Below are 114,394 nucleotides of genomic sequence, written 5' to 3' on the forward strand. Positions count from 1 at the left end.
GTGCTCGCCCCAGGCCTCTGCCACAACGGGTGCCGCCTTGCGTGTGGATGGCGGCACGGTCGACACCATCGCCTGAGGGAGCGGTATCCATGCGCAGCTTCGTCTGGGCGGTGGCTTTCCTGCTGGTCGGCTTCGTGGCGGGCGGAGCGCTCTCCTATGGGGCGGTCCAGCTTTTGTCGTCGAACAGCCATGACAGGGATCTGGAAGCCCTTTACACAGCGTTCTTCTTCGCCGGCCCGATCGCCGGCGTCGCGGGGGCGATTTGGGGCGCGATCCTGGGAGCACGGAAATGAGCCTTGTCCTCCGGCCGGCAACGGAAGCCGACAAGCCGGCCTTGCGCGCGCTGCTGCGCGAATTCATGGATTATCTGAACGCCATCGAGCCGGGCGAGCCGGTCGCCGACGAACGCATTGCCATGCTGACCGACCTGGCGTTCGGGCCGGATCGCCTTGTGAACTCGCTCGTGGCCGAGCGCGATGGCCGCCTGGTCGCCGAGCTTGCCTGGACGATCGGCATCTTCGAGGTGTTCAAGGCCCTGCAGGTGGTGAGCTTGTTCGTGACGGCCTCGGAGAGAGCCTCCGGTGTCGGGAAAGCCCTGATGGAAAAGGCGCAGGAACTGGCTCTTGAACACGGTGCCGAGCGGGTCTGGTGGACCGTCTGGCGCCAGAACCCGAAAGCGATCGCATTTTATGAGACGATCGGCGGCAAATCCTTCGACGAGGAGATGCTGATGGTTTTGGAACCGCGTCGGATGGGTGGAGGTTGAAGCTTGCAGGGCTCTGGCGCATGGTGACGAGGGCCATGACGCCCCTAATGAGGACGCAGATGCAGCGAAGCGCTCTTTATCGGAAGCCGATGCGTGACACGCTGCCCTTTTTGATTGCCCTGACCGGCATCGCCATTGCCGTGGGCTCGGTTCCTGCGGATGCTCAATCCGGCTTCAAGGCGGGCATCCGGCAGGCCAGAGAGCAATGTCTGCAGCGCCAAGGCCATTTCTGGCACACCGACAAGGGCTATGGCTGCAATCAGGCGGTCGCCGGCGGGGATTTCAACTGCAAGCAGGGGACCTGCACTCCGGTGCAGGCTCAGCGTGAGCCGGGAAACTTTGGCGGCGCTCAGGGATCTGGCGGCGCAAGAGGCGCCGGCCCTGGCCGGTTGCGCTAGAAACTGCCGGAGCGGGTAAATCCTTTTACGAGTGTCTATTGACGATTAATCGCTTTGATTGTACCCATCATCTGCCTCTGTTTTAAGGGGCAGCGGTGCAGAAGGAGGGGATCAGCCAAGGTCTGCTCCGCTGGTCGCGGGATCGTCGCAAACTTTGTCGGCGAGCCCCGGCTGCCCTGTCGGGCTTGTTTGTTCCAGATGCCTGTATTGACAGGAAGGTGCGGAGCCTTGGCCTTTGAGGCTGTTTTAGGGTGCCGGGCCGATGAGTGACTCGGGGCATGTCTTACACGGAGGCAATACGCCGCCGCTGGGATGTGTCCCGAGCCTCCTGACCCTCACGAATCGGAGCCTTTGTCTCGCTCCCAGCCTCACTGGCTTTGTAGGCAGGACGAGATCTTGCGTCCAGTCACGGATATGGACCGCGGCAAGGGGACGGATCCAGGCGCTGGGACGGATCTAGGCGAGAGCGATTCCGGCGCCGCCCAAGAGGACAACAGTGAGGACGGTGAAGGCTGCATGGAAGAGCATGATGCCGCGCCCGTGGAGCTGGCGGCTGCGCGCGGCCATGCGGGACACGCGATAGAATTCGCTGTCCTGGGGCGATGGATCGATTCGAGCGGCGCGACGGCGGTCTGACGGCCACGGATGTTTCGGCATGCGGTCTCACCTTGGGTCAAATGTCTCAAGATCTGGACCTAAGGTGAGGAATCCGGCGAAACTGAGCCCCAAGGGAGGTAACTCTAAGGAGTTTTGTGACCGGCGAGCCTAATGCCAGTCATAGATCCACTTCATTTGCCCATAGGACCGGTCGGGCGTCATCAGGCCCAAAACGAGGTTGCGGGCGATCCGCAAGGCACCGCGCGCATGATAGGCCCGCCCCAGCCGTCGGCAGTGTTGCTGCATCTGGGCGACCCGCGGCTGCCGCTCGGCCTCATAGGCGCGGAAGGCTGTGGTGAGATCCCCATGTCCCACCAGCGACCGGCCGAGCACCACCGCGTCCTCGATCGCCATGGCGGCGCCTTGAGCGAGGTAGGGCAGCACCGGATGGGCGGCATCTCCCACCAGGGTGACGCGGCCCGTGCCCCATTGGCTGGCTGGGGGCCGGTCCATGGCCGCCCATTTGAGCCAGCGATCGGTGCAGTCGAGCACCTCGTGCAACGGCGCGGTGACCCGGCCGAAGGCGGTATGGAGCGCCCGCTTCGACCCATGCGATCCCCAGCCCGGCTCATGCCAGTGATTGTCGAAGGCAGCCACGATATTGACCTTGGCACCGCCGCTCACCGGATAATGCACCACATGGCCGCCGGGGCAGAGCCACAGGCAGACCAGGTCTTGGGCGGCAGCGGCGGGCGCCTTGGCGCGGGGCACGAGGGCGCGGTAGAGCGTGTGATTGGCATAGACAGGCGGTCCGTCCCGGAGCACGGCCTCGCGGATTGTGGACCGGAGGCCATCGGCCCCGATCAGGGCCGGTGCCGCGATCTCCTGTCCCTTCACGATCGCGGCAATGCCCGCCGCGTCCTGCCGAAAGCTCTCGAGCCGCATTCCCGTCTCGAGAGTGATCGAGGGCTCCGTGCGGGCTTTCGCGAGCAGGCCGGCAAGCAGGTCGGCGCGATGGACGACATGATAGGCCGCACCGAAGCGCGTCTCGATGGCCTCTCCCAGCGGCACCGCCGTCAGCAGTTTTCCTGAAACCCCGTCCCGGATCTCCACGGCGCGGGGGGCGACGAGCTTCGGCGCCACCGCATCGAGAACACCGAGAGCCTCCAGGGCGCGCATGGCATTGGGCCCGAGCTGCAATCCGGCGCCGACCTCCTCGAAGCCTTTCGCCTGCTCGAGCACCCGCGACGGCAATCCGCGCCGGCTCAGCGCCAGGGCGACGGCCAGACCGGCAATGCCGCCGCCGGCGATGAGGATGGAATCCGATGTGCTCATGCTGCTGCATGGATCGGTCGCCCTGCCGCACTTGTCAATCACCGCTTGCGGATCGCAGACGAATGTCCAAACATCCGCCGCGCCTGAACAGGAGTGACGTCATGAAGATGAGACGATTGGGCAGCAACGGGCCCGAAGTCTTTGCCCTCGGCCTGGGCTGCATGGGAATGTCCGATTTCTATGGTCCCGCCGACGAGAGCGAGAGCATCGCCACCATCCATGCGGCGCTGGAGGCGGGGATCACCATGCTGGACACCGGCGATTTTTATGGCATGGGCCACAATGAACGCCTCGTGGCCCGGGCCCTGGCAGGCGGCAAGCGCGACAAGGTCTTCATCGCGGTGAAGTTCGGCGCCCAGCGCGATCCGTCGCGCGCCTTCATCGGCTTCGATGCCAGGCCGAAGGCGGTGAAGACGGCGCTGGCCTATACGCTCGATCGCCTTGGGACCGATCATGTTGACCTGTACATGCCGGCCCGCATCGACCCGGCCGTTCCCGTCGAGGAGACGGTGGGCGCGATCGCCGAGATGGTGAAAGCGGGCTATGTCCGCCACATCGCACTGTCGGAGGCCGGTCCTGCCGCGATCAGGAAGGCTCACGCCGTCCATCCCATCACCGCGGTGCAGATCGAATATTCCCTCCTGACCCGCATGATCGAACCGGAGATCCTGCCCACCTGCCGGGAGCTGGAGATCGGCGTCATTCCCTATGGCGTCCTGGGCCGGGGCATGATCTCCACCAGCACCGATGCGAACCGCTTGGCAAAGGGGGACATCCGCGGGGTGACGCCGCGCTGGCAGGGGGAGAATCTTGACAAGAACCGGTCCCTGGTGGACGCGCTGGGCACGATCGCGCGCGACCTCGGCATCACCACGGCCCAGCTCGCCATCGCTTGGGTCCTGTCCCGGGGCGAGGACATTGTGCCCCTGGTCGGCGCCCGCAAGCGCGAGCGGTTGACGGAGGCGCTGGGTGCCCTCGATGTGACCCTGTCGCCCGAGACCCTGGCGCGGATCGACGCTGCGGTCCCCCCAGGCGCCGCCGCCGGAACCCGCTACGACGCCCATGGCATGATGCTGCTCGACAGCGAGAAAAAGAGCTGAGGCAGAGGTCACCCCGCTGGCGCGCGCTGTGGCTTCACATCAGAGCCCCACGGTTCCGAACATGGCGCCGATCGCTGCTGTCACGGCCATCGCTGCAGCCCCCCAGAAGCCGACCCGCAGGGCACCTTTGAAGATGCCGGCGCCGCCCGTCATGGCGCCGAGAGCGCCAAGCATCGCGAGGAAAACAAGGGACGCCAGCGACACCACCGGGATGATCAGACCTGGTGGGCTGAGAACAGCGGAGGCGAGCGGCAGAGCCGCACCGGCGGCAAAGGTCGCGGCGGAAGTGAGGGCTGCCTGGACCGGCCGGGCGCTGACGACGGTAGACAGGCCCAATTCGTCGCGAGCATGGGCGCCCAGGGCATCATGCGCCATCAGCCTCTGCGCAACCTCGGACGCCAGGGGTCGGTCCAGGCCGCGGTCCATATAGATGCGTGTAAGCTCTTCGAGCTCCGCCTCCGGCATGTCTCGCAGCTCGGCAGCTTCTCTCGCGAGATCCGCCGTTTCCGTATCAGCCTGAGAGCTGACCGAGACATATTCGCCGGCCGCCATCGACATCGCCCCGGCCACCAATCCTGCCAGCCCGGCGACGAGGATTTCGGTGCGCCCGCTTGAGGCGGCTGCGACGCCGACCAGGAGGCTTGCGGTGGAGACGATCCCGTCATTGGCACCTAGGACCGCTGCCCTGAGCCAGCCGATGCGTTCGACGAGATGATTTTCCTTGTGCGACTTCATGCGGCTCACGAGTGTCCCTCTCCGGCAGGCTCTGTGCCGTCATGCGATGTCACCCGGCTCGGCCGCCCGCTTGACGCCGGTAATCATCGCGAGGACGAGATTCTCGCGATGTCGAACGCTGGACAACAATACACCCGCGAGGTGAAGACCGACCAGCGCCAGCAGCAGATTGGCAAGGACCTCATGGGTGTCTTCGAGCCACTGGACACCCCAATAGGCATCGGTCGTCATCAGCCACCCCGTGGCGGCAAGCGCTGCTATTCCCGCCAGCAGGGCCATGACCATGGCCCCGCCGAGAGGATTGTGGCCGAGATACCGCGCTTCACGGTGATGGAAGACGTCGGCAGCATAGCTTGCGGTCGCGACAGGCGTACGAAGATACTGTTCGAACCTCGCATAATGGGAGCCGAAAAGACCATAGAAAACGCGGAAAGCCACAAGCGCCGCGGCAGCGTAACCTGCCCACTCGTGGAGGGATTGCAGGTCATCGGCGGTGAGCCAGGCCACCGCAAAGCTGGCAACCAGGCACCAATGGAACGTGCGAACAGCCGGAGTCCAAACTTTGACGGTGGCGCTCATGATCCTATCCCTCCTGATCACCATCCTTGCCGACCCTGGTAAAAGTCTTGGGATCGAAATAGGCCTCCACCTTGTTGCCCTTGGCATCGATGGCATAGGCCTCGTAGCATCCGTCCTCGGTCTTGATGGAGCGGACTTCCCAGCCTTCGGCCTTCAGCTTTGTTTCGAGCGCAGTCTGTGGTTGCCACTCCGCCGCCGGCACGTTGCAGCGATCACCAGCAAAGGCTGCACTGCTTATCGCTGTAGCCAGCAGAACTGTGCTCGCAAATAGGGTCTTCATGATTGATCTCCATCAAAGAATTTCAGTGAGCGTCCTTCTTTCATGAAAGGCTGACACCCAGCTGAACGCGATCCATGAAGGAGGCCGTGACTTTGCGGACTGCTTTCAGGCTGGTGTCAGCTTTTTCGCTGGAATGAATGTCGCGGACCGCTTGAACAGCGTTCCTGGAGAAGAGCATGCGCATATTGTTGGTCGAGGACGACGCTGCGATTGGTGATGCGGTACGGGATCATGCCGTGGCCGACGGTCATGCGGTGGATTGGGCCCGCAGTCTCGAACAGGCCATCGAGTTTGCCGATGTCGCCGAGTTCGGCCTGATTCTCCTTGATGTGCATCTGCCGGATGGGAACGGTAATGCCTTCCTGAAGGAGCTGCGCGCGGGCGGAAACGTCACTCCGGTCATCATCCTCACTGCGCGTGATAAGATCTCCGAGCGGATTGAAGGGCTCAACAACGGTGCGGATGATTATCTCGTCAAACCCTTTGACCTGGACGAACTCGCCGCCCGCATCCACGCCGTGGGACGCCGTTATGGGCAACGGCCGACGCCGGTTCTTGTCAGCGGTGACGTCACCATCGAACCGGCCGAACGCCGTGTTACCCTTGCAGGCCAAACCGTCGCGTTAACGGGGCGGGAATGGGCAGTGCTCGACAGGCTGATCCAGCGGCTCGGAGCCGTCGTCTCGAAGACACAGATTGAAGAGGCGCTTTATGCCTTCGGCTCAGAGATCGAAAGCAATGCTGTGGAGGTGTATGTGAGCCGGCTTCGCAAGAAGCTCGGGAGGCAACAGATCGCCACCATCCGTGGCGTCGGCTACCGGCTGGGCACACCTTGAGACAATCGAGCATTAGCCGCAGCCTGATTCTCTGGCTGACCGCTGGCAGCGTGCTGTTCTGGGTCTTTGCTGCAGCTCTCAGCACATATGTGATGCAGCACGAATTCGACGAGGTCTTCGACAGCGCGTTGCAGGAGGCCGCTGAGCGGTTGATGCCGCTTGTGCTCAGTAACCTCCGTCAACAATCATCAGCCGGTCTCGATCGACGGATCGGTGACGGTACGCCATCTCATGACGAGGTTCTCACCTATCAAGTTAAAGATCCTGAAGGGCGCGTGCTGATGCGATCTCACGATGCATCCTCGGTCCCCTTCGACGTGGCGTTGGCGACGGGCTTCGCCGACAGCTCCAGCCATCGGATCTATACTGAAAGTACAGTCGATCGGACCATCTTCCTTCAAGTCGCCGATCCGCTCACGCACCGGCGCGAAGCGGTGATCGAGTCTGCGACCACTCTGGTGCTTCCTATTCTCGGTCTTGCTCCCTTCAGCGTAATCGTCATCTTTCTGATCGTCCGCCGGACTGTGGCTCCGATCGCTGCCTTGCGGCGGGAGATCGGCCTGCGGGGTGGCAGCAATTTGATGCCGCTCCCCAGCGATAGTCTTCCGACAGAACTTGCGGCCATCGCGGGTTCGGTAGACATGCTTCTCGATCGCCTCCGCTCAGCTTTGGAGGCCGAGCGTCAGTTTTCCTCAAATGCTGCGCATGAGCTGCGGACCCCCATCGCCGGCGCCCTGGCCCAGGTGCAGAGACTGGCCGTCGAGATGCCGCAGGGAAGGGGGCGGGAGCGGGCCAAGGAAATAGAGGCTGCTCTCATTCGTCTGTCCAGGCTTTCGGAGAAGCTTCTGCAATTGTCCAGAGCCGAGGCCGGTCTGGGGATGTCCGCCACCGAAATCGACGTTCTTCCCATAATCCGTCTCGTGGCACGCGACTTCGAGCCGAGTTCCGCTGTGGGCACGCAGTTGCGGCTCGAGCTGCCCGCGGCTGCGAAATGGAAGGTCGACGCCGACGCCTTCGCCATCATTCTCCGCAATCTCATCGAAAATGCGCTGCGCCACGGCGATGGTGCCGAGCCCGTGGTGATAAGGATGGATGAAAATGGCGTGCTGACGGTGACGAATGCGGGGCCGGTTCTTCCTGCAGATGAGCTCCGCAGAATAATCCGACGGCACCAACATGCATCAATCCTGAAGGGTGGTGCCGGGCTCGGTCTCGCGATCGTCGACGTCTTGGTCACGCAGATGGGCGCGGTCATCGAGTACTATTCGCCAAGACGCAATGCTCCCGACGGTTTCGAAGTCCGTTTGGCGCTGCCTGGCGCCTGATCTCACCCCACCACCCGCTCGAAGATCTCTCGCACTCCGGCCTCGACCTCCGGCAGCTCGGCGTCGAGGGCGCGGAAATCCGGGGCGTCCCCGGCGCGGGCGAGGAGACGTTTGAGGCCTGCGGGCGCCTGGTCGGGGACGAATTTCCCGGCGACGCAGACCCGCAGCAGCTGGGTCAGGCGCTGGAAGAAGCGGTCGGCGGCGAGCAGGCGATGCGCGTCGTCCGGCGCCAGAAGTTCTGCGGCCTGAAGCGCGCTCAGCGCGTCATGGGTATTCTGCGCCAGGATCTGCGGCTGCTCCCTGGCATGGGCGAGCTGCAGGAACTGGGCGATGAATTCAATGTCGATGATGCCGCCTCGGGCATGCTTCAGGTCCCAGGGACCCTGTTTGCCGAATTCCGCAAACAGTCTTTGGCGCATGCCCACGACATCCTCGCGCAGTGTCGTCTGATCGCGAGGCTCGCGCAGGGTGCGGTCGATAATGGTTTCGATGCGCCTCTGGAGTTCTTCATCGCCCGCCACCACCCGCGCTCGCGTCAGGGCCATGCGCTCCCAGGTCCACGCATCGCCCTGGTGATAGGATTCGAACCGGTCGATATGGGTGGCGACGGGGCCGGCATTCCCTGAGGGACGCAGGCGCATGTCGACGTCGTAGAGCACGCCTTCCGCCGTGGGAGCCGAGAGAGCAGCGATCAGCCGTTGTGAAAGCCGGGTGAAATACTGGGCCGGCGGCAGCGGCCCGGGACCGTCGGAGGGGTGCAACGCGGCTTCGGTCTCATAGACGAGGATCATATCGAGATCCGACGACGCCGTCATCTCCCGGCCACCCCATTTTCCCATGGCGATCAGCGCCAGCCGACTTCCCTCGACGCGACCGTGACGGGTGATGAAGTCGTCCAGCGAGGCGGCCAGCAGGCGGCGGGCCAAGACGTCGGCCAGCGCCGCATAGGCCTGCCCCGCCTCGGTGACGCTCACCGTATCCGCCAGGACGCGGACCCCGATCCGGAACATCTGCTCCTGGCCGACGGCCCGAGCCCGGTCGAGGATCTCTTCGTAGCGGACGGCGCTGGCCAGCGCTGCATCCACGAGGCTGTCGAGCTCCCCGGCCTCGGGCAGCGGTCCAAAGAAGCCCGGATCCAGAACGGCATCCAGAATGCGGGGACGGCCGCTCAGCAGCGCGGCGAGGCGCGGCGCCGTCCCCATGATGTCGGCGAGGAGATCGAGCAGCTTGGGATTGGACCACAGGAGCGAGAACAGCTGCACTCCGGCCGGCAGCCCGGCGATGAAGCGATCGAAGGCGATGAAGGCGGCATCCGGATCGCCCGAATGGCCGAGGGCCTCCAGCAGCGACGGCATGATCTCTGTGAGCCGTTCGCGCGCCCGGGCGCTGCGGGTGGCCTGATAGCGGCCAAAATGCCAGCCGCGAATGGTGGCGGCGATCTCCGGTGCCTTGGTGAAGCCGAGGCTCTGCAGCGCCTTCAGCGTCTCGGGATCATCCTCGCCACCGGTGAAGACGAGGCTGCCCGCGCCGCTGCCGAGCCCCGGTGCCTGTTCGAACAGGGCCGAGTAATGGCGCTCGACGGTCTTCAGCACCCGTTCCAGATCGGCGGTGAAGCCGCTCGGGTCGTCATAGCCCGAAAACCGGGTGAAGGCCTCGAATGCGGGGCTGTTCGCCGGCAGGGTATGGCTCTGCTCGTCCGCCACCATCTGGATCCGATGCTCGACCGCTCGCAGATAGAGATAGGCCCGCGTCATGTCCTCGGCGGTCTCGGCGGCGATCCATCCTCCGGTCGTCAGGGCTTGCAGCATCTCCAGGGTGCGCCGGCCGCGCAGGCTTGGGTTGCGACCACCGGCGATGAGCTGCTGGGTCTGGACGAAGAATTCAATCTCGCGGATGCCACCGCGCCCGAGCTTGATATTGTGACCGCGCACGGCGACGGTGCCATGGCCCTTGACCGCCTGGATCTGCCGCTTCATCGATTGCACGTCGAGAATGGCAGCGAAGTCCAGATATTTCCTCCAGATGAAGGGCACGAGCCGCTGCAGGAAGTCCTCGCCCGCTGCGAGATCGCCGGCGGCGGGCCGCGCCTTGATCATCGCCGCCCGCTCCCAGTTCTGGCCCATATGCTCGTAATAGAGCGCCGCCGCCTCGACGGCGATGGCCGCACTGGTGGCGCGCGGGTCGGGCCTCAGCCGCAGATCCACCCGGAACACGTAGCCCTCGGCGGTGATATCCTGCAGGAGCTGCACCAGGCGCTTGGTGAGCTTGACGAAGAAGCTCGCGGCCTCGATGCCCTCTGCAAGCGGGGCCGTCGCGGGGTCGTAGAAGATGATGATGTCGATGTCGCTGGAATAGTTGAGTTCCCCGGCGCCATATTTGCCCATCGCGAGCACGATGAGCCCGCTGCCCGTCCCGGGCGTTGCTGGATCCGAAAGGACGATCTGGCCGCGTCCATGGGCGTCGCGCAACAGCCAGTCGACGGCGGCACCGAGTGCTGCATCGGCGAAGCGCGTGAGGCCGGCAGTCACCTCTTGCACGGTCCAGCGCCCGCTGAGATCGGCCAGGGCGATGACCAGCGCAGCCTTGCGGCGTGCCTGCCGCAGCAGTGCCTTGGCCTCGCTCTCCGAAACCGGCGCGGCGATCTCTTCAGCCAGCGCGGAGCAGAGCTGATCGAGCAGGGCGCCGGGCTCAGACGCAAGCGCGGATGCAGCGAAACCCGGATCGCGCTGGATGAGCGAGCGCAGGAAGGGCGAGCCGGCGAGAATTGCCTCCATGAGCGGGCGGTGCTGCTTAGGGGCGTCGGCGAAGCGCCCCGCCTCTGCATCACCGTCTGCAGCGGAGGTCTCGATATCCACGAGGAAGGACTCAGCGGTGGCGCGTCCCGCGGCATCGGTCGTGGCGATGAGGCTGTTCGGCAAGGGATCGATCATTGCCTCCAGCTGTGGCGCTGGTGCGGACGAAGGTCAAGGGCTGGCGCAGTGGCTTGGCCGTCACTCCGCCGCCGGCAGTTCCATCTGGGCGACGAGGCCTGGGCCATTGTCCTTGAGGACGAGGGCACCGCCATGCAGCTTCATCACGCCCGCCACGAGGCTGAGCCCGAGGCCGCTGCCGGCCTTGGATCGGCTGTTATCCAGGCGCACGAACCGCTCGATCACATGGTCGCGCTGGTCTTCCGGGATGCCCGGTCCATTATCGGCGATCGCGATGATCACCTTGCCCGGCACTTTGCGGGCCTCGATCGTCAAGCGGAACGGCCCGCTCTCCGGCCGTCCATATTTGAGGGCGTTGTCGAGGAGATTGGTGAGCGCCTGGGCGAGCAATTGACGATCGGCCATCACCGGGAGAGGCCGTTCGATGGCGGCCGTGAAGACGCCGTCATCTTCCTCCACGAGGGGTTCATAGAGATCGGCCAGATCATCCACGAGCTCGGCGGCGTCCAACGCCCTCACCCCCTCGCGCGACTGCCCTGCCTCGGCGCGGGCGATCGACAGCAGCGCATTGAAAATGCGCAAGAGCGTGTCGGCCTCGTCCAGCGTCTGTTCCAAAGCCTCGCGATAGGTCTCCGGCGAGCCGCCGCGTAGGGCGTCCTCGACCCGCGCCCGCATGCGCGTGAGGGGCGTCTTCAGGTCGTGGGCGACATTGCTGGAAACTTCGCGCATGCCGGTCATCAACCGCTCGATCTGCTCGAGCATCTGGTTCAGATTGCCGGCCAATCGGTCGAGTTCATCGCCGGTGCCGGAAACCGGCATGCGTTCACCGAGATCCCCGGCCATGATGGTTCGGCTGGTCTCGGCGATGGAGTCGATGCGGCGCAGGAAGTTGCGGCTCATCAGGAGCCCCCCGATCATGCCCAGGACGAGAGTGAGTCCCACCGCCCAGAACAGAGTGCGTTGGATGATCTGCGTGAAGACGCGCCGCTCCTCCACGTCGCGGCCGACGAGCAGAGTGTAGCCCATGTCGATTCGGGCATGGAAGGCACGCGCCTGGTGCTTCTCGATGCCGTCCGGCGTCTGGACGGCGTAGGGAAACTCGATCCAGTTGGAGGTGCCTGACAGCGCCTCGACCGGCAGACCTTCGAGATTGCCGGCGACCCGTCGTCCATAGATGTTGATCAGGAGATAAAGATTATCGTCGCCATGCTCACTCCGGCTCTTGACGCTGGCAACGAGCCCGGCAACGCCGCCGCTGCGGTACTGGTCGGCGAATGAGGCGACTTCCGATCGGATCGTGTCATCGGTCTGCCGGGCGAGCAGACCGGCCGTGTCCCAATAGACATAGGACAGGATGGCAGCCGACGAGATGGCGAAAAGCAGAAGATAGCCGGTGGCCAGTTTGAAGGTGGAACTGCGGACCAGCTTGGCCCAGCGCGACCAGCGGCTCTCGTCAGTGACCGGCACGAATCGTGTATCCGGCCCCGCGCACCGTATGCAGCAACGGGTCGGCATGTCCTTTGTCGATCTTCGAACGCAGTCGCGAGATATGCACGTCGATGACATTGGTCTGGGGATCGAAATGATAGTCCCAGACATGTTCGAGCAGCATGGTGCGGGTCACGACCCGTCCGGCATTCTGCATGAGATATTCGAGCAGCTTGAACTCGCGCGGCTGCAGCAGGATGGGCTCGCCGCCGCGCGTGACGGTGCGCTTGAGCAGGTCCATCTCCAGAGTGCCCACGGCGAGACGGGTCTTCGCGCGCTCCGGCTCGATGCGTCGGGCGAGGCTCTCGACCCTCGCGAGCAGTTCCGAGAAGGCGTAGGGCTTGCCGAGATAATCGTCGCCTCCCGAGCGGAGACCCTGCACCCGGTCATCCACCTCGCCCAGCGCGGAGAGGATCAGCACCGGCGTGCGCACCCCCTCCCGGCGGAGGGTCTCGATGATGGTGAGGCCATCCATGCCGGGCAGCATGCGGTCGACGACGAGGACGTCATGGACGCGCTGACGCGCGAGTTCCAGGCCTTCATGGCCATCGCCCGCATGATTGGCCACATGCCCGCTCTCCTTCAGACCCTTGAGGAGGTAGGACGCCGCCTGCAAGTCGTCTTCTATGAGGAGAATCCGCATGGCACTCGATCGTTGGATGTTTCCGGGACTTTGCAGCATGGCGGACGATCTCACAATCGGCATGACGGGGGGCGGCTGCAGGAAAGAGTGCCGCACGGAACACGATCTGTCGGGGGAACCGTTGATCGATCTGTCCCGTGCGGCGGCAGATCCCGGTGCGGGGCCGGGATCTACGCTATCGTGTCGGACGATCTCAGCTCTTGGTGATGGGGATCGCCACGAACATCTGATTGTCGCCGCGGCGAACCAGCATCAGCACGGACTTCTTCTCCTTGCTGACACCATCGATCGTCTTGCGCAGGTCGGCCGGAGACTTGATCGTGGCACCGGCCGCTTCGACGATGCGATCGCCCTGTTGCAGACCGGTCCGGGCTGCCTTGCCGGCAGGATCGACACTGGTGATGGTCACGCCATCACCATCGTCGGACGGCGCCACGCTGAGGCCGAGGCTGCTGAGGCTGGTCCCCTTCTCGGGATCCTGCGGCTCCGCGGATGCCATCTGCTTCTCCGCTTGCATAGCGGCGATGGCGACGGTGATGGTCTCCTCCTTACCGCTGCGCAGCACGCCGAGCTCCGCCTTCTCACCCGGCTCGATGCCGGCGATCTTGCGGGACAGATCGCGAGGATTCTTCACCGGCTCGCCATCGACGCTGACGATCATGTCGCCGGTTTTGAACCCCGCCTTCGAGGCGGGTGAATCCGCGGTGACCTGGGTCACCAGGGCGCCTTGCGTGCTCTTGGCTCCGATGCTGTCGGCGATCTCCTGGTTGACGGGTTGGATGGCCACGCCGAGCCAGCCGCGGGTGACCTCGCCATTCTTGATCAGGCTCTCGACCACATTGGTGGCCAGGCTCGACGGGATCGCAAAGCCGATGCCGACGCTGCCGCCGGAAGGCGAGTAGATGGCGGAGTTCACGCCGACCACTTCACCTTTGAGATTGAAGGAAGGACCACCGGAATTGCCGCGGTTGATCGGGGCGTCGATCTGCAGGAAGTCGTCATAGGGACCGGCGCCGATCTCGCGGCCGCGGGCCGAGATGATGCCCGTCGTCACGGTGCCGCCGAGGCCGAAGGGATTGCCCACCGCGACCACCCAGTCGCCGACGCGCGCTTCCTCTTTGGCGAAGGTGACATAGGAGAAATTGTGATCGCCTTCGATCTTGATGACCGCCAGATCCGTCTTCGGGTCCGTACCGACGACCTTGCCGGAATATTCCTTGCCGTCGGTGGTGGTCACGACGACGGTGTCGGCTTTGTCGACCACGTGGTTATTGGTGACGACGTAGCCATCCGCCGAAATGATGAAGCCGGAACCGAGGCCGACCCGTTCCTGGCCGGGGGAGCGCTGCTGGTCGCGGAATTGCGGCATGTTCTTGAAGAAATCGAACAGCGGGCTGTCCTTGGGGATATTGGGCATGCCGGGAATGCCCTGGTCGCCGTCATCGGAGGCCGATGCCACTTTGTCATGGCTCTCGACTTTCACGCTGACCACGGCCGGCATGACCTTCTCGACGATGTCGGCAAAGCCTTCCGAGGGGGCGTGCTGACGCGTGACCTGGTTCGTCAGATTATCTGCGCGGGCATACTCGATCACCGGCCCGCTGAGCGCCGAGGCGCCAAGCAGCGCTGCCGCGCCGAGGGCCATGTATACCGTACGCTTGCGCGGTGGGGTCTTCGTGGGATTCATACTCTTCATCTCCGCCGTCGGTGAGTGTGTCTTCGGCGTGAAGATGTGCTCCCTGTCTTACCGGCACCTTTCGGCAGCATTAAACTTTGTTAAGGTGGGGAAATTAGGCGGCGCCATGGGCGCGAAAGCTCATGTGAGCCGCCATTGCCCTGGGATGCGGAAGCAGCACGGTGACCGTCGTGCCCTTGCCCTCGGTGCTTTCGATGCGAATCTGGCCGTCATGCAGCTCGATCAGCGACTTGGAGATGGCGAGGCCCAGTCCTGAGCCGCTCTTTGTCTTCGTGAGCTGGTTCTCCACCTGCTCGAAGGGTCGGCCGAGCTTGTCGATCGCCTTGCGCGGAATGCCGATACCGGTATCGGCGATGATGATGGCGACGTGCTCGCCGCGCTCCTCCGATGTCACCGTCACCCGGCCACCGGCGGGAGTGAATTTGACGGCGTTGGCCAGCAGGTTGATGACCACCTGCTTCAGCGCGCGCTTGTCGCCAAAGGTCGGCAGGCGGCTGGGCAGCTGGCGGACGATCTCGACATTCTCTTCGGCGGCGCGCGCGGAGATGATGCGCAGCGATTCCTCCACCACCCCGACGACGTCGATTTCCTTGATCTCGAGCTGCATGCGCCCAGCCTCGATCTTCGACATGTCGAGGATGTCGCTGATCACGTCCAGCAGGTACTGACCGCTGCGGTGGATATCGCTGGCATATTCCGTGTAGCGCTCGGTGCCGATGGGCCCGAGCATCTGCTGCTCCATCACCTCGCTGAAGCCGATGATGGCGTTCAGCGGCGTCCGGAGTTCGTGGCTCATATTCGCCAGGAATTCCGACTTGGAACGGTTGGCCGCTTCGGCGCGGGTTTTCTCTTGGGCATATTTCTCGGCGAGATCGGCGAGCCGCTGCGATTGCTGCTCCAAAGTGAGCCGCGACTTCTGCAAGTCACGCACGGTGTTCATGAGCTCACGCTCGCTGTCCATCAACCGCTCTTCGTGCTGCTTGAGCGAGGAGATGTCGGTGCCGACCGAGACGAAGCCGCCATCCTTGGTGCGACGCTCGTTGATCTGCAGCCAACGGCTGTCCTCAAGCTGCACCTCAAACGTATTACCCTCGCCGGGATCGATGTTGCCCACCGGTAGGCGCTGCCGCACCACCGGTTCCTTGGCGGCCTTTGCGACCTCTTCATAGGGCGTTCCCGAGCTGCAGACGCTGGCCGGCAGGTTGTGAAACTGCTGATATTTGCTGTTGCACATCACCAGGCGGTTGTCCGAGTCCCACAGCACGAAGGCTTCGGAGATGTTCTCGATCGCGTCGCGCAGTCTGAGTTCGGCCTCCTGGTTCAGCCGGTCCGCGAGCTTCTGCTCCGTGATGTCGATGGCGATGCCGATGAGGTGGGGCCCCACCTCGCCGGGCGATTGGGCAAGCTCCGCCCGGACCCGGAGCCACACCCAATGCCCATCGGCGTGGCGCATCCGGAACTCCTGGTCCACCGCTTTGCGGCCTGAGCGCAGGAGATCGTCGACCAGGCGGTCCATCTGACGGTCGTCCGGATGCAGACGGTCGGCGACGGTGGCGTAGGAGAGGAGTTCGCCGCCGGTTTCGAGCCCCAAAATGTCGAACATGGAGCGTGACCAGAAGATGTGGCCGCGCGCGATGTTCCAGTCCCACAGGCCGCATCGGGCCCGGTCGAGCGCTTTGTCGAGCCGTTCTGTGGCGGTGGCGAGCGTATTGTCTGCCTCTGTGGCGCGTGCCGACTGCCAGTGGAAGGCAGCCCCGATCAGCGCCACCACCGCGACGGTGGCCACGAACAGGGTCACGAGGCGGATGGTGCTCGTATACCAGCCCGACAGCATCGCATCGCGCGACTGGATCACGGCGAGGGAGGCAGGATAGGGATCGAGATCGCGGAAGGTGACGAAGACCTCTTCGCCGCCGGGCATCGTGACCGATGTCATGTCGTCGCCGACATTGCCGGACATGTAGAGCGCGGTCATCGGGAAGATGTCCGAGAGCCGCCGGCCTTTCAGCGAGTTGATTTCGGGCAGGATCGCATCGATCACCCCATCGCCATTGGCCAAGGCGAAGATCCGGCCCTCGGTGGCCGCATAGTCGGACAAATAGCGATTGAGGTCGCCCTCGCCGAGCCGCCGCGCCATGCCGCTCTTTTTCAGCTCGTCCGTGAGCATCGGCTGCAACAGCGATTGCAGCAGATCGGCCTGCAGGATCGAGGCCCTCTTATGCTCGGTGACGGAGGTCTGTCGCGCGTCCAGCAGATGCGCTGCGATCGCGCCACCCAAGGTGATCAGGAAGAGGCCGATCAGGCTGGTCACCAGGATCCGGAGCGCGCATTCCGAGATTCCGAGATGCGTCAGGCCGCGCGCAGCAAAGGGTAGGCGCAGGACGCGCTCCTTTGCAAATAGCTCCCCTATATGCGCCTTAGCCAAGGTCGGATCCCCACCGCCGTCCCGAACGGCCCCGCGCGCCTTGGGCGCCAAGCTCCCGAATCAGTAGTCCTATTGATTCGAAATGCGGGTCGTTTGTCCAGTGCTGGTGTGCAGACAAGACTCTGCCCTCTATGCGTGTCTCTCCGCCTGGTTTCGCGTGCCTGCCTGGGGAGCGATGTTCCCGGCCGAGGATCGCAGGATAAGGCGCCCGCCGCAATCTCGTTAGACCGTGCACTGATAATATGCAGTGACGAAACTCGGTAAAAATTGCTCGATCTGGGTGGAAAATTTACGCGAGGATGGTCCCGACGATTTCCACAAGGTCACGCGAGAGGCTGTCGCCGGCCCGCACGCGCTCGATTTGGCGCCGGGCGAGCGCCTGGCGGTTCGGCTCCAGCATGCGCCAGCTCTTGAAGTTGCCGGCAAGCCTTGCGGCGACTTGCGGATTGACCGGATCGAGCGCCAACAGCAGGTCGGCGAGCAGAACATAGCCTCGGCCGGAGCGATCGTTGAAGGCGACCGGATTGAGCGCTGCGAAGCTGCCGATCAGCGCCCGCACCTTGTTCGGCTTCTTCAGGGAGAATTCGGGATGCCCCATCAGAGTGCGGACCCGGTCGAGGGTCGAGGGGAATGGCCCGACCGCCTGCAGGGCGAGCCACTTGTCCACGAGCAGCGGATCGCTCTTGGCCCGTTCATAGAACTGCTCGAGTGCGGCATCGCGCTCCGGCCGGTCCAGTCGGGCCAGGGTGGCGAGCGCCGAGAAGGTCTCCGTCATGTTCTCCGCTGCAGCGAACTGGGCCCAGGCAAGCTGGGCGCCCGACGCGGCATCGGCTGCCGCAAGCAGAGTGAGCGCGCAGGCCCTCAGGGCCCTGTTCCCGGCGCTGGCGGGGTCGGGAGAATAGGGCCCAGGAACGGCGTGTCGGTGATAGGCCTGGCGCAGCTCATCCCTCAGGCTGCGGCCGATATAGGCACTGAGATGGCGGCGTGCGAGATGGATCGCGTCGGGCTCGATGCTGGTGCCGATTTCGCTGGCGAGGTCGCCTTCCGTCGGCAGGGTCAGGAGCTCGGCGCGCAAGGCCGGGCTGAGACGATCGTCCAGGAGCGAACTGCGCAACGCCTCCGAATAGGCAGGGTCCTCCCACAGCCGCCGGCCCTCGACCAGGGCCCGGGTCAGCTTCACCAGCAGGGCCTTGGCGTAGATCTGCCCGGCCTCCCAACGATTGAAGGCATCGCTATCGTGGCCCATCAGGAACAGCCGATCGGCATCCGACAGGCTGGCATTCAGCCGAATGGGCGCGGAGAAGCCGCGATTGATGGACAGCACGGGTCGCTCGGTGACCTCGTGGAGGCGCCAGACTTGGGACGCTTGCGTCAGTTCGAGGATCTCAGGCGCCGGGGTACCGTCGGCGTTGGTGACCGGCAGATCGCCTTTCGAACCGACGAGGGCGAAGGCGATCGGAATGATGAGCGGCGCTTTCGAGGGCTGTCCTGGCGTCGGCGGAGTGGTCTGCTCGGCGCGCAGCTCCAGCGTCTGCGATGGAGCGTCATAGGCCGTGGTGACCGTCACCAGGGGCGTGCCGGCCTGGTTGTACCAGCGCAGGAACGACCCCAGCTCGCGTCCCGAGGCATCCTCCATGCAGCGCAGGAACTGTTCGATGGTGGCCGCCTCGCCGTCATGGCGCTCGAAATAGAGATCCATCGCAGCCCGGAAGGCGCGCCGACCGATGAGGCTGCGCATCATGCGGACCAGCTCGGCGCCCTTTTCATAGACGGTCGCCGTGTAGAAGTTGTTGATTTCGATATATTTTTCAGGCCGGACGGGGTGGGCGAGGGGGCCCGCATCCTCGGGGAACTGCTGGGTGCGCAGCAGGCGCACATCGGCGATGCGCTTGACCGTGCCGGAGCGGATGTCGGTCGTGAACTCCTGATCCCGGAAGACAGTGAGACCTTCCTTCAGGCACAATTGGAACCAGTCTCGGCAGGTGATCCGGTTTCCTGTCCAGTTGTGGAAATACTCGTGCGCGATGATGCTTTCGATATTGGCGTAGTCAGCATCCGTTGCCGTATCGGGCCGGGCGAGCACATATTTGTCGTTGAAGACGTTCAGGCCCTTGTTCTCCATGGCCCCCATGTTGAAGTCCGAGACGGCCACGATCATGAAGATGTCGAGATCATATTCGCGCCCGAAGGCCTCTTCATCCCAGCGCATGGACCGTTTCAGGCTGTCCATGGCCCAGCCGCAGCGGTCCTCCTTGCCGGGCTCCACATAGATGCGCAGGGCGACGTCACGGCCTGAGGCGGTGGTGAAGCGATCGTCCACGCAAGCGAGGTCGCCAGCCACCATGGCGAAGAGATAGCAGGGCTTGGGGAAAGGATCGTGCCAGATCGCGAAGTGGTGTCCGTTGGCAGCACGGCCGCTCTCTTTCGGATTTCCATTGCCGAGCAGGATCGGGGTCTCATCGCGCGCGCCCTCGATCCTTGTCGTGAACACGGCGAGCACATCCGGCCGATCGAGATAATAGGTGATGCGCCGAAAACCTTCTGCCTCGCATTGGGTGCAGTAGATGCCGTTGGAGCGGTAGAGCCCCGACAGTTCGGTATTCGCTTCCGGATCGCAGCTGGTCTCGATCTCCAGCACGAAGGGTCTGACGGGGGCCTGGTGCAGGGTCAGATGCTCGCCGGTGACGGTGTAGGCATGAGCATCCAGAGCTGCGCCATCCAGGTGCAACGACCTCAGGGTCAGGGCCTCGCCATCCAGCGTCAGCGACGCGCCGGAGGCCGGGACGGCCGGATTGGGCCGCATCTCAAGGCGCGACCGGACGATGGTTTCCCTCGGTGCCAGACGGAGGTCGAGAAAGACGGTGTCGATCAGATAGGCCGAGGGCCGGTAATCAACGAGCCGGGTCGTCGGCGGCGTTTCGGTGCGCGTGGCATCCTCCACTCGGAGCGGGTGTCAAAGACGCGCGAGTTAACAGGCACAATACGTTTCTGTCCATAGGGGCGCATCGAGGAGGGCGGCGGATGCCAGGGCTGCAACCAAATCCCCCTCCATCCGTTGACAGTCGACCACAGAGCGGCGCGCGACGCGGCGCGGTTCCGAGTTGGCTCGGCATTCATTTGGCCCGCCCTGTCGCGGGTCCTCGCAACTGGAGTATTTTGATGACTGGACTTCGCACCTTGACTATCGCTGCCGCCATGGCCGCACCGCTCCTCTTGGCGGGCTATTCCGCGCAGGCCCAGAACCGCGTCGAGGCGGGCATGCTGACCTGTCAGGTCGCCGGTGGCGCCGGTTTCATTTTCGGATCCTCCAAGGCGCTGACCTGCACCTTTGAAGGTCAGGGCTTCCGGGAGGTCTATACCGGATCCATCGACAAGTTCGGCGTTGATCTCGGCTTCACCGCCGCCTCCGTGATCGCCTGGGGCGTCCTGTCGCCCACCTCGAACATGGGCCCGGGCGCTCTCGCAGGGACCTATTCTGGTGTTTCTGGTGAGGCGACGGTCGGCGCCGGCCTTGGTGCCAACGTCTTGCTTGGCGGCTCCAACCAGTCCATCGCGCTGCAGCCGGTCAGCGTCCAGGCTCAGAGCGGACTGAACGTTGCAGCGGGCGTGACCTCGATCACCCTGCAGCTCGCCCAGTAATCAGCAAATCGCGCTTGACGAGGAATGGGGATCAGCGATGCTGGTCCCCATTCCTATGTCTGATCCGTCCTTGCCCCCAACCACTCGCCTGACGCAGGCCCAGGCCCGGCGCATCGCCTTGGCGGCGCAGGGGTTTGCGCGGCCCCTCCCGGCGCGCGACATTGCCCGCCGCGACCTGCTGCGCGTGTTCGATCACGTCGGGCTGATCCAGATCGACAGCGTCAACGTCTTGGTCCGGTCGCACTTCCTGCCCGGCTTTTCGCGTCTCGGACCCTACCAGCCGAAGCTGCTCGAAGATCTCGCTTACGGAAGGCGGCGGCAGCTCTTCGAATATTGGGGTCATGAAGCATCCCTCATACCGCTGCATCTCTATCCTCTGATGCGCTGGCGCATGGCCCGGGCGGCCGAGGGGCGCGGCATCTATGGTGGTCTCGCGCGCTTTGCAGGGGAAAAGGCCGCCTATATCGAACAGGTCTATGAGGAGGTGGCTCAGCGCGGCCCCTTGGGCGGCGGCGAGCTCTCCGACGAGAGCCGCGGCGAGGGCGGCTGGTGGGGCTGGAGCGACGGCAAGAAGGCGCTGGAGTTTCTGTTCTGGTCGGGCCGGATCACCACGGCGGCCCGCCGCAACTTCGAGCGCCTTTATGACCTGACCGAGCGCGTCATCCCCGCCGACATCCTGTCGCTGCCCGTGCCGTCGGCGGCGGCCGCCCAACGGGGCCTGCTCGAAATCTCGGCGCGCGCCATGGGGATCGCGACGGAGCGGGATCTGCGCGACTATTTCAGGCTCGACACCACTGAGACGAAACTGCGCCTGCTCGAGCTTGTTGAGGAGGGGGTGCTCCAGCCGGTGGAAGTGAAGGGCTGGCGTGATCCCGCTTATCTTCACAAGGATGCCCGCATCCCGCGCAAGATCCGGGCCCAAGCTTTGCTGACCCCCTTCGACAGCCTCGTCTGGCATCGCGATCGCGCCCACCGCCTGTTCGATTTTCATTATCGCCTGGAAATCTACACGCCCGCCGAAAAGCGAATTCACGGCTATTATGTCCTGCCCTTTCTCCTGGGTGACCGTCTGGTGGCGCGCGTCGACCTCAAATCGGATCGCGCTCTCTCAAGCCTCAGGGTGCAGGGGGTCCATTGCGAGGAGGACGTGAGTGCCGACGAGGTCCTCGCCCCATTGGCCGTCGAACTGCGCCGCCTGTCATCTTGGCTCGGCCTGTCCGAGGTCGTCGTCAGCCGCGAGGGTGAGCTGGCGGAGGGATTGCGGACCTCTCTGGGCCGGGCGACAGCGTTTGTCCCCGCTGAGCCAGGGGGCGGGGCGTCACCCCTTGGCCAGGAGGAGGGTTTCGGCGACGAAGCGGACCTCAAGGGGACGCCCCGCGCGTGATGATCATTTTGGCGGAACTTTTTTCCAATCCAACTGTTTAATTGGCAAGTCAATCGTGTCCAAGATAGGAGAAAGAGATGCCAGTTCTACTGTGGTGGCTTGGGGTGCCTCTTGGCCTTGTAATATTGTTGATGCTCTTCGGTGTTGTCAGCTTTTAGAAGTCTATACTAATAAACAAGGCGCCCACGAGGCGCCTTGTTTATTAGATCTTGAATTGTTTGGCCCAGCCTTCAAACTTCTCAACAAAATTGGCGAGAAATTTCCTCGTACCCTCGTCAGTAACGGTGTGGTCGGCATCCACGAGACCCTCCTTCCAGACGAGATAGACCTCAGGTTGCGACAACAGGTGCATGTGCAGGATCGGCAGGATCGGCCGCAAGGCAGCCTGTGCGGCAGCCGTCCCGACGCTGGATCCGCTGGTGCCGACCATGGCGACCGGCTTTCCCTTCCAGATATTGTGGCCATAGGGCCGGCTCCCCCAATCGAGGGCGTTCTTCAAAACCGGCGTGAACGATCGATTATATTCCGGCGTGACCAAAAGCACTCCATCGGCTGACGCGATTTCCTGTTTCATCCGGACGACGGGCGCGGGGAGATCGGCCTCCAAGTCTTGATTGAACATGGGCACATCCCCGAGCTCGACGATGCGGAACTGCGTCTCCGGGGATGCGAGCTTGGCCAACGCCAAGGCGAGCTTGTGGTTGATCGAGGCCTTTCGCAAGGATCCGACGAAAACGGCGACATTCGTCATTGCAACTCCGTTCCTGGTGAATGCTAGAGGGGGGCAATCTAAGGGTTGCGCCGCATGCAGCGCAAGCCGGCAGCGTCACAGCAGGGGGTTCATCGGCGTGGTGATGGTCTCGGCGAACAGGACGACCCCGATGAGCACGAGGGCGAGACCGCCAAGGATGGCGAGGCTGGAGGTCATGGCAGTATAGGCGCGGGCCGAACCGCTGGACAGCTTGGTGGCCAGGTTGCGCGAACCCACTGCGAGCATGGCGATGGCGGTGACGGTGATCGCGGTGCCCAGCGCCATGGCGAAAGTCGCGGCGATTCCGGCGAGATAGATGTCGGCACCGCTGGCGAAGATGAGGACGATCAAGGCGCCCGAACAGGGTCGGATGCCCACGGCGAAGCTGATGGCCAGCGCGCGCCGCAGCGACCAGTCGCCCTCGGTGGCTTGCGGACCCGGCAGATGCTCGTGCCCGCAGCCGCAGTCGTCGCCATGGCCATGATCATCGTGATGATGATGGCCGGCGTGATGATCGTGATGATCGTGATGATGGCCGCCCTGACCGACCGTTGCCGCGGCCAGAGCAGGTCGGGGTGTCTCGGACAGCCGCCTGATGGCGCGCCAGAGGATCAAGGCGCCCATGACTACGACGAGCGCATAGCTCGCGAGCTCGAGATAATAGCCCATGATCCGCGTGGTCCCGAAGGCGGCCCGGGCCAGCAGGAGGACGATTGAAACCAGGATGATGGCGGACAGCGCCTGAAACAGGGAGCTCAGGAAGGCCAGCTGGATGCCGCGCTTGAGCTGCTGTTCATTGGCCAACAGATAGGCGGAGATGACGGCCTTGCCGTGGCCCGGTCCGGCGGCATGAAAGATCCCGTAGAGGAAACTCACCAGCGCCAGGCTGGAGCCCGCCGCCACGCTCCAGTTCTCCTTCAGCGACTTCAGCGAGACGGTGAGCTCGCGATAGAAGCCTTGTTGCGTCGTCCTGAGCCAAATCTCGGCCCTCATCCACCAAGAGAGGCGCCGGGGCGCCGCCTCCGCCTCCGAGGGCTTAGCGGGAACGAGTTGTGCTAGGACAAGCGGCTCGGAGGTAAGCGGGGCAGCCTGCGTTTGTGGGATCGCGAGGAACATCGATAGCGCGCAGAAGAGCGCAATAACCAGTCCTCGCATGCCTTGTCATCTCCTTGATCGTCAGCTGCCGGCCAGAGCCTTGGTGAGCTCTTCGGCATTCGCCTTGAACATCGCCACATAGCTGGAGGCGGGGCCACCTTCCGGCGACAGCGCATCCGAAAACAGCTGCCCGCCGACTTGCGCGCCGGTCTCGCGCGCGATCTGATCCATCAGCTTCGGGTTGGTGATGTTTTCCACGAACACCGCCTTGATCTTGTCGCGTCGGATCTGGTCGATGATCCTCGCAACGTCCGCAGCCGAAGCTTCCGCCTCCGTCGACACGCCCGATGGCGCGATGAAGGTGATGCCGTAGGCGGCGCCGAAATAGCCGAAAGCATCGTGCGAGGTCACGATTTTCCGATTGGCTTCCGGGATGGCCGCGAACTCCTGCTTCAGCTTTGCATTCATCGCTTCGAGCTCTGCCGCATAGGCGCGCGCCCTCTCCTTATAGACCTCTGCATGGGCCGGGTCGATCTTCGACAAAGCCTTTGCGACATTGTCGACATAGATCACGCCATTAGCGAGGTCCTGCCAGGCATGGGGATCGACCGTGCCATGATCGTGCTCGTGCTCATGGTCATCACCCTCATGGTCCTCTTCCGCTTCAGCCTCGCTGAATTGGCGGGGGGTGACGCCGGTCGACGCGACCACCTCGGTCCCCTTGAAGCCGGACGATTTCACGAGCCGGGGTAACCAGGTTTCGAAATTGAGACCGTTGACGATGAGGAGGCGGGCGTTGGCCAGGGATTTGGCATCCTTCGGCGTCGGCTCATAGACATGGGCGTCGCCATCCGGACCCACCAGCGTGGTGACCGCGACATGCGCGCCGCCCACCTGTTTGACGATGTCGCCGAGAATGGAAAAGCTCGCGACGACCGGCACGGGACGATCCTCGGCCCGGGCGGTGCCTGCCAATCCTGAGACGCCGGCGGCGAGGGCAAGGGCAAGCAGGGTGCGACGGGTGGTCATGATGAACATCTCCCGATGAGGTCAGCGTTGGACATGGCCGAGGCGGATGGCGGAAGCGGCAAGACTGCCGAAGCGGCCGAAGCCGATGGAGAGGATGTAGAGGACCCCGGCGGCGAGAATGATGGCCGGCGATGCCGGCAGATCCTGGTGGTAGGACAGAAGCAGCCCCGCGACGCTCGCGATGAGGCCGAGAAGGATGGCGACCGCCATCTGGCCCGGAACCGTCTCGGCCCAGAAGCGGGCGGCGGTGGCCGGCAGCATCATCAGCCCGACCACCATGAGGGTGCCGAGGGCATGAAAGCCGCCGACCAGGTTCAAGACGACGAGGGCCAGGAACAGGCTGTGGATGACGAGACCGGCGCCGCTGACGACCCTGAGGAAACCGGGATCCAGGCACTCCACCAAGAGCGGTCGGTAGATGATCGCAAGCCCGATCATGGTGATGGTGGTGATCGAACCGATCAGCAGGAGGGCTGCATCGTCGAGAGCGAGCACCGTACCGAACAGCACATGCAGGAGATCCACATTCGAGCCGCGGATGGAGACGAGCAGAACCCCCAGGCCGAGGGAGACCAGGTAGAAGGCTGCAAAGCTCGCATCCTCGCGCAGCGGCGTAAGACGCGAGACGATCCCCGACAGCAGGGCGACGGCCAACCCGGTGACGACCCCGCCCACGGTCATGGCGAACAGCGAGAGGCCGGCCACCAGAAATCCGATGGCCGCACCCGGCAGGATCGCATGCGCCATGGCATCCCCCACCAGGCTCATGCGGCGCAACACGAGGAGCACCCCCACCGGTGCCGAGCCGAGCGACAGGGCGACGCAGCCGACCAGCGCCCGACGCATGAAGCCGTATTCTACGAAGGGTCCGAACAGCGCATCCGGTGTCATGCGACTTTCCGTTCGCACAAGGCCGCGGTGTCGTCCCAAGCCTCGCCCATGCGCCGCGCAGCCAGCAGGTTTTCTGGCGTGAGCGTGGTCGCGGTCGGGCCCCAGGCGATGGGCTCCCGGGCGATGAGCAGGGTCTCGGGAAAGTTCTCGCGCACGAGTTCCATATCGTGGAGGACGGCGATGACGGTGCGGCGCTCGCCGTGCCAGCGATGGATCAGGCCCAGGAGGTCGGCAGTGGTCTTGGCGTCTATGGCGGTGAACGGCTCGTCGAGCAGCAGCAGGCTCGCCTCCTGGAGCAGCATGCGGGCAAACAGCGCCCGCTGCAGCTGACCGCCGGACAGCGTGCCGATGACGCGGCCTTCCAGCCCGGTGAGCCCCACCGCCTGGATCGCATCCGTCACCTTTTCGAGCGGGCGGCCTGCGATGCGCCTGAACATGCCGGTCTTGGACCAGGTTCCGAGGGCGACGAGGTCGAGCACCGTGATGGGAAAGCTGCGGTCCAGCTCGCTGATCTGCGGCAGATAGGCAATGTCCCGGCGATGGGTGCCGATCTGCTCGATACGACCGGCGGAGGCGGGAACGGCTCCGATCAGCCCCTTGAGCAGCGTGGACTTGCCTGCGCCATTGGGTCCGACGATGGCGGTCAGCGATCCCGGCTCGAAACGGCCGGTCAGGTGGTGGACGGCCGGATGGCGCCGATAGGCGAGGGTCAGGTCCTTCAGTTCGACGGCGGGCCCGGTCATCGCATCACCACCAATCAAGGGCCCAGCCGATCAACGCCCAGAGCACGCCGCTGGCGGCCAGCGCGAGGGCCAATCGGTCGAGCGCCGAGCTGCGCAGGGCGGAAGAGGCAGTGGAGCGGTTTTGATATAACATTACAGATCTCTGTGCAGGCCTCAGATACTCCACCCGGCATCCGGAATGCAAGTTTTTTGTTACTTTATAACATAGCTGGAGCTTGATCTGCGCGGCAGCGGGGACAAGGGCTGAGGAAGCCTCTCGCCTCCAAACTCCCCTTGCGCTGCAAACCGGGCTGGGCCATGACCGGGCTTATGATTCAAGCAGAAGCGAGACAGCCGGAGGGGGCATCGGCCGAACTCTCTGCCATCCTGCGGGAGAATTTCGGGTTCTCCGACCTCCGTCCCGGCCAACGCCAGGCGATCGACGCGGTGCTGGCGGGGCACAATGTGCTCGCCGTCATGCCCACCGGCGCGGGCAAGTCGCTGTGCTACCAGCTCCCGGCTCTGGTGATGGGCGGCCTGACCATCGTGGTCTCGCCGCTGGTCGCCCTGATGCGCGATCAGGTGGCGGCGCTGCGCTTGAACGGCATTGCCGCAGCGGCGATCAATTCCGACCAGAGCCGCGAGGAGAATGTCGGCATCTGGCGGGACGTCCAGGGCGGCCGCGTCCGTCTGCTTTATCTGTCACCCGAACGACTGATGACCGAGCGCATGCTGGCGGCGTTGCAGGCATGCGATGTCGGCTTGATCGCCATTGACGAGGCTCATTGTATCTCCCAATGGGGCCCGGCCTTCCGCCCCGATTATGAGGGGCTCGCCCAGCTGCGCCATCGCTTTCCCCGGCGCCCCATCATCGCCTTGACGGCGACGGCCGATCCGGTCACCCAGGCGGATATCAAGGCCAAGCTGTTCGACGATGAAGCGGAGACGGTGATCACGGGCTTCGATCGTCCGAACCTGTCCCTGGCGGTTCTGCTGAAGTCGAACTGGAAGAAGCAGGTGTCCGCCTTTGTCGGAGCCCGTTCCGGCTCGAGCGGCATCGTCTATTGCCTGTCGCGGCGCAAGACGGAGGAGGTCGCCGAGGATCTCCGCGCCGACGGCCACACTGCCCTGGCCTTCCACGCCGGCATGGACACCCGCGACAAGCAGCAGGTGCAGAATCGGTTCATGACTGAGCCCGGCATCGTCGTCGTCGCGACGATCGCCTTCGGCATGGGAATCGATAAGCCGGACGTGCGCTGGGTCCTGCACACGGATCTGCCCGGCTCCACCGAAGCCTATTATCAGGAGATCGGCCGCGCCGGGCGCGACGGCGAGCCGGCTGAGACGCTTCTGCTCTATGGCCTCGACGACATCCGCATGCGCCGTACCTTCATCGCCCAGGAGGAGGCCTCCGATGAGCGCAAGCGCCGCGAGAACAAGCGGCTCGATGCGCTCATCGCCTATTGTGAGGCCCCCGAATGTCGGCGTCGTGTGCTCCTGCGTCATTTCGGGCAGGAGAGCGAGGCTTGCGGAAATTGCGACAACTGCCTCGACCCGGTGCCGACGCGCGATGGCAAGGTCTTGGCGCAGAAGGCCTTGTCCGCGATCTATCGCACAGGCCAGCGCTTCGGGGCGAGCCACATCGTCGATGTTTTGCGGGGTGCCATCAATGAGCGGATCACCGCCTCCGGCCATGACAGCCTGCCGACCTTTGGCACCGGCCGCGATCTGACCAAACAGGAGTGGCAGGGCATTCTCCGCCAGATGGTCGCCTCGGGGGTGATCGAGATCGACATTGCAGGCTTCGGAGGATTGCGGCTGACGGCCACGGGAGCCGCCCTGCTGAAGGGGGAGGGAGAGTTCCGCTACCGTGCCGACCGGATTGCACCAACCCGGAGGGAGAAGCGGGCGGCGGCCTCTGCCGTGCTGGACGCATCCGGGGCGGATTTGCTGTCCGTTCTGAAGGGCTTGCGCATGAAGCTCGCCAAGGAGCGCGACGTACCGGCCTATGTGATCTTTTCCGACCGCAGCCTCATCGACATGGCCCAGCGTCGTCCGCGCAGCGCGGGAGAGTTTGCCGAAGTGTTCGGCGTGGGTCAGACGAAGGTCAAGGAATTCGGTGATCTGTTCCTGAGGGAGATCGCCGCCGCCCGCTGAGGGTCAGGCTGCTCAGCCTTCAGGCTCACGTGTCGGGCTCCAGCGACTGGGCAGCCCCGATCGGCCCGCCCCCGTGGAAGGTTGAAGCGAGAACCAGAAGAAGGAAGGTCGAGACCGCCACGACGATCAACAGAATGAGAGTGGCGTTGGCGGCCTTGTCGAGAAGCCGCCGTCCCGTGCTTGGTTGCCGCACCCTTCGCATCTTCTGAATCTCGACAAACGACGCTCGATTGACCCCGCTCGCCTTATAGCAGATCGGCGTCGTGCGAGCAGTGCAAATTCAGTCGCGTTTTGGCACCAGTTTCCTCCCTGAATCGGCGCTGGCATTGAACTCTCGGCTTGTCAGCGCGAAGGTTCCGTTGGAATGTGCTGGCCGGTCGCGTGGTCGCGCGGAATCGCGTGTCGAGGTCTCCTGTGAAAATTGGTCTGAACCTGAAGCAGGGCTTGCTCGAAGCCGCGCTCATCGTGGCCTGGAGCTCGAGCTTCATTGGCGCGGTGCTGGCGACGGAGACGTCGTCCTTCTCGTTGGTCTTGTTCTGGCGTTTCATCATTTTGGCCGTTCTGCTGCTTCCCTTCGTCGTCTCGGCAATCCGTCGGGGCGTGCGCCGACGTGACCTCCTGGTCAATGCCGGCATGGGCGGTCTGGCGATGTTCGCCTGCATCGCGCTGCATCTGAAGGCGATCGATCTGGGGGTCGCCGCCGGCACCTTGTCTCTGGTCGCAGCCCTCCAGCCCCTGGCCACGGCGGCTCTGGCCGGCCCCCTGCTGGGGGATGTGGTGCGCCGCAGCCAGTGGCTCGGCCTGCTCGTGGGCTTTGCCGGCGTGATGTTCGCAGTCGGTGCCGATCCGGGTGAGGCTCCCCCCTGGGCCTATGCCGTTGCCATAGCCGGCACCATGGCCCTGGTCGCAGCGACGCTCCTCGCCAAGGCCAAGCCCACCACCCTTGGCATCCTGCCGGGGCTGGGCATCCAGAGCATGGCGGCAGCGGTCCTCTATGCCCCTCTCGCGGCCTATGACGGAACCCTGATGCCGGTCTTCGAGTGGGACTTCCTCTGGGCGCTGGCGTGGCTCATCGTCTTCGCGACCTTTGGCGGGTTCGGTCTCTATTGGCTGTGCCTGAGAAGCACCTCAGCGACCCGGGTGGGCACCCTGCTCTATATGAGCCCGCCGGTGACCATGGTCTGGGCCTGGGCCATGTTCGGCCAGCCGGTCACCGTCACGGCCATGATCGGATTTGGTTTCTGCCTTCTGGGCCTGGTTCTGGCGCGCGAGAGGCCGTCCCGCCCCCTGTCGCTAAAACCCTCGGGCGAGGCCTGACGATTGCCCCGGACCGGCCGTCCTGCCGGGGCAGCCGCCGCCACCGCTCAGCGATAGTCCTCGGCGATCCGCAGGATCGTCTCCGCGGAAGACAAGTGAGGCTTGTCGATCATCCGCCCGTCGATCTTGATCACCCCGGCTGTGGGATTGTCCTGGAAGGCCTCGACGATGGTCCTGGCCCAGCGCACTTCCTCGTCAGTGGGGGTCATGGCGGCATTGACGATATCCACATGCTTCGGGTGGATGATGGCCTTGGCGCGAAAGCCGTCGCGCCGTGCCGCTTCCGCTTCTCGCCTCACGCGGTCGAGATCGTTGATGTCGGTGGCAACGGCATCGATCGCAGTGACGCCGGCCGCCGCAGCGGCAAACAGGCAGAGGTCCCGCGCCAGCAGGAACGGGCTGTTGTAGCGACCCTCCGTGCTGTTGCGCGAGGCGCCGAGCGCTGCTGCAAGGTCTTCCCCGCCCCAGAGCAGCCCCCAGAGCCGCGGACTGGCCCCTTCGAACTCGACGAGTTTGAGAACGGCCCGCGATGTCTCGGTGGCGACCGGAATGATCCGTGTCGTGCCCAGCGTGATCTGCGAGACGGTTTCCAGGGCATCGAGATAGAGGGCAAGCCTGTTGACGTCATGCGCCCCTTCGCATTTGGGCAGCATGATGCCGTCCGGCTGCGCGGGCATCACCGCGACCAAATCCTCCAATGTCCGGCCGGTATCGAGTCCATTGACCCGGACGTAGATTTTTTGCCCCGGTTTACGGGCGGCGATCATGTCGGCGGTGATGGCGCGCGCCGCCGTCTTCTGATCCGGGGCGATGGAATCCTCGAGGTCGAGGATCAAGCCGTCGGCGGCGGTCTTCTTGGCGCTTTCGAACTTTCGCTCGCTGTCGCCGGGGACGAAGAGAAGGGATCGCATGGGGTTCAGGCCTTGGGGCGGCAGAGCATGAGGCCGACGCGGCGGCAACTGGCCACCACCTCCTCGCGCTGGTTGGTGGCGGTGTGCTCGAACTCGACGAGGCCCTGAGTGGGGCGCGACTTGCTGGGGCGGGTGGAGATGATCTTGGTATGCGCCTTCAGGGTGTCGCCATGGAAGACGGGCCGGGGAAACTTCACGTCGGTCATGGACAGATTGCCCACGGTGGTCCCGAGCGTCGTGTCGTAGACGGTCATGCCGACCAGGATGCCGAGCGTATAGAGGCTGTTGAACAGGCGCTCGCCGAATTCGGTCTGGGCGGCGAAATGGGCGTCGATATGCAAAGGCTGCGGGTTCATGGTCAGCAGGCTGAACATCGTGTTGTCCATCTCCGTCACCGTCCGGCTGAAGACGTGGTGGAACTCCTGGCCCACGAAGAACTCCTCGAAATACAGACCTGCCATGGGTGACCTCCGCGTCTTCAAACGATGTGGCTGGGGACCTGTCCCCGCTGCATCTGGTCGGTGGGCGTGGCGCCGATTGGACGAGGGGTCGCGTCAGCCACGCTGCCCGCAGACCACTATGGCGAAAGCCGTGCTTCGGCAAGGGTCCGGTGGCGTCTCGCCCTGGAGGCGTCCGGTCCCGGCTGCGGCTGTTCGCCGACTTTCCCTCTTGTCATGCGCTGAATGACGTCCGCCCCGAAGCGGGTAGCATCAAGGTCTCACCTGGTATAAGACGCCGGACGAGTGGCTGTTCCTCGCCATTTTTGGCTGTCCTGTTAACTTGCCTGGCGTTGCAGCATGTGCACCTCTCTCAGATATCGTGACACGTCCGGAAAGATCTATTTCGGTCGCACGCTCGAACTCACGATGGATTTGCCCTATGTGATGGCCTGGCTGCCATCGGGCTACCGAACCGTCTCGACGATGGATGGCGCTGAGCCTTTCGAGTTTTGCGCTCGGTTCGGGATCTTCGCCGTGACCATGCCGGCGCGACGGCCCACCGCCGCATCGCCCTTGGCGACGTCCGATCTGAAGGTCATCGAGGGCGTCAACAAGCAGGGTCTGACCTTCAGTCTCCTATCCTATCCAGCAGCGGCAGGGGGCCATCACCCGGTTGCCATGACCACCAAGATCCTCGCTGCGTCTGACCTCGGCACTTGGGTCCTGGGGCAGTTTTCGACAGTGGCCGAGGTCAAATCCGCCCTCGCTGAGCAACCGGTCATGGTGCAGCCTTTGGCGATTCTGGGAGGCGTGGAATCCCCGTTCCATTACGTCATGCATGATCGGTCCGGTGCGGCACTCGTCGTCGAGTTCGATGGCGGCACGATGTCCGTCTATGACAATCCTGTGGGCGTCATGACCAATGGACCGTCCTTTCCTTGGCATCTCACCAATCTGAACAACTATACCTTTCTGACCAATGTGGACGCCTCCGTTGCAAGCTTTGGCGGGCACAAGGTGATCCAGCCCGATTCGGGCATCGCCACTGCCGGGCTGCCGGCGTCGAACACCTCCGTTGGCCGCTTCGTGCGGGCGGCCTATTATGCAGAATTCACGGAGAAGGCAGCCGCGCCCGACGCTGCCGTGCTGGCTCTGGCCCACATTCTCAACACCTTCGACCGCGCCCGGGGCGTCACCATAGATTACCCCCAGCCAGGCGGCGGTCATCTGGAAGTGGCGGGTTTGGAGCCGGAAGAGAGGGCACCCTACGCGACGGAGTTCACGTCCTGGACCAGTCTTACAGACCTCGACCGCACGCTGTTCTTCATTCGCGATTATGAAAGCCTGAACTTTACAAAGTTCGACCTCGGCGCTTTGGCTGCCGTCGACACACCACGGACGATGCTGCTTAAAGGTCTTGACGACGGAACACGCGATGCCACGGAAACGTTGAAGGGCTCCAACGTCGTGCCGGAATGATGAGGTCACCTGACAAGATCGTGGAAGCTGTCGACAATGGCCGGCATGATGAGCGCGTGCTGGGATCTGCAAGGAATACATGACGACTGATCACTCCCATAGGTTTTCCGTCGCCCCGATGATGGATTGGACCGACCGGCACGACCGCGTCTTCCTGCGGCAGATCAGTCGTCATGCCTTGCTCTATACCGAGATGGTGACGGCACAGGCCGTGCTGCGGGGTGATCGCGCGCGTCTGCTCGGCTTCGATGCGGCCGAGCATCCGGTGGCCCTGCAACTGGGCGGCTCCGAGCCGGCTTTGCTCGCTGAAGCCGCCAGGATCGGCGCCGACATGGGCTATGACGAGATCAATCTCAATTGCGGCTGCCCCTCGGACCGGGTTCAGTCCGGCCGCTTCGGTGCCTGCCTCATGGCCGAGCCGGAGCTGGTGGGCGAATGCGTCGCCGCCATGCAGGCGGTGGTGTCGGTGCCGGTCACGGTCAAATGCCGCATCGGCATCGATGATCAGGACGAGGCGGAGGCCCTCGCCCGCTTCGTCAGCCGCGTCGCGTCAGCCGGCATCCGCCACTTCATCATCCATGCCCGCAAGGCTTGGCTGAAGGGCCTGAGCCCCAAGGAGAACCGTGACATCCCACCCTTGAACTATCCGCTGGTCCATCAGCTCAAGCAGGACAATCCGCATCTGCTGATCTCCATCAATGGCGGGATCGCGAGCCTGGAGGAAGCCGCAGCGCAACTGGACCGGGTGGACGGGGTGATGATGGGCCGGGCGGCCTACCAGACCCCTTATGTGCTCGCGGATGTGGATCGCCGGATCTTTGGCGATCCCACGCCTGCACCTTCCAGGGGGCGGGTCGTTGAGCGCATGTTGCCCTATATCGACCGGCAGCTGGCGCAGGGTGTGCCTCTGAACGCGATCACCCGTCATATGCTGGGCCTCTATAACGGCCTGCCCGGCGCCCACGCCTGGCGGCGGCATCTGAGCGAGAACGCCCATCGCGAGGGGGCGGGAGTAAAGGTTGTCGAGCACGCCCTGGAACGGGTGAAGGACCGCATCAGCGAAGCGGCCTAAACAGCGCGCACCGGCTCAGCCTGCAGGGGAAGGGGCTGCGGCCTGTTCACCAGGCTGACCATGACGTAGGAAATGATCATCAACAGAAACCAGGAGCCGAGCTTGGCCGGTGGCACCATCGTCCAGCCCGCGGCCTGGTGAGGATAGGTCCAGGTCCGGGTCAGCGTACCTACATTTTCCGCAATCCAAATGAAAATGGCCACGAGGCCGAAGCCGACAAGCAGCGGCATATGCCGGTAATGATGATGGATCTTGAAAGAGATCTGGCATCGGGCGAACAGCACGGCCACCGCAACGAACAGCGCCAGGCGAAGATCCGTCACGAAGTGGTGCAGGAAGAAATTCGCATAGATCGCGACGGACACGGTCAGTGTCGCCCAGAGCGGCGGATGATGCGTGAAGCGGAAATCGAAGAGACGCCAGGCCCGGGCGATATAGCTGCCGACACAGGCATACATGAAGCCGGTGAACAGGGGGACGCCGCCGAGACGCAGATAGGCCGGTTCCGGGTAGATCCACGAACCTTGCGCGGTCTTGAAGATCTCCATGAGGGTGCCGACCCCATGGAAGAGCAGGATCACCTTGGCCTCGTCGATCGTTTCCATGCGCAGCGCGATGAGCGCGACCTGAACGGCGAGGGCGGCAAGTGTCAGGAAATCGTAGCGGGGCAGGGGCGCTGCCGCTGGATAGAACAGGAATGTGAGAACGATCAGGGCGACCATGATGCCGCCGAACAGGCAGGCTCATGCCTGCTTCACCCCGAAGCGAGCGAATTCATAGAGGAAGACGGCAAGAGGGCCACGATCCTGCGCCCAGGCAGCGAGCCGCGCATCCGCCGCGATGAAGCGCGCGATCGCTGGCCAAGTGAGCGCGGCGCTCTGACGGCGGGAGGGGACCGGGGCCATGAACAACGATCAGGTTAAGGAGAGAACCGGTCGGGGGAGTTTGGCGGCGCGGCCTCAGCTGATCTTCTGATTATACTCTCCGACCTCGGGATACTCCGACAGATGCATGTCGATGTTCTTGAACATCGCCTTCATCATCTCCTCCGATTCGGGGCTTTCGCAGACCACCACGAGCTCCGGCTTGTTGGAGGAAGCGCGCACCAGGCCCCAGGTGCCGTCGGCGAGCGTCACGCGGATGCCATTCACGGTCACCAGTTCCCGGATCGGCTGGCCGGCCACCCGATCGCCCTTCGCCGCAAGCTTCTGGTAATGGCGAACCACCTTGTCGACGATCCCGTATTTAACCTCGTCCGCGCAATGCGGCGACATGGTCGGCGAGCCCCAGGTCTTGGGCAGCGCGTTCTTGAGGTCGGCCATGGTCTTGTCCGGATTCCGATCGAGCATGTCGCAGATGGCGATCGCCGAGACGAGCCCGTCATCATAGCCTCGGCCGACGGGTGGATTGAAGAAATAGTGTCCCGACTTCTCGAAGCCGGCGAGCGCCTTGATGTCCCGGCAGCGGCGCTTGATGTGGGAATGGCCGGTCTTCCAGTAATCCGCCTTGACGCCATTCTGCTTCAGCACCGGATCGGTGAGGAACAGGCCGGTCGATTTCACATCCACCACGAAGGTCGCGTTCGGATGCAAGGCGGAGAGGTCGCGGGCGAGCATGACGCCCACCTTGTCGGCAAAGATCTCATGGCCCTCATTGTCGATGACGCCGCAGCGGTCGCCGTCGCCGTCGAAGCCGAGCCCCACATCCGCACCCGTTTCGCGGACCTTCTCGGCGATGGCATGCAGCATCTCCATGTCTTCCGGGTTCGGATTATAGCGCGGGAAAGTGTAGTCGAGTTCGCAATCGAGCTCGATGACCTCGCAGCCGAGCCGGCGCAGGACCTCCGGCGCGAAGGCCCCGGCCGTGCCGTTGCCGCAGGCCGCCACCACCTTGAGGCGCTTCTTGAGCTGCGGCCGGTTGGTGAGATCCTCGATGTAGCGCTGCTGGACGCCCTGGACGTAATGGAGCATGCCGCCCGGCTTCTCTTCCCAGGTCCCCCCGAGCACGATGTCCCGGAGCGCGCCCATTTCGTCGGGGCCGAATGTGACGGGACGGTCCATCCCCATCTTGACGCCGGTCCAGCCATTGTCGTTGTGGCTGGCGGTGACCATGGCGCACGCCGGGACGTCGAGATCGAACTGGGCGAAATAAGCCATCGGCGTCATAGCGAGGCCGATGTCGTGGACGGTGCATCCGGAGCCCAGGAGGCCGGCGATGAGCGCCTGCTTGATGGAGGAGGAATAGGAACGGTAGTCGTGGCCGACGACGACTTCTGGCTTGACGCCGCGCTGCTGCAGGAACGTGCCCAGTCCCAAGCCCAGGCAGCGGATGCCGAGATGGTTGATCTCCTTGCCGAACAGCCAGCGGGCATCATATTCGCGAAAGCCGGTCTGCTTGACGAAGGGGAACTCCTCATAGTCGCGGGTATTCTCGACCAGGTCCTGCCTCGGCTTCACGGTCATTCTTATGCTCCTTGCAAAATCAACGGGTCAGCAACGCACAGCCCGGCATGGCGGTTCATTGCGTCAGCGTTTTAGCACCAATTCATCTCCCCGGACCTCGAAGCTGCCGACGACGCGGAGATAGTTCATGCCCAGCAGGCTGCTGCGCAACTGGCCCTGGCCGACCACCAGCGCGCGCAGGCCCGAGACGGTGATCCCGCCGACGGAAACGGTTTTGAGGCGCACTTCGGCGGCCTGGGACGCACCGTTGGCCGTCTCGATGGGGACGATGAAGAACAGATTGTCCATATCGAGACCGATGCGCCTTGCATCGTCATAGGACAGGGTGACGGCGGTGGCGCCGGTATCGACCATGAGATCGAGATCGACCCCGTTCACGGCGGTTCGCACCCGGAAATGGCCGGTCGCATCCGCCCTGATGGTGACGGCCCGCTGGTCGCCGCCCTCCGTCGTCACGGTGCTGATCACGGGCATGCCGGGCACGAGTTCGGCCAGCATCCGCTGCGAGACGACGAGGAGGTCGAGACGATAGGTGTAGCCGAGCAGCAGCAGGAGGGCGATGCCGATCCAGATGGCCGCATGCCGCACCGCATCTCTCATATGGCCCCGGTAGGACCAGATCAGGGAGGCGCCGAGGACCACCAGGAGGGCGATGGCCGAGGCGAGCTGGGCAAAATCGGCACTCGTGACGCCGAAGGCCGCACCCGGATTGTCCGCCAGCACGAGGGCCAGGGCCGCGATGCCCAGAATGCCGATGCCGATCCAGGCGAGCATGATCGATCAACTCTCCAAGGTGAGGGTGAAACCCGCCGGCCCGCTGCTCCCGATCCGTTCGAGAGACCCGACGGCAAGCGTCGCCTTGACGGCTTCTGTGATGTCGTCGGCCACGATCGCCAGGCTCGCCAGGGCGATGATCGCAGCCAGAACGCTGTTGAGCGCGCGCAGCAGGCTGTCCTTTCCCTGTCGGTTGAAGATCTCGATGAAGAGGAGGGCGACGAGCAGGGCGATGGTCGTACCGAGTTCGGCATAGATCGAATCGGTGTCGATGGGCAGCAGGCTGAGGAGGTCGGTGCCGATGAGCACGACGCCGCCGATCAGCAGGAGGAGAGCGAGGCAGAGCCAGCCGATCATTCGGTTGAGGCGCGCCGTGCCCTGGCGCCCCCCTTCCGTCGGCGGTTGCGGGTCAAGACCGCCAGCCGCTCGGGCAGTTCCAGCATCACCGCTCGGCGCTGCACCGGTGTCATGCGGACCCAGCCCGCGATCTCCATGCGGCTGCGCCCGCAGCCGATGCACAGATCGGAGTCGGGATCGACGACGCAGATATTGACGCAAGGAGACTCGATGGCCTGTGGCCGCATGTATTTTTCGAGATCGGGGTTCACGGCACCATCGCAGCTATGCACAGCAGGAACACGATTTCGGAAGCCTGTTGAACGGCTCCGGCGATATCGCCTGTCTGCCCGCCAATGTGCTTGGTGGCCTGCCGTCGTACAAGGGCGAAAGCGCCATATGACGCAAGGAGAGCGACAATCATCGTCCAGAAGCCGAAGCACCACAGGATGAGAAAGCCTGCCATGAGGCCGCCGAGCAGAGCGGCTTGCCGGAGAGTGCCGCGCGACGGCGTGCCGGCATGCACCGACAGGCCCTCGGCGCGGGCCGGTGGTGCGGTGCCGAGCAGCACCACCATCAGGGCGCGGGACCAGGCGCCGCTGGCGGCCAAAACGACGATGATGGTGCTCCAGCCGCCGAAATCCGAAATCTGCACCAGAGTGCCGATCCGCAGCGCCAGGGCGATCACAAGCGCTGCGACGCCGTAGGTGCCGATCCGGGAATCCCGCATGATCGCGAGCTTCGCATCCCGGGTCATGCCGCCCCCGATTCCGTCGGCGGTATCGGCGAGGCCGTCCTCGTGGAAACAGCCCGTGAGCCACAGCAGTGCTGCGGTCGTGACGACGGCGGCAAGGAAGGCGGACAGGCCGATCTGCTCGGCAAGGCCGAATGCGAGGCCTCCAAGGAGGCCGATCAGCACCCCGACAATGGGAAAGGCCCGCATGGCGGAGGCCATGCTGCGCTTTGAGGGTTCGCCGTGTGAGATCCGGGTGAGGAGCGCGATCGACTGCCGTATATCCGACCACCAGAGGGGGAAGTCGACGGCCTCGTTTCGCGAGGTGGCGCGCGGCATTATGATCGCTCCTGCGTCACAGCACTTTCAACTCTGGGCACGAGCCGCTATAGCCGGCCCGCATCGTCGCTGTCCAGGGATAGCGGCGGACGCGCCCTTGCATCACTCCGACACGGCTATTTCATGACAGACATTGCTGCGCCAAACGCCTTCGACGAGTTGAGAGCGTTGATCCGGGATCTGCCCGGACCGGACGCCGAGGCGGCCTCGCAAGCCCGGGCGCGCCAGGGTGAACTGACGAAGCCGCCGGGGTCGCTAGGGCGGCTGGAAGAGATTGCCGAGTGGCTGGCCGCGTGGCAGGGCCGCCATCCTCCGGCCATCGACCAGGCCCTGGTGGTGGTGTATGCCGGCAATCATGGCGTGACGGCGCAGGGCATTTCCGCCTTCCCCCAGGAGGTGACGGCCCAGATGGTCGCAAATTTCCGCAGTGGCGGAGCCGCGATCAATCAGCTGTGCACGAGCTTCGGCCTGGGCCTGAAAGTCTTCGAGCTGGCCCTGGAAGTCCCGACCGGCGATATCACGGTCGGTCCCGCCTTGAGCGATGAGGATTGCGCCGGCACCATCGTCTATGGCTTCGAGGCGGTGGCGGAGGATCTCGACCTCCTCTGTGTCGGCGAGATGGGGATCGGCAACACGACGAGCGCCTCGGCGCTCTGTCTGGCTTTGTTCGGCGGGGAGGCGGAGGACTGGGCGGGCCCTGGCACCGGCCTCGACGCCGACGGCATCAGGCACAAGGCAAAGGTGATCGAAAGGGCCGTGTCGCTCCATCGCGAGGCCGCCGCCGGCGATCCGCTGGCGCTTTTGGCCCGCTTGGGCGGAAGGGAATTGGCGGCCATCTGCGGTGCCATCATCGGTGCCAGGATGCGGCAGGTGCCCGTCATTCTCGATGGCTTCGTCACCACCGCCGCAGCCGCAGTCCTGCAGTCCATCTCACCGTCGGCCCTCGATCACTGCCTCGTCGGTCATTGCTCGGCCGAGCCGGCTCATCGCCGACTGCTGAAGCACCTCGGCAAGGAGCCGCTGCTTGATCTTGGCATGCGACTGGGCGAAGCGTCCGGCGCCGCCCTCGCCGTTGGCGTCGTGAAGGCGGCGGCGCAGATCCACAAGGGCATGGCGACCTTCGCGGAAGCCGGCGTCAGCGCCAAGGCGACGTGACCTATCGCGTGATGGCCATCAGCAGCCGCTGACCCTCTGTCGGGATTGCCAGCGGCCGCCGCTCCAGCGGCGTCTCGTCGAGGATCCGCGTCAGAGGGAAATCGACGCTGAGGCAGGTGCCTTCCCCCTGCGTGCTCCTCACTTCGACCGTGGCGCCATGCAGCTTGGCGAGGCCGCGCACGATGGACAATCCCAGCCCCACGCCCTCCTTCTGCCGGCTCACGCTGGCATCCCCCCGCCCGAAGGCGCTGAAGATATGGGGCAGCTCGCTGGCCGCGATCCCGGGTCCCTCGTCGAGGACGGCAAGCCTGAGGCCGCCGCTTTGGTTCAGGCCGACCCGCAGGATGACCTTTGAACCCTGGGGCGAGAACTTGATCGCGTTCCCGACGAGATTGATCCAGATCTGACGGATGGCGCGTTCATCGCCGATGAGCTTGGGCAGCTCCGCCTCGAACTGCTCCTGCAGCGTGATCTGGCGCTCGGCGGCCTTCATCGACAGGAGATGGCAGACCTCGCGGCCGATTTCGGCCACCGAGACGGCATCCTCATTCAGCTCGTAGCGGCCGGATTCGATGCGCGAGAGGTCCAGGATCTCGTTGATCAGCGACAGGAGGTGCTGACCTGAATGGTGGATGTCGCCAGCATAGGCCTTGTAGACGATGTTGCCCACGGGCCCGAGCATTTCCGTTTTCACCATTTCGGAGAAGCCCAGGATGGCGTTGAGGGGTGTGCGCAATTCATGGCTCATCGTTGCCAGGAAGCGCGACTTGGCTCGGTTGGCCGCTTCGGCTTTGCGTCTCGCGGCATCGGCTTCGGCTGTCTCGCGGGCCAGAGCATCGATCAACGCGTCCTTCTGGGCCCGGAAGATCAGCATGTCGTGCGCCGTCTGGTGCAGGCTGCGGGCGAGATGGAGGAAATAGAGCTCCGCGAGCGTCACAAGGATTGCAATCCCGACATAGAAAGGATCACCTTGTTCCACACAGCGTAGAATGATTGCGATCGTGGTCGGCAGCGTACCGGCCACCACGATCGGCAGGCAGTGGCTGGCGATGATCAGTCGAACGGTGATGGCCACCAGCAGCACCGTGATGATGGCGAGATTGAGCGCGGCGTTGACCGGGCTCCAGAACCAGAGGAGGGCGGAGGCCCAGGCGAGCGAATAGAGCACTTCGCTGCCGACCAGGCGGGTGAGCCAGGTGGCAAGCTGGTCTTCGTCACCCAGGCGCGCTCTCTCGAAGCGACGGCAGGTGACCAGCTGCAATCCCTGGCAGATCAGGATCAGGGCCAGCCAGGGCAATCCTGCGCTCCACGCGCCCCAGGTCGCCACGAAACAGACGAAGAGCACCGCCAGCAGCGGCATGGCAAGAGCCACGCGCAGCTGATTGGCGACGAAAAGCTTAAGCAGTCCGAGGGTCGGCCGGCTGAGGGACCATTGGGAGCCTCGGCCGTCGAACAAGTTGTTGCTGAGTGCGATCATGAGCGGTGGAGGAGAACCATCTTGCGAGTTGTTCGATCGTCTTGCCGAAAGGCGCAGACGTCGTTGTCAAACTCATGCTAGAGGGCCAGAGCTTAAGAAGCGCTTCCTTGGGCTGGTTAACTGATCGAGAGAAGATTTCGTCGTATTTTCCAGTGTTTTTAGCAAAGGGCAGAAGAGGACGGCCGGCATGAAGATCTACGAGGAAGGACGCGCGCCGAATCCCAGGAGGGTCCGCATTTTCCTGGCCGAGAAGGGCATCGAGATCGCCCGCGTGCAGGTCGACATCAATGCCAAGGAGCATCTGACAGACGAGCTTCGCCGACTCAATCCCATGACCCGGCTGCCCTTTCTCGTCCTCGACGACGGCCAGGTGATTGCCGAGACGATGGCCATCTGCCGGTATTTCGAGGAGCTCAATCCGGAGCCTGTGTTGTTGGGTTCGACACCGCTCGAGAAGGCCATGATCGAAATGTGGCAGCGGCGGGTGGAGCAGGGACTGATGTTTCCGGTCTCGCAAGTGTTTCGTCATCTCCATCCCAAGATGGCGCCACTCGAGCAGCCTCAGGTGGCGGAATGGGGCGAGGCCAATCGCCCGCGCGCCGCATGGATGCTGGAGTTCCTGAATGCCGAGTTGGCCAGCCGGCCCTATGTTGCGGGCGAGAAATTCTCCGTCGCCGATATCACGACGCTCGTGGCGGTCGATTTCATGAAGCTCGCGCGATTGTCCCTGACACCGGAGCATCCGCACCTGCAGGAGTGGCATGCCCGCGTCTCTGCCCGTCCCAGCGCCACCGCCTGATCCGAAGGATCTCTTTCCATGCAGGTCACCTTCGTCGGTAGCGGTGATGCCTTTGGCAGCGGCGGCCGCTTCAACACATGCTTTCACGTCACCTCGTCTGCAGCCACGATCCTGGTCGACTGCGGAGCCTCATCCCTCATCGCCATGAACAGGCTGGGGATCGATCGGAACAGCATCGGGGCCATTATCCTGAGCCATTTGCATGGCGATCATTTTGGGGGACTGCCCTTCTTCCTGCTTGAGTGCCAGTTCGTCAGCCGCCGCAAGGAGCCGCTGATCATTGCCGGCCCGCCCGGGCTGGAGCCACGGGTGCGGCAAATATGCGAGGCGATGTTTCCGGGCTCCTCCGACAATCGCCGGAGCTTCGAGGTTCATTTCATCGAGATCATGCCGCGTCGGCCGGTGGACATTTGCGGCTTCGGTGTCGAAAGCCTGGAAGTCATTCACCCCTCAGGGGCCCCCTCCACCGGGCTTCGCCTGGCTGCGGACGGTAAGCTCCTGGCCTATTCCGGCGACACCGAATGGACGGATTCGATCATTGATATCGCCCGGGACGCCGATCTCTTCATCTGCGAATGCTATACCAAGGACACGATCGTCCCGTACCATCTGAACCACCGCCTGCTGATGGAGAAGCGGCCCTTGATCACGGCACGGCGAATGATCCTGACCCATATGTCGAGCGAGATGCTGCTGGCGAGAGACGACATCGAAACCGAAACTGCCGAGGACGGACTTGTTCTCACAGTCTAGGCACAGTGTTCGATGGGTGCTGGCCGCGTTGGTGCTGATTGCCGCGGCGGCGCTGAGCGCCTGCGCGCCACAGCTGCAGCAGCGATCTCCCCGGGCCGTTCTGCCGCATCTGGAGAAGAATGCGGCAGTGATGAGCGATGGAACCACGCTGCCGCTGATCACGTGGCGCGCAAAGCAGCCGCGGGCGATCATCCTCGCTGTGCATGGCTTCAATGCCTATAGCGGGGATTTCAAGCTTCCAGCTCCGTGGTTCGCCGAGCACGGAATCACCGTCTACGCCTATGATCAGCGTGGCTTCGGCGGGACGGCCCAGCGCGGATTGTGGCCCGGCAGCGACCTCATGGTCTCGGACCTGAAGACCGTCGTCTCGCTCATCCGCGCTGCACATCCGCGCCAGCCGCTCTACGTTCTGGGCTCTTCCATGGGGGGCGCTGTGACCATGGTGGCCCTGGCGCAAGGGCTCGCCGTCGACGGCGCAATCCTCGTCGCACCGGCGATCTGGGGCTGGCAGGCGATGAACCCGCTCTACAAGGCTGCCTTGTGGACATCGGCACACACCGTTCCCTCGATGACCGCCACGGGCAGCGGGCTCGAGATCTGGCCGACGGACAATGTCGATGTGCTCCGGGCCATGTCGAAGGACGATCTCTACATTCGCGACACCCGCATCGATTCGATCTATGGCCTGGTGACGGTGATGGACGAGGCCTATTCGGCAGCGCCACGGATCGCGACCCCCGTTCTCTACCTCTATGGAAAGAACGACCAGCTGGTGCCCGCCGCGCCGACGGCCCGCGTCATGGCCTCGGTCGGCGGCCCTCACCGGATCGCCTATTACGAGAAGGGCTGGCACATGTTGCTGCACGATAAGCAGCGGGTCGCCGTCTATCGCGACATCCTCGCCTGGATCAAGAATGCACGCGGCACTCTGCCCTCGGGCGCCGAGCTTTCACCGGCTCAGATTTCCAATCGCGTCAGATAGCTTGCTCAAATAATTCCTGACTGTTAAAGTCGGGAATAGAGGGGCGGCAGAACGATGTTTGGCGTCCCGAGCTTGAGGAAGGCGGCTGCCCATGAACATGATTGCGAGAGTGTCGACCGAAGAGGAGCGCAGGCGGCTCGAGGTTCTGGTGCCGAGCAAGGAAGTCTTGCGCGCATCGGGACAGGTTCAGTCCCTGAGCCGGGCTTTGAAGCTGCTGAATTCTCTGTCCCATCATGCGCAAGGATCGACCTTGAGCGAGGTGGCCCACGAGGTGGGATTGCCGACCTCGACGGCGCATCGCCTGCTGACTACGCTGCAGAACGAACGCTACGTTCGGTTTGATCCCGAGCGGTCCACGTGGTTGATCGGGGTCCAGTCCTTCCGCGTCGGATCGGCCTTCATACGGTCCCGGGATCTGATCCCCACGGCGCGTCCCTTCATGCGTCGGCTCATGGAGCAGTCCGGCGAGACCGTCAATCTGGCGATCCTCGATCGTGGCGAGGTCGTCTATCTCGCCCAGGTGGAATGCCAGAAGATGATGCGGGCCATTGCCGGTCCCGGGGGGCGCACGCTTCCGCATACCTCCTCCGTCGGCAAGGCGCTGATGGCCAGCATGCCGGAGGCTGATGCTTTGCGGATTCTGGGTGGTCAGGATCTGCGGCGGGAAACCGGCAACTCGCTGTGTTCCCTTGAACAGCTGCGGCGGGAACTCGCTTCCGTGCGCGCGCGCGGCTTTGCCATTGATGATGAGGAAACCGCCATCGGCCTGCGCTGCCTAGGGTCCGTCATCCATGATGAGAATGGCAACGCCTTGGCAGCCTTGTCGGTGTCGGGCCCGACCGCGCGCCTCGCCGATGGTCGCATGATGTCGCTCGGGCTTGCGGTCAAGGCCATTGCAGCCGAGATTACGTGCGAGGTCGGCGGCCGCACCGTTCAGTAACCAGCGCCGACCCGTGTTGAGAAACGGGTTCGATGACTGACGTTACCAAGGAAGATGTGCTCTCGCAGCTGGCAAAGGTCCGCGGTCCGGATCTCGAAGGCAATATCGTGGCCATGGGCCTCGTCTCGGAGATCATGATCCGAGAGGGGACCGTGACCTTCGCGGTGATGATCGATCCGGCGCGCGCCGAGGAGCTCGAAGGGCTGCGTCAGGCGGCCGAACGCGCCGTCGGCCAGCTGGATGGCGTCAAACGCGTGATCGTGGCGCTGACCGCCGACACGGTGGCCGCCGGGCCCCGGGCCCCCACCGCCGCGACTGCCTCCGCCCAGAGCGGCACCAGGGCGAGGACCATTTCACCACCGGGGCAAGCCTCGCCTCCCGCGGCACCGCGCCCGGCGCCCGCCTTGCGACAGGGCGGACCGGTTCCTGGCATCAGGCACATCATCGCGGTGGCCTCGGGCAAGGGCGGTGTCGGCAAATCCACGACGGCGGTGAACCTTGCCCTGGCGCTCCAGGCCCAGGGGCTGAAGGTCGGCGTCTTGGACGCCGATGTCTACGGCCCTTCCATGCCCAGGCTGCTGGGGCTCAAGGGCAAGCCGCAGACGGCCGGCGGCCGCAATCTGATTCCGCTGGAGGCCTATGGCTTGAAGGTCATGTCCATGGGGTTCCTGGTGGATGAGGAGACCGCCATGATCTGGCGCGGGCCCATGGTCATGTCGGCACTGACGCAGCTTCTGCGCGAGGTCGTCTGGGGTGAGCTCGACGTCCTCGTGGTGGACATGCCACCCGGCACCGGCGATGCCCAGCTGACCATGGCCCAGCAGGTGCCCTTGTCCGGTGCCGTGATCGTCTCCACGCCCCAGGATCTGGCGCTGATCGATGCCCGCAAGGGTCTGTCCATGTTCCGCAAGGTGGACGTGCCGGTGCTCGGCATCATCGAGAACATGAGCTATTTCATCTGTCCCTCCTGCGGCGAACGCTCGGAAATCTTCGGCCATGGCGGGGCGCGTCATGAGGCGGAGAGGCTGGACCTGCCCTTTCTCGGTGAGGTGCCCCTCGACATCGCCATGCGTGAGCGCTCGGATGCGGGCACCCCGATCTTGGCCACGGATCCCGGCAGCATTCACACGCGCATCTTCCTGGAGATGGCCGACAAGGTCTGGCGGCAGATCGCCGGCTCTGGCGCCAGCGCCCAGCGGCCGCCGCCGCGCATCGTTCTGGAGTGACGCCTGAGGTCTTGGTCCTCGGGCCGGAATACAGGGCCCGCAGGGAGGATGATCACCGCACGTCGAGCACGGACGTCTTGGCGCCACGGACGACTTCATAGGCGGTGGAGCCTTTGAAGATGCGCTGCCAGCGTGTGCGGCCTTCGTCGGAGACGACGATGATCTGGTGGCCTGCGCCGTGACGCATGATCTGCTCGCCGGGTTCGCCCACGGCGATCTTGGTGCGGGCGACCTTGATCTGCATGCCCTTGAGGATGGCGCGGGCATTGTCCACCGCCTCCCGGGCCGCCGCTCGGCTCTTCAGTGACGGCGCGACGGCGAAGATGGTGATCGGCGCTCCGCTCGAATGAGCCAGCACCGCGGCGCGCTTCACCGCCTCCGTGGACCGGGCCGTCCCGTCGGTGCAGATGAAGAAGCCGGATTTCGATTGGCCTGCTTTGCGCGTCACGAGGACGGAGCAGGGGGCGAGCATGGCGACCTTCTGGACCACGCCCGTGGTGAAGAAGAAGGAGGAGAACTCGTTGCGCCACCGCGACGGCTCTCCGAGGATCATGAGATTATAGGGTCCGAGTTCATATTGGTCGAGAATGCCGCTGGCGGCATCCGGCGCCGTCTTCAGCTTCAGCACGATGCTCTTGCCGGTCGTCTCGTTGCGATATTCGACTTTGTTGTCGCCGAGCGGATCTCCCCAGACATCGGTATGCGCGATGGTGAACTTCCAGTCCTCGTAAGCGATGCCTTCCGCCTTGAGGATCTCGAGCCCCTGCCGCAGATCGCGGATGCCGGGCTGCTCGATGCCCCATTCGAGCATGTTCTGGCGGGCCACGCGGACCTGGAGTCCCCCTGAGGCCAGTCCATGCTCAAGGGGCCGCACATAGAGCAGGATGATGTCGCATTCATCCGGCTTTCCCAGCCGCGCCGCCAGCCGGACGGTCTCGAGCGATTCGTCCGATCCGTCGATGCAGGCGAGGATGCGAAAGCGCTGGCGCCGTTGCCGGCGCACTTCATCGATTTCGCGCTGGACGGCTTTCTCGTGATGACTTGGCGGGCGCCTTGCCTTTGACCGCCGATCGGCCGCGGGATCCTTGCGGAAGAGCCTCTGTCTGACGCGCGCGAGGAAGCTCATCGCAGGCGGTCGAGATAAGGCCAGAGGAAATAGGCCTGCAGCAGCAGCAAAATCATCGATACGAGCGCCATCCGCCAGCCCACTTTCAGGAAATCCGAGATCCTGAGATATCCCGAGGAGAAGACTATGGTGGAGGCGGGGGAACTCGCAACAGCCAGATAGGCGAAGGCTGAAGCAAAGGCGGTGATGAAGCCGACATGGAGCGGATCGGCACCGGCGGTGCTGCCGAGTTTCAGCACGATGGGGCCAAGCACCGCAACCGCCGCCCCCGGAGCCATGGTGTTGGCCACACCCGCTGTGAGGAACGCGACGCCGACCAGGAGGCCCATGCCGCTTCCCATCCCGACGGGCTCGAACATGCCGAGCACGCTGGCCGCGAGCCATGCCGCAGCGCCTGTCGCCTGCATTTCGACGCCCAGGGATATGGCCGCCGCATAGAGCAGGACGACCCCCCAATTGACGCCGGAATTGATGTCTTCCCACTTCACCAGGCCCGTCACCAGGAAGGCGCAGGTGCCCAGCAGCGCGACCGTTCCCATCCCCACCAGTTGTGAGGTGAAGATCCAGCCGATCATGATCATCACAAACAGCAGGATGGAGAGCCATGCCGCCGGGGTCATCGGTCCATCGAGCTCGATCTGCAGTCGCAGCTTGGCGATGGCGCGGGCGAGGTCGGTACGCTCGGGCCGGAAGGTGAAGTAGAGGATGGGGGTGACGAACACCAATTGGGCGAGGAACAGCGGATAGCCGTAGAGCATCCAGGTCATGTAATCGACGAGATAGCGATAGGTCGCCGGATCAGCCGGATTGTAGAAGAACTGCTGCCAGTACCCGATCATGATCGCATTGCGGGCGCCTCCCGACGGCGTGCCGATGCCGGCCGTGGTGCAGCCGAACACGATCGAGAACAGGATGAAAGCCGAGAGGCGGCGGATGCGCTGCGGGTTCTGCGAGGTGAGCGAAATCAGCGTCAGCCCCACCGGCAGCATCATGGCCGCGACAGTATGCTCGCCGATGAAGGAGGCGAGCAGGCCGCAGACGGCCGAGATCCCGAAGCAGACATTGACCGTGCGCGTCCCCGTCATGCGCACGATCGCCCAGGCGATGCGCTTGTCGAGCTTCTGCTTCACCACGGCGACCGCCAGCATCAGCGAGCCCATGATGAAAAGGACGGAATCCGTCATCAGGTTTTTGGCGACGATGTCGGAATCCACGCCCACCAGCAGCACCTGGCCGACGATGATCATGAGGGCGACCGTGGGCAGCGGCACCGGCTGCGTCATGAACAGCAGCGTCGCCGAGGCCGACATGGTGAGCATGATCCAGCCGTCCTGGCTCAGGCCCCGAGGCGGATCGAAGGAGAGCATGAGGGCGCCCATGGCCATGGCCACGAAGAACCAGCGCTTCTCCCAGAAATAATACAGGTTGATCTGCGAGCGCAGGACCAGGAGGTGCTGGTACCCTTGGCGGACAAGCCAGGACGACCATCCCGCGGATGGTTCGTGCGCTTGCAGGCTGTCCCGCGCTAGGGTCAGAGTTCTCACCGGCTTCCCTCTTGCTCACCTGGAGCACAGCTGACACTATCGCCGACCTGCAAACACATGATTACCGCGTGCGTCTCTCCTTGGCGTGATCGCGACCGCCCCTAGAGGAAAAATGCCAGAAACCTCAGTGCTTTCCCATATCGATCATTCCCTTGACGGCAGCCTCGAGCGTTTATTTGGCCTGCTGCGGATTCCGAGTGTCTCCACCGACCCGGCCTATGCGGCCGAGTGTCAGAAGGCGGCCGAATGGCTCGTGGCGGATCTTCAAGGACTGGGCTTCGACGCGAGCGTCCGGCCGACGGCGGGCCGCCCGATGGTGGTTGGCCATTACAACGACGCCGGGGGCGCCAACACGCCGCGAGTCCTGTTTTACGGTCACTACGATGTCCAGCCTCCCGATCCTCTCGAGAAGTGGAGCTCCGGCCCCTTTGAGCCGCAACGTGTCAAGCGCGCCGATGGGAGCGAGCAGATCGTTGGCCGCGGTGCCGCCGATGACAAGGGCCAGTTGATGACCTTCATCGAGGCGGTGCGGGCATGGATTGCCGTGCACGGCCGACTGCCGGTGAATGTGACCATCCTGCTCGAAGGCGAGGAGGAGACCGGAAGCCCGAGCCTGCTGCCGTTCCTCCAGGCCAATGGCGATGAATTGAAGGCCGACGTCGCCCTCGTCTGCGACACCAATATGTGGGATTCGGAGACGCCGGCGATCTCGACAAGGCTGCGCGGCCTGATGATGGATGAGGTAACGATCACCGGCCCCAGCATCGACCTTCATTCCGGTCTTTATGGCGGCGCGGCTCGCAATCCGATCCGCGTGTTGACGAAAATTCTGGCGTCCCTCCACGATGATGACGGGCGAGTGACCGTCCCAGGCTTCTATGAGGGCGTGGACGAGCTTCCGGCCGCGATTGCGGAGCAATGGAGCGCCCTGTCCTTCTCGGCCGAGGACTTCCTTGGCGAAGTCGGCCTGAAAATTCCCGCTGGTGAAAGTGGGCGTAACGTTTTGGAACAACTCTGGTCCCGGCCGACCTGCGACGTGAACGGGATCTGGGGTGGCTACACCGCCGCGGGATCGAAGACGGTGATCCCCTCGAAGGCTTCCGCCAAGGTTTCGTTCCGGCTAGTCAGCAAGCAGGACCCGTTGAAGATCCGCGACGCCTTCCGCGATTTCGTGCGCGCGCAGCTCCCCGCCGACTGCACGGCGGAGTTCATCGGCTACGGAGCCAGCAGGGCCATCGAGATCTCGACGGACAATCCCTATCTGACCAAGGCGGCAGCCGCCCTGAAACAGGAATTCGGCCGTGCGCCGGTGATGATGGGATGTGGCGGCTCCATCCCCATCGTCGGAGCTTTCCGCCAGATGCTGGGCATGGACAGCCTGCTGATCGGCTTCGGGCAGTCCAGCGATCGGATTCATAGTCCAAACGAGAAATATGACCTGTCCAGCTTTCATCACGGGATGCGCAGCTGGGCGCGTATTCTCGGCGCGCTGAGGGCCTGACGGACGGCCCTGGCACAGCTTTCGCACCGCATGATCCGGTGGCCGACGGGACAGCCTCAAAGTGGCACGCCCCGTCAGCCAGGCGAGACCATGTCGGAGCACGCCCAATGTCCATCAAGCTGTCGGTTGATCAGGTTCGCATCCCCTGCGTCATGATGCGGGGCGGGACATCCCGCGGTGCGTTCTTTCAGGCCCAGGATCTTCCCACCGATCCGGCGATGCGCGATGCCGTGCTGATCGCGGCCATGGGAGCCGGCAATCCGCTGCAGGTCGATGGCATCGGCGGCGGCAACCCCCTCACCAGCAAGGTGGCGATCGTCTCGCCCTCGTCCAGGCCGGATGCGGATCTCGATTACCTCTTTGCTCAGGTGAGCGTTGATCGGGCCCATGTGGATACGGCACCCAATTGCGGCAATATGCTGTCGGCTGTGGGCCCCTTTGCCTTGGAGACCGGCCTTGTCGCCGCCACGTCGCCGGTGACGGTCCTGCGCATCTTCAACGTCAACACGAACACGGTCATCGAAGAGACGGTGGAGACGCCGGGCGGCGTGGCCTCCTATTCCGGTGACCATCACATCGATGGGGTGGCAGGCGCCGGTGCCCCGGTGCGCATGAGCTTCTGCGCCTCTGAGGGAGCGGTGACCGGAGCGTTGCTGCCCAGCGGTTCGACCCGTGACGAGATCGACGGCATCGAGGTCTCCTTGGTGGATTACTCGGTCCCCGTCATGTTTGTGCGTGCGGCCGATCTCGGTCTCACCGGACGCGAGACGACGGCAGCTCTGAACGCCGATCTTGCCTTGTTTCAACGCCTGGAGGCGTTGCGCCGGGAGGCGGGGCGCCGCATGGGGCTGGGCGACGTGTCCCAGTCGGTGCTGCCGAAGATCGCCCTGGTATCAGCGGCCGGGCGCGGAGGGACCATCGCCTCGCGCTACTTCACACCGCGCACCGCCCATGAGAGCTATCCGGTGACCGGAGGCCTCTGCTTGGCGGTCGCAACATGCCTGGAGGGCACCGTGGCAGCCGAGCTGGCAGGCCTTGCGGCGCCGCAGTCCGGCGAGGTCAGGATCGAACATCCCGCGGGCATGCTCGAGATTGAGATCGAGCTCAGCAGCCCCGGCAGCAATCATTCGCCCATTTCGCGCGCCTCCCTGGTGCGGACGGCGCGGCGGTTATTCGACGGATATGTCTACATTCCCCGGAGGATCCTCGAGGCAGCGGCAGCCGGTGCCGGTTTTGTGACCGCAGACCGCGCGGCCTAGGAGATCTGCTGTGCAACACACCCTGACCCTGCAACCTGCGGCCCCCGTCGACGCGCTTCGCACATCCCGCGACGCGCTCCCGATCGAGATCAGCAACGCCACACCCCGCTGGCGGGAAGGCGAGGGCGGCACCATCCTGATCCTCGGCAATTACCGGCCCGCGCTGACGGCATCGCGGGCGCTTTCGGCTCTGGGCTATCGTGTGGCGGTGACGGGCAATCCGGCTCAGCCTTTCGCGGAATTCTCCCGTCACGTCAGCGAGGTCTGGGAGTGTCCTGCCTTGGTGCCAGGCGATCGCGAGGTGATCGCGAGCCTGCTTGGTTTCATCGACAGCCATTCAGATCTGGTGGCGATCATGCCGGTCAGCGAGGCCGCCCTCGATCTGCTGGTGAGCTGCTGGTCCGAAGTCACAACGCGCGGGATCAGGCTCGCCATGCCGCCGGCTCCGGTCGTGCGTCAATGCCATGACAAGACCGGCATGCTCGACATTGCCCAGCGCGCGGGTCTCGACTGTCCCTCTTATGCGGTGGCACGAGATGTCTCCGAGCTCGAAGCTGTCGCCATCGAAGTGGGCTTTCCCCTGGTGATCCGGCCGCTGACGCCGGGCAGTCGCATCGGCAAGCTGAAGGCGATCACCCTGGACCGGCTTGAGGATCTGCGGACGCAGCCTGCAGGGATCTTCGACACGATTGGTCCGATGCTGCTGCAGCGCTATTTCACCGGCAAGCGCTACAACGTCTATTTCGCCTCTCTGGAAGGCCGGGTGCTCGATGAGCAGCATGCGCGGATTTTCCGCACCGATCGTGCCGATGGCAGTGGTCTGACCGTGGAGGGCGAGACGATCCCGACCGTGACCGAGCTGTCCGAAGACGTGCACCGCCTGTCCCAGGCTCTGGGCTATACCGGCGTCGGCTGCGCCCAGTTCCTGCTGGATGAAGGCAACCGGACCCGCTGTTTCCTGGAGATCAATCCGCGCTTCGGCGCCAATTACTCCTTCATCGAGGCGGCGGGCATGCCGCTCACGCGCCTGGGCCTGATGCTGGCTGGCTCCGATCCCGTAGCCCCCAGGGGAGTGCCCAAGGGGGCAAGACGGCGGGTGCACTTCGTATGGACCTATGGCGATTTCGCCGGTCTCGTGCACGAGATCCTCCACCGGAACATCGCACCCGGTGCAGCCCTGAGCTGGGCCCTGAAGGCGTTGAAGGCGGCCCTCACGGCCGACATGCACGTCACCTGGTCATGGCGCGATCCGAAGCCGACGCTCATGACCTATGGCGGCCGGTTCATGCGCTGGATGAAGCCTCAGCGCAGCTGAGCTCAGCCGCCCGTCACCGACATATGCCGGCCGAGCGAGGGCTTGTTGCGGCGGCGGTCGATGATGAAGTCGTGGCCCTTGGGCTTGCGGCCGATGGCCTCGTCGATCGCAGTGTAAAGCGCATCATTGGCTTCCGAGGACCGCATGGGGGCGCGCAGATCGGCGGCATCCTCCTGGCCCAGGCACATATAGAGCGTGCCCGTGCAGGTCAGCCGCACCCTGTTGCAGCTTTCGCAGAAATTATGGGTCATCGGGGTGATGAAGCCCAGCCGTCCGCCGGTCTCCCGCACCGAGACATAGCGGGAGGGGCCGCCCGTCCTGTAGTCGATCTCATCGAGCGTGAAGCGCTCCCGCAACCGGGCGCGAACCAGGGACAGGGGCAGATACTGCTCCGTTCGATCGCCGTCGATGTCGCCGAGCGGCATGGTCTCGATCAGAGTGAGATCCATGCCGAGCCCGTGGGCCCAGACCATCATCTCCGCGATCTCGTCTTCGTTGACGCCCTTCAGCGCCACCATGTTGATTTTCACATGGATCCCAGCCCGGCGCGCGGCATCGACGCCGTCCAGAACCTTTGTGAGATCCCCCCATCGGGTGATGGCGTGGAAGCGATCGGGATCGATTGTGTCGATCGAGACGTTGATGCGCCGCACGCCGCAGGCATGGAGTTCGTCGGCGTAGCGGGCGAGCTGGCTGCCATTGGTGGTGAGGGTCAATTCTTCGAGATGCCCGGTGTCGAGATGGCGCGACAGGCCGCGGAACAGGGTCATGATGTCCTTGCGCACCAGGGGCTCTCCCCCGGTGATGCGCAGCTTTCGCACGCCCTTGTCCACGAAGGCGGAGCAGACGCGGTCCAGTTCCTCAAGGGTCAGGATCTCGCGTTTCGGCAGGAACGTCATGTTTTCCGCCATGCAATAGACGCAGCGGAAGTCGCATCGGTCGGTGACCGATACCCTGAGGTAAGTCACGTGCCGTCCAAACGGATCGATCATCGGAACGTGTGGCTCTGCGTGATGGAAAGACATGCGTCCTATATAATGGCTAAGTCGGTGATTTTGCTAGTTGCGATGAGAGAGAGGAAAGCCTCATGGATGAAGATCGCCTGAACATCTCGATCCGTCAGTTTCTCAAGGAGGTCGGCATCACCTCCCAAAGACAGGTGGAGACTGCCGCGCGCGGCAGTTCCGCGAAGGGTCGGGTGGCGATCCGGGCCGTCGTCACCTGCGACGAATTGGGTCTCCATCACGTGGTCGATGGCGAACTCGACCTCGACTGATCAGACGCCCTCGGTCTCGAAGATGGTCGGCGTGTGATGGACGAGGTTGATCTTCCAGGCGTCGGAATTGAGGGTCCGCAATTCGTTCGGGTGGATGAACTCGTCGCGAAACCACGGAAAGCGCTGCGGCGAAAAGGCTTCCTTGATCCAGTCGATGATGATGGAGACCCGAGTGGAGCTTCGCACATCGGGATGATAGGTCATCCAGATATCGACGGAATGATAGAAGCCCACATCGATGGGTTGCAGGTCGTCCGACAGGACAGCGGCATAGGTTGCCAACCCGCCGATGCCGGCCCCTTTTTCGACCGCATGGTAATGCGCCGTGCTGGCATTGGTGCGAATGGCGACGATGCCTTCTGGGTTGCTGATCCCGAGGAAACGGGCTGCAACGCCTTCTTCGAGTTGCGGCGCGCTCTGGTCCACGAGCCGGTGATTGATAATGTCCTCTCGCGACCGCGGCATGCCGTAGCTGGCGACATAGGCGCTGGAGGCGAAGGGAAAGATATGCAGACGCCCGAGCTTGGTGATCTTCAAATCGGGATTCGTCGGCCGCGTAAACTGGATGGCGACGTCGGCTTCCATCCGTAAAACGTCGGCGCTTTCCATCGCGCATTTTAGTTCGATGATAAGTTTCGGGTTCGTCCGCTGCAATTCGACGAGGCGCGGAGCCAGCCAATAGGTGCCGAGCCCCTCGGTGATGGAGACGCGCACGAGCCCTGACGGTTTGGTGTCGCGGCCCTGCACGGCGCGAAGCAGTTCGAAGCTTGTGAGCTCCATCCGTTTTGCGTGCGCCAGGATAGCAGCGCCCGATGTGGTGAGCTCGACGCCATCGGGAAGGCGGTCGAACAGGCGAACCTGCAGAGTGGATTCGAGTTTGTCGATGCGACGGACGATTGTAGAGGAGCTGATTTTCAGGCGGTCTGCCGCCTGTCGTAGCGAACCGGTCTCGGCTGCTGCAATGAATAACCGAAGGTCATCCCAGTCGGGTTGGACGGCAGGATCATTCAGGTGGTCTGTTTCTGCAGCGGACTGCTCCGCATTTTTAATCAACTTGCCTCTCCGAAGTAAGGCTAATTTTCAAGGACTTCCCAAGTTAATGCTCAGTCTAGGACTTAACTAACCCGAACGCATCAACAAAACCGAACGGTCCGAGCAGCCAAAAATCGGCCAACAGGTGGTCTTTGAGGCAGAGTTTGGGGGTTGTGAGCAGCTCTTGGGGTGGCGTAATATGAGTGCTAAGAGCCCACGTGAACTTGATTATTTGGCATTGAATGCGTTTCCGAGAGGGATCGGGATCCGCTTGGTGCGAAATGAGGAGTTCGATCTACTCTATAATCTGGCGGTGCGCCATTTCGGCGATGAAATCGCGAGCTTCGATGTTGTCAGAAGGGTTGTGAACCATAATCCGGCCTCCGCCTATTCGATCGGGCGATGCTGCGAAGATGAGGATGATTTTCGACCTTTGGGCTACGTGGCTTTATTGTTACTGAATCGTAAAGGTGTTAGGGCTCTAGAAGCAGGGAAATTGGATGCGGCGGAGCCGGATCTTTCATTGCTGGTCTTGCCGGGACATGAACCCGCCGGCATTTATGTTTGGGGTGTTGTCGCGGTCGGGAAGGCGGCTGCAGGTTTGATCAGCGTGATGGAGGTTCTGAAGACCGAACCTTATCGTCGTGCAGACGTTTATGCGAGACCGGCATCGGTCTCCGGCCTCCATCTGATGCAGGCCCTGCACTTCGAAAGGTGTTTCAACGGAGTCGACCCCGGTGACAAGCCGCTTTATCGCTACAAGAGAGTAGTGAACCGCAAACGCCGTGACGATGCAGGCTTGGACCAGAGATCGGTCCGTGGACTGGGGGCTTAGATGGAGCGTAGCATGAGTATGCTGGGAGGCGGCTACTCCTACAATACCTACCGAAAAGGGGGCCAGAGGTCACCTTTTAAGAATGGCAAGGAGGTAGGGATCAAGGTCGCCGATTGTATCGAGGATCTGATGAAGGTCTTCGCGATTCGCTCGGCCGTCTATCTCAGCGAGCAGGAATGCCCGTATGATGAGGAATTCGACGGCAATGATTTCTCGGCCTCGCATCTGATCGGCTATATCGGTGATGAGCCTGTGGCCTGCATGCGGGTCCGCTACTTCGCCGATTTTGCCAAGCTTGAGCGGTTCGCGGTGCGCCAGGCCTATCGCAAGTCGCGCGTCGCCATCACCATGGCCAAGGCGGCCATCGAGCTGTGCCGGATGAAAGGCTACACGAAGATTTACGGCCACGCCCAGGATCCGCTGGTGAGTTTCTGGTCGCGCTTCGGCGGCAAGCCGGTGGAGCCGCGGCGTGAGCTGATCTTCTCCGACTACCGCTATACGGAGATCCTGATCGAGGTTGAGCCGCATCCTGACGCGATCTCGCTGAAGACCGATCCCTACGTGTTGATCAGGCCCGAGGGTCAATGGGACACGCCGGGCGTTCTCGACCAATCCTCGACCCGCAGCACGCCGAGTTCGACAGCGGCGTGAGGCGGCTCCCTGGTGATGGGCTAAACTGCACCCTTCAACCGGCATCCAACCTGTTCTAAACTCCCACTGTCCAGGGCGGGTGGAGCACATATGCGGATCATCACGGCGGAGACGCTTGCCGGGCTCCTGACCTTTCCTGGCCTTGTCGATGCCCTGGCAGCGGCCCATCGGGCGCCGATGCCGCTGGTCGACCGCTCCGAGCTTCACCATGATCGTGGTGCCGAGACCCCGGACACCTTCTTCGTCCTGCCGGCTTGGGCGCCGGGCCGTGCCTATGGGGCAAAGCTGGTGACGGTGATGCCTGGAAATCCGTCGCGGGCCCACGGACTGCCGGCGGTCCAGGGATCCTATCTCCTGTTCGACGGGCAGACGGGGACGCCTGCGGCCGTGATCGACGGCACCATGCTCACCTACTTCAAGACGGCGGCGGATTCTGCTTTGGGCGCCAGATTGCTGGCCCGGTCCCAACCGAAAGCGCTGCTGGTGACCGGCGCAGGAGCCCTGGCGCCCTATCTGGTTCGAGCCCATCTTGCGGTCAAACCCTCTCTCGATCGCGTTCTGGTATGGAACCGGACGGCGGCGAAGGCCGAAGCTTTGGCCCGCGATCTCGCAAGTGAGGGAATTGCCGCTTCGCCGGTTGCGGATCTGGAGGCGGCGGCGCGCCAGTCCGACATCATTACCTGCGCCACAGCCTCGACCGCGCCGTATCTCGAAGGCGCCTGGTTGAAGCCCGGCTGCCATCTCGACCTCGTCGGCAGCTTCACCCCGGCGATGCGCGAATGTGACGACGAGGCCGTGCGGCGTGCAAGCCTATTCTGTGACAGCTGGGCCTTCGGCGTGGACCAGCCCGGCGACCTCGCCGACCCGCTCTCCCGCGGCATCATTGCCCGCACCGACATTCTCGGTGATCTCTTCGATCTCTGCCAGGGCCGCAAACCCGGCCGGACCTCGGAGACGGAGATCACTCTGTTCAAGAATGGCGGGGGCGCCCATCTCGACCTGTTCACGGCGATCTATATCCTGGACCAGCTGGAGCGGGCGGCGTGACGGAAAGCAATGACGCGCCTGTCGACGGCCAGCGCGTCGGAAGCGACGTCGCCGGTCTGTCTCTGTCGGCCCTGGCCGCGGGCTTGTTGGCAGCTTTCGTCGGCTTTGCCAGCTCCTTTGCCGTCGTCGTGGCGGGCCTCAGGGGCGTCGGCGCCACTCAGGCCGAGGCCGCCTCCGGGCTGATGGCCTTGTCGCTTTCCATGGGCCTATGCGCGATCTATCTGAGCCTGAGGCTGAAGCAGCCGATTTCGGTTGCATGGTCGACGCCGGGCGCAGCCCTGCTGGCCAGCTCCGGCGCCATCGAGGGAGGCTTTGCCGCTGCGGTCGGCGCGTTCATCCTCACGGCGCTGGCGATCATCGTTGCAGGCCTGTGGAAGCCCTTGGGCAGGGCGGTCGCCGCCATCCCAGCGCCCTTGGCCAATGCCATGCTGGCAGGGGTGCTGCTGAGCCTCTGTTTGGCCCCGGTTCAGGCGGTGAGGCAGCTGCCGGCTTTGGCTTTGGCGATCATCGTCACCTGGGCTGTGGTCGCCAAGGTGAACCGCCTCTATGCGGTCCCCGCCGCAGTGCTGGTGACGATCGTGCTGATTGCTTGGACCACGGATCTGTCCACGACGACGTTTGGATCATTGTGGCCAGAGCCGGTGTTCGTCATGCCGCAACTGACCCTGTCGGCGGTGGTCGGCATCGCCTTGCCGCTCTTTATCGTCACCATGGCCTCGCAGAACATTCCCGGCATCGCCGTGCTGAAGGTCAACGGCTACGATCCGGCTCCGGGTCCGCTGTTCACGACGACGGGGATTTTCAGTCTGATCGCGGCACCCTTCGGCGGCCATGCCGTCAATCTGGCTGCGATCACCGCCGCACTCTGTGCCGGCAGCGACGCGCATCCTGATCCCCGTCGTCGCTATTGGGCCGCCGTGGTGGCAGGCCTCGCCTATGTCGTCTTCGGTCTGCTGGCGGGTGCCGCCACGGCCTTCATTTCGGCCTCGCCGCCCATTCTCATCGAGGCCGTCGCGGGTCTGGCCCTTCTTGGCGCGTTCGGCTCGGCGCTCATGGGCGCCATGCAGGACATGCGCGACCGTGAGGCGGCGGTGATTTGCTTCCTGGTGACGGCCTCTGGCGTGAACCTCTTCGGCATCAGTGGAGCATTCTGGGGGCTGGTGGCCGGAGGGGCGATCCATGCGCTGGGCCGCTGGCGCGTGCGATAGAACAGCGTTTCCTCCCCCTGAACCAAGACAAGCCCGACATCAGGACTGGCGGCGCAGGGCAGGGACTTACCCCCGCATCCGCTTCGCTTCGGGATCGAACAGCGGTGCGTCGTGGATCCGGGCCTGCCGGCGGTCGCCGATGATCTCGATCTCGAGGCCGCCATTGCCGCCGGCCTTGGCCAGCGCCGCCGGGATGTAGCCCTGGGCGAGGGACTTGTCCACGAAATGGCCATAGCCGCCGGAGGTCACCCAGCCGACCACCGTGCCGTCATGCCAGATGGGCTCGTCGCCCAGCACGTCGGCATCGTCCGCATCGACGATCATGCAGACGCGGGCGAGGGCTGGGCCGTCCGCATGCTCCTTCAGGGCGGCGTCTCGGCCGATGAAGTCGTTCTTCTTCAAGTCCACGAAGCGATGCAGCCCCGCCTCGAAGGGCCCGTAGATGGGCCGGTATTCCCGGTACCAGGTGCCGAAATTTTTCTCCAGCCGGAGCGAGAGCAGGGCGCGCATGCCGAAATTGGCGATGCCGAACTCGGCGCCCGCGGTCATGATCGTCTCGTAGAGTCGGCGCTGATATTCGGGTCGCACCCAGATCTCGTAGCCGAGATCGCCGGTATAGCTGATCCGGTTCGTGAGCGTGGGGACGGAACCCACGTCCATTTCACGGAAATCCATGAACTTGAAGGCATCATTCGAGACATCCTCTTGCGTGAGCTTGGCCAGCACGGCGCGCGCTTGGGGACCGGCGATCGACAGGCCCACGAGCTCCATGCCCAGCGCGCGGATCTTGACTGATCCATCGGCGGGCAGCTGCCGCTCGAACCAGCACATGTGGTAGATCTGCGCCTGGCTGGAGCCGAACATAAAGAAGCGATCCTCGCCGGCCTTGGCAATGGTGAAGTCGCCGATCAGCTTACCGCTCTCGTTCAGCATCGGCGTGAGCACCAGACGTCCGGTGCGCGGCATGCGGTTGGTCATCAGCCGCGACAGGAAGGCCTCGGCGCCCGGCCCGCTGATGGAGTATTTGGCGAAGTTTGCGATCTCGGTGACGCCGACCCGCTCGCGCACCGCGAGACACTCAGCCTTGACATGGGGAAAATCATTGGAGCGGCGGAAGGAGACGATGTCGCGTGGCTCCATGCCCTTCGGCGCGAACCAGAGGGGCGTCTCGAGCCCCCAGCTGTCGCCCATGACCGCACCTTGCGATTTGAACAGGTCGTAGAGAGCCGTCGTCTGGATCGGCCGGGCGGCGGGCAGCTCTTCGTTGGGGAACCGGATCGAGAAGCGGCGGGAATAATTCTCCCGCACCTTGGCATTGGTATAGCCGAGCGTCGCCCAGTCGCCGAATCGCGAGACATCCATTCCCCAGACGTCGAAGCCCGGGTCCCCATCGACCATCCAGTTCGACAAGGCGAGGCCGACGCCGCCGCCCTGGCTGAAGCCGGCCATGACGGCGCAGGCGCACCAGAAATTCTTCAACCCGCGCACCGGCCCCACAAGCGGGTTGCCGTCCGGGGAGAAGGTGAAGGGGCCGTTCACGATGCGCTTGATCCCGGCCGTCTTCAACGCCGGCATGTGGTCGAAGGCCATTTCCAGCGAGGGTGCGATCCGATCGAGGTCGGGCTTCAGCAGTTCTTGTCCGAAATCCCACGGCGTCACGCGCGGCGACCACGGCACGCAGGCCTTTTCATAGGTGCCGATCAGGATGCCTTGGCCTTCCTGGCGCGTATAGAGTTCAGCCTCGAAATCGATGACATGGACGACCTCCTTGCCGGTCGTCCGCTGGATCTCCGCGACTTCCGGCATGTCCTCGGTGAGCACATACATATGCTCCATGGCGAGCACCGGGAGCTCGATTCCCACCATGCGTCCGACCTCGCGCGCCCACAGCCCACCGGCATTCACCACATGGTCGGCGCGGATCGTTCCCTGGGTGGTGACCACGTCCCAATGGCCCTCGGGGGTGGGCACGAGTTCGGTCACGCGAGTCTGGCGATAGATTTCGGCACCGCCGATCCGTGCCGACTTCGCATAGGCATGGGTGGTGCCGGAGGGGTCGAGATGGCCCTCCACCGGATCCCACATGGCGCCGACATAATAGCGCTCATCCAGCATCGGCAGGAGTTGCTTGGCGTCCGCCGGCGAGATGAGCTCCGTCTCCATGCCCAGATAGCGGCCGCGGGCATGGGCCATCTTGAGCCATTCCATGCGCGCCGGCGTACCCGCGAGCTGCAGGCCACCGGTCAGATGGAGCCCGCAGGACTGGCCGGAGATCTCCTCGATCTCCTTGTAGAGCTTGACGGTATAGGCCTGCAGCTTGGCGACGTTGGGATCGCCATTGAGCGTGTGGAAACCGCCAGCCGCATGCCAGGTTGAACCGGAGGTCAGCTCCTCGCGCTCCACCAGGACGACGTCGCGCCACCCCTTCTTGGTGAGGTGATAGAGCACCGAGCAACCGACGACGCCGCCGCCGATGACGACGACCTGGGCATGTGACTTCATCCGAGAACTCCCGACCTGGATGGAGGAATTGGTAGCAGCCCGCAGTCTTCGGCGCATGAGTGAAAACGACCGGCAAAGGTCGTGATTGAACCGGACACGTCAGGCGGCAACGGGTGCCCGGCGGAAGCCGGCGATCTGATGCATCAGCACCGGCGCGATCAGGGCCGCACCGGCCAGGGTGGAATAAAGCTCCGGCGCCACGAGCAGAAGCGAGGCGATGGCGAGCAGGGCGCGCTCCCAGGCTTTCGTCCTGACCAGCATGAAGCCCGAAAAGGCTGCGCCCAGGCAGGTGATGCCGATCGCGCAGCCGGCGAAGGCGAGCACGAAATCCGGCCAGGTAAAGCCCTTTGCCACCAGCAGCAGGGACGGCGAGAAGACGAAGACGAAGGGCACCAGCACCTTGCCCAGGCCGAGCCGGAAGGCGATGTTGCCGGTCTTAAACGGATCCGCCCCCGCCATCCCCGCGGCGGCATAGGCCGCGAGCGCCACGGGTGGCGTGATGTCGGCGAGCACCCCGTAATAGAACACGAAGAAATGGGCGACGATCGGCTCGATGCCCAGCAGGCCGAGGGCCGGCGCGGCGATGGTCGCCATGATGATGTAATTGGCCGTCGTCGGAATGCCGCAGCCCATGAGGATGCAGACGATGCCGGTCATGATCAGCGTGAACAGCAAGGTCAATGCGCTGATGCTGAGCCATCCGCCCGGCATGGCGGTTCCGATCCACTGCGCCATGTCGCCGGCCGTGCTGGTGACGATATAGGAGATCTTGAAGCCGACCCCGGTCAACGTCACGACACCGACGATGATGCCCACGGTGGCGGCCGCGGCCCCGACGGCGAGGGCATATTTCGCACCATCGCGCAGGCCCGCGAAGATTTCGGGAATCGACAGCCGGTTGCGCGGATTGAGCAGGCCGACGGCGATGCACAGGGTGATCCCCCAGAAGGCCGCGAGATAGGGCGTATAGCCCGAGAGCAGGATGCCCACCAGGACCACGAGCGGGATGATGGTTGGCCAATCGCGCTTGAGCGCGGCCTTGACGTCGGGCATCTCGTCCGGCCTGAGCCCGCGGAGACCGTTGCGCTTGGCCTCGAAATGCACCTGCATCAACACGCCGAAGAAATGCATGAAGGCGGGCACGATGGCCGCCAGGATGATCGTGGTATAGGGCAGGCCCAGGAATTCGATCATCAGGAAGGCTGCAGCCCCCATGATCGGCGGGGTGATCTGCCCCCCGGTCGAGGCCGCCGCTTCGACGGCCGCAGCGAAGGGGCGCTTGTAGCCGAGTTTGATCATCGCCGGGATGGTCAGCGAGCCGACGGTCACCGTATTCGCGACCGAAGAACCGGAGATCATGCCGAACAGGGCGGAGCCGAAGATCGAAATCTTGGCGGGCCCCCCCGCATAGCGTCCCGCCACCCAGGCGGCGCAGTCGAGAAACAGCTGTCCCAGTCCGATGCGGGTGGCAAACACGCCGAACAGCACGAAGTGGAAGACATAGGTGGCCACCACGCCGAGCGCGATGCCGTAGATGCCTTGGGTGGTCAGGTAAAGATGGTCGATCAGCTGCGATAGGCTGGCGCCGGGATGGAGCAGAATGCCCGGCATATGTGTGCCGAAGATCGCATAGGTCATGAAGATCACGGCGATGATCGGCAGCGGCCAGCCGACCGAGCGACGCGTGGCCTCCAGCAGGAGCAGGATCAGCGCGCCGCCGAAGACCACATCCGCAGTGGTCGGATTGCCGACCCGGAAGGCGAGCTCGTCCAGCGGGATGAGCGGCACATGCATGACCGACATGACGGCCCAGAGCGCCAGCAGCCAGTCGAGCACGGTGATGCCGAAGGGGCGGTACCAGCGCGACGTCGCCGGCTCGTGATAACCGCGCTTCGAGAAGGGAAAGACCAGGAAGACGAGGGCCAGCACGAAGGAGAGATGGATGCCCCTGTGCAGCATCTCCGGCAGCAGGCCGAAGCCTGCCGTGTAGTAATGGAACACCGACAGGATGACGAGCAGGCCGCCGACCAGCAGGCCGGGGAAGCGGGAGAGGGGCCGAAAGCGGATCTCGGAATCGAATTTCTCCTCGAGCTCACGGGCTTTCGCCTCATCGAGCTCGAGGGGATCGAGATGGACCTGGTCCTGCTGCGGGTCGGTCATGGAAGCGCCAGGATCGAGGTTTGCCTTATTTCAGGACGCCGGCTTCCTTGTAGAATTTCTCCGCACCCGGATGCAGCGGGATACCCAGGCTTGTCGTGGCGTTCTGCAGCGTGATCATCTTGCCCTTGGCATGGCCTGCATCGAGCGATTTGCGCGTGGCATCACTCCACAGCACCTTGGTGATGTCATAGACCAGCTGCTCCGGCTGCTTCGCGCTCGTCACCCACTGCGCCGCCACTGCGATGGTCGGTGTCGCGCCGACGCCATTATAGACGTCAGCCGGCACCGTATCCTTCGAGAAGAAGCCGTTCTCGGCGATGAGCTTGTCGACCTCGGGTCCGGTGATCGGCACCAGGGTGATGCCGCTCGACGTGGCGAGTTCGGAAATCGCGCCGGTCGGATAGCCACCCACGAAGAAATAGGCATCCAGCGCACCGTCGCGCAGGCGATCGCCGGCGGGTCCCGGCTTCAGATATTCGGGTGAGATGTCCTTTTCGGTGATCCCATAGGCGGCCAGCACCAGCCGGGCGTCCACGATGGTGCCGGAGCCCGGCTCGTCGATGGACACGCGCTTGCCCTTGAGGTCGGCGACGGATTTGATGCCGGCATCTTTGCGCGCGACGATGTGGATGGTCTCGGGATAGAGCGTGGCGATGAGTCGGAGGTCCTCGACCTTCGGCTTGCCCTCATAGAGGCCGGTGCCATTATAGGCCCAGGTCGCCACGTCCGACTGAGTGAAGCCGGATTCGGCCGAACCCGCCTGGATCGCGTTGATATTGGCGACCGATCCGTTCGACGCGACCGCAGTGGCGACGAGACCCGGCACGCCGGTGCCGCTGGTGGCGGAGATGGCATTGGCGATGAGGCCGCCGATGGGATAATAGGTCCCGGCCGTACCGCCGGTGCCGATGCGGAAGAACGCCGGCGTCTGTGCGGCGACGAAGCTTGCACCCATGACAGCGGCCACAACGGCCGCGCCGATGACGGCGCGCGATGTTTTGATGAGGTTCATAGCCTTCCCTTTTCTTCTTGGATTGAACCGCAACAATGGCGGCTAAACCCCCGATTGTCGACAGTGGATTGTCGTTTTGAGCTCCGCGGATGGTAGTGGTTGACAAATGAGCCGGCCCTTGAGCGTCACACCGGGGCGTCCTCGCCCGCAACGGCTTCCCCCGCCACAAGTTCGCCCGCCCGCTTCTTCCAGGTATCGGCTTGGGTGCGTCGCTTGAGGCCGAGCGCACTCTTGACCCTCTGGATGTCGTCTTCCGACCAGCGGGCGATGGAGGCGATGTCGTAGACGCCGATGGCATGCAGGAGCTTCTGGCGCTCCTCGTCGATGCCCTTGATGCGGGTAAGATCGTCTCGGTCCTCCAGCGCCGGCGTGCCGGCCGCCGGGCCCTCGTCGATCCGGGCCCCCTCGAAGATCCCGGTGTCTTCGGCTGCCGGGCCGTCGAGTTCGGTGGCGCGGGCCTCCGTGGGCATCTGGCCCGCGACGGCGGCTTCCGTGGCGACCTCCGACCTCGACGGGGGTGCCGACTGGTGATGTCCTGCAGGGTCACCGTCGAGAAGGGGCTCCGCTCGCTCCGCGACCGGAGTCGTCGGACGAGGCGGCGTTTGGATCTCTGGGAAGCGGGCGACCTCCGCCTCGGCCGGCTTGGATCGAGGCGCCCCGATGGCGATCACCGGTTCCATCGCGCGCAATTCCTCATCGGGGAGATGGCACAGGATGGTGTGGCCAAGCGCCAGTTCCTTGCGGGGCGGTGCCTTGGTTTCGCAGATCGCGCCGATCTTGCGCGGGCAGCGGGTCTGGAACGGGCAGCCCGGCGGAGGGTTCATCGGGCTCGGCAACTCGCCCGACAGCACGATATGCTTCTTGGTGATCGAGGTATCCGCAATCGGCACGGCCGACAACAGGGCTTCGGTATAGGGATGATAGGGCGGATTGAACACCTGATCCGTCGTCCCCTGCTCCATGATCTGGCCGAGATACATCACGACGACGCGGTCGGCCAGATAGCGGACGACCGAGAGATCATGGCTGATGAACAGCATGGTGGTGCGCTTTTCACGCTGGATCTCGGTCAGAAGCCCGGTGATAGCCGCCTGGACCGAGACGTCGAGGGCGGAGACCGGCTCGTCCGCCACCACAACGGCAGCATCGCCGCCAAAGGCCCGCGCGATCCCTACGCGCTGCTTCTGTCCGCCCGAGAGCTGGCGCGGCTTGCGGAAGGCGAAGTCGCGCGGCAGCTTGACCATATCGAGCATCTGGAACATCTGCCGGCGGACATCCGCCTTCGTCTTGGCCACGCCGAATTTCTTGATGACGCGAGAAATCTGGCTGCCGATCGTATGGCTGGGATTGAGGGTCTCGAACGGGTTCTGGAAAACGATCTGCAGATCGCCGATGAGCTTCGGCGAGCGCTTTTCCACGGGGAGATTGGCGATGTCCTTGCCATGCAGCAGAATGCGTCCGCTGGTGGCCTCTTCGAGTCCCATCAGCACTTTGGCGAAGGTGGTCTTGCCGCAGCCGGACTCACCCACGATCGCCACCGTCTCCGCTTCGCGCGCCTCGAAGCTGATCCTTTCATTGGCTTTCACATAGCGCTTGCGGCGGCCGGTGAGCAGTGCCCGCAGGGAATTGTCGCGGATCTCGTAATGCTTCGTCATGTTCTGCACTTCGAGGACCGTGTCGCCGATGCGCATCGGGTCGTTGCGGACGGCGATGGGGGCCTCCGCATGCCAGTCGATTTCACGATAGCGTACGCAGCGCACGCCGTGGCTGTCCTCATGCGCCACCGGTTCCATGGGGATCAGCTGGGCATCGCATCGTCCCGCTTGGAAGAAATCGCAGCGCGGGCCGAAATAGCATCCCTTGGGCCGCTCATGCGGCAGAGGGAGCTGGCCGCGGATCGGCACCAGCGGCCGGGCGTAACGGTCCGTGCCGGGCAGCGGGATCGAGTTGAAGAGGCCCCTTGTATAGGGATGGCGCATTTGGTCGAACACTTGAGAGACGGTGCCTTGTTCGACGGCTTGGCCGGAATACATCACCGTGACCCGGTCGCAGGTCTCGAGGATCAGCCCGAGATTATGCGAGATATAGACCATGGATGTGCCGAATTCCCGGGCGATCTCCTTGATCAGCTCCACGATCCCCGCTTCCACGGTGACGTCGAGGGCGGTGGTCGGCTCGTCCAGCAACAGAAGCTTCGGTCGCGACAGCAGCGCCATGGCGATCAGCACGCGCTGCTGCTGGCCGCCCGACAACTGATGCGGAAAGGATGACAGGATCCGACCGGCATCGGGCAGGCGCACGGCATCCAGCATGGATGTGGCGCGCAGGCGCGCATCTGCTTCCGTGAGACCCTCGTGGTAGATCAACACCTCGGTCAGCTGTTCGCTGACCCTGAGCGAGGGATTGAGCGAGGCCATGGGCTCCTGATAGACCATGGAGATGTCCTTGCCGCGGACCTGCTGCAGCTCGGCTTCCGACATCAGGCGCATGTCCCGGCCCTGGAACAGGATTTCACCGCCGGTGATGGCCCCGTTGCGGCCCATGTAATTCATGATGGCCAGCGCCACCGTGGACTTTCCGCAGCCGGATTCCCCGACGATGCCGACGGCCTCACCCGGCATGACCTGCAGGTTGAAGTCGATCACGGCGGGGATCTGCCCGGCGCGGGTGGTGTAGGAAATGGAAACGTCGCGGCAGTCGAGGACGGGAACGATCTCGGGGCTGGGCGGGGCCGAAAGCCTGGGTTCGATTGCCGTGACTGCCATGCCTGTCTTTCCTGATTCAGCCGGCCGAGCCGGGATCAATCTCGCAGCGAAATTTCGCGCAAGCCGTCCGCCAGTAGATTGAGCCCGAGAATGAGCGAGGAGATCGCCAGCGCCGGCCAGATCATCGCATTGGCGCCGAACTGGCCCATCGGCTGAGCCTCGCGGATCATCTTGCCCCAGTCGGGATCCGGCGGGGGCAGGCCGAGGCCGAGATAGCCCAGGAGGGCGATGGTGATGGTCACATAGCCGAGACGCAGACAGCCATCGACGATCAGCGGCCCCCGGGCATTGGGCAGGAGCTCAACGAGCATGATGTAGGCGGCGGACTCCCCGCGCACCTGGGCCGCGGCGACATAGTCGCGCGTCTTCAGGTCCAGGATGAGCCCGCGCACGATGCGCGCGACTTGCGGTGCCGTCCCGAAGGTGACGGCGACGACGATGATGATGCCGGAGACGGCCTTGGAATCGAGCCCGATCGTGTTGGCGAGAAAGGACCCCAGCGCCGAGGTGGCGCCGAAATTGGTGAGAATGACGAGATAGAGGACCATGAGCGGAAAGGACAGCAGGACATTGGCGAGGAACGAGATGATCTCGTCCCACCATCCGCCGAGATAGCCGGCGACGACGCCCAGTCCCATGCCGACGGTATAGGCGACGATCGTGGCCAGGCTCGCCCAGAACAGCACCAGTCGTGAGCCCCAGATGACACGCGAGAGGATGTCGCGGCCGCGATCATCGGTGCCGAGCCAGAAGGTCGAGCCATCGGGTGCCTGGGCCATCATCTTCTGCAAGGGGATGGAGATCTTCAAGGGGTCCGCGATGGGCAGATAGGGTGCAGCGATGGCCATCACGATCCAGAACAGCACCAGAAAAGCGCCCAGCATGCCGATCTTGCTTTCGCGCAACAGGAACAGGGCACGGAAGAAGCGGCGGATGACCCCGGGCGCTGAAGGAAACTGTCCGACCGTCTGGTCTACCATTGAGATCCTCTACGGTTAGGCAAAACGGATGCGGGGATTGAGCAGGGTATAGCCGATATCGGAGATGAACTGAGAGCTGACGGCCACCATGACGGCGACCATGGTGCAGGCTTCGATGACATAGATGTCGTTGAACAGGGCGGCATCGTAGAGGAGTTTTCCGAAGCCGCGATAGGAGAAGAAGACTTCGGTGACGATGACCCCCGAGAGGAGGTAGTTCAGCTGCAGCACCATGACCGTGAAGGGCGCGATCAGGGCGTTGCGCAGGGCATGCCGCATGACCACCCGCTTGCGCGGCAGGCCCTTGAGGACCGCGGTCCGCACATATTGCGAGGTCATGACCTCCGCCATGGAGGCCCGCGTCATGCGGGTGTAATAGCCGAAATTATAGAGGACCAGCACCGCGACCGGCAGCACCAGCTCCTGGAGCGCGATGCCGCTGTTGAAGGGTGAGGTGCCCGGCAGCCAGTTCAGCCAGAACACGAAGATCGCCACCAGCAGCGTGGCGGAGGCGAATTCCGGCACCGAGGTGGTGAGCACCGAGACCACGGTGATGGTGCGGTCCTGAATGCTCCCCTCGGCAATCCCCGACAGGATGCCGAGCGCCAGGGCAAGCGAGACCGTGATGATGAAGACGATGCCGCCGAGAAGCGCGGTATTGAGCAGTCGAGGCAGCAGCAGCTCGCTGACCGGCGCCTGGAACTGCAGGGAATTGCCCCAATTTCCGGTGATGAATTTCCACAGCCACTCGAAATACCGCTCCAGGAACGGTGCGTTATAGCCATTGTTCTCGAGCCAGAGGAGACGCTGTTCCATGGTGGAGAACGTCCCCAGCACCTTGGTGGCGACATTGACCTTGTCGGCCTCGAAGATCAGGAACAGCAGAAACGAGATGACCAGCATGATCAGGATCATGGAGGTCAGACGTTTGCCAAGCAGAGCCAGCATCAGACGACCCCTCTGTCAGCCGGGCTGAGAAGGGAGCGCGAGGCTCCGAAGGATCCTTCGTCCCGCTGCCGCGAGCCGTGACCTATAGCCGTCCCTGACGTCCGAGGCGTTGGTCTCCGGACGGTGTTTGATCCCCTCATGACCCCCCATGCGTTCGATCGCGACGATCGAGCACTATCGGTTGCTCGTCCTGCGGGCTCTGCGGCCACTTGTTTAGAACGATGATAGCCTGCTTGGGCTCAAACGCAAGACAAGGGAAGGTGTTAGCGTCTCTTCCGGGAGGCGGGCGAGGCGGGGGGACGACCTCACAGCGCGTCTCTGTCCCGCCTGCAGAACCCGTAATTCCACCGCTTAGCCGCCCTTCAGCGGGTGCGGGACGCTTTCCTTGGGTGTGAACAGAAATCGCTGTGCCAGCCTGAGGTAACCGACCATGTGATAACGGCCGTTCTGCTCCAGCAGCCGTTCCCGGCTGCTCTGGTAGAAGGCCGGCAACTGGTACCAGGCAAGCCGCGGATTGTCGTGATGGGCCGCATGGAGATTGTTGTTGAGGAACAACAGACCGAGGATGGGATTGGTCTCGATCACGGCACTGCGCGCCTTGGCGTGGTGATCGGCGCGATGCTCGGCAAAGGAGCGCAGGAGGGAGAGCGAGGTACCGGGATAGGCGAAGATCAGCACATAGGTCCAGAAGCTCATCCCGCACACGCCCATGACCCAGAACAGGGTGACCGAGACTGACCCCGCATGCAGCACCCATGCCCCGAGGATGCCGCGATCATTGGCAAAGCCCCGGCGGATCTCGTGCCAGACGAACAGCGACAGGGCGACCAGGGGCCCGATGGTCAGCCGGCCGGCCAGGCTGTTGTTGATCTTGAGAACATTCTTCACCGCGGCGGGCAGCGCGGCCCAGGTCGCAGGCTCCAGATACCAGGATTCGGGATCGTCGATGGGATCGGTGAGGTAATCATCGTTGTGATGCATGAGATGGGTGCGGCGGTAGCGACGAAACGGCACCCAGAGGCTGAGCGAGGGAAAGACGAGGGCTTCGTTGAGGATTGCGTGCCGTGTCGGATGCCCGTGAATGACCTCGTGCTGCAGTGAGCCGTAAAGGCAGACCACGCAGGCGCCCGCCGGAATCAGCAGCCAGAGGGGCAGGGCATCGCCAAAATAGGTGAGCGCACCGAAGGCCAGGTAGCAGGCGACGAGCAGCGAGGCCGTGGGCCATTCGACGGCGTGCAGCCGCGCGCCGCGCAGACGATGCGCAGTCATTCAAAATCCTATCCATGTGATTCTCCTGCACAGAGCTTAAGCGCTGGGTGCGCGACGCCACAGTTGATACAGCGAGGCTTTTGCTGATAGTTTGCGGCGGATCCGTATAATTGATGATGATTGTCACCAAATGCCGAAAACGCGTAAGCGCGAAACCGTTGAGGTCTTTCGCCATAGGCTGGCCGAACTCATCTCCCGATCCGGGCTGACCCGGGCGAAATTTGCCGAGAAGGCAGGCTTGGATCGCTCGACGCTGTCGCTGCTCCTGGGTCAGTCGGCGGTCCGGTTGCCCCGCACCGAAACCATCGCGAAGATCGCAGCCCAGCATAACAGCTCCGTCGACTGGCTGCTCGGGCTCGCCCAGCAGGACAAGGTCGCCACCGACATCGTCCCCCAGCTCGAGATCGAGACGGCGGCCGGCAGCCCCGTCGATATTCGGCTGCAGCGCTGGCGCGAGGAGGCGACCGGGTTCAAGATCCGCTATGTCCCGACGACCTTGCCGGATCTGCTGAAGAGCGACGAAGTCATCGATTACGAATACGCCGCCCGCACCGGACCGCGTCCGGCCCTGCGGCAGGAGGCGGCGCAGTCCAGCCTCGAATATACCCGCAAGCCCGAGACCGACATGGAGGTCTGCAGCTCGTTCCAGTCGATCGTCGGCTTCGCCCGCGGCGAGGGCGTCTGGAGCGACCTCGACCGTCGCGCCCGCATCGCCCAGATCGACCGCATGGCGCGGCTGACGGAGGAGCTCTATCCGACCTTCCGCTGGTTCCTCTTCGACGGTCTGGAGCAATATTCCAGCTCCTACACCGTCTTCGGACCGAAACGTGCCGCCATCTACATCGGCGAGATGTACTTCGTCTTCACCTCCACCCAGCATATTCGCGAGCTGACCCGGCATTTTGACGATTTGATCCGCCATGCCAGGATCCAGCCCCATGACTGTGCGCGCTATCTGAGAGAGCTCCGGGGTGAAGTGCGATGATTGCCAGCCTGCCCATGTATGACTGGCCCGAGATGCGGGCCGCAACCGATGCCTGGTGGGCGGGTCTGTCTCGCAGCCTAGGACGCGAGGGTGTCACCGACCGCCCCGATGCCCTGCTGCGGGAGGGGGATTTCAAGCAGCCGTGGAGCCGCCCGGATCTCCTGCTGAGCCAGACCTGCGGCTTTCCGCTCGTCGAGAGCTTCGCCCCCAATCTCTCGATCCTGGGCTCGCCCGCTTATGCCGCCAAGGGCTGCGACGGACCCACCTATTGCAGCATGATCATTGCCTGCAATTCGGTGGCGCCCGTATCCTTCAGGGGCAAGGTGGCAGCCATCAACGGCACCGACTCCCTCTCCGGCTACCTCGCCTTGGGGGCGTTTTTCAGTGGCGTGGCCGAAGCCGGTGAAGTGTTCTTCGGACGCGTCGAGGTCACGGGCGGACATGTGGCCTCCATGGCCGCCGTGAGAGCAGGGCGTGCCGATGTGGCAGCGATCGACTGTGTGAGCTTCGCGCTTGCACAGCGTTATCGGCCGGATCTGGTCGACGGTTTGACGATCATCGGTGAGAGCCCATCGGCGCCGAGCCTGCCCTATGTCACCGCCTCGGCTCATGATCGGGACGTGCGGGCGCGGATCGAAGCCGGAGTGCGAAGGGCCTTTGACGATGTCGACCTCGGCGCCGTTCGCGAGGCGCTGTTGTTGGACAAGATCTGTCTCCTGCCGCCTGACAGCTACGATCGGGAGGTTCAGCGGCTGAAGGCGGCCGCCGAAAAAATCAAATGGCCCTCTTGAACGGCTGTGTATAAGATTGTACATTCAGTCCGAATTTGGACTGGATGGATCATGATGCACGCAGAGGCGACGAGTTCCGCCCTCAATTTCGTCGACGGTCCCGATCTTGGATCGCGCCGTCAACGGGAAGCCCTGTCGGGTCCGGCCGTACGGCTGTTCCTGCGCCTCGCCGACGTCTGGCAATTGCCGGTGAATGACAGGCTCATCCTCCTCGGCGGCATCGCGCGCCAGACCTATCACAATTGGCAGGGCGGCAAGGCCTCGGCGCTGTCGCGCGACCAGCTGGAGCGCATCTCGCTCATTCTCGGAATTCACAAGGGGCTGAAGCTGGTTTTCGTCGAGGACGCCGGGGCGATGCGCTGGCTGAAGAGCGCCAATCGTGACATGCCCTTCGGCGGCCGCTCACCGCTTGCCCACATGCTCAATGGCGCCATGGATGATCTCTATGCGGTGCGCCGCTATCTCGATGCATGGCGCGGTGTGAAATGAGCAGTGAGGCTTCTGACGCGAGGGTGACTGGCCGCAGCCATCGCCTGATCGCCAGCCGCTTCCCGACGGTCGGCGTCTTCGACGATATCGCCACGGATGCGGAAGAGCTGAAGGCGGCCTTCCTGCTGGAGGCGGCAACGAACGACCGGATGACGACTTTGGTCCGCCGCATCACGCTGTTTTCCCCCGGTGACATCCCCCACGGACCGACGGCCAGCCTGGTCATGGCGGCCTTCCTCCACGCCGATGAGAGGGGCGGCCGCTTCACCGACGGCCGGCTCGGCGGCTGGTATGCCGCCCTGGAGCTCGAAACGGCTTTGGCGGAGACAATCCACCACGCCACCCGCCGGCTGAGCCTGTCCGACGGTGGCTTTCCCAACACGATCGAGATGCGGGAGCTGATCGCCGACATCGATGCCGATCTCATCGACCTCAGAGGTCAGCGGGAGACGCGACGGGATCTCTACGACCCCGACCATTACCAAGCCTCCCAGGCCTTTGCAGCCCTCAGCCGCTGGCCGGCGAGCGGGCGCGGCGCGAACGGGATCGTCTATGACAGCGTCCGCCGCGAGGAAGGCACCTGCGTCTGCCTCTTCCGGCCGTCCCTGGTGCCCTTGCCTGTGATCCAGGGAGATCATTTCCGCTACAGCTGGGATGCCGCGGGTGAGATCCGCGTGTCCAAGATCAGCAGTGTGGACTTCGCCTTCAGCGCTTGACGTGGAGCCGCTCGAGCACGCGCTCACGGCCGATCAGGGGCAGGAGGCCGGCAAGCTCCGGCCCATGCTCGAGCCCCGTCAGCGCCTGGCGCAGGGGCATGAACAAGGCCTTGCCCTTGCGCCCCGTGGCCTCCTTCACGGCCCCTGTCCATTCCCGCCAGGTCTCGACCGTCCACGGCTCGCTGGGCAGGGACCGCACGGCTGCGGCCACGAAATCTTGGTCCTCGATTACCGCCGTTACGGGACCGGTGACCACGTCCCACCAAAGGCGGACATCGGCCAATGTCTCGACGTTTCCGCGCACCGCCTCCCAGAACTCGGGTCCCCCGGAGACGCCCATCTCTGCAAGCCGAGCCGCCACCGCCTCGAAGGGCAGGCTATGCAGCAGCTTGGCATTCAGCGCCCGCAGCTCGCGCTCGTCGAAGCGCACCGGCGCACGCGAGAGTTTCTCCAAATCGAACGCCTCGATCAGCTCGCCCATCTCGCCATGGACGGCCACCATGTCGGACGTCCCCAGAGTGGCGGCAAGGCTGACGATCGCCATCGCCTCGATCCCGGCCTCGCGTAAGCCGGCAATCGAGAGGGCCCCGCTGCGTTTCGACAGACCCTGGCCATCGGCGCCGAGCAACAGGCTGTGATGGGCGAAGGTGGGGACGTGGTCCCCCAGGGCTTCGAAGATCTGGATCTGCACGGCGGTGTTGGTGACGTGGTCCTCGCCCCGGATCACGTGGCTTATGCCCTCCTCGACGTCATCGACGACGCTGGTGAAGGTGTAGAGATAGGTGCCGTCTCCGCGGATCAGAACCGGATCGGACAGGCTGTCGCCGCGGACGCTCTGGGGACCGCGGATGAGGTCGTGCCAGGTGACCGGCCGGTCCTCCAGAAGGAAACGCCAATGCGGCAGCCGGCCTTCGGCTTCGTATCGTGATCGGTCTTCCGCCGTCAGGGTGAGGGCGGCGCGGTCATAGACCGGCGGCATGCCGCGCGCCATCTGTCGCTTACGCTTGCGGTCGAGTTCCTCGGGCGTCTCGTAGCAGGCATAGAGCCTTTCGGAAGCCTTCAGGCGCTCGACCACCGCGTCATAGCTGGCGAGGCGATCGGACTGCCGGAAGGAGTGGTCCGGTGCAAGGCCGAGCCAGTCCAGATCCTCGCGGATGCCCAGGGCATATTCTTCGGTTGAGCGGGCGACGTCGGTATCGTCGAGACGCAGGATGAAGCGGCCCCCATGCTTGCGGGCAAACAGCCAGTTCAGCACCGCGGTGCGGGCGTTGCCGATATGGATCCGCCCCGTCGGGCTGGGGGCGAAACGCACCTTTACGGTCATGATATCTCAGCCTCGGTCGCGAAAATGATTGGTGATGGGATAGCGCCGATCACGGCCGAAATTCCGACGTGTGATCTTGACCCCCGGAGCGGCCTGCCTGCGCTTATACTCCGCCCTATAGAGCAGGCCTTCGATTTTCTCCACCACTTCCCGGTCGAAGCCCCGGGCGATGATCTCGGCCGTCGCGGCCTCCTCCTCGACGAGGCCGCGCAGGATCTCGTCCAGGATGTCATAGGGCGGCAGGCTGTCCTCGTCCGTCTGGTCGGGCCGCAGCTCGGCACTGGGAGCCTTGCTCAGGATCCGCTCCGGGATGACCCGTCCCACCGGACCCTTGCAGCCCTTCGGCCGCTGCTGGTTGCGCAGCCTCGCAAGCGCATTGACCTCGGTTTTATAGAGGTCCTTGATGGGATTGAAGCCGCCATTCATGTCGCCATAGAGGGTCGCATAGCCGACCGAGACTTCGGATTTGTTGCCGGTGGTGACGAGCATGGGGCCGAGCTTGTTGGAGACGGCCATGAGCAGAAGGCCGCGCAACCGCGACTGGAGGTTCTCTTCCGCCAAGCCGGGTGCGGCGCCGTTGAAGACCGGCGCCAAGGTCTCGGTGACCGCCTCGACCGCGCCTGAAAGGGGTAGGCTGACATGTGCAATGCCGAGAGCCTGGGCGCAGGCCTCGGCATCGGCGAGGCTGTCATCGCTGGTATAGAGATGCGGCAGCATCAGGCTCTGGACCCTCTCGGCCCCCAGAGCATCGACGGCGATCGCCGCGCACAGGGCGCTGTCGATGCCGCCGGAGAGCCCCAGCACGACGCCGGGAAAGCCGTTCTTGTCCACATAGTCGCCCAGGCCCAGAACGCAGGCGCGATAGACGGCTTCGAGACCGTCCTCGATCACGGCCCGCTCGCCGCCTTCACAGCGCCAGCGATCTCCGTCGCGCAGCCAGTGCGTAACGACGATCGAGCTCTCCCACGCCGGCAGCTGCACGGCGAGACTGCAATCGGCATTCAGCACGAAAGAGGCGCCGTCGAAGACGAGCTCGTCCTGGCCCCCCAATTGGTTGAGATAGGCGAGAGGGAGGCCGGTTTCGGTCACCCGGGAGACCGCATGATTCATGCGTCGGTCGAGTTTGCCGTGTTCGAAGGGCGACCCATTGGCCACCAGGAGGAACTCGGCCCCCGATTCGGCGAGGCATTCGCAGACCTCTTCGGTCCAGATGTCTTCGCAGATCGGGATGCCGATGCGGATGCCGCGAAAATTCACCGGCCCTGGCAGCGGGCCCATGGAGAAAACGCGCTTTTCGTCGAAGACCCCGTAATTTGGCAGCTCGTATTTGTAGCGTAGGGTCTGCACCGCGCCCTGATCGAGAACCGCGATCGCATTGTAGACATGGCCACCCTCCGCCCATGGTGTGCCCATGATGACCCCGGGCCCGCCATCGCCGGTTTCCGCCGCCAGCGCCTCCACGGCCCGCCGGCAAGCCGCCACGAAGGCGCTCTTCAGCACCAGATCTTCCGGTGGGTAGCCGCAGATGAACAGCTCGCTGAACAGGATGAGATCGGCGCCCGCCGCAGCGGCCCTGCAGCGCGCCTCCCGCGCCAGCTCTCGATTGGCCTCGATCGCGCCCATGACGGGATTGAGCTGTGCGAGGGCGATGGCGAGACGGTCGGTCATGCTCTTCTCATAGCCCCCGCGGCGTGCATCGGCAACGCCATGCCCAAGGATCCACTCGGATAGGTGCAACCACCTCTGATATGATAGCGTTTGAGACGCGGCAGAGGAGTGCGGTCATGCGGTGGAGAGACTTGCGTCGGAGCGGCAATATCGACGACCAGCGGGGTGGCGGCTTCGGCGGCGGGCTCGGCGGTGGTGGCATGCGCGTTCCGGTGGGACGGGGAGGGATCGGCATTGTCGGCCTGATAGTGGTGCTCGGTGTCTCCTATTTCCTGGGCATCGACCCCCGCATCCTCTTGGACGGCGGGGGCGGCTCAATGCCGCCTTCGAGCCAGCAGCAGGCCCCGCGCACACCGGGCGCCGGACAGACCGCGACCAATGACGAGATGAAGGATTTCGTCTCCGCCGTCCTGGCCAGCACCGAGGACACCTGGAAGAAGGTCCTTCCGCAGCTGGGGGTGCAGTACCGAGATCCCACTCTGGTTCTGTTCTCGGGCGCGGTCCAATCGGCATGCGGCTTTGCCCAGGCGGCCATGGGCCCGTTCTATTGCCCCTCGGATCAGAAAGTTTACATCGACCTCTCCTTCTATAAGGAGATGCGGGACCGCCTGGGGGCTCCGGGAGATTTCGCCCAGGCCTATGTGATCGCCCATGAGATCGGCCATCACGTCCAGACGCTTCTCGGCATCAGTGACAAGGTCAATGCCGCCCGGTCGCGGCTGAGCGAAGCCGACCAGAACCAGCTTTCCGTGATGATGGAATTGCAGGCGGATTGCTTTGCCGGCGTCTGGGGTCATGATGCCGATGCCGAGCACAAGATGATCGAGGAGGGCGACATCGAGGAAGGGTTGAACGCCGCCGCAGCCATTGGCGACGACCGTCTCCAGAAGCGCTCTCAAGGCTATGTGGTGCCGGAATCCTTCACCCACGGCTCATCCGCCCAGCGCGTGAAATGGTTCAAGACCGGCCTTGCCAGCGGTAATCCGAAGGATTGCGACACGTTCAACGCGCCGAATTTGTAGGGCGGGGCAGAAGCAGGCGCCTAGGCTCCGATACCGCTCTCGACCAGAAACTGCTCCATCGACACGTTGAACGCATCCGGTTGCTCGAAGGGCAAGAGGTGCCCGGCCCCGGGCGCGAGCACGAAGCGGGCATTGCGGACTTTCTGCGCCATCTTTTCCGACACGATGGGTGGAGCGGCCTTGTCGTGCTCGCCGACGATGACCAGCGTCGGGCAATCGATCGCAGCCAGGGTGGCGCGGGCATCGAAGGTCGTGAGAAGCTGCACATAGGCACGGAAAGTATCCGGCGGCGTCTGGGCCATGGCGGCTTCGATCCGTTGCAATCCCTCCCGGTCCGGAGTGTCACCGGCCATGCTGGCAGCGGCCGGCCCCGCCATTTCTGCCATGGCGATGTTGCGGTCGAGCGGGTCCAGCCGCTCGGCGAGGAAGCGCTTCTGGAATTCCCCGGTCGGATCGCCGAAGGCGGGGCTGGTGGAGGCGAGGACCAGCGCTGAGACCCGCAGCGGAACTTGTGCAACGGCAGTTTGGGCGAGCATCCCCCCGAGCGAATGCCCCACCAGCACCACACGCTCGAAGCCGAGCGTATCGAGGTCCGCCCAGAGGAGGTCGCTCAGATGCTCGAAGGTGAGGGGATCGGCCAATGCCCGCCCGCCATAGCCGGGAGCCTGCCAGGCGAAGGTCTGCCAATACGGGTCGAAATGCTGCCGTTGACGATCCCAGATCTCGACCGATCCGCCGAGTCCGTGAAGAAAGACGAGAATAGGCTTCATGGACAGAACTCTCCTGGCAACTTACATCGTAGGGATCGGATGGTGCTAGAACCGACGCACCATACCGCATGTCGTGAGAGAAGAGGCAAGTCTCATGAGGATCAGCATTGTCGTCGCCGTGGCGGAAAACGGGGTCATCGGCGCGAGCGGGGGCCTGCCGTGGCGACTGCCATCGGACCTGAAGCGGTTCAAGGCTTTGACCATGGGCAAGCCGATCATTATGGGCCGCAAGACCTACGAGTCCATCGGTCGGCCGCTGCCGGGCCGGGACAATATCGTCATTTCTGAATCGAACACATTTGCCCCGGAAGGTGTCTTCATTACCCGCTCTCTGGATTCCGCCCTTCGCCTGGGAGCCAGCATGGCACGCGACCGGCAGGTCGAGGAGATCGCCGTCATCGGCGGCTCCCGTGTCTTTCGCGAGGCCATGCTGCATGTGGATCGGCTCTATTTCACCCGCGTCCACGCCTCCCCGCCAGGTGATACCTTCTTTCCGGACTTGGCACGGGGAGACTGGCGGGAGGTGTCCCGCGAGGCGTATGCTGCGGAGGAGGGGGATGCGGCGGATGTGACGCTCATCGTCTTCGATCGTGTATCTCCGCTGCAACGTTGAGCAACGTCATGACGCCATGGCCTTCGAATCCCGACGTCTTGGTGATCGGCGCCGGTGCAGCTGGGATCGGCGCCGGCTTGGCCCTGAAGCGTTTGGGGTTGACGGCCGCCATCATCGAGGCAAAGCCGCGCATCGGCGGCCGGGCGCATACTGATTGCGAAACGCTCGGCGTGACCTGGGACCGCGGCTGCCACTGGTTTCACACCGCTGATCGCAATCCGTTGCGGGTCCTCGCCGACCGGCTGGGTCATGGCTATGACCACGACACGACACCGCCGATGATCGGCACCTACACGGACGGCCGATGGCAGTTCGGCGACGAGACACGCGCCTATGTCTGGGACCGCCTCGGCTATGTCTCCGATGAGGGAGCCAAGGGCCGGGACGTCTCCGCCGCCTCCCTTCTCGACCGTTCGCACCGGCTCTATCCGCTGCTGCATCACTGGTTCACTTTGATGACCTCGCGGGAGCCGGAGGAGATCTCGGCGGCCGATTACGGCCGCTACGACGACAGCCACGTCAATCTACCCGTCAAGGATGGCTACGGCCGGCTCATGGAGAAAATCGCCCGCGGCTTGGCGATCGGTTGCGGCATCGAGGCGAGGCGGATCACCGTGGGCGCGAGCGGCGCGGTCGTTGACACATCGCACGGGACGATTACGGCCAAGGCGGTCGTCATCGCGGTCCCGGCCCGGATTCTCCAGGAGCAGCGGATCGCGATCGATCCAGGCTATCCGGACTGGCTGACCGCAACTCTGGATGCGGTCCCCATGGGCCATTATGAGAAGGTCGCCTTGCTGTTCGATCGTCCCCTGGAGCCGCCGCAACCCTGCGTCTATGTGGACATCTTCGACCCCGTATCCACGGACACTGAGCCGCTCAACTTCGAGATCTCTCCCTTCGGTCGGCCGATAGCGGTCGCTCATCTGGCGGGCGATCACGCCAAGGCCATGGTGGAGGCAGGCGAGGCGGAAGCGGTGGCCTTCGTCACGGATACGTTAGTGCGCGCTTTCGGCAGCGACCTGCGCGGCCATATCCTTAAGGCTGCGATGACGGGCTGGACGGAGGATCCGTATACGCGCGGGGGCTATTCCTGTGCTTTGCCCGGTCATGGCCAGGCGCGCTTCGCCTTTGCCGAGCCGGTTCACGACCGGCTCTTTCTGGCGGGCGAGCATACCAGCCCGACGCGATTCGCCACCTGTCACGGCGCCTATCTGTCGGGGATCGATGCCGCCCATCGCGCCGCTGCGATGCTGGGATTGAAACCGCCTGCGCCGGACCCGCTCTGGCTGATCGAGCCCGAAATGGCGTGAGGGACGGAGAGTGACCATGAAGACTGCCGCAGTATCGCGATCGGTGCTGGATGAGATCGGCAACACGCCCATGCATGAGATCACCCGCATGGACACAGGCAAATGCCGGCTGTTCCTGAAGCTGGAAAACCAGAATCCGGGCGGCTCCATCAAGGACCGCATCGGCCGCTCCATGATCGAGGCCGCCGAGAGGGCCGGCACCCTGAAACCCGGCGGCACCATCATCGAGGCGACGGCGGGAAATACGGGTCTGGGACTGGCTCTGGTGGCGGCTCAGAAGGGCTATGCGCTGAAGCTGGTCGTCCCCGACAAGATGGCCCAGGAGAAGGTCTTCCATCTGCGCGCCATGGGGGCTGAGGTCATCAATACCCGCTCCGACATCGGCAAGGGTCACCCTGAATATTATCAGGATATGGCAGCCCGCCTCGCTGCGGAGAACGGCTGGCATTATATCAACCAGTTCGAGAACCCGGCCAATCCGGCGGCCCACGAGGCCACCACCGGCCCTGAGATCCTGGCCCAATGTCGCGACATCGGTGTCGGCCCCGATGCCATTGTCTGCGGCGTGGGCTCCGGCGGCACCGTGACCGGCTTGTCGCGATATTTCGCCGCCCAGAACCCTGAGACGAAGTTCGTCCTCGCCGATCCCCAGGGGTCGATCCTCGCCCATTACGTGGAGACCGGTGAGGTGAGCGAGGAGGTCGGCTCCTGGCTGGTCGAGGGCATCGGTGAGGACTTCATCCCCGACATCGCCGATCTGTCCCGTGTCTCGAAGGCTTACTCGGTCTCCGATGCCGAAGCCTTCCGCACGGCACGTGAACTGCTGCGCGTGGAAGGCATCCTGGCGGGATCCTCGACCGGCACCTTGCTGGCGGCGGCCCTGCGCTATGCGCGCGAGCAGGTCGAGCCGAAATCGATCGTGACCTTTGTCTGCGACAGCGGCAATAAGTACCTCTCCAAGATGTTCAATGATTTCTGGATGCTCGACAACGGTCTGCTCGATTTGCCGCAGACCGGCGATCTGACGGATCTGGTGGCGCGCAAATACGCCGAACAGCAGACGGTGACGGTGAAGCCCTCGACCCCTCTGGCCCAAGCGTACCGCCAGATGAAGCTGCATGATATCTCTCAGCTGCCCGTCCTCGAGGATGGCGTGCTGGTGGGCATTCTCGATGAGGAGGATCTGCTCAATCAGGTCTGGCGGCAGCAGGGCCGGTTTACGGGTGCGGCGTCCGATGCCATGACCACCGATGTGATCAAGCTCGAGGCCACGGATTCGATCGAGGACGTGCTGGGTCTCGTGGGCCGCGGCATGGTGGCCCCGGTGATGCGCCAAGGCCGCTTTCAAGGCGTGATCACCAAGATCGATCTCCTCAATCACCTGCGGCTCACAGCTCAGCGCAGCGCCTGACCGCGCTTCGCATTACTTCTGAAAGGTCTCTCCCGTGCCGACACGATCGAACCGACAGGGCTTTGCCACCCGTGCCATTCACGCGGGTCAGGTTCCCGACCCCTCGACGGGTGCCATCATGACCCCGATCTTCGCCAGCTCGACCTTCGTCCAGCAGAGCCCGGGCGTCCACCAGGGCTATGAATATTCCCGCTCTGGCAATCCGACGCGCAAGGCGCTGGAAGACTGCATGGCCGACCTCGAGAATGGCGCGGCGGGCTTCGCCTTCGCCTCCGGCCTTGCCGCCTCCGCGACGGTGATCGAACTCCTCGATGCCGGCGCCCATGTGATTGCCGGCGATGATCTCTATGGCGGCAGCTACCGCCTCTTCGAGAATGTGCGGAAACGCTCGGCCGGGCTCCGCATCAGCTTCGTCGATGTGTCCGATCCGGTGGCACTCGCCGCAGCCCTGACGCCGGACACGCGGATGATCTGGGTCGAGACCCCGACCAATCCGCTGCTGAAGGTGATCGACCTGACCCAGATCGCCGAATTCGCCAAGGCGAACCGCCTGATCTCCGTCTGCGACAATACGTTTGCTTCGCCCTATCTCCAGCGCCCCATCGACCACGGCATCGACATTGTCGTCCATTCGGCGACAAAATATCTCAACGGCCATTCCGACGTTGTGGGTGGCATCGCGGTCGTCTCCCGCAATACCGTGCAGGAAGGCCTCGAGGCGCGACTGCGCTATCTGCAGAACGCCGTGGGGGCCGTGATGGGGCCCTTCGACGCCTTCCTCGTCCTGCGCTCGCTGAAGACCCTGCCATTGCGCATGGAGCGTCATTCCGAAAACGCGATGATCGTGGCCCACTACCTGGTGCGTCATCCGAAGATCGATCACGTCTATTATCCCGGCCTGAAGTCCCATGCCGGACATGACATCGCGACCCACCAGATGAAGGCCTATGGCGGCATGGTCTCGGCGGTTCTGAAGGGGGGCCTGGAAGATGCGCGCAAATTCCTGGAGCGCACCCAGGTCTTCGCCCTGGCTGAAAGTCTCGGGGGCGTCGAGAGCCTGATCGAGCATCCAGCGATCATGACGCATGCCTCCATTCCCGCGGAGATCCGCCGCGAACTCGGCATCCTGGATGGCCTGGTGCGGCTGTCGGTCGGTGTGGAGGATGCAGACGACTTGATCCTCGATCTGGAACAGGCCCTCGGATAGCGGCCATCTGTCCAATCCGCCCCAGTGGGTGAGGAGCGACAGGGGAAGACGGCTATCCGGCCTCGATCACCCCCGTATGGGCCGGTGACCAGGTCAGCTCCACTTGCGTGCCCGGCTCATGGATCTGTGCGTCGCGGTTCTGGTGGAAAACGGTGAGCTCCGTCGCCCCCGCCTTGACCCTGTAGGTGATGGACGCACCCATATAGATGGGTTGGATGATCTGGACGGAAAGCCGGTTCTGGCCCTCGGCGTTGGGCGCATTGATCGTGAATTTCTCCGGCCGCACGGTCAGAGTCACAGGTTGACCCGTGGTGGGCAGTTGATCCTCCGTCGCGATCGTCTGGCCGTCCGCCAACGCGACCATGCCCGTGCCCGCCACCTGGCCTGGAAGGAAGTTTGCAGCGCCGAGGAAGTCGGCGGCGAACCGGCTTCGCGGGCGCTCATAGACCGCATCCGGCTTGCCGGTCTGCACGACCTGGCCCTCGCGGAAGATGGCGATCCGGTCTGACAATGTAAGCGCTTCCTCCTGGTCATGTGTGACCAGGACCGTCGTGATCCCGACCTCTTTCTGGATCTGCCGGAGCTCGACCTGCATCTGCTGCCGGAGGTTCTTGTCGAGTGCGCCCAGTGGCTCGTCGAGCAGCAACACGCGGGGCCGCGAGACCAGCGCCCGGGCCAGGGCGATGCGCTGCTGCTGGCCTCCGGAGAGCTGCCGCGGACGGCGCTCCTCATAGCCGGTGAGTTGCACCAAAGCGAGCATCTCGGCGACGCGTGCGCGCGTTTCCGCTTGGCTGACCCGCCGCACCGAAAGCGCGAAGGCCACATTGTCGAAGACCGACATATGCGGGAACAGCGCGTAGTTCTGGAACACCATGCCGATGTCCCGGCGATGGGTGGAGATCCGGCTCACATCCTGTCCGTCGATCAGGATTTGTCCGGCTTCGGGCTCCACGAAACCGGCGATCGAGCGCAGCAATGTTGTCTTGCCGCTGCCGCTTGGCCCGAGCAGGCCGAAGAACTCTCCGTCGGCGAGAGTGAGCGAAACGTCGTCCAGGGCGGCGACCGTGCCGTAATGCTTGGAGACGTGACGGATGTCGACTTCGCTCAATTTGTGCCTCCGAAGCGATAGAAGCGCGACACCATGAGCAGGAGCAACATCGACACGATGATGATGATCGTCGAGATCGCATTGATCTCGGGCGTGAAGCCCTTGCGGATGGACGCGTAGATTTCGACCGGCAGCGTGGTGACGCCCGGTGGTGACAGGAAATAGGAGGTGACGAACTGATCGAAGGAGATGCCGAAGGCAAACAGCGCCGCCGCCGCCACGCCCGGCGCGATGACGGGAAGGGTGACGCGGAAGAAGGTTTGCCAAGCGCTGGCGCCCAGGGTGGAGGCGGCCTCTTCGAGCTCCGAGCCGAAGCTCTGCAACCGTGCCCCGATGACGACGATCACATAAGGCAGCGCCAGCGCCACATGGGCCAGCAGCATGGCATGCAGGCCGCGGCCGATGCCGGTGTAATAGAAGCAGATGAGCATGGCGGTGGCGAGGATCAGCCACGGCACGGCCATGGGCGGGAACAGCAGCAATTGCAGCACCACATGCCCGCGCACCTTGTAGCGGGAGAAGGCGATCGCCGCCATGGTCCCGATGACGGTCGCCACGATCGTCGTCGAGGCAGCCAGAAGCAGGCTGTTCCGGCCCGCCCGCCAGAGGATCTCGTTGCCGCTGAGCTGCTGATACCAGACAAGGCTGAAGCGGAACGGCAACTGGTAGTTGGGTGACTCGTTGAAGCCCATGGCCATCATCACCAGGATCGGCAGGTAGATGAAGACCAGCAGCGCAGCCAGATAGCCATAGGCGAGGAAGCGTTTGGGGGATCGCATGAGGGTCAGGCCAGCTTGAGCCGGTTCCGCAGAAGCGGATAGGCGGCGGCGAAGATGAGCATCACGATGGCCAGCAGGGTGAAGGACAACGCCGCCCCGAGCGGCCAGTTGAAGACCTCGGTGAACTGGTCCTCGATCACCGTTCCGAGCATGATGCTCTGCGTCCCCCCCAGGATCCGGGGTTCCATGAAGGCGCCCACCGTGGGAACGAAGATCAGGATCACGCCCACCACCAGCCCCGGCAGGCTGAGCGGCAGGATGATGCGCCGGAAAATCGTGAAGTTGGACGCTCCTAGGCTGCGGGCCGCCTCGATCAGTGCCCCGTCGATCGCCTGCAGGGAGATGTAGCAGGTGAGGATCATATAGGGCACGAAGGAGTGCACGAGCCCGACGACGATTGCCGGATAGGAATAGAGGATGCCCAGGGACGGGGCCCAGGGGAAGATCGCATGCAGCGCCTGGTCGATCACCCCATCGGTGCGCAGCACCATGGTCCAGGCGAAGATGCGGATGAGTGCATTGCTCCAGAACGGCAGCACCACCAGGAGCAGGATCGCCTCACGCCACCGCCCCTCGACGCTGCGCGCCAGAATGAGCGCGGCAGGATAGCCGATGAGCACGCAGAACACCGTCACATGCACGCCCAGCATGATCGATCGCCAGGTCAGGAACCGGTAGAAGTCGCGTTCGAAGAAGAGTGCGTATTGCTTCAGCGTCAGAGCGGGTTCGGCCGCCCCGAACGGCATCCGCGACAGGAAGCTGAAATAGAACATCATCATCAACGGCAGCAGCACGGTGATGGTCAGCCACAGATAGGAGGGAGCGGTCAGCCCATAGCCGACCCATGCGCGCTTCAATCGTGCCAATGCTTGCGATCCTGCAACCGTCTGGTTCTCCTAAAGGCTGTTGGACAGCGCCCGCCGCTCGGCATCAGCCTTTGCGCGGCGCGCCTCGACCAGCGCCCGCGCCAGCCTCTCCTGATGCTCCAGGCAGGGCACCGAAAGCAGTCGCAGCTTCATCTCCGAAGCTTCGTCGAGGCCCCACACCGCGCCGCAGATCCCACCGACCATGCAGCCGATCGTATCGGCGTCGCGACCGAAATTGGCTGCCAGCATCACCGCCTGCCAGGGATCGCCCTTCGCCAGCCAGGCAAGCGCCAGCGTCGCCGGGATGGTCTCGCGGCTGTCGCACATGATGGGCCTGCGGAAACGCTGATGATACCCCGCTCGAAAGGCCTTGAAGTCTTTCGAATCCTGCGCCAGCGCCAGGGCATCCGTGATCAGCGTGCGCATCTCGGCGCCGCTCCAGGGCCGGATCTGGTCGAGGGCGGCAGCGATGGCACTGTCGATCGTGGCCCCGGGGCTGAGGGCTGCCGCAATGGCAGAGGCGACGGCGGCGGCCCCGTCCTGGCAAAAGGCGACATCGGTCACATGGATGAGGCTGGCGAGTTCCATCGCCTGGGCGGCCGCGGCGCGCGGATGGCCTGAATTCACGATGCCCACGGGCGCGATCGACATGGCCGAGGTCGAGCTCGGCATGGTGCCGACCGCGATCAGCCGTGGCGGGTAGTCACGGCGCAGCTTGTCGGTCGCATGCAGGATCGAGGAGAAGAACTTGTCCGCCTTCTCCCCGAAGATGACGCTGGCCTGACGTTTCCATTCGCGCGCCCAGTCATCCGCCGTCGCATAGCCACCGGTGGAAATGACCGCGGTGGCGAGCAGGTCCCGCATGAGCGTGTCGTCAGTTCCATCGCCGGTGAAACTCGAAACCCACTCGTCGCGCGCCTCGACCGCGTCAAGCTCGAGAAACTCAGTGGCCGTGCCCATGGCGTCCCCGATGACGCCGAAGCCGAGGCAGGCGAGCGCATGCCGCTCGAGCGCGGGAAGCTTCAGGAGGGGGGAGGGGGCATCTAGGATATCGGCGGCCATGGCGTCCGGGACTTCCATTCTTCAATAGGCTGGAGCGGCGGGCTCGGCTGTTTGCGCGCCGATGCCGGCCATCCCGTGTGGCGCCTTCGTCATGCTTGGGCTTGACCGGCCCATGAAGAGCGAAGGCGGGAATGCATTCCCTTGCGGCTGCTGCATCCTCGGGGCGGACCGCCCCGAAGCTGCAGATCAGCTGGCGCGCCTATTGAGCGAAATAGGCTTTCGTTTCCTGCCACAGGTCGAGATAGTCCTGCCGCTGTTCGTCCGAGATCGGACCTTTGAAGTTGATCCGCTTCAAATTCTCCGGTGTCGACAGCACCTGGCGCGTCAGCGAACTCGCCGGCAACCCCTCGAGCGCTTTCGCATTGGCAGAGACAGGCGCACCGCCGGCCTTCACCCAGCCGGCATAGAATTCCGGGCTGATCAGATAGTTGATGAAGGCGTACGCACCTTTCTCGTTGGGTGCATCCTTGGGCACTACCAGGCCGTCGCGGAAGCCGATCGCACCCTCCTTGGCCACGATGTAGCTGACGGGCAGCTTGTCTTCGATCACGGCCTTCTCGGCGCTGCTCGTCCAGAAGATGGACAGATCGCATTCCTTGGCGGCCACGAGTTTGCGCCACTCGTCTTCCGACTTCCAGAACGACTTGATTTGGGCCTTCAGCGCCCGCAGCTTTTCGCGGATCGCATCCATGTCCGAGGGCTTGTCCGGGTTCTGTCCCAGGGCCAGCGCGGTGAAGCGCACGGAATCCTCAGGATCGTCACGCCAGCAGACGCGTCCGGCATGCTTCGGATCCCAGAGCACTTCCAGCGACGTTGGCGGCGTCGTGAAGACGGTGGTGTCATAGGTCACCGACGTGCCGCCCCAGATCCAGGCGACGCCATAGACTTTGCCGTCGATATTCAGGGCCGGTGCATCGCGCATGTCCGGATAGAGGTCGGCAAAGTTCGAGAGTTTGCTGGTGTCGATCGGCTCGATCAGCCCCTCTTCCACCGCTTTGCCGACGAAGGCCGCATTCAGCACCACCACGTCGTAATAGCCTGGATTTGTCTGCAGCTTTGAAAACACTTCCGGGTAGGAGGTGATGTAGTCGTGCACGACTTTGGTGCCCGTCTGCTTCTCGAAGGCCTCCAATGCGAAAGCCTCGTCCGTCCCCCAGCCCTTCCAGTTCAGCACATGGATTTCATCCGCCTGCACCGCGACGCTGCCGCTGAGCCCCGTAAGGCCCAGCACGGCGAGCCCTAGGGCCATGCCTGCTAGACGTGATTGACAGTCCCTCCACCTCACCATCGACCCTGCTCCTTGTTCTCAGCCTGCTAAGGTTCGATGCGCGCGCGCCGCAGTCAATCCATTATTCGAATCTGATGATCACCGGCCCGCGCGCCCTTTGTCAGCGCTTACATTATGGCGACCCTGATCGCCCGTCAATCCGTTTGCGCGCTCCGCGGCGAATGCCGCTCTGAATGTTTCAAGTCACTGTATTAGAAGGATTTAATGGCCCTTATCGCTGTGGGGGACCCTGAATCTCCTCTGGAGAAGCGCTTTCTTCGCTGGCTTGACAGAAACGCCGTCGCGACGGAATGTGAGACTCAGAATTGCCTGTCTCACAAGGGCAGTGGCGCGGGATCGGCAGAACACCTGGATATCGGCAAAGGCTTCACACGTGACGAAAATTGAGAGTGTAAACGCTTGCACGGTGCGCGTGCCCTTGAATGTGCCCACCGCCTTCTCGACTCGGCGCGTTCTGGCGCGCGATTACGCCCTGGTGCGCGTGCGGGGCGATGACGGGGTCGAGGGCATCGGCTTCTGCTATGGCGGCAACAATGCCGGAGGGCTTGTCACCAAGGCGGTCCTGGACCTCTTCGCACCGCTCTTGGTGGGCCAGGATGCCCATGCTGTGGAGCGCCATTGGGAGGTGATGTATCGCGAGGGTCTGCTGCAGGGTCGTGCGGGTGCCGTGATGCGGGCCCTGTCCATTCTCGACATCGCCATGTGGGACCGCAATGCGCGGGCTGCGAACCTGCCGCTCTACAAGTTTCTGGGCGCCCATCGGACGGAGACGGTGCCGGCCTATGCGAGCGGCGGCTATTACCTCGAAGGCAAGACCCCGGCCATGCTGGGCGAAGAGATGGCGCGCTACGTGGCCATGGGCTTCAAGGCTGTGAAGATGAAGGTCGGCGGCCATGGTGAGCAGCTCGAGGAAGACCGCATCCGCGCCGCCCGCGAGGCGATCGGCCCCGATGTGCTGCTCACCCTCGATGCCAACAATGCCTGGAACGACCTGCCGACGGCCTTGCGCTTCGTGCGCCGTTACGAGCCCTATGATCCCTATTGGGTCGAGGAGCCCTTCAGCCCGGACGATATCGACAATCACGCCCGTCTCGCGGCCGCCACCTCCATCAATGTGGCGACCGGTGAGATCGAGGTCGGCCGCTGGCGCTTCAAGCATCTGCTCGAATCGGGCGGGGCCGCGATCCTGCAGACGGATGCAGCGGTCTGTGGCGGCATCAGCGAATGGCGGCGCATCGCGGCGACGGCGGCCTCCTTCGGCGTCAACATGTGTCCGCACTGGTTCCATGACCTGCACATCCATCTGGTCGCCTCCGTGCCTAATGGCGAAATGGTGGAGTTCTTCCCCGACAGCGAGGTGTTAAACTTCCGGCGCCTGGTCGACACGCAGCTCGAGATCCAGAATGGCGAGCTCGTTCTGCCGCAGACCCCGGGAATGGGCTTCGACTTCGATGAGGAGGTCGTCTCCTCCTTTGCCATGGATCCTTGGCAGCGCGTCGGTCTCGGCAACAGCTTCAAGGCGGGCGCATGATCCTGGTGCCTCGGCTCGCATGAACCCCGGTCCCCCGCTGCGCGACCGCAAGCGTGCCCAGCGCCGCACCTCGGATCGGGTGCGCGTCGAGGATGTCGCCATGGCTGCGGGCGTCTCGGGCGCGACCGTCTCCCGGGCCCTCAATCGACCGACAACCGTGAGCCCCGCGATCAGGCGCAAGGTCGAGGATGCGGTGGCAAGTCTCGGTTATGTTCCCAATGGTGCGGCGCGGGCCCTGGCATCCCAGAAGACCCGAGTCATTGGCGCGATCGTCCCGACCCTGGAGAACATGAATTTCGCCATCAGCGTCGAGGCGGCGCAGACGCGGCTGGTCGGGGCGGGCTATAATTTTCTCGTGGCCAGCACCGGCTACAACCCGGCCCGCGAGATGGACCACATCCAGGCCTTCCTGGCCCATGGCGTGGATGGCATCATCCTGGTCGGCGCCCAGCGCGACGCCGAAGTCGTGGAATTTCTGCGGCAGCGCCGCGTGCCCTATGTGGTGACCTGGACCATGACCGCCGATGGCACCCCCTGCGTCGGTTTCGACAATGCCGAGGCTGCCCGCCGGCTCACCAGCCATCTCCTCGACCTCGGTCATCGCCAGATCGGCGTCGTCGCCGGCCTCACCCGCAACAATGACCGTGCCGCGGGACGGCTCGAGGGGATTCATCGCGCGCTGGAGCAGCGTGGGCTCGCTTTGCCGCGCGAATTGCTGATCGAGCGGCCCTACAAGATCGCCGAGGGCCAGCTCGCCTTGCGCGCCTTGATGGCGGGCACGCCGCGCCCCACGGCCATCATCTGCGGCAACGACCAGCTGGCGTTTGGTGCGCTGATCGAGTGCGGGCGCCAGGGCATCGATGTTCCGGGCGACGTTTCGATCGCCGGCTTCGATGATCTGGAATTTGCCGGCCAGATCGTGCCTGCCTTGACCACCGTCCACGTTCCGGCAGAGGAAATCGGCTTGCGGGCCGCCGATTATCTCCTCGCCCATATTGACGGTGAGCCTGCCGCCGCCGTAACCGAAGTAACCGTAAGCCTGATTATCCGGGCGAGCAGCGCCCCGCCCCGTGCGGTCGATGCTGTCCTTCCCGGTCCCGCCACTCCATACGCGAAGGCAAGTGCAGCAGCATCATGAGCAATTCATCCCGCATCCAGGGCGTCCTGTCCCCCGTCGTCACCCCTTTCAAGAGCGACCTTTCCCCTGATCTTGGTCGTTTCGTCGCCCATTGTCGGTGGCTGCTGTCGCAAGGCTGCGGACTGGCGGTCTTTGGAACCAACAGTGAGGCGAATTCCCAGTCCGTCGAGGAGCGCATGGGGCTGTTGGAGGCCATCGTCTCCGCCGGCCTCGATCCGGCACGGATGATGCCGGGCACCGGCTGCTGTGCCCTGACCGACACGGTCAAGCTGTCGGCCCATGCGGCGAAGCTGGGCTGCGCCGGCGTCCTCATGCTGCCGCCTTTCTACTACAAGGGGGTCAGTGATGATGGGCTCTTCGCCTATTTCTCCGAGGTGGTTGAGCGGGTCGGTGATCCGAAGCTCAAGGTCTATCTCTATCACATTCCTCCGGTCGCCCAGGTCGGCATCTCCCTCGGCCTCATCGAGCGCTTGCTGAAGTCCTATCCAGACACGGTGGTCGGCATCAAGGACAGCTCCGGCGACTGGTCGAACACCCAAGCCATGCTCGAGGCCTTCCCGGGCTTCGACGTCTTTCCCGGCAGCGAGGCCTTCCTCTTGGCCGGGATGCGCGGGGGCGCCGTCGGCTGCATCAGTGCCACGGCGAATGTCAATCCGGCCGCCATCGTTGATCTGCATCGCAACTGGCAGGCCGCTGACGCCGATGCCCGTCAGGAGGCGCTGACCAAGACGCGCATGACGGTCCAGGCCTATCCCATGATCCCGGCCTTGAAGGCGATCGTCGGAGAATATTCGGGTGACGCCGAGTGGGGCACCGTGCGGCCGCCATTGGTGGCGCTCACGGGTGAACAACGCCGCACGCTCAAAACGGAGCTTGACGCACTCGGCTTCACCATGCCGGGCTTGAGCGGCTGATGTTTGCAGCGCCCCCCGACATCGCGACGACGGTTTATGCGCGCATCCCCGATCGCTATCGCGTCAGGGGGCGAGCCTCCGCCTGGGTGGCGGCTCAGCGCGGCGCTGCGCTGGTCACGGAGTGCTTTCTGGAAGGCCCGGCTTTCGATCGCGCGGGAAATCTCTATGTCGTCGACGTGCCTTGGGGGCGGGTGTTTCGGATTTCACCAGAGGGCTCGGTCGACCTCGTCGCCGAGTATGACGGCGAGCCCAATGGGCTGAAGATCCATCGTGACGGGCGCATCTTCCTTGCCGACTTCCGGCACGGGATCATGCAGCTTGATCCGGCGACCGGTGCGGTGACGCCGGTCGTGGAACGGATTGGCGTCGAGCGCTTCAAAGGGGTGAACGACATCACCTTCGCTGCCAATGGGGATCTCTATTTCACCGACCAGGGTCATACCGGGCTGCACGATCCCTCGGGTCGACTGTTCCGCATCACGGCGGCGGGAAATGTGGAGCGGGTCCTGGCCGGCATCCCGAGTCCCAATGGTCTGGTCTTTGCACCGGATGAAACCATGCTCTACCTGGCGGTGACCCGAGACAACGCGGTGTGGCGTGTGCCGCTCTTGCCCTCTGGCGACCCCTACAAGGTCGGCGCCTTCATCCGTCTCTCCGGCGGGACGGGTCCCGACGGTCTTGCGGTCGATGAGCAGGGCGGCTTGGCGGTCGCCCATATCGGTCTGGGCTGCGTTTGGCTGTTCGACCCCTTCGGCGAGCCGGTGGCACGGGTGAGATCCTGTGCGGGCAGGGCCGTGACCAATGTCGCGTTTGGGGGGGCGGATCGGCGAAAGCTGTTCATGACGGAAGCCGACAGCGGGCAGGTCCTGGTGGCGGACGTCCCCGTTCCCGGCCGTCCGATGTTCTCTCATGCCGAGGCGGCAGTGTGATGCCGCCTCGCCCGCTGATCATCGACACCGATCCCGGCAAGGACGACGCGGTGGCCATCCTCCTGGCGCTGTCTTCGCCGGAAGATTTCGACGTGCTGATGATGAGTGCGGCAGCCGGCAATGTCGATCTTGCTTTGACGACGGCCAATCTGCGCCGGCTCTGCGATGCAGCCGGCCGGCCGGACCTTGCGCTGCATGCGGGCTGTCCCGGCCCCCTGCTGCAGCGTCTTGAGATGGTGCCGCATATCCACGGCGAGGACGGGCTTGCGGGCGCGGGGCTGCCACCGCCGGCGATGCCGCTCAATCCGCTTCATGCGGTGCCGGCGATCATTGAAGCCGTGCGCGCCTCCCCGGAAAAGGTGACGTTCTGCTGCATCGGGCCTCTCACCAATCTCGGCGTCGCCATCGTCATGGCGCCCGATATTGTGGAGCGTTTGGCGGAGATCGTCGTCATGGGGGGCTCTTTCACCACCGGCAACATCACGCCTTACGCCAGCTTCAACATCTACAGCGATCCCCATGCGGCGCGCATCGTCTTCGACTGCGGAGCGTCCGTGACCATGGTCGGCCTGGACGTGACCCGGAAAACCATGCCGACGCCCGAATGGTGCGCAGCACTGAAAGCCAAGGACACGCCGGCTGCCCATGTCGTGGCCGGCCTCTGGGCGGAGCCGACGGCCTTCATGAACGATGCCTGCGTGATTGCCCATCTGTTGGATCCCAGCCTGTTCCGGACCGAGCTGTGCCGCGTCGAGATCGATATCACCGATCCCGTCGAGCTGGGCCGCACGCGGCGCCTCGAGGGAGGTGCCCCGAATGTCAAAGCGGCCATGGACATCGACGTTGACGGCTTTTTTTCCCTGCTCATGGACCGTCTTTCGCGGGCGCCGTCATGATGCGGGTCACGGCTGGGATGATTGTGGGGAGATCGTATGTATACTAACATAGGTGCACATATGACCTGTGTGTTCGGCGGAGGAATTGCGTCTTGACGGCGGCCGCGCCTCTGGAGAGTGAGTCTCGGCGCGTCCGACGCGTCGCCGGGATTGATGTCGGCGGCACTTATACGGATCTGGTGCTTTATGAGACGGGGTCCGGCGGCAGTTTCGTCCGCCTGGCCAAGGTGCCGACCACCTTGCCGAACCAGGCCGTAGGCGTTCTGCGCGCGATCGAGGCAGCCGGTGCGACGCCGGCCCAGCTCGACCTCATCATCCATGGCACGACCGCGACCACCAATGCGATCCTCGAACGCAAGATCGCCGCCGTCGGCCTCATCACCACCCGCGGCTTCCGCGACGTGCTCGAACTGGGTCGACGCACCCGGCCGAACGCCTATGGCATGGTGGGTGCCTTTGAGGCCCTGGTGCCGCGCGAACGTCGCTTCGAGGTGACGGAGCGGATGCGCGTCGACGGCACGGTGGTCGATCCGCTCGACGAAGGTCAGGTCGCGGCCGCCGCCGAACGGCTGTTGGCGCTCGGCTGCGAGAGCATCGTCGTGCATTTTCTCCATTCCTATGCGAACCCGGCCCATGAGCTGCGCGCCGGCGAGATCGTGCGCGCGCTCTGGCACAATGCCTATGTGACGCTGGGCCACGAGCTTCTGTCCGAGTTTCGCGAATATGAGCGTGGCACCACCGCCTCCGTGAACGCGGCGGTCCAGCCCATTCTCGACCGCTATATCCGGCGCCTGGCGGACGATCTGGCGGCGGGGGGCTTCACCCGTGATCTCCTGGTCATGAATGGCAATGGCGGGACCGTCACGGCCCGCCATGTGGGCCGTGAGGCTGTGAAGACGATCATGTCGGGACCGGCCTCCGGCGTCATGGCGGCGGCGGCCACCTTGCAGCAGTCGGGCCTGGCCAATGCCATCACCTATGACATGGGCGGCACCTCCACGGATGTGGCACTGATCCATGGCGGCATCCCCGAGGTCTCCTCCGAACTTGCGATCGACTACGGCCTGCCGATTCACGTGCCGCTCGTCGATGTCCGCACCGTCGGCGCGGGAGGCGGCTCGATCGCTGCGATCAATGCCGCCGGCATGTTGCAGGTTGGCCCTGAATCGGCCGGCTCCTCGCCGGGCCCCATCGGCTATGGCCGCGGCGGCACCCGACCGACCATCACCGACGCCAATCTTCTGCTCGGCCGCCTCGATCCTGCAGCGCTCACCGCCGTCGATGCATCGACCGGGCTGGATCCGCTGCGTGAGGCCATCGACCGCGAGATCGCACGACCCCTGGGGCTTTCGCCGGAGGATGCGGCCGCCGCCATCATCCATCTCGCGAACACCCACATGGCGGGTGCGATCCGCGTGGTCTCTCTCTCCAGAGGCTTCGACCCCCGCGATTTCGTGCTGTTTGCCTTTGGCGGGGCGGGGCCCCTGCACGCGGTCGCGATCGCCCGCGAGCTCGGCCTCCCCGAGGTCCTGGTGCCGGCGCGGCCAGGACTGACCAACGCCTTGGGATGTCTTGCCGCCGATCTGCGCCAGGATTTCGTCAACACCGTCAATATCGGCCTCGATGCGATCGACATGACGCTCGTGGCAGAGCTTCTCGGCCAGCAGCGCCGTGAGGGCGAGGCAGTGAACGGGGCCGAGCAGGACGAGATCGTCGAGACCATCGTCATCCATGGCGCGGACATGCAGTTCCGCGGTCAGACCCATCTGATCCGTGTCGCCATACCCTCACCCGACATCAGCCGCGAGGCCCTGCAGAGTGCCTTCGAGGAGGCCTATTTCGCCCGCTTCCAGGTGCGGTTGCCCGAAGTCAGGGCGGTGGTCGTAAACCTCGTGACATCGGTGATCGGCCGTCGCCGAAGCTTCCCCGTGAAGTCGCTCATCGATATCAGGAGCCGGTCGACCGCAGCGATCACGCGGCCCCTCTACGCGAGCGGCCGCTGGCATGAGGCGCGCATCCTTGACCGCGACCAGCTCCAGCCGAGCGAGGTGATCGAGGGCCCCGCCGTCATTCAGCAATTTGACGCGACCACGGTCGTCGAGCCGGGCTCCGTCGCCACGGTCGATGCAATCGGCAATCTGCGCATCAAGGTGGGAGCATGGGCATGAGCGGCGTCGATCCTCTGACCCTGGCGGTGATCCAGGCAGGCCTCCAGCAGGTTTGCAACGAGATGGACATTGCCTTCAGCCGGTCGGCCTTCTCCCCCGTGATCGCCGAAGCGGACGACCGCTCCTCCGGCATCTATGCCCTCGAGACCGGCGATCTGATCTCCCAGGGGGAACTGGGCCTGCCCGTCTTCGTCGGCACGATGCAGTACTCCGCTCGCGAGCTCAGCCGCAGGATTGCCGACGGCGTGACGGCAGCGCCGGAGCCGGGTGATCTCTACATCGTCAACGATCCCTATCTCGGCGGCACCCATCTGATGGATGTGCGCTTCGCCAAGCCGTTCTATTACAAGGGCGAACTGTTCTGTTGGCTCCAGAACACCGGTCATTGGCCGGATGTCGGCGGCATGGTTCCGGGCGGCTTCTCCGCCAAGGCGACGGAGGTTGAGCAGGAGGGCTTGCGGCTGCCGCCGGTGAAGCTGTTCAAGCGCGGCGAGATGGATCGGGAGATCTATCAGATCATTTGCTCCAACATCCGCATCGCCGATCAGCGGATCGGCGATATCCGCGCTCAGGCGTCGGCTCTGGCGGTGGGCGAGACGCGGTTGACAGAGCTCTTCGACCGCTATGGTCTTGCCACCGTGACGGCCGCCATTGCCGAGATCCGAGCACGGGCGGCCCAGCTGATGCGCACCTATCTGGAGAGCATTGCCGACGGGGTCTATCATTCGGAAGCCTTCGTTGATTCCGACGGTGTGGTGAACGAGCCGCTGCGCATCGCGCTGCGTATGACCAAGGCTGATGGCCAACTCCATTTTGATTTCGCCGGATCCTCGCCGCCCTGCCGCGGCCCGATGAACTCCGTCGTCTCCACCACTTATTCTTCCGTCTATCTGGCCATGCGCCATGTCTTTCCCGACATTCCGCTGAATGCCGGCGCCTTCGAGCCCTTGGTGATCGAGCGCCCCGAGGGGACGTTCCTGGATGCCCGCTACCCCCGTCCGGTCTCCGGCTGTGCGGCGGAAGTCTCCCAGCGCATCGCCGAAGCGGTGTTCCTGGCGCTGGTCCAGGCCATTCCGACCAAGGTGACGGCAGCACCTGCGGGCACGTCGGGCAATTTCGCGCTGGGCGGCTATGATCCCGAGCGCGGCCGCGGCTATGTCATGTACCAATTGTCGGGCGGCGGCTATGGCGGCAATGCGGACCAGGACGGCCTGACCAATGGCTGCTCCACCATCGGCATCTCCAAGATGCCGCCGGTGGAGGTGATGGAGCAATATTACCCGGTGCTCTTCCGGCGCTTCGCCTTGCGGGAAGGGTCCGGCGGGGCAGGAGAGCACCGCGGCGGCTTCGGCGTCCATTATGAGGTTGAGCTCCTGCGGGGGGAGGCGACGGCCTCCTTCGTCATGGACCATGGCCGCTTCGGTCCCCCCGGTGTCTTGGGCGGGGAGGAGGGCGGACGCAACGAGGTGCATGTGCATCGCGAGGGCACCGTCTTCATCCCCGAGCATCTCTCCAAGGATCAGGGCATCCCCTTGCAGGCGGGCGACCGGGTGGAGGTCAAGACCCCCGGCGGTGGCGGCTATGGCGATCCCTTGCGACGCGAATTCGGCTTGATCGAGCGCGACTTTCGCCGTGGCTACTACACGGCTGAGGAACTGCAATCCTTGTTTTCGGTGGTGATGGGCCCGGACGGCGAGGTCGACGCGCTGTCCACCGATCGCCTTCGTGGCGGCTTGAGGCAAGCGGGGTAGTCCATGTTCTATGCGCGACCGAGCTCCCTGGAGGAAGCCTTGGCGATCAGGGCCGATAGGGACGTCACGGTGCTCGCCGGCGGCACCGATGTTTATCCTGCCAAGGCAGGCCGCAATGGCTGGGGTGACATGCGTGAGGAGGGAATCCTCGACATCACGGCCGTGGACGAACTGCGCGGCATCGACGACTCTGGCGACCATGTCCGTCTCGGCGCCTTGACCACCTGGACGCAGCTCCGCCGGCATTCACTGCCGCCAGCCTTTGCCGGGATCCAGTCGGCCGCTCGCGAGGTGGGGGGCGCCCAGATCCAGAACCGCGGCACCCTGGCCGGCAATCTCTGCACCGCATCGCCGGCGGGCGACGGCATTCCTTGCCTCCTGGCATTGGACGCCGAGATCGAGCTGGTCTCCCGCCGCGGCACGAGGCGGGTGCCGGTCGCCGATTTCGTGACGGGTTACCGCCAGACGGCATGCGCCGCCGACGAGCTCGTGACTGCCATCCTGGTTCCGAAGCCCGAGCCTGCCGCAAGGGCGCGCTTTCTGAAGCTCGGGGCCCGGCGGTATCTGGTGATTTCCATCGTCATGGCGTCAGCGGTGATCGCGCCGGACGGCCACGGTGTGATTTCGAACGCGCGCATTGCCATCGGCGCCTGTTCTGCCATGGCAAAACGCCTGCCGGATCTGGAAGCCGCTCTTCGCGGCTGTCATGTGTCGGAGGCGGCGGAGATCGCTGCAGCCTCCCACCTGCAGGTCCTGTCGCCCATCGACGACATCCGTGCCAGTGGCGCCTTCCGCAGCCATGCGGCGCTAATAGTGCTGCGCGATCTGCTGGGCTCTCTGGCCCCCACCGAGGCGAGGGCGGCATGAGACACGAGACCCTGGCGAAAACCGACGAGAGGGTTGTCAGCTTCTCCGTCAATGGCCAGCGCCGGGAGGTGAGCGCACGGCCCTTCACCACGCTCGCCTCGACTTTGCGTGATGGACTTGGGCTGACCGGCACGAAGATCGGCTGTGACGCCGGCGATTGCGGGGCCTGTACGGTGATCGTGAATGGCGAGCAGGCCTGTGCCTGCCTCATTCCCATAGCCCAGCTCGAAGGCGCCGAGATCCACACGGTGGAGGGCGAAGGCCCGGGCGGCCTGACGGAAACGCTGCGTCAGGCGTTTCTCAGCCACGGCGCCGCCCAATGCGGGATCTGCACCCCGGGAATGCTGATGGCGGCAGCCGACTGCCTGTCGCACGAGCCCAAGGCGAGTCGTGAGCGGATCGAGGATGCCCTCGGTGGCGTTCTGTGCCGCTGTACGGGTTATGTGAAAATAATCGAGGCAGTCGAAGAGGTTGCGAGCGGAACCTGCAATCGCTCCTTGCCGAATGACGGCGGCGTGGGGTCACGTCTGGTGCGCCGGGATGGACATGCCAAGGTCACGGGTGCGGATCTCTTCGGCGCCGATGCGGCTCCCGACGGCGCCTTGTGGATGCGCGTCATCCGCTCTCCCCATGCCCGGGCCGGCTTCCGCTTCGGCGACCTCGATGCCGTCGTGGCGGCGACCCCCGGTCTGGAGGTGATCCTGACGGCGGCGAACGTGCCGGGCGAGAACGCCTTCGGCATCTTTCCCAATCTCAAGGACCAGCCCGTCTTCGCCGAGACCCATGTCCGCTTCCGCGGCGAGGCCGTGGCGGCGTTGGTCGGCGAACGGCGGGTGATCGAGGCGATCTCGGATCGCGACATACCCATCGAATGGCTGCCTCTGCCGCCGACCAGCGGCGTGGCGGCGGCACTCAGCCCGGGCGCTCCGGTCCTGCATGAGCGCTTTCCCGATAATGTGCTGGCGCGTGGCCACCTGCGCACAGGTGATGTTGCGCACGGCCATGGCCAGGCCGCAGCAACGGTCGAAGGTCGCTTTGCCACGGGCTTCGTCGAGCACGCCTATATTGAGCCGGAGGCGGGATTTGCCGTGGCGACGGGCGATCGGGTGGAGGTGACCGCCTGTACCCAGGCCCCTTACATGGATCTGGACGAGACGGCCCGCGTCCTCGGCGTCGATCATTCCAAGGTCCGGATCATTCCGACGGCCTGCGGCGGAGGCTTTGGCGGCAAGCTCGACGTCTCGGTGCAGCCGCTGCTGGCGGTGGCGGCCCGCGTCACCGGCCGGCCGGTCCGCATCGTCTACAGCCGCACTGAATCCATGGCCTCGACCACAAAGCGGCATCCGTCGCAGATCTGGGCCAAGGCTTCCGCCGATGCCCAGGGCCGGTTGACGGCATACGAGCTCGACGGCGACTTCAACACCGGCGCCTATGCCTCCTGGGGGTCGACGGTCGCCAACCGCGTGCCGGTCCACGGCACCGGTCCCTATGTCGTGCCGAATGTCTGGAACCGGACCCGCGCGGTCTACACCAATGACACGCCTGCGGGCGCCTTCCGGGGCTTCGGCGTGCCCCAGGCGGCGATCGCCAACGAGACGCTGATGGATGATCTGGCGGGCGCGCTCGACATTGATCGCTGGCACATCCGCCGGATCAATGCGATCGGCCATGGCGACGTCACGCCGTCGGGCCAGCGTCTCGATCATTCCGCCGGCCTGCCTGAATGCCTCGATGCCCTGAAGCCTGACTGGGATGCAGCGCTGGTGCAGACCGCAGCGTTCAACGAGACCGCCACGCGCCGCAAGCGCGGTGTCGGCATCGCCTGCATGTGGTATGGCTGCGGCAACACCTCGGTGTCGAACCCGTCATCCATGCGCATCACGCTTTCACGCGAGGGGCGGCTGATCTTCTATAACGGGGCCGTCGATATCGGCCAGGGCTCGACGACGATCCTGCTCCAGATTGCCTCGGAGGCATTAGGCCTGCGTCCGGAATGCTTCGAGATGGTGATCGGTGATACCGACCGCACCCTGGACGCGGGCAAGACCTCGGCCTCGCGCCAGACTTTCGTGTCCGGCAACGCGACCCGCCTGGCCGCCGAGGATCTAAGGCGCAAGATCTTGGGGCTGGCCAATGCCGGTCCTGAGGCGCGCCTCACGCTGCAGGGGAGGGAACTCTCGGTCCTCGACGGGGAAGCCTCACGCCGCATCGATCTCGCGAGCCTCGTCGCGGATGCCTCAGGCATCGTCCTGGAGGGCTTCGGCGCTTATGACCCGCCGACCAGCCCGCTGGACGCGGACGGCCAGGGAGTGCCCTATGCGACCTATGGCTTTGCGGCCCAGATGGCGGAGGTCGAGGTCGACACCGCCCTCGCGACGGTGAAGGTGCTGCGCATCGTCGCCGCTCATGATGTCGGCCGCGCCATCAATCCGACCTTGGTCGAAGGTCAGATCCATGGCGGCATCGCGCAAGGACTGGGCCTTGCCTTGATGGAGGAATATATCCCCGGCCGCACCGAGAACCTGCATGATTACCTGATCCCGACGGTGGGCGACATGCCGGCCATCAAGACCATCCTGGTGGAGGATGCCGATCCCGAGGGCCCCTATGGCGCCAAGGGGGTCGGCGAGCCGGCCCTGGTGGCGACGGCCCCGGCGATTCTGGGTGCGATCCGCCATGCCACGGGCGTTCGGATGACGCGCGTGCCGGTGCTGCCGCATCGGCTCTGGGAAGCATTGCAGCAAGGCGAGGTGACATCATGAGCATCGCCGATCAACTCTCGATCGAGGCGCGGTCGCGGAAGTTCGGGGCCTCCGAAGGCGACGGCATCGTTCGCTGTGACGCATGCCCGATCCTCTGTCGAATCCGTCCCGGCCGCCAGGGCGCCTGCGCCCGCTATGCCAATGAAGGCGGCCATCTCATCCGGGTCGATCCGGTGGTCCTGATGGAACGCACTTTGGAAGGCGAGGGCAAGCTTGTCGCCTTTGCCGGCGGCACCTGGGATGGGCATCCGCTGGATCCCTCGCGCACCTTCGTCACCGGCATCGGCGCCGGCACCACCTATCCCGACTATAAGCCCGCCCCCTTCATCGTCTCATCCGAACATGAGGGGGTGGACACCGTGACCGTCGTTACCGAAGGGATCTTCAGCTATTGCGGCGTCAAGGTGAAGATCGATACCGACCGCCATCTCGGTCCCGAGACGGCGGCGATCCGCGTCGACGGCGAACAGGTGGGCCATGTCACCACGGCCGAATACGGCTCCCAGATGCTGTCCATCGGCGGTGTCCGCCATTTGACGGGTGGCTCGAAGAAGGAGGGCCGCGTCACCTGCGAGACCATGCTCCAGCTCTGCGCCGGTGCCCCTGTGACCATGACCATCGATGGCGGCCATGAGGTGGTCGTCGAAGCCGGCCGCCCGCCTGTGGTGGACGGCAAGCCCGAGCAGCGGATGCGCGTCGGCTGCGGCTCGGCGACCGTGGGCATCTTCGCCCAGCAATGGTTCGGCCATGTGGACGAGGTGATCGTGCTCGATGACCACATTACCGGCGTGTTGACGGAGCACCAGGCCGGTCGGGTGCTGGAAATGCCCCATGCGGGCATCGGCGTGCGCGGGCGGAGATCGACCCCGGGACGGTATTTTCAGGTCGCCAATCCAGGTCTCGGCTGGGGCGGTACCGACATCACCGACCCCCTGTCGGTCATCCAGAAGATCGACCCCAAATATGCCTGGCCTGGCCTGCGCTTGCTCCTGACCTCGACCACCGGTGAGGACGCGCTCTATTGTGTGCTCGACGAAAATCTCGTGCCGGTGCCCGCCGAAATTCCGGAGCCGGTGCGCAAGGTGGTCGACCGCATCGGCGAGAACTGTGAGCCTTCGCTGTCCACGGTCCTGTTCATGGCGGGGGCGGGAGGTTCCCTCCGTGCCGGCGTCACGGAGGATCCCGTGCGCCTCACCCGTTCGGTCGCCAAGGGCGAGACGAAGGTCTCCATGGGCGGTGCCCCGGTCTATGTCTGGCCGGGCGGCGGCATCACGGTCATGGTCGACGTGACCCGCATGCCGAAGGGCTCCTTCGGCTATGTTCCGACCCCGGCCCTCGTGGCGCCGATCGAATTCACCTTGCCGCGGAGCCTCTATCTGGCACTGGGCGGACACGGAGGCGACATCGTCTCAGCCAGTGATCTCCTGGCGGCACTTCCGCCCGAGACGCGGATCGACCCCTGGCCGGAGCGCAATCCCTGGCCGTTCGGGCGCTCCGCCTCATGAACCGCCCGGCACAGGCGCGCAAGCCGGAGCTTTCACCGGCCGATGCCTACCGGCTGGAGGATCAGGTGGGCTTCGTCATCCGCCGCGTGCACCAGCGGGCGACCGGCATCTTCAACGAGGTGATGGCCGAGTTCGGGGTGACGCCGACGCAGCTTGCTGCCCTCGCCAAGCTTCATGACGTCGGCAGCGTGTCGCAAAACGAGCTGGGCCGCCTGACGGCCATGGATCCCGCGACCATTGCCGGGGTGGTGAGCCGCCTCGTCAAGCGGGGCTTCGTGGTCGCCTCCGCCGATGCCAGCGACGGCCGGCTTCTGATTCTGGAGCTCACGCCGGAGGGGCACCAGGCGATACTGGCCATGAAGGCGGTGGGCGCAGACGTCTCGCTGAGGACGCTCGAGCCCTTGACCGCTACAGAGTCGCAGATGTTGCTGACCCTCCTGCGCAAGCTGGAATAGGAGATGGTCTTTCCGCCCCCGACGATCCAGGGCCTCTCCGGTGACCGCCTGCATCTGTCGCAAGGACCCATCGATGTCGTGCTGAAGGCCGAGGGCGAGAGGGAGGCCGTGCAATGCGCCTATGCCGCCGGGGTGGATCGGTTTTCCACGATCCTGGCCGAACTCTGTGCCGAGTTGCCAGTCTTGCGACGGGCTCACGGTACAGGTCCCCGCCCGCAGAGCCCCGTGGGGCGCCGGATGGCGGCGGCGTGCGATCCCTTTGCCGATGTCTTTCTCACGCCCATGGCGGCGGTGGCCGGTGCGGTGGCCGATGAAGTGTTGGAGGTCATGCGGGCAGCGGCCCCTCTCACCCGTGCCTATGTGAACGATGGCGGCGACATCGCGCTCTTCTGCGCACCCGGTGAGAGCGTGCGCCTCGGCATTGCCGGCGATTTCAGCCGATCCGGCATCCCTTCGATCAACGGTGCTCTCGACCTTCGCCACGAATATGGCATCGGCGGTGTCGCGACCTCCGGCGCCAGGGGACGGTCCCTGTCTTTGGGCATTGCCGACAGCGTGACCGTGCTCGCAGCAGACGCCGCCACAGCCGATGTGGCAGCGACCCTGATTGCCAACGCCGTCGATCTGGATCACGCGGAAATCGAGCGCCGGCCGGCGGTGGAGCTCGATCCTGACAGCGATCTTGGCACGCGGCTGGTGACGGTCCATGTCCCGCCGCTGGATCGGCATCTCGTCAAACGGGCCTTGGAGTGCGGAGTTGAGCGAGCGCACGAGCTCGAGCGTCGCGGCCTGATCCTCGCTGCAGCAATGATGTTGCAGGGCGAGGTCGCGAGCCTTGGACCTTTGCCCGCCCTCCGGCAGATGGCCTCGTAAGGCAGGCTTGTCGACCGACCTTAGACGGTCGAGATATCGACCAGCGCGACCCCGGCATCGCGCATCTGGCGCTCGGCCTCCGAAAGCGATCCGTTGAGATCGATATGCCGGCAGGCATTCATCGCAACCGTCGTCTTGAACCCGAGCCGGGCAGCATCCAGCGCCGAATAGGCGACGCAGAAATCCGTGGCGAGGCCGGTCAACAGGAGCTCCGTCAAGCCCCGCTCATGCAGATAGCCTGCTAGCCCGGTGGTCGTCTTGTGGTCGTTCTCGAAAAAGGCCGAATAGCTGTCCACGTGCTTGCGCGAGCCCTTGCGGATGATGACTTGCGCCTCCTGATGCAGGAGTTCCTCGTGGAACTCGGCGCCTGGGGTGCCTTGCACGCAATGGTCCGGCCACAGGGTCTGCGGGCCGTAATGCATCTCATGGGTGGAGAAGGGATCCGCCCCCGGCTGGGTCGATGCAAAGCTCGAATGATCCGCCGGATGCCAATCTTGTGTGAGCACCACATTGTCGAAGTTGCGAATCAGCCGGTTGATCGGATCGATCACCTCGTGGCCGGCCGGAACGGCGAGTGCGCCGCCGGGGCAGAAATCATTCTGCACATCGATGACGATCAGGGCCGTGGTCTCGGGAGTGAAGCGTCTCATGGCTGCTCGCGCTTTGCAGTGATGGGCCGGAACTATAGCGGCCGACCGTGCCGCACGCCACGGTGATCGGCATTTCCCGCGACCCTGCTATGACGTGATTGCCTCTAGCCCCGGCTGCTGGACAGATGATACCAAACGTCATTGCGTTGCAGCATACACATGTCTGGATCAGTGCGACCGTGACGGATTTGTTGAGATCGACCGCCATCACGGGGCAGGAGCGCCGGGCGAGTGGAGTGGTCATCGCCTTGGCGGGGGCGACTTCGCTGGCCGTATCAGTGGGCATCGGCCGCTTTGCCTTCACCCCCATCCTGCCGATGATGCTGCATGAAGGATCCCTCGACCTCACTTTCGCCAGTTGGCTGGCGACCGTCAATTACGTGGGATATCTGATCGGCGCCCTTCTCTGCATGGTTGTCCCGCGGAGGTGGCCCTCTGTCCGGATGATCAAGGGCGGCCTGATCGTGACCATCCTCTGCACCGCCGGAATGGCGCTGCATCTGCCCCAGCTCTGGCTGGTCCTGCGGTTCTTCGCCGGGATTACCAGCGCCATCGTGTTTGTGTACACATCCGGCTGGTGTCTCGCTCGGCTGTCACGTCTCGGCCGCGTTCATGTGGGCGCCATTATCTATACGGGGCCTGGCATGGGCATCGCATTGCCCGGCTTGGCGGCCATGGCCATGGTGGCCTATGGGGTTTCGGCCTCCCATGCGTGGATCAGCTTTTCCAGTCTGGCGGTCCTTCTGAGCGCCGGCATCTGGCAGGTCTTCACGGGTCCGGATTTCGTCGTCGCCCCGGCCGCACAGCCCCTCGATCCTGCGCCGGGCCAGCAGCAGCAGCCGGATGCCGGCGGCTCGGCCGAGATGTCGATGTTTTCGTTCACCTATGGTCTGGCGGGCTTTGGCTACATCATCACGGCGACGTTCCTGCCGGTGATCGCGCGTGAGGCGCTGCCCGAATCCCTGTGGCTCGATTTTTTCTGGCCCGTCCTCGGACTGGGTGTCATTACCGGCGCCTTGCTCAGCGGCAAGATCCCGCCGCGCGCCGATCCGCGCCACGTGCTGGCGGGCTGGTATCTGGTGCAGGCCTCAGGCGTGATGATCAGCCTGCTGTTCCCCACCGTCCCTGGTTTCATCATCGGCAGCTTCATGGTCGGGATGCCGTTGACGGCCGTCGGCTTCGTGGCCATGCAGGATGTACGCCGTCTGCGGCCGCATCATGCCGCGCGCTTCATGGCGCTGCTGACGGCGACCTTTGGGATTGGCCAGATCATCGGGCCGCCCATCGCGGCCTTTCTGCTCTCCCATTCGGCCAGCCATGCCGAGGGATTCGCCTGGGCCCTCGGCCTGGCGGCAGGATCGCTGTTTCTCGGCATCCTTTTATACATCGCCATGAGCCTGCTCTGGCCCATCCGACGTCCCGCGCATTAGAAACGCGCCGGCAAACAGCGCATTCTCACACCGCAACGGCGACCACGGCGAGACAGTCTCCGGTCTTCACCAGGCCCGGATAATGCCGCCCGGCGAGGATGCCGGTCAGGGAGGACAGATAAGGCGTGGAAACAACGCCGGTCCGCGCCGTGGAGTGGATCCGGGCGATCATCTGGCCGGCCTGGATGGGATCGCCGAGATCGACGCAGAACTCCACCATGCCGTCATCCTGGGCGAAGGTGAAGCAGCCGTCGGGCATGTCGAGGAGGACCGTGTCTGAGCGCTCGATCTCGCCCGTCAGGATGCCGGCATGGATAAGCAGGTTGCGCACCCCGCGCTTGGCGACCCCGGCGGAACGCGCCGTCGACGTACCACCGCCACGCAACTCCGTGGTGACGAAGGTCTTGCCCATCTCTTCGGCCGCCGTGTCATACATCCCCACTGCATCGATTTCGACCATGCGCATGCTGTAGGGCGCGTTGAACGCGGTCATGGCAGCCATGCAGGCCGCCTCCTGGTCTTTGTCGGGCAGGATATGGGCGGCTGCGAAGGGTACGAAATCGAGCGTCTTGCCGCCTGAATGGAAGTCGAGGACGATGTCGGCCATGGGCAGGAGGTAGCGCTGGAAATAATCCGCGATCTTCTCCGTGACCGTCCCGTCCGGCCGCCCCGGAAAGGAGCGGTTCATGTTGCCCTTGTCGATGGGCGATGTCCGCGTTCCCGCCTGGAAGGCCGGATAGTTGAAGGCGGGCACGATGATGATGCGCCCCGAGACCTGCTCCGGCGTCACGCTGGCTGCCAGGTCGTAGAGGGCGATCGGTCCCTCATATTCGTCCCCGTGATTGGCGCCGGTGAGCAGGGCCGTTGGCCCTGCCCCCCGCTTGATCACGCAGATCGGGATCATCACCGAGCCCCAGGCCGAATCGTCGCGGGAATAGGGCAGGCGCAGATGGCCATGCTGAATGCCATCGGCCTCGAAATCGACGCCCGCGGCGATCGGATTGGCTTTCATGGAGCTGTCCTCAGGCCTTGACGAAGAGCTTGCGCGGCGTCTTGCACAGGGTTTCGCAGCCGGTCTCGGTAATGAGGAACGGCTCGGTGATCTCGATCCCCCCGTCATCGAGCCAGAGGGCCGGCATGAAATGGAAGATCATGCCCGGCTTCAGCTCGGACATGTCGCCCGGACGCAGGCTCATGGTGCGCTCGCCCCAGTCCGGCGGATAGGACAGACCGATGGAGTAGCCCACGCGGCTCTCCTTGTCGAAGCCGTGCCGTCTCAGCGTGTCATAAAAGGCCTTGGCGATGTCCTCGCAGCGATTGCCCGGCTTGGCGGCGCCCAGCCCGGCTTCGGTCGCCTCCAGCACGGCGGCCTCGGCATCGAGATATTTCTGTGGCGCCTTGCCGAGGAACACCGTGCGCGACTGCGGGCACTGGTAGCGCTTATAAGCCCCGGCGATCTCGAAGAAGGTCCCTTCGCCGGACTTCATCGGCTTGTCGTTCCAGGTCAGATGCGGTGCGGTCGCCTCCATGCCCGACGGCAGCATCGGCACGATGGCCGGATAATCGCCGCCATGGCCGTCGGCGCCGATGATCCCGGTCTTGTAGATCTCGGCCACCAGCTCGTTCTTTTTCATGCCGGGCTCGATCACCTCGACGATGCGGGCATGCATCGTCTCCACGATCCGGGCGGCGCGGCGCATATACTCGATTTCGCGCGGGCTCTTGATGGAGCGCTGCCAGTTGACCAGGCCGTTGGCATCCTTGAAGGTCGCGCCCTTCAGATGCTGCGTGAGCGAAGCATAGGCAGCGGCGGTGAAATAATAATTGTCCATCTCCACGCCGATGGTGCCTTTGGCCCAGCCGCGTTCCTCGATCAGTCCCGACAGGTGGTCCATCGGATGCCGCTCGGTGGATTGCACATAGATGTCGGGATAGCCGACGATGTTGGCATGATCCAGGAACACCGTGAGCTTGGCGCCGAAGGAATCCATGAAGCGGCCCCACCAGACCGGCTCGCCCTCGCGGCTGAGCAGCACGGCCTGATGGACGTAGAAGGACCAGCCGTCATAGCCGGTCAGCCAGCTCATGTTGGAGGGATCGGTGACGATCATCAGATCGATGCCGGCCTTCTCCATGGCCGCACGCGTCTTGGCGATCCGAGCCTCATACTCGGATCTGTCGAAATTGAGTTCAACCACGCCCATTCTTGTACTCCCCTTGATGAATCGCGAGTCGGGACTGGAGGCCATTCAGCGGACGGCAACCGTCATCCAGGTCTCGAAACAGTAATTATCCGCAAGTGACATGACCCCGATCGTGGCGCGCGGTCCGACACCGATCTCGTCACCGAACACGTCTGCAAAGAGGTCGGTGAGCCCGCTCGCGACCTTGTGCGGTTCGATGAAGCCTGGTGCCGAGGCGACGAAGCAGAGCGACCGCACGAGCCCGGTCACCCGGTCGAGATCGCCGATGGCATCCTTGATGCCGGCAAGGCAGTGCAGGCCGGTGAGGCGGGCCGCCTGATACCCCTCCTCGATGCTGACATCCTGGCCGAGCACGCCCGGATACAGGACTTTGCCGTCTCGCATCCCGGCCGTGTGCCCCGACAGGAACAGGATGTCGCCGGAGCGGTAATAGGGTTTCATCTTCCCGTATTTCTGCCCGTAATAGTCCTTTTGGTCGGCCGTCTGCATGGGCAGCTCGATGCCGAGCTCTTTTAGTCTCTCTTCGATCACGAATTGGTCCTTCGATGCGGCCGGGGCTTAACGGAGCGTGGGAAACCATGCATAGAGTGCGGCCTCCTGACAAGCGCCAGTCGTATAGGGACGGTCGATTGCGTCGGCACTGCCGCATGAGCGGCGCAGGCCCCTGCATCGGCAGGCAGGGCTCACATTCGACATGATGCAGTGTCAAGACGGGCAGCTGCAGGGCGAGCAGGGTTGAGGGAGAAGGGTTTTTGTTGGTTCAACTCGGTTCGACGGCAGCGGGTCACAAGCTGCGGCTCCTGGTCTTGTGTATGATGATCGGGCCTTTGGCAGCCTGCGCGGGACGCACCACCGGCTCTCTGCAACCAGTCGCGGCGGCACCGGGAGCGTCCACGGTGGATATTCTCGTCGCAACGACACGCGCGGCGTCGGCCTTGCCGGGGGAGCTCTATTCCGGCGAGCGCGGCTCCAAGCTGTCCCTCACGGACATCACCGTCTCCATTCCTCCGCCCGGGGTCCATCGGGTGGGTCAGGTGGAATGGCCGAGCCGCGTACCCCCCAATCCTGCGCGCGAATTTGCCGCCCTCAAGATCGTGCCGCTCACCCAGCCGGGGTCCGGCGGGAAATGGGTCAAGGAGCACACCCCGCGCAATCGGCGGGTGCTGATCTTCGTCCACGGCTTCAACAACCGATTCGAGGACGCCGTCTTTCGGTTCGCCCAGATCGTCCACGACAGCCGCGCCGATGTGGCACCGATCCTGTTCACCTGGCCTTCGAGCGCCAGCGTCTTCGGCTATAATTACGATCGCGAGAGCACGAATTATTCCCGCGATGCCCTGGAGGAGATCCTGCAGACGGCAGCCCGCGACAGCGATGTGGGCGAGGTGACGATCCTGGCCCACTCCATGGGCACCTGGCTCGTCATGGAGGCTTTGCGCCAGATGGCCATTCGTGACGGCCGGGTTGCGGGCAAGATCCGCAATGTCGTCCTCGCCTCTCCCGACATCGACGTCGACGTCTTCGCCCGCCAATGGGCCGAGTTCGGCACGGACAAGCCGAAGCTCACCGTCTTCGTGTCCCAGGACGACCGGGCCTTGAGCCTGTCGCGTCGCATCGCCGGCAATGTCGACCGTCTGGGTCAGATCAATCCCAATGTCGAACCCTACAAATCGGCCTTGGAACGCTCCGGCATCGACGTGATCGACCTCACCGTGCTGAAGACCAGCGGCGATCAGCTGAACCACGGCAAATTTGCCGAAAGCCCCGAAGTGGTGAGGGCGATCGGGACCCGGCTCGTATCGGGCCAGGCCATCACCGATTCCGAGATCGGGATTGGCGAGCATATAGGCTCGGTCGTCACCACGGCGGCTCAGACCGTCGGCACCGGCGCGGCCCTTGCGATCAGTGCGCCCCTGGCCATCGTGGATCCGGTCACGCGCCGGAATTATCCCGCCCAGATGGACCGCTTCGGCAAATCCGTGACGAACACCATCGGCTCCGTTGGCGACACCGTGGGAACGACGGTGGAGACGGTCGGCAAGCCCATTCAGGAGCTGGGCGAATAGCCACAGCAGGCGATTTTCCCGCACTGCGGCAAGACGATGAGTTGACGGGACAGCTATGCTGACCTATTCGGGTTTTTGCAACTGCGAAGACGACGAAAAGGTTTGCCATGGCAGCACTTGCCCCGCAGACGGTACTTGACGTCCGGCACTGGACCGACCGGCTGTTCAGCTTCAAGACCACCCGCGATGCGAGCTTTCGCTTCGAGAATGGTCAGTTTGTGATGATCGGCCTTGCGGTCAATGGCAAGCCCTTGCTCCGCGCCTACAGCATGGCCAGCGCCAATCACGAGGAGAGCCTCGAATTCTTCTCGATCAAGGTGCCGAATGGGCCACTGACCTCGCAGCTGAGCAAGATCAGCAAGGGCGATGAGATCCTGGTTGGGGCCAAGCCGACGGGAACATTGGTGCAGGCGAGCCTGCTGCCTGGCAAGCGGCTCTATCTGGTGGCGACCGGCACCGGTGTCGCGCCGTTTACCAGCGTGATCAAGGATCCCGAGATCTATGAGCGGTTCGACGTCGTGGTTCTGATTCACGGCTGCCGCTTCATCGAAGAGTTGAGCTTCGGCCGGGAGGTGGTCGAGAGCTTGAAGGATGACGAGTACCTGAGCGAGATCATCGGCGACCGCCTGATCTATTATCCGACCGTCACGCGTGAGGACTACCTCCACCGTGGCCGGGTGACGGAACTCCTGGACACGGGCATCGTCGCCCGCGACACGGGTCTTCCCGCCCTGGATGCTGCCGAGGACCGGGTCATGATCTGCGGCGGCCCCGCCGTGCTCGCCGATATGTGCGGCCTTCTCGACGCCCGCGGATTTGAAGAGGGGGCGCTGTCGAAGCCGGGGACCTATGTCATCGAAAAGGCCTTTGTCGAGCGGTGAGCCCGCTGCAGTTTGGGCTCGACCATAATCGTTTGACGGCTTAATCACGTCTGCAAAAGTCGTGGAGTGATGTCTTCTATGCCCGATACGATCTTCGATCCCGCCGCAGAGGGGTGGCACACCTCGACGGATGCAGAGTTCATCGGCCTGGTGGGACCGATCTGGCGCAAGCTGGAGGGAGAGCGGCTCTTGTTTGGTTTGCTGGCAGAGGAGCGTCATGGCAACCGCAATGGTGCTGTCCACGGCGGCATGCTCATGACCCTTATGGATCATGCGATCGCCATGAACTCGTGGGAAACCACCGGTCGGCGACGCCAGGCGACGATCCAGCTCGATGTGCAGTTTGTCTCCGCCGTGATGAAGGGCGATTTCCTGATAGTCCGCTCCGAGGTTGTGAGGGCCACGCGCTCGGTGAATTTCATGCGCGGTACCGCCACCATTGGCGATCGGATCGCCGTGACGGCGAATGGCATCTGGAAGATGCTGGAACAGCCGGGGCCATCCGCCGGGCCAGGCGCATAATCCGAATCTTGATGCGACACGTCAGCGAGAGGAAGCGATGCAGGCATTGGAAGGTCTGAAGGTTCTGGACCTGTCGCGGGTGCTGGCGGGGCCGTGGTGTACGCAAACCTTGGCCGATCTCGGCGCCGACGTCTGGAAGGTCGAAAGCCCGCAAGGCGGCGACGACACGCGCACTTGGATGCCACCGGAGGTCAATGGCGAGAGCACCTATTTCCTCTGCTGCAACCGCTCCAAGCGGTCGATCGCGGTCAATTTCCGCGATCCCGAGGGTCAACAGCTCATCCGTGATATGGCGGCCAAGGCTGACGTCGTGGTGGAGAATTTCCGCAAAGGCGCACTCGAGCGCTTCGGCCTCGGCTATGAGGATTTGTCCGCCATCAATCCGCGGCTCGTCTACTGCTCGATCTCGGGCTATGGCCGCGCCGGCATCCGGTCCGAGGAGGCCGGCTATGATTTTGCCATACAGGCCGAAAGCGGCCTGATGTCGATCACCGGCGAGGTCGATGGCGAGCCGATGAAGCTCGGAGTGGCGATCAGTGACATCGTCGCCGGGATGAACGCGGTTCAGGCCATTCTGGCCGCCCTGCTGGCCAGGGAGAAGACGGGCAAGGGTCAGCTGATCGACATCGCGTTGCTGGATGGATCCGTCAGTCTACTCGCCAATGTGGCGACCGGCTATTTGGCCACGGGCAATGCCCCACGCCGCTACGGCAACGCTCATGGCTCCATTTCTCCCTATCAGGTCTTTTCCTCCAGCGATGGCAGCTTCGCGGTCGCCGTCGGCAATGATTCGCAGTTCCGGGCCATGTGCAGCCAGGTGATCGGCAAGCCGGAGCTGGCGGATGATCCACGCTTCTCCACGAGCCGGGCGCGCGCCACTCATCGTGAGGACCTGGTTCCCCTTCTCGACGCCGTGTTCCGCACCAGGACCAAGGCGGACTGGATCGAGGCGTTCAAGAGGGCCGGGGTGCCCGCCGGGCTGATCCGCACCGTCCCGGAGGTCTTCTCAGCCCCGGAGGTCGCCGAGCGCAATCTTTTCGTCGAGATCGAGGATGATCGCATGGGCTCCCTGCGGCTTCCGGCCTCGCCCCTGGCCCTGCGCGGCACGCCGCCGCGCCCACCATCCATGCCGCCCCGTCTCGGCGAGCATACCGATGAACTCCTGGAGGAAGTCCTGGGCCTCGATGGCGAGAGATGTGCAGCGCTTCGCCGAAAGGGCAGCGTCGCCTAGCGATCGGTGTTTGCGACCCCGCACCAGCCGGCGATGAACAGCGCGATGGTCTTCGTCACCCGGCGCAGGGAGGACAAGCTGACGCGCTCATCGATGCCGTGAACGCGCTCTGCGACGGGTCCATAGGTGATCGCCGGCATTCCCGCATGCAATGCGAACACGGCGGCATCGAGATAGGCCGGCATCACATAGGCGGGGAGGGGACGATCATTGGTGATGCCATGGGCCCAGCCGAGCATGCTTTCGGCCTCGCCGCCGGGGGCGAGCTCATAGCCGCCATGCACGTGGCCCACCCACTCGACCCGCGGTTCGGCGCGCGACAGGGCTGGATCTTCGAGCGCGCATGCCGCGACGAAGCTCTCGAACTCGCGGACGCGAAGGGTGGGATCATCCCCCGGATAGATCCCGATGCGCCCCTCCATCCGGCACTCGGTCGAAACCGAAGCTGACCATTCGCCCCCGTTGAACTTGCCGATGGTGAGCGCGACGGGGTTTCTCAAAGCGGCGAAATGAGGATGCTTCGCCTTCTCAGCGATCCAATGCGCTTCCAGATCCTTCAGTCGGGCGACCATGGCGAAGCCCGCTTCAATGGCGCTGGTGCCGGCGCCGATCTCCCGCGGATGGGCCGGCACGCCGCGCAGCGTGATGGCGAATTTGATGACGCCCACATTGGCCCTCACCAGCTGCTCGTCGGTGGGCTCGGGAATGAGAATCGCATCGGCCACATGGCCGCGGGCCAGGGCCATGGCGGCGCCGTTCCCGGTGATCTCCTCCTCGATGACCGACTGGATGTGCACGTCTCCCAGCAGCGTGATGCCCGCCATATCGAGTGCGGCCAGCGCGAAGAGATTGGCGGTGACCCCGGCCTTCATGTCGCCGGCACCGCGCCCATACATCCAGTCGCCCTCGACGACGGCCGAATAGGGGCCGTGGCTCCAGAGGGCAGGGTTCGCCGTCGGCACCACATCCACATGCCCGTTCAGCGCCAGAGACCGCCCTCCATCGCGCCCGGAGCGCCGGTAGCCCGCGAGGTTCCAGGCATTCGTATAATCGACGGTGGCGGGAGAAAAGCCGGGCTGGCCGGCCGCCGCCTCGAGATCGATTCGAAACCGGTCGATCTCCAATCCGAGCCGGCCCATCTCGCGTTCGACCACGGCCTGGACGCCCGCCTCATGGCCGCGCAGCGAGGCCTGTCCGACCAGTTCGGCGAGTAGGGCGATCTGCCGGTCGAAGCCGCCATCCACTGCGGCGATGATGTCGTCGATCTGCCGCAGACTGAGCTCGGACACAGTCTACCTCCTCAAGGCTTGGGAAACAGCGCGCTGGTTTTGTCCGTGAGATAATAGGCCAGCAGGCCGATCCATTCCTTCTCGCCTGTCGCCAGCCGCGACAGCAGGTGATCCAGATGACGCCGATGCTCGGCGGGAGTTCTGAAATCGACGGGATAGGGGACGACGTCAAACCCCACTTTGCGGAAGGCACCGACCGCCCTCGGCATCTGATAGGCGGAGGTGACCAGAAGCCAGATCTCGCCCGGCTTGGGATCGGCGACCCTCTTGGCCTCCACGGCGTTTTCGTAAGTGTTGCGCGACTTGTCATCCAGAAGGATGCGCTCGGGATTGACACCCAGATCGACCATCACCTCGCGCATCAGGACGGCTTCCGGACTGCCTTCGGGATCGATTTCGCCGCTCCCGCCGGCAATGACGATCTTGGCGGCCGGATATTCGTTGGCGAGCTGTGTCGCCTTCGTCAGCCGTTCCGCCCCCAGCTGGAGTTGCGG

General features: G+C 64.1%; 104 protein-coding genes and 1 pseudogene (2 of these 105 running past the window's edge). 53 read left to right on the plus strand and 52 right to left on the minus strand.

All coding sequences use genetic code 11. The features are described 5' to 3' along the window. The 4 genes in view from FKM97_RS12075 to FKM97_RS12090 are tightly spaced (at most 59 nt apart) and all read left to right on the plus strand, a layout consistent with a single transcriptional unit that may run on beyond the window. Positions 1-76: the 3' portion of an SDR family NAD(P)-dependent oxidoreductase gene (locus FKM97_RS12075; protein ID WP_144292675.1), read on the plus strand. It extends 719 nt beyond the left edge of the window; 76 of the gene's 795 nt are visible here — the last part of the coding sequence; the start codon falls outside the window, past its left edge; its stop codon occupies positions 74-76. A gap of 13 nt (positions 77-89) precedes the next feature. Then, complete coding sequence (locus FKM97_RS12080) at positions 90-293, plus strand: hypothetical protein (protein WP_144292676.1); 204 nt, start codon at positions 90-92, stop codon at positions 291-293. Then, the gene (locus FKM97_RS12085; RefSeq protein WP_144292677.1) at positions 290-766 is read left to right on the plus strand and encodes a GNAT family N-acetyltransferase; all 477 of its coding nucleotides are present in this window, start codon (positions 290-292) and stop codon (positions 764-766) included. The genes FKM97_RS12080 and FKM97_RS12085 overlap by 4 nt, the downstream gene beginning before the upstream one ends. Before the next feature lie 59 nt (positions 767-825). Next, positions 826-1,164 carry a hypothetical protein gene (locus FKM97_RS12090; RefSeq protein ID WP_144292678.1) on the plus strand — a complete coding sequence of 113 codons (339 nt, stop codon included), beginning with the start codon at positions 826-828 and terminating at the stop codon, positions 1,162-1,164. A 456-nt stretch (positions 1,165-1,620) separates the two neighbouring features. On the opposite strand, the gene FKM97_RS12095 is transcribed toward FKM97_RS12090, so the two are convergent. Then, complete coding sequence (locus FKM97_RS12095) at positions 1,621-1,821, minus strand: hypothetical protein (RefSeq protein ID WP_144292679.1); 201 nt, start codon at positions 1,819-1,821, stop codon at positions 1,621-1,623. A 108-nt stretch (positions 1,822-1,929) separates the two neighbouring features. Beyond that, positions 1,930-3,096: an FAD-dependent monooxygenase gene (locus FKM97_RS12100; protein ID WP_144292680.1), complete on the minus strand. Its 1,167-nt coding sequence runs from the start codon at positions 3,094-3,096 to the stop codon at positions 1,930-1,932. Positions 3,097-3,197: 101 nt separating this feature from the next. Between FKM97_RS12100 and FKM97_RS12105 the strand changes: the two genes are divergently transcribed. Next, positions 3,198-4,196 carry an aldo/keto reductase gene (locus FKM97_RS12105; RefSeq protein WP_144292681.1) on the plus strand — a complete coding sequence of 333 codons (999 nt, stop codon included), beginning with the start codon at positions 3,198-3,200 and terminating at the stop codon, positions 4,194-4,196. A 39-nt stretch (positions 4,197-4,235) separates the two neighbouring features. On the opposite strand, the gene FKM97_RS12110 is transcribed toward FKM97_RS12105, so the two are convergent. The 3 genes from FKM97_RS12110 to FKM97_RS12120 are packed head-to-tail and all read right to left on the minus strand — an operon-like array spanning position 4,236 to position 5,790. Continuing rightward, the gene (locus FKM97_RS12110; protein WP_205015000.1) at positions 4,236-4,931 is read right to left on the minus strand and encodes a VIT1/CCC1 transporter family protein; all 696 of its coding nucleotides are present in this window, start codon (positions 4,929-4,931) and stop codon (positions 4,236-4,238) included. Positions 4,932-4,970: 39 nt separating this feature from the next. Beyond that, positions 4,971-5,510 carry a cytochrome b/b6 domain-containing protein gene (locus tag FKM97_RS12115; protein ID WP_144292683.1) on the minus strand — a complete coding sequence of 180 codons (540 nt, stop codon included), beginning with the start codon at positions 5,508-5,510 and terminating at the stop codon, positions 4,971-4,973. Between the two features lie 4 nt (positions 5,511-5,514). Next, positions 5,515-5,790 (minus strand): PepSY domain-containing protein, encoded by a 276-nt coding sequence (locus tag FKM97_RS12120; RefSeq protein WP_144292684.1) that lies wholly within the window; start codon positions 5,788-5,790, stop codon positions 5,515-5,517. 176 nt (positions 5,791-5,966) lie between these two features. Here FKM97_RS12120 and FKM97_RS12125 point away from each other — a divergent pair, with 176 nt between their 5' ends. Together FKM97_RS12125 and FKM97_RS12130 are read left to right on the plus strand one after the other, a co-directional pair. Continuing rightward, the gene (locus tag FKM97_RS12125; protein ID WP_144292685.1) at positions 5,967-6,626 is read left to right on the plus strand and encodes a response regulator transcription factor; all 660 of its coding nucleotides are present in this window, start codon (positions 5,967-5,969) and stop codon (positions 6,624-6,626) included. Further along, positions 6,623-7,951, plus strand: coding sequence for a sensor histidine kinase (locus FKM97_RS12130; RefSeq protein ID WP_144292686.1), 1,329 nt, complete (start codon positions 6,623-6,625; stop codon positions 7,949-7,951). The genes FKM97_RS12125 and FKM97_RS12130 overlap by 4 nt, the downstream gene beginning before the upstream one ends. Before the next feature lie 2 nt (positions 7,952-7,953). Here FKM97_RS12130 and FKM97_RS12135 read toward each other — a convergent pair whose 3' ends face one another. The 6 genes from FKM97_RS12135 to pepN form a co-directional block, all read right to left on the minus strand. Beyond that, entirely contained in the window at positions 7,954-10,881 is a 2,928-nt protein-coding gene (locus tag FKM97_RS12135; RefSeq protein ID WP_144292687.1) for a bifunctional [glutamine synthetase] adenylyltransferase/[glutamine synthetase]-adenylyl-L-tyrosine phosphorylase, read from the minus strand. A gap of 60 nt (positions 10,882-10,941) precedes the next feature. Then, entirely contained in the window at positions 10,942-12,348 is a 1,407-nt protein-coding gene (locus FKM97_RS12140; protein ID WP_170240884.1) for a sensor histidine kinase, read from the minus strand. After that, positions 12,335-13,012, minus strand: coding sequence for a response regulator transcription factor (locus tag FKM97_RS12145; protein ID WP_144292689.1), 678 nt, complete (start codon positions 13,010-13,012; stop codon positions 12,335-12,337). Before FKM97_RS12145 ends, FKM97_RS12140 begins: the two co-directional genes overlap by 14 nt. A gap of 193 nt (positions 13,013-13,205) precedes the next feature. Then, positions 13,206-14,699 carry a Do family serine endopeptidase gene (locus tag FKM97_RS12150; protein ID WP_144292690.1) on the minus strand — a complete coding sequence of 498 codons (1,494 nt, stop codon included), beginning with the start codon at positions 14,697-14,699 and terminating at the stop codon, positions 13,206-13,208. Between the two features lie 103 nt (positions 14,700-14,802). After that, on the minus strand, positions 14,803-17,133 hold the full coding sequence (locus tag FKM97_RS12155) for a PAS domain-containing sensor histidine kinase (RefSeq protein ID WP_144292691.1): 2,331 nt from the start codon (positions 17,131-17,133) through the stop codon (positions 14,803-14,805). A gap of 289 nt (positions 17,134-17,422) precedes the next feature. Beyond that, entirely contained in the window at positions 17,423-20,074 is a 2,652-nt protein-coding gene (gene pepN / locus FKM97_RS12160) for an aminopeptidase N (protein ID WP_144292692.1), read from the minus strand. A 218-nt stretch (positions 20,075-20,292) separates the two neighbouring features. Between pepN and FKM97_RS12165 the strand changes: the two genes are divergently transcribed. Next, a complete protein-coding gene (locus FKM97_RS12165; protein ID WP_144292693.1) occupies positions 20,293-20,772 on the plus strand; it encodes a DUF992 domain-containing protein in 480 nt (159 codons plus the stop codon). Positions 20,773-20,827: 55 nt separating this feature from the next. Further along, complete coding sequence (locus FKM97_RS12170) at positions 20,828-22,156, plus strand: winged helix-turn-helix domain-containing protein (protein WP_144293034.1); 1,329 nt, start codon at positions 20,828-20,830, stop codon at positions 22,154-22,156. Positions 22,157-22,358: 202 nt separating this feature from the next. On the opposite strand, the gene FKM97_RS12175 is transcribed toward FKM97_RS12170, so the two are convergent. From FKM97_RS12175 to FKM97_RS26930, 6 genes are all read right to left on the minus strand, one after another. Then, positions 22,359-22,907, minus strand: coding sequence for an NADPH-dependent FMN reductase (locus FKM97_RS12175; protein ID WP_144292694.1), 549 nt, complete (start codon positions 22,905-22,907; stop codon positions 22,359-22,361). Positions 22,908-22,982: 75 nt separating this feature from the next. Further along, on the minus strand, positions 22,983-24,062 hold the full coding sequence (locus tag FKM97_RS12180; RefSeq protein ID WP_144292695.1) for a nickel/cobalt transporter: 1,080 nt from the start codon (positions 24,060-24,062) through the stop codon (positions 22,983-22,985). Positions 24,063-24,083: 21 nt separating this feature from the next. Next, entirely contained in the window at positions 24,084-25,031 is a 948-nt protein-coding gene (locus tag FKM97_RS12185; protein WP_205014947.1) for a metal ABC transporter substrate-binding protein, read from the minus strand. A gap of 21 nt (positions 25,032-25,052) precedes the next feature. Next, on the minus strand, positions 25,053-25,922 hold the full coding sequence (locus FKM97_RS12190; RefSeq protein WP_144292697.1) for a metal ABC transporter permease: 870 nt from the start codon (positions 25,920-25,922) through the stop codon (positions 25,053-25,055). Continuing rightward, the gene (gene aztA, locus FKM97_RS12195; RefSeq protein WP_144292698.1) at positions 25,919-26,665 is read right to left on the minus strand and encodes a zinc ABC transporter ATP-binding protein AztA; all 747 of its coding nucleotides are present in this window, start codon (positions 26,663-26,665) and stop codon (positions 25,919-25,921) included. The genes FKM97_RS12190 and aztA overlap by 4 nt, the downstream gene beginning before the upstream one ends. Before the next feature lie 4 nt (positions 26,666-26,669). Continuing rightward, positions 26,670-26,798 (minus strand): hypothetical protein, encoded by a 129-nt coding sequence (locus tag FKM97_RS26930; protein ID WP_281290099.1) that lies wholly within the window; start codon positions 26,796-26,798, stop codon positions 26,670-26,672. Between the two features lie 164 nt (positions 26,799-26,962). On the opposite strand from FKM97_RS26930, the gene recQ reads away from it, so the two are divergent. Next, on the plus strand, positions 26,963-28,801 hold the full coding sequence (gene recQ / locus FKM97_RS12200) for a DNA helicase RecQ (protein ID WP_246105056.1): 1,839 nt from the start codon (positions 26,963-26,965) through the stop codon (positions 28,799-28,801). A gap of 25 nt (positions 28,802-28,826) precedes the next feature. On the opposite strand, the gene FKM97_RS26295 is transcribed toward recQ, so the two are convergent. Beyond that, positions 28,827-28,994, minus strand: coding sequence for a hypothetical protein (locus tag FKM97_RS26295; protein WP_170240885.1), 168 nt, complete (start codon positions 28,992-28,994; stop codon positions 28,827-28,829). Between the two features lie 221 nt (positions 28,995-29,215). Between FKM97_RS26295 and FKM97_RS12205 the strand changes: the two genes are divergently transcribed. Then, positions 29,216-30,118, plus strand: a complete 903-nt coding sequence (locus FKM97_RS12205) for a DMT family transporter (RefSeq protein ID WP_170240886.1) — start codon at positions 29,216-29,218, stop codon at positions 30,116-30,118. 47 nt (positions 30,119-30,165) lie between these two features. On the opposite strand, the gene FKM97_RS12210 is transcribed toward FKM97_RS12205, so the two are convergent. Together FKM97_RS12210 and FKM97_RS12215 are read right to left on the minus strand one after the other, a co-directional pair. Next, entirely contained in the window at positions 30,166-31,029 is an 864-nt protein-coding gene (locus FKM97_RS12210; RefSeq protein ID WP_144292700.1) for an HpcH/HpaI aldolase/citrate lyase family protein, read from the minus strand. Between the two features lie 5 nt (positions 31,030-31,034). Beyond that, on the minus strand, positions 31,035-31,490 hold the full coding sequence (locus tag FKM97_RS12215; RefSeq protein ID WP_144292701.1) for a MaoC family dehydratase: 456 nt from the start codon (positions 31,488-31,490) through the stop codon (positions 31,035-31,037). Between the two features lie 336 nt (positions 31,491-31,826). Between FKM97_RS12215 and FKM97_RS12220 the strand changes: the two genes are divergently transcribed. After that, positions 31,827-32,948: a linear amide C-N hydrolase gene (locus FKM97_RS12220; RefSeq protein ID WP_144292702.1), complete on the plus strand. Its 1,122-nt coding sequence runs from the start codon at positions 31,827-31,829 to the stop codon at positions 32,946-32,948. A gap of 79 nt (positions 32,949-33,027) precedes the next feature. After that, a complete protein-coding gene (gene dusA, locus FKM97_RS12225) occupies positions 33,028-34,020 on the plus strand; it encodes a tRNA dihydrouridine(20/20a) synthase DusA (RefSeq protein WP_144292703.1) in 993 nt (330 codons plus the stop codon). Here dusA and FKM97_RS12230 read toward each other — a convergent pair. The 6 genes and pseudogenes from FKM97_RS12230 to cobS all read right to left on the minus strand — a co-directional run bounded on the left by FKM97_RS12230 (position 34,017) and on the right by cobS (position 38,664). Beyond that, positions 34,017-34,925, minus strand: a pseudogene (locus FKM97_RS12230) (DUF817 domain-containing protein). The gene dusA and the pseudogene FKM97_RS12230 overlap by 4 nt on opposite strands. Before the next feature lie 54 nt (positions 34,926-34,979). Continuing rightward, on the minus strand, positions 34,980-36,482 hold the full coding sequence (locus FKM97_RS12235) for a phosphomannomutase/phosphoglucomutase (RefSeq protein ID WP_144292704.1): 1,503 nt from the start codon (positions 36,480-36,482) through the stop codon (positions 34,980-34,982). Positions 36,483-36,545: 63 nt separating this feature from the next. After that, positions 36,546-37,256 (minus strand): retropepsin-like aspartic protease family protein, encoded by a 711-nt coding sequence (locus FKM97_RS12240; RefSeq protein WP_144292705.1) that lies wholly within the window; start codon positions 37,254-37,256, stop codon positions 36,546-36,548. A gap of 6 nt (positions 37,257-37,262) precedes the next feature. Continuing rightward, positions 37,263-37,613: a hypothetical protein gene (locus FKM97_RS12245; RefSeq protein WP_144292706.1), complete on the minus strand. Its 351-nt coding sequence runs from the start codon at positions 37,611-37,613 to the stop codon at positions 37,263-37,265. Further along, a complete protein-coding gene (locus FKM97_RS12250; RefSeq protein ID WP_342783553.1) occupies positions 37,610-37,864 on the minus strand; it encodes a DUF1289 domain-containing protein in 255 nt (84 codons plus the stop codon). Before FKM97_RS12250 ends, FKM97_RS12245 begins: the two co-directional genes overlap by 4 nt. Further along, positions 37,861-38,664 carry an adenosylcobinamide-GDP ribazoletransferase gene (gene cobS / locus FKM97_RS12255; RefSeq protein WP_144292707.1) on the minus strand — a complete coding sequence of 268 codons (804 nt, stop codon included), beginning with the start codon at positions 38,662-38,664 and terminating at the stop codon, positions 37,861-37,863. The genes FKM97_RS12250 and cobS overlap by 4 nt, the downstream gene beginning before the upstream one ends. Positions 38,665-38,787: 123 nt before the next feature. On the opposite strand from cobS, the gene cobT reads away from it, so the two are divergent. Further along, positions 38,788-39,819: a nicotinate-nucleotide--dimethylbenzimidazole phosphoribosyltransferase gene (gene cobT / locus FKM97_RS12260; protein WP_144292708.1), complete on the plus strand. Its 1,032-nt coding sequence runs from the start codon at positions 38,788-38,790 to the stop codon at positions 39,817-39,819. A gap of 1 nt (position 39,820) precedes the next feature. Here the strand turns inward: cobT and FKM97_RS12265 are convergent, their stop codons facing one another. Beyond that, complete coding sequence (locus FKM97_RS12265) at positions 39,821-41,296, minus strand: sensor histidine kinase (protein WP_144292709.1); 1,476 nt, start codon at positions 41,294-41,296, stop codon at positions 39,821-39,823. Between the two features lie 187 nt (positions 41,297-41,483). Here FKM97_RS12265 and FKM97_RS12270 point away from each other — a divergent pair, with 187 nt between their 5' ends. The 5 genes from FKM97_RS12270 to apbC all read left to right on the plus strand — a co-directional run bounded on the left by FKM97_RS12270 (position 41,484) and on the right by apbC (position 45,996). Continuing rightward, entirely contained in the window at positions 41,484-42,095 is a 612-nt protein-coding gene (locus FKM97_RS12270; RefSeq protein ID WP_144292710.1) for a glutathione S-transferase family protein, read from the plus strand. 18 nt (positions 42,096-42,113) lie between these two features. Then, the gene (locus FKM97_RS12275; RefSeq protein WP_144292711.1) at positions 42,114-42,848 is read left to right on the plus strand and encodes an MBL fold metallo-hydrolase; all 735 of its coding nucleotides are present in this window, start codon (positions 42,114-42,116) and stop codon (positions 42,846-42,848) included. 16 nt (positions 42,849-42,864) lie between these two features. Continuing rightward, positions 42,865-43,830: an alpha/beta hydrolase gene (locus FKM97_RS12280; RefSeq protein WP_144292712.1), complete on the plus strand. Its 966-nt coding sequence runs from the start codon at positions 42,865-42,867 to the stop codon at positions 43,828-43,830. 91 nt (positions 43,831-43,921) lie between these two features. Further along, positions 43,922-44,770, plus strand: coding sequence for an IclR family transcriptional regulator (locus FKM97_RS12285; protein WP_205014949.1), 849 nt, complete (start codon positions 43,922-43,924; stop codon positions 44,768-44,770). Between the two features lie 32 nt (positions 44,771-44,802). After that, positions 44,803-45,996 (plus strand): iron-sulfur cluster carrier protein ApbC, encoded by a 1,194-nt coding sequence (apbC, locus tag FKM97_RS12290; protein WP_144292713.1) that lies wholly within the window; start codon positions 44,803-44,805, stop codon positions 45,994-45,996. Positions 45,997-46,048: 52 nt separating this feature from the next. Here apbC and FKM97_RS12295 read toward each other — a convergent pair whose 3' ends face one another. After that, positions 46,049-47,122 carry a universal stress protein gene (locus tag FKM97_RS12295; RefSeq protein ID WP_144292714.1) on the minus strand — a complete coding sequence of 358 codons (1,074 nt, stop codon included), beginning with the start codon at positions 47,120-47,122 and terminating at the stop codon, positions 46,049-46,051. Further along, positions 47,119-48,666, minus strand: coding sequence for an SLC13 family permease (locus FKM97_RS12300; RefSeq protein WP_205014957.1), 1,548 nt, complete (start codon positions 48,664-48,666; stop codon positions 47,119-47,121). The genes FKM97_RS12295 and FKM97_RS12300 overlap by 4 nt, the downstream gene beginning before the upstream one ends. 112 nt (positions 48,667-48,778) lie before the next feature. Between FKM97_RS12300 and FKM97_RS12305 the strand changes: the two genes are divergently transcribed. The 3 genes from FKM97_RS12305 (at position 48,779) to FKM97_RS12315 (ending at position 52,741) form a co-directional block, all read left to right on the plus strand. Beyond that, positions 48,779-50,167, plus strand: a complete 1,389-nt coding sequence (locus FKM97_RS12305) for a M20/M25/M40 family metallo-hydrolase (protein WP_144292715.1) — start codon at positions 48,779-48,781, stop codon at positions 50,165-50,167. 107 nt (positions 50,168-50,274) lie between these two features. After that, positions 50,275-51,426, plus strand: a complete 1,152-nt coding sequence (locus tag FKM97_RS12310; protein WP_144292716.1) for a 4-oxalomesaconate tautomerase — start codon at positions 50,275-50,277, stop codon at positions 51,424-51,426. Between the two features lie 10 nt (positions 51,427-51,436). Continuing rightward, complete coding sequence (locus FKM97_RS12315; protein WP_144292717.1) at positions 51,437-52,741, plus strand: ATP-binding protein; 1,305 nt, start codon at positions 51,437-51,439, stop codon at positions 52,739-52,741. A 2-nt stretch (positions 52,742-52,743) separates the two neighbouring features. Here the strand turns inward: FKM97_RS12315 and moaA are convergent, their stop codons facing one another. After that, positions 52,744-53,766 carry a GTP 3',8-cyclase MoaA gene (gene moaA / locus FKM97_RS12320; protein ID WP_144292718.1) on the minus strand — a complete coding sequence of 341 codons (1,023 nt, stop codon included), beginning with the start codon at positions 53,764-53,766 and terminating at the stop codon, positions 52,744-52,746. Between the two features lie 62 nt (positions 53,767-53,828). Here moaA and FKM97_RS12325 point away from each other — a divergent pair, with 62 nt between their 5' ends. Continuing rightward, positions 53,829-54,017, plus strand: a complete 189-nt coding sequence (locus FKM97_RS12325) for a DUF6494 family protein (RefSeq protein WP_144292719.1) — start codon at positions 53,829-53,831, stop codon at positions 54,015-54,017. Here FKM97_RS12325 and FKM97_RS12330 read toward each other — a convergent pair whose 3' ends face one another. Beyond that, positions 54,018-55,070 carry a LysR family transcriptional regulator gene (locus FKM97_RS12330; RefSeq protein WP_144292720.1) on the minus strand — a complete coding sequence of 351 codons (1,053 nt, stop codon included), beginning with the start codon at positions 55,068-55,070 and terminating at the stop codon, positions 54,018-54,020. A 178-nt stretch (positions 55,071-55,248) separates the two neighbouring features. On the opposite strand from FKM97_RS12330, the gene FKM97_RS12335 reads away from it, so the two are divergent. The 4 genes from FKM97_RS12335 to FKM97_RS12350 all read left to right on the plus strand — a co-directional run bounded on the left by FKM97_RS12335 (position 55,249) and on the right by FKM97_RS12350 (position 58,790). Beyond that, a complete protein-coding gene (locus FKM97_RS12335; RefSeq protein ID WP_144292721.1) occupies positions 55,249-55,884 on the plus strand; it encodes a hypothetical protein in 636 nt (211 codons plus the stop codon). 12 nt (positions 55,885-55,896) lie between these two features. Then, entirely contained in the window at positions 55,897-56,535 is a 639-nt protein-coding gene (locus FKM97_RS12340; RefSeq protein ID WP_246105057.1) for a GNAT family N-acetyltransferase, read from the plus strand. 90 nt (positions 56,536-56,625) lie between these two features. Beyond that, positions 56,626-57,582 carry a bifunctional Delta(1)-pyrroline-2-carboxylate/Delta(1)-piperideine-2-carboxylate reductase gene (gene lhpI, locus FKM97_RS12345; protein ID WP_144292722.1) on the plus strand — a complete coding sequence of 319 codons (957 nt, stop codon included), beginning with the start codon at positions 56,626-56,628 and terminating at the stop codon, positions 57,580-57,582. Between the two features lie 56 nt (positions 57,583-57,638). Further along, positions 57,639-58,790, plus strand: coding sequence for a benzoate/H(+) symporter BenE family transporter (locus FKM97_RS12350; protein ID WP_144293040.1), 1,152 nt, complete (start codon positions 57,639-57,641; stop codon positions 58,788-58,790). A gap of 66 nt (positions 58,791-58,856) precedes the next feature. Here FKM97_RS12350 and FKM97_RS12355 read toward each other — a convergent pair whose 3' ends face one another. From FKM97_RS12355 to FKM97_RS12385, 7 genes are all read right to left on the minus strand, one after another. After that, complete coding sequence (locus FKM97_RS12355; protein ID WP_144292723.1) at positions 58,857-61,292, minus strand: GcvT family protein; 2,436 nt, start codon at positions 61,290-61,292, stop codon at positions 58,857-58,859. 99 nt (positions 61,293-61,391) lie between these two features. Then, entirely contained in the window at positions 61,392-63,452 is a 2,061-nt protein-coding gene (locus tag FKM97_RS12360; RefSeq protein WP_144292724.1) for a TRAP transporter permease, read from the minus strand. A gap of 25 nt (positions 63,453-63,477) precedes the next feature. Then, positions 63,478-64,464, minus strand: coding sequence for a TAXI family TRAP transporter solute-binding subunit (locus FKM97_RS12365; protein WP_144292725.1), 987 nt, complete (start codon positions 64,462-64,464; stop codon positions 63,478-63,480). Positions 64,465-64,589: 125 nt separating this feature from the next. Next, positions 64,590-67,229, minus strand: a complete 2,640-nt coding sequence (locus FKM97_RS12370) for a dipeptide ABC transporter ATP-binding protein (protein ID WP_144292726.1) — start codon at positions 67,227-67,229, stop codon at positions 64,590-64,592. Between the two features lie 35 nt (positions 67,230-67,264). Continuing rightward, a complete protein-coding gene (locus FKM97_RS12375) occupies positions 67,265-68,209 on the minus strand; it encodes an ABC transporter permease (RefSeq protein WP_144292727.1) in 945 nt (314 codons plus the stop codon). Positions 68,210-68,224: 15 nt separating this feature from the next. Next, positions 68,225-69,157 carry an ABC transporter permease gene (locus tag FKM97_RS12380; RefSeq protein WP_144292728.1) on the minus strand — a complete coding sequence of 311 codons (933 nt, stop codon included), beginning with the start codon at positions 69,155-69,157 and terminating at the stop codon, positions 68,225-68,227. 351 nt (positions 69,158-69,508) lie between these two features. Then, positions 69,509-70,426 carry a fatty acid desaturase gene (locus FKM97_RS12385; protein ID WP_144292729.1) on the minus strand — a complete coding sequence of 306 codons (918 nt, stop codon included), beginning with the start codon at positions 70,424-70,426 and terminating at the stop codon, positions 69,509-69,511. 130 nt (positions 70,427-70,556) lie between these two features. Between FKM97_RS12385 and FKM97_RS12390 the strand changes: the two genes are divergently transcribed. Genes FKM97_RS12390 through FKM97_RS12405 form a run of 4 tightly spaced genes read left to right on the plus strand, consistent with a single transcriptional unit; the run spans position 70,557 to position 73,407 of the window. Further along, complete coding sequence (locus FKM97_RS12390; RefSeq protein ID WP_144292730.1) at positions 70,557-71,411, plus strand: helix-turn-helix domain-containing protein; 855 nt, start codon at positions 70,557-70,559, stop codon at positions 71,409-71,411. Then, positions 71,408-72,202, plus strand: a complete 795-nt coding sequence (locus FKM97_RS12395) for a phosphate/phosphite/phosphonate ABC transporter substrate-binding protein (protein WP_144292731.1) — start codon at positions 71,408-71,410, stop codon at positions 72,200-72,202. The genes FKM97_RS12390 and FKM97_RS12395 overlap by 4 nt, the downstream gene beginning before the upstream one ends. Positions 72,203-72,253: 51 nt before the next feature. Then, complete coding sequence (locus tag FKM97_RS12400; protein WP_144292732.1) at positions 72,254-72,691, plus strand: MbcA/ParS/Xre antitoxin family protein; 438 nt, start codon at positions 72,254-72,256, stop codon at positions 72,689-72,691. Next, positions 72,688-73,407, plus strand: a complete 720-nt coding sequence (locus FKM97_RS12405; protein WP_170240887.1) for an RES family NAD+ phosphorylase — start codon at positions 72,688-72,690, stop codon at positions 73,405-73,407. The genes FKM97_RS12400 and FKM97_RS12405 overlap by 4 nt, the downstream gene beginning before the upstream one ends. Here the strand turns inward: FKM97_RS12405 and gltX are convergent. Further along, positions 73,397-74,731 carry a glutamate--tRNA ligase gene (gene gltX, locus FKM97_RS12410; protein ID WP_144292734.1) on the minus strand — a complete coding sequence of 445 codons (1,335 nt, stop codon included), beginning with the start codon at positions 74,729-74,731 and terminating at the stop codon, positions 73,397-73,399. The two genes, FKM97_RS12405 and gltX, sit on opposite strands and share 11 nt — an antisense overlap. Before the next feature lie 6 nt (positions 74,732-74,737). Further along, positions 74,738-76,399: an NAD+ synthase gene (locus FKM97_RS12415; protein ID WP_144292735.1), complete on the minus strand. Its 1,662-nt coding sequence runs from the start codon at positions 76,397-76,399 to the stop codon at positions 74,738-74,740. 116 nt (positions 76,400-76,515) lie between these two features. Here FKM97_RS12415 and ypfJ point away from each other — a divergent pair, with 116 nt between their 5' ends. Further along, positions 76,516-77,421: a KPN_02809 family neutral zinc metallopeptidase gene (gene ypfJ, locus FKM97_RS12420; RefSeq protein WP_144292736.1), complete on the plus strand. Its 906-nt coding sequence runs from the start codon at positions 76,516-76,518 to the stop codon at positions 77,419-77,421. Between the two features lie 20 nt (positions 77,422-77,441). Here the strand turns inward: ypfJ and FKM97_RS12425 are convergent, their stop codons facing one another. Further along, positions 77,442-78,191 carry an alpha/beta fold hydrolase gene (locus FKM97_RS12425; RefSeq protein WP_144292737.1) on the minus strand — a complete coding sequence of 250 codons (750 nt, stop codon included), beginning with the start codon at positions 78,189-78,191 and terminating at the stop codon, positions 77,442-77,444. Between the two features lie 94 nt (positions 78,192-78,285). Here FKM97_RS12425 and FKM97_RS12430 point away from each other — a divergent pair, with 94 nt between their 5' ends. The 4 genes from FKM97_RS12430 to FKM97_RS12445 are packed head-to-tail and all read left to right on the plus strand — an operon-like array spanning position 78,286 to position 82,735. Next, positions 78,286-78,804, plus strand: a complete 519-nt coding sequence (locus tag FKM97_RS12430) for a dihydrofolate reductase (RefSeq protein ID WP_144292738.1) — start codon at positions 78,286-78,288, stop codon at positions 78,802-78,804. An 8-nt stretch (positions 78,805-78,812) separates the two neighbouring features. Beyond that, positions 78,813-80,117 (plus strand): flavin monoamine oxidase family protein, encoded by a 1,305-nt coding sequence (locus FKM97_RS12435; protein ID WP_144292739.1) that lies wholly within the window; start codon positions 78,813-78,815, stop codon positions 80,115-80,117. 16 nt (positions 80,118-80,133) lie between these two features. Beyond that, on the plus strand, positions 80,134-81,528 hold the full coding sequence (locus tag FKM97_RS12440) for a pyridoxal-phosphate dependent enzyme (protein ID WP_144292740.1): 1,395 nt from the start codon (positions 80,134-80,136) through the stop codon (positions 81,526-81,528). Positions 81,529-81,562: 34 nt separating this feature from the next. After that, positions 81,563-82,735, plus strand: coding sequence for a trans-sulfuration enzyme family protein (locus FKM97_RS12445; protein ID WP_144292741.1), 1,173 nt, complete (start codon positions 81,563-81,565; stop codon positions 82,733-82,735). 52 nt (positions 82,736-82,787) lie between these two features. Here FKM97_RS12445 and FKM97_RS12450 read toward each other — a convergent pair whose 3' ends face one another. The 5 genes from FKM97_RS12450 to FKM97_RS12470 all read right to left on the minus strand — a co-directional run bounded on the left by FKM97_RS12450 (position 82,788) and on the right by FKM97_RS12470 (position 87,838). Then, on the minus strand, positions 82,788-83,843 hold the full coding sequence (locus FKM97_RS12450; RefSeq protein WP_144292742.1) for an ABC transporter ATP-binding protein: 1,056 nt from the start codon (positions 83,841-83,843) through the stop codon (positions 82,788-82,790). After that, positions 83,840-84,622 (minus strand): ABC transporter permease, encoded by a 783-nt coding sequence (locus FKM97_RS12455; RefSeq protein WP_144292743.1) that lies wholly within the window; start codon positions 84,620-84,622, stop codon positions 83,840-83,842. Before FKM97_RS12455 ends, FKM97_RS12450 begins: the two co-directional genes overlap by 4 nt. Before the next feature lie 5 nt (positions 84,623-84,627). After that, a complete protein-coding gene (locus tag FKM97_RS12460; RefSeq protein ID WP_144293041.1) occupies positions 84,628-85,401 on the minus strand; it encodes an ABC transporter permease in 774 nt (257 codons plus the stop codon). 117 nt (positions 85,402-85,518) lie between these two features. Beyond that, positions 85,519-86,550 (minus strand): ADP-ribosylglycohydrolase family protein, encoded by a 1,032-nt coding sequence (locus FKM97_RS12465; RefSeq protein ID WP_170240888.1) that lies wholly within the window; start codon positions 86,548-86,550, stop codon positions 85,519-85,521. Between the two features lie 199 nt (positions 86,551-86,749). Next, on the minus strand, positions 86,750-87,838 hold the full coding sequence (locus FKM97_RS12470) for an ABC transporter substrate-binding protein (RefSeq protein WP_246105059.1): 1,089 nt from the start codon (positions 87,836-87,838) through the stop codon (positions 86,750-86,752). 373 nt (positions 87,839-88,211) lie between these two features. Between FKM97_RS12470 and FKM97_RS12475 the strand changes: the two genes are divergently transcribed. The 12 genes from FKM97_RS12475 to FKM97_RS12530 all read left to right on the plus strand — a co-directional run bounded on the left by FKM97_RS12475 (position 88,212) and on the right by FKM97_RS12530 (position 103,627). Next, positions 88,212-89,369, plus strand: coding sequence for a mandelate racemase/muconate lactonizing enzyme family protein (locus FKM97_RS12475; RefSeq protein WP_144292745.1), 1,158 nt, complete (start codon positions 88,212-88,214; stop codon positions 89,367-89,369). A 19-nt stretch (positions 89,370-89,388) separates the two neighbouring features. Continuing rightward, positions 89,389-90,507 (plus strand): LacI family DNA-binding transcriptional regulator, encoded by a 1,119-nt coding sequence (locus FKM97_RS12480; protein WP_170240889.1) that lies wholly within the window; start codon positions 89,389-89,391, stop codon positions 90,505-90,507. Further along, positions 90,504-91,421: a dihydrodipicolinate synthase family protein gene (locus FKM97_RS12485; protein WP_144292747.1), complete on the plus strand. Its 918-nt coding sequence runs from the start codon at positions 90,504-90,506 to the stop codon at positions 91,419-91,421. The genes FKM97_RS12480 and FKM97_RS12485 overlap by 4 nt, the downstream gene beginning before the upstream one ends. Beyond that, on the plus strand, positions 91,421-92,350 hold the full coding sequence (locus tag FKM97_RS12490) for an SMP-30/gluconolactonase/LRE family protein (protein ID WP_144292748.1): 930 nt from the start codon (positions 91,421-91,423) through the stop codon (positions 92,348-92,350). The genes FKM97_RS12485 and FKM97_RS12490 overlap by 1 nt, the downstream gene beginning before the upstream one ends. Further along, complete coding sequence (locus FKM97_RS12495) at positions 92,350-93,246, plus strand: nucleoside hydrolase (protein WP_144292749.1); 897 nt, start codon at positions 92,350-92,352, stop codon at positions 93,244-93,246. The genes FKM97_RS12490 and FKM97_RS12495 overlap by 1 nt, the downstream gene beginning before the upstream one ends. 92 nt (positions 93,247-93,338) lie before the next feature. After that, the gene (locus FKM97_RS12500; protein WP_144292750.1) at positions 93,339-95,414 is read left to right on the plus strand and encodes a hydantoinase/oxoprolinase family protein; all 2,076 of its coding nucleotides are present in this window, start codon (positions 93,339-93,341) and stop codon (positions 95,412-95,414) included. Then, a complete protein-coding gene (locus FKM97_RS12505) occupies positions 95,411-97,165 on the plus strand; it encodes a hydantoinase B/oxoprolinase family protein (RefSeq protein WP_144292751.1) in 1,755 nt (584 codons plus the stop codon). The genes FKM97_RS12500 and FKM97_RS12505 overlap by 4 nt, the downstream gene beginning before the upstream one ends. 3 nt (positions 97,166-97,168) lie before the next feature. Next, complete coding sequence (locus FKM97_RS12510; protein WP_144292752.1) at positions 97,169-98,032, plus strand: FAD binding domain-containing protein; 864 nt, start codon at positions 97,169-97,171, stop codon at positions 98,030-98,032. Next, on the plus strand, positions 98,029-100,794 hold the full coding sequence (locus FKM97_RS12515) for a molybdopterin-dependent oxidoreductase (RefSeq protein ID WP_144292753.1): 2,766 nt from the start codon (positions 98,029-98,031) through the stop codon (positions 100,792-100,794). The genes FKM97_RS12510 and FKM97_RS12515 overlap by 4 nt, the downstream gene beginning before the upstream one ends. After that, a complete protein-coding gene (locus FKM97_RS12520; RefSeq protein WP_144292754.1) occupies positions 100,791-102,299 on the plus strand; it encodes a 6-hydroxynicotinate reductase in 1,509 nt (502 codons plus the stop codon). The genes FKM97_RS12515 and FKM97_RS12520 overlap by 4 nt, the downstream gene beginning before the upstream one ends. Continuing rightward, positions 102,296-102,754 (plus strand): MarR family winged helix-turn-helix transcriptional regulator, encoded by a 459-nt coding sequence (locus FKM97_RS12525; RefSeq protein WP_144292755.1) that lies wholly within the window; start codon positions 102,296-102,298, stop codon positions 102,752-102,754. The genes FKM97_RS12520 and FKM97_RS12525 overlap by 4 nt, the downstream gene beginning before the upstream one ends. Positions 102,755-102,757: 3 nt before the next feature. Further along, a complete protein-coding gene (locus FKM97_RS12530; protein WP_144292756.1) occupies positions 102,758-103,627 on the plus strand; it encodes a UPF0280 family protein in 870 nt (289 codons plus the stop codon). A gap of 20 nt (positions 103,628-103,647) precedes the next feature. Here the strand turns inward: FKM97_RS12530 and pncA are convergent, their stop codons facing one another. Beyond that, on the minus strand, positions 103,648-104,277 hold the full coding sequence (pncA, locus tag FKM97_RS12535; protein WP_144292757.1) for a bifunctional nicotinamidase/pyrazinamidase: 630 nt from the start codon (positions 104,275-104,277) through the stop codon (positions 103,648-103,650). Positions 104,278-104,456: 179 nt separating this feature from the next. Here pncA and FKM97_RS12540 point away from each other — a divergent pair, with 179 nt between their 5' ends. Beyond that, positions 104,457-105,707: a YbfB/YjiJ family MFS transporter gene (locus FKM97_RS12540; RefSeq protein ID WP_205014959.1), complete on the plus strand. Its 1,251-nt coding sequence runs from the start codon at positions 104,457-104,459 to the stop codon at positions 105,705-105,707. Between the two features lie 25 nt (positions 105,708-105,732). On the opposite strand, the gene doeB is transcribed toward FKM97_RS12540, so the two are convergent. Genes doeB through FKM97_RS12555 form a run of 3 tightly spaced genes read right to left on the minus strand, consistent with a single transcriptional unit; the run spans position 105,733 to position 108,442 of the window. Continuing rightward, positions 105,733-106,719, minus strand: coding sequence for a N(2)-acetyl-L-2,4-diaminobutanoate deacetylase DoeB (gene doeB, locus FKM97_RS12545; RefSeq protein ID WP_144292759.1), 987 nt, complete (start codon positions 106,717-106,719; stop codon positions 105,733-105,735). 10 nt (positions 106,720-106,729) lie between these two features. After that, positions 106,730-107,911 (minus strand): ectoine hydrolase DoeA, encoded by a 1,182-nt coding sequence (gene doeA / locus FKM97_RS12550; RefSeq protein ID WP_144292760.1) that lies wholly within the window; start codon positions 107,909-107,911, stop codon positions 106,730-106,732. A gap of 45 nt (positions 107,912-107,956) precedes the next feature. Further along, positions 107,957-108,442 (minus strand): RidA family protein, encoded by a 486-nt coding sequence (locus FKM97_RS12555; RefSeq protein WP_246105060.1) that lies wholly within the window; start codon positions 108,440-108,442, stop codon positions 107,957-107,959. Positions 108,443-108,723: 281 nt separating this feature from the next. Between FKM97_RS12555 and FKM97_RS12560 the strand changes: the two genes are divergently transcribed. The 4 genes from FKM97_RS12560 (at position 108,724) to FKM97_RS12575 (ending at position 112,611) form a co-directional block, all read left to right on the plus strand. Continuing rightward, entirely contained in the window at positions 108,724-109,977 is a 1,254-nt protein-coding gene (locus tag FKM97_RS12560; RefSeq protein ID WP_144293044.1) for an alpha/beta hydrolase, read from the plus strand. 107 nt (positions 109,978-110,084) lie between these two features. After that, on the plus strand, positions 110,085-110,858 hold the full coding sequence (locus tag FKM97_RS12565) for a ferredoxin--NADP reductase (protein ID WP_144292761.1): 774 nt from the start codon (positions 110,085-110,087) through the stop codon (positions 110,856-110,858). 78 nt (positions 110,859-110,936) lie between these two features. Continuing rightward, the gene (locus FKM97_RS12570) at positions 110,937-111,380 is read left to right on the plus strand and encodes a PaaI family thioesterase (RefSeq protein ID WP_144292762.1); all 444 of its coding nucleotides are present in this window, start codon (positions 110,937-110,939) and stop codon (positions 111,378-111,380) included. Between the two features lie 37 nt (positions 111,381-111,417). Beyond that, positions 111,418-112,611, plus strand: a complete 1,194-nt coding sequence (locus tag FKM97_RS12575; RefSeq protein ID WP_144292763.1) for a CaiB/BaiF CoA transferase family protein — start codon at positions 111,418-111,420, stop codon at positions 112,609-112,611. Here FKM97_RS12575 and FKM97_RS12580 read toward each other — a convergent pair. Continuing rightward, positions 112,608-113,900 (minus strand): ArgE/DapE family deacylase, encoded by a 1,293-nt coding sequence (locus FKM97_RS12580; protein ID WP_246105061.1) that lies wholly within the window; start codon positions 113,898-113,900, stop codon positions 112,608-112,610. The two genes, FKM97_RS12575 and FKM97_RS12580, sit on opposite strands and share 4 nt — an antisense overlap. An 11-nt stretch (positions 113,901-113,911) precedes the next feature. Then, positions 113,912-114,394, minus strand: partial view of a YdcF family protein gene (locus tag FKM97_RS12585; RefSeq protein ID WP_170240891.1) — the 3' portion only. The gene runs 300 nt beyond the window's last position; only the last 483 of its 783 coding nucleotides appear in the window; the start codon falls outside the window, past its right edge; its stop codon occupies positions 113,912-113,914.

This window comes from Rhodoligotrophos appendicifer (genome assembly GCF_007474605.1).
GTDB classification, from domain to species: domain Bacteria; phylum Pseudomonadota; class Alphaproteobacteria; order Rhizobiales; family Im1; genus Rhodoligotrophos; species Rhodoligotrophos appendicifer.

Excerpts from the sequence above, each read along its gene's own strand:
- FKM97_RS12080 (WP_144292676.1), top strand. The coding sequence starts at position 90 with ATGCGCAGCTTCGTCTGGGCGGTGGCTTTCCTGCTGGTCGGCTTCGTG.
- FKM97_RS12085 (WP_144292677.1), top strand. The coding sequence starts at position 290 with ATGAGCCTTGTCCTCCGGCCGGCAACGGAAGCCGACAAGCCGGCCTTG.
- FKM97_RS12090 (WP_144292678.1), top strand. The coding sequence starts at position 826 with ATGCAGCGAAGCGCTCTTTATCGGAAGCCGATGCGTGACACGCTGCCC.
- FKM97_RS12095 (WP_144292679.1), bottom strand. The coding sequence starts at position 1,821 with ATGCCGAAACATCCGTGGCCGTCAGACCGCCGTCGCGCCGCTCGAATC.
- FKM97_RS12100 (WP_144292680.1), bottom strand. The coding sequence starts at position 3,096 with ATGAGCACATCGGATTCCATCCTCATCGCCGGCGGCGGCATTGCCGGT.
- FKM97_RS12105 (WP_144292681.1), top strand. The coding sequence starts at position 3,198 with ATGAAGATGAGACGATTGGGCAGCAACGGGCCCGAAGTCTTTGCCCTC.
- FKM97_RS12110 (WP_205015000.1), bottom strand. The coding sequence starts at position 4,931 with ATGAAGTCGCACAAGGAAAATCATCTCGTCGAACGCATCGGCTGGCTC.
- FKM97_RS12115 (WP_144292683.1), bottom strand. The coding sequence starts at position 5,510 with ATGAGCGCCACCGTCAAAGTTTGGACTCCGGCTGTTCGCACGTTCCAT.
- FKM97_RS12120 (WP_144292684.1), bottom strand. The coding sequence starts at position 5,790 with ATGAAGACCCTATTTGCGAGCACAGTTCTGCTGGCTACAGCGATAAGC.
- FKM97_RS12125 (WP_144292685.1), top strand. The coding sequence starts at position 5,967 with ATGCGCATATTGTTGGTCGAGGACGACGCTGCGATTGGTGATGCGGTA.
- FKM97_RS12135 (WP_144292687.1), bottom strand. The coding sequence starts at position 10,881 with ATGATCGATCCCTTGCCGAACAGCCTCATCGCCACGACCGATGCCGCG.
- FKM97_RS12145 (WP_144292689.1), bottom strand. The coding sequence starts at position 13,012 with ATGCGGATTCTCCTCATAGAAGACGACTTGCAGGCGGCGTCCTACCTC.
- FKM97_RS12150 (WP_144292690.1), bottom strand. The coding sequence starts at position 14,699 with ATGAATCCCACGAAGACCCCACCGCGCAAGCGTACGGTATACATGGCC.
- FKM97_RS12165 (WP_144292693.1), top strand. The coding sequence starts at position 20,293 with ATGACTGGACTTCGCACCTTGACTATCGCTGCCGCCATGGCCGCACCG.
- FKM97_RS12170 (WP_144293034.1), top strand. The coding sequence starts at position 20,828 with ATGTCTGATCCGTCCTTGCCCCCAACCACTCGCCTGACGCAGGCCCAG.
- FKM97_RS12175 (WP_144292694.1), bottom strand. The coding sequence starts at position 22,907 with ATGACGAATGTCGCCGTTTTCGTCGGATCCTTGCGAAAGGCCTCGATC.
- FKM97_RS12180 (WP_144292695.1), bottom strand. The coding sequence starts at position 24,062 with ATGCGAGGACTGGTTATTGCGCTCTTCTGCGCGCTATCGATGTTCCTC.
- FKM97_RS12185 (WP_205014947.1), bottom strand. The coding sequence starts at position 25,031 with ATGACCACCCGTCGCACCCTGCTTGCCCTTGCCCTCGCCGCCGGCGTC.
- FKM97_RS12190 (WP_144292697.1), bottom strand. The coding sequence starts at position 25,922 with ATGACACCGGATGCGCTGTTCGGACCCTTCGTAGAATACGGCTTCATG.
- aztA (WP_144292698.1), bottom strand. The coding sequence starts at position 26,665 with ATGACCGGGCCCGCCGTCGAACTGAAGGACCTGACCCTCGCCTATCGG.
- FKM97_RS26930 (WP_281290099.1), bottom strand. The coding sequence starts at position 26,798 with ATGTTATATCAAAACCGCTCCACTGCCTCTTCCGCCCTGCGCAGCTCG.
- recQ (WP_246105056.1), top strand. The coding sequence starts at position 26,963 with ATGACCGGGCTTATGATTCAAGCAGAAGCGAGACAGCCGGAGGGGGCA.
- FKM97_RS12210 (WP_144292700.1), bottom strand. The coding sequence starts at position 31,029 with ATGCGATCCCTTCTCTTCGTCCCCGGCGACAGCGAGCGAAAGTTCGAA.
- FKM97_RS12215 (WP_144292701.1), bottom strand. The coding sequence starts at position 31,490 with ATGGCAGGTCTGTATTTCGAGGAGTTCTTCGTGGGCCAGGAGTTCCAC.
- FKM97_RS12220 (WP_144292702.1), top strand. The coding sequence starts at position 31,827 with ATGTGCACCTCTCTCAGATATCGTGACACGTCCGGAAAGATCTATTTC.
- dusA (WP_144292703.1), top strand. The coding sequence starts at position 33,028 with ATGACGACTGATCACTCCCATAGGTTTTCCGTCGCCCCGATGATGGAT.
- FKM97_RS12235 (WP_144292704.1), bottom strand. The coding sequence starts at position 36,482 with ATGACCGTGAAGCCGAGGCAGGACCTGGTCGAGAATACCCGCGACTAT.
- FKM97_RS12240 (WP_144292705.1), bottom strand. The coding sequence starts at position 37,256 with ATGCTCGCCTGGATCGGCATCGGCATTCTGGGCATCGCGGCCCTGGCC.
- FKM97_RS12245 (WP_144292706.1), bottom strand. The coding sequence starts at position 37,613 with ATGATCGGCTGGCTCTGCCTCGCTCTCCTCCTGCTGATCGGCGGCGTC.
- cobS (WP_144292707.1), bottom strand. The coding sequence starts at position 38,664 with ATGCCGCGCGCCACCTCGCGAAACGAGGCCGTCGACTTCCCCCTCTGG.
- cobT (WP_144292708.1), top strand. The coding sequence starts at position 38,788 with ATGACAGACATTGCTGCGCCAAACGCCTTCGACGAGTTGAGAGCGTTG.
- FKM97_RS12265 (WP_144292709.1), bottom strand. The coding sequence starts at position 41,296 with ATGATCGCACTCAGCAACAACTTGTTCGACGGCCGAGGCTCCCAATGG.
- FKM97_RS12270 (WP_144292710.1), top strand. The coding sequence starts at position 41,484 with ATGAAGATCTACGAGGAAGGACGCGCGCCGAATCCCAGGAGGGTCCGC.
- FKM97_RS12275 (WP_144292711.1), top strand. The coding sequence starts at position 42,114 with ATGCAGGTCACCTTCGTCGGTAGCGGTGATGCCTTTGGCAGCGGCGGC.
- FKM97_RS12285 (WP_205014949.1), top strand. The coding sequence starts at position 43,922 with ATGAACATGATTGCGAGAGTGTCGACCGAAGAGGAGCGCAGGCGGCTC.
- apbC (WP_144292713.1), top strand. The coding sequence starts at position 44,803 with ATGACTGACGTTACCAAGGAAGATGTGCTCTCGCAGCTGGCAAAGGTC.
- FKM97_RS12295 (WP_144292714.1), bottom strand. The coding sequence starts at position 47,122 with ATGAGCTTCCTCGCGCGCGTCAGACAGAGGCTCTTCCGCAAGGATCCC.
- FKM97_RS12305 (WP_144292715.1), top strand. The coding sequence starts at position 48,779 with ATGCCAGAAACCTCAGTGCTTTCCCATATCGATCATTCCCTTGACGGC.
- FKM97_RS12310 (WP_144292716.1), top strand. The coding sequence starts at position 50,275 with ATGTCCATCAAGCTGTCGGTTGATCAGGTTCGCATCCCCTGCGTCATG.
- moaA (WP_144292718.1), bottom strand. The coding sequence starts at position 53,766 with ATGTCTTTCCATCACGCAGAGCCACACGTTCCGATGATCGATCCGTTT.
- FKM97_RS12325 (WP_144292719.1), top strand. The coding sequence starts at position 53,829 with ATGGATGAAGATCGCCTGAACATCTCGATCCGTCAGTTTCTCAAGGAG.
- FKM97_RS12335 (WP_144292721.1), top strand. The coding sequence starts at position 55,249 with ATGAGTGCTAAGAGCCCACGTGAACTTGATTATTTGGCATTGAATGCG.
- FKM97_RS12340 (WP_246105057.1), top strand. The coding sequence starts at position 55,897 with ATGAGTATGCTGGGAGGCGGCTACTCCTACAATACCTACCGAAAAGGG.
- lhpI (WP_144292722.1), top strand. The coding sequence starts at position 56,626 with ATGCGGATCATCACGGCGGAGACGCTTGCCGGGCTCCTGACCTTTCCT.
- FKM97_RS12355 (WP_144292723.1), bottom strand. The coding sequence starts at position 61,292 with ATGAAGTCACATGCCCAGGTCGTCGTCATCGGCGGCGGCGTCGTCGGT.
- FKM97_RS12360 (WP_144292724.1), bottom strand. The coding sequence starts at position 63,452 with ATGACCGACCCGCAGCAGGACCAGGTCCATCTCGATCCCCTCGAGCTC.
- FKM97_RS12365 (WP_144292725.1), bottom strand. The coding sequence starts at position 64,464 with ATGAACCTCATCAAAACATCGCGCGCCGTCATCGGCGCGGCCGTTGTG.
- FKM97_RS12370 (WP_144292726.1), bottom strand. The coding sequence starts at position 67,229 with ATGGCAGTCACGGCAATCGAACCCAGGCTTTCGGCCCCGCCCAGCCCC.
- FKM97_RS12375 (WP_144292727.1), bottom strand. The coding sequence starts at position 68,209 with ATGGTAGACCAGACGGTCGGACAGTTTCCTTCAGCGCCCGGGGTCATC.
- FKM97_RS12380 (WP_144292728.1), bottom strand. The coding sequence starts at position 69,157 with ATGCTGGCTCTGCTTGGCAAACGTCTGACCTCCATGATCCTGATCATG.
- FKM97_RS12385 (WP_144292729.1), bottom strand. The coding sequence starts at position 70,426 with ATGACTGCGCATCGTCTGCGCGGCGCGCGGCTGCACGCCGTCGAATGG.
- FKM97_RS12390 (WP_144292730.1), top strand. The coding sequence starts at position 70,557 with ATGCCGAAAACGCGTAAGCGCGAAACCGTTGAGGTCTTTCGCCATAGG.
- FKM97_RS12395 (WP_144292731.1), top strand. The coding sequence starts at position 71,408 with ATGATTGCCAGCCTGCCCATGTATGACTGGCCCGAGATGCGGGCCGCA.
- FKM97_RS12400 (WP_144292732.1), top strand. The coding sequence starts at position 72,254 with ATGATGCACGCAGAGGCGACGAGTTCCGCCCTCAATTTCGTCGACGGT.
- FKM97_RS12405 (WP_170240887.1), top strand. The coding sequence starts at position 72,688 with ATGAGCAGTGAGGCTTCTGACGCGAGGGTGACTGGCCGCAGCCATCGC.
- gltX (WP_144292734.1), bottom strand. The coding sequence starts at position 74,731 with ATGACCGTAAAGGTGCGTTTCGCCCCCAGCCCGACGGGGCGGATCCAT.
- FKM97_RS12415 (WP_144292735.1), bottom strand. The coding sequence starts at position 76,399 with ATGACCGACCGTCTCGCCATCGCCCTCGCACAGCTCAATCCCGTCATG.
- ypfJ (WP_144292736.1), top strand. The coding sequence starts at position 76,516 with ATGCGGTGGAGAGACTTGCGTCGGAGCGGCAATATCGACGACCAGCGG.
- FKM97_RS12425 (WP_144292737.1), bottom strand. The coding sequence starts at position 78,191 with ATGAAGCCTATTCTCGTCTTTCTTCACGGACTCGGCGGATCGGTCGAG.
- FKM97_RS12430 (WP_144292738.1), top strand. The coding sequence starts at position 78,286 with ATGAGGATCAGCATTGTCGTCGCCGTGGCGGAAAACGGGGTCATCGGC.
- FKM97_RS12435 (WP_144292739.1), top strand. The coding sequence starts at position 78,813 with ATGACGCCATGGCCTTCGAATCCCGACGTCTTGGTGATCGGCGCCGGT.
- FKM97_RS12440 (WP_144292740.1), top strand. The coding sequence starts at position 80,134 with ATGAAGACTGCCGCAGTATCGCGATCGGTGCTGGATGAGATCGGCAAC.
- FKM97_RS12455 (WP_144292743.1), bottom strand. The coding sequence starts at position 84,622 with ATGCGATCCCCCAAACGCTTCCTCGCCTATGGCTATCTGGCTGCGCTG.
- FKM97_RS12460 (WP_144293041.1), bottom strand. The coding sequence starts at position 85,401 with ATGATGATGTTCTATTTCAGCTTCCTGTCGCGGATGCCGTTCGGGGCG.
- FKM97_RS12465 (WP_170240888.1), bottom strand. The coding sequence starts at position 86,550 with ATGGCCGCCGATATCCTAGATGCCCCCTCCCCCCTCCTGAAGCTTCCC.
- FKM97_RS12470 (WP_246105059.1), bottom strand. The coding sequence starts at position 87,838 with ATGGTGAGGTGGAGGGACTGTCAATCACGTCTAGCAGGCATGGCCCTA.
- FKM97_RS12480 (WP_170240889.1), top strand. The coding sequence starts at position 89,389 with ATGAACCCCGGTCCCCCGCTGCGCGACCGCAAGCGTGCCCAGCGCCGC.
- FKM97_RS12485 (WP_144292747.1), top strand. The coding sequence starts at position 90,504 with ATGAGCAATTCATCCCGCATCCAGGGCGTCCTGTCCCCCGTCGTCACC.
- FKM97_RS12490 (WP_144292748.1), top strand. The coding sequence starts at position 91,421 with ATGTTTGCAGCGCCCCCCGACATCGCGACGACGGTTTATGCGCGCATC.
- FKM97_RS12495 (WP_144292749.1), top strand. The coding sequence starts at position 92,350 with ATGCCGCCTCGCCCGCTGATCATCGACACCGATCCCGGCAAGGACGAC.
- FKM97_RS12505 (WP_144292751.1), top strand. The coding sequence starts at position 95,411 with ATGAGCGGCGTCGATCCTCTGACCCTGGCGGTGATCCAGGCAGGCCTC.
- FKM97_RS12510 (WP_144292752.1), top strand. The coding sequence starts at position 97,169 with ATGTTCTATGCGCGACCGAGCTCCCTGGAGGAAGCCTTGGCGATCAGG.
- FKM97_RS12515 (WP_144292753.1), top strand. The coding sequence starts at position 98,029 with ATGAGACACGAGACCCTGGCGAAAACCGACGAGAGGGTTGTCAGCTTC.
- FKM97_RS12520 (WP_144292754.1), top strand. The coding sequence starts at position 100,791 with ATGAGCATCGCCGATCAACTCTCGATCGAGGCGCGGTCGCGGAAGTTC.
- FKM97_RS12525 (WP_144292755.1), top strand. The coding sequence starts at position 102,296 with ATGAACCGCCCGGCACAGGCGCGCAAGCCGGAGCTTTCACCGGCCGAT.
- FKM97_RS12530 (WP_144292756.1), top strand. The coding sequence starts at position 102,758 with ATGGTCTTTCCGCCCCCGACGATCCAGGGCCTCTCCGGTGACCGCCTG.
- pncA (WP_144292757.1), bottom strand. The coding sequence starts at position 104,277 with ATGAGACGCTTCACTCCCGAGACCACGGCCCTGATCGTCATCGATGTG.
- doeB (WP_144292759.1), bottom strand. The coding sequence starts at position 106,719 with ATGAAAGCCAATCCGATCGCCGCGGGCGTCGATTTCGAGGCCGATGGC.
- doeA (WP_144292760.1), bottom strand. The coding sequence starts at position 107,911 with ATGGGCGTGGTTGAACTCAATTTCGACAGATCCGAGTATGAGGCTCGG.
- FKM97_RS12560 (WP_144293044.1), top strand. The coding sequence starts at position 108,724 with ATGATGATCGGGCCTTTGGCAGCCTGCGCGGGACGCACCACCGGCTCT.
- FKM97_RS12565 (WP_144292761.1), top strand. The coding sequence starts at position 110,085 with ATGGCAGCACTTGCCCCGCAGACGGTACTTGACGTCCGGCACTGGACC.
- FKM97_RS12570 (WP_144292762.1), top strand. The coding sequence starts at position 110,937 with ATGCCCGATACGATCTTCGATCCCGCCGCAGAGGGGTGGCACACCTCG.
- FKM97_RS12575 (WP_144292763.1), top strand. The coding sequence starts at position 111,418 with ATGCAGGCATTGGAAGGTCTGAAGGTTCTGGACCTGTCGCGGGTGCTG.